Source organism: Mobilitalea sibirica (assembly GCF_015999265.1).
Lineage (GTDB): Bacteria > Bacillota > Clostridia > Lachnospirales > Lachnospiraceae > Mobilitalea > Mobilitalea sibirica.
Genome location: NZ_JAEAGR010000008.1, coordinates 57672 through 145560 on the forward strand (window position 1 = coordinate 57672; position 87889 = coordinate 145560).

79 protein-coding genes, 1 tRNA gene, 1 rRNA gene and 1 riboswitch (1 of these 82 running past the window's edge) are annotated in these 87889 nt (G+C 33.2%); of the genes, 66 read left to right on the forward strand and 15 right to left on the reverse strand.

The annotated features are described in order from the left end of the window. Nucleotides 1-46, reverse strand: partial view of an ABC-F family ATP-binding cassette domain-containing protein gene (locus I5677_RS09085; protein ID WP_197661273.1) — the start only. The gene continues 1697 nt to the left of window position 1, outside the view; the window shows 46 of its 1743 coding nt (coding positions 1-46); the start codon lies at nucleotides 44-46; its stop codon lies off the left edge, out of view. Nucleotides 47-393: 347 nt separating this feature from the next. Between I5677_RS09085 and I5677_RS09090 the strand changes: the two genes are divergently transcribed. Then, nucleotides 394-780, forward strand: a complete 387-nt coding sequence (locus tag I5677_RS09090; RefSeq protein WP_197661347.1) for a (deoxy)nucleoside triphosphate pyrophosphohydrolase — start codon at nucleotides 394-396, stop codon at nucleotides 778-780. 218 nt (nucleotides 781-998) lie between these two features. Here I5677_RS09090 and I5677_RS09095 read toward each other — a convergent pair whose 3' ends face one another. Together I5677_RS09095 and I5677_RS09100 are read right to left on the reverse strand one after the other, a co-directional pair. Next, nucleotides 999-2465, reverse strand: coding sequence for a family 16 glycosylhydrolase (locus I5677_RS09095; protein WP_243456545.1), 1467 nt, complete (start codon nucleotides 2463-2465; stop codon nucleotides 999-1001). A gap of 40 nt (nucleotides 2466-2505) precedes the next feature. Continuing rightward, nucleotides 2506-3534: a glycoside hydrolase family 5 protein gene (locus I5677_RS09100; protein WP_197661274.1), complete on the reverse strand. Its 1029-nt coding sequence runs from the start codon at nucleotides 3532-3534 to the stop codon at nucleotides 2506-2508. A 116-nt stretch (nucleotides 3535-3650) separates the two neighbouring features. On the opposite strand from I5677_RS09100, the gene I5677_RS09105 reads away from it, so the two are divergent. From I5677_RS09105 to I5677_RS09160, 12 genes are all read left to right on the forward strand, one after another. Continuing rightward, nucleotides 3651-4412, forward strand: coding sequence for a helix-turn-helix domain-containing protein (locus tag I5677_RS09105; RefSeq protein ID WP_197661275.1), 762 nt, complete (start codon nucleotides 3651-3653; stop codon nucleotides 4410-4412). A gap of 87 nt (nucleotides 4413-4499) precedes the next feature. Next, nucleotides 4500-5072 carry a hypothetical protein gene (locus I5677_RS09110; protein WP_243456546.1) on the forward strand — a complete coding sequence of 191 codons (573 nt, stop codon included), beginning with the start codon at nucleotides 4500-4502 and terminating at the stop codon, nucleotides 5070-5072. Nucleotides 5073-5171: 99 nt separating this feature from the next. After that, entirely contained in the window at nucleotides 5172-5339 is a 168-nt protein-coding gene (locus I5677_RS09115) for a hypothetical protein (protein ID WP_197661277.1), read from the forward strand. Between the two features lie 146 nt (nucleotides 5340-5485). After that, nucleotides 5486-8416 (forward strand): DUF3427 domain-containing protein, encoded by a 2931-nt coding sequence (locus tag I5677_RS09120; protein WP_197661278.1) that lies wholly within the window; start codon nucleotides 5486-5488, stop codon nucleotides 8414-8416. A gap of 18 nt (nucleotides 8417-8434) precedes the next feature. After that, entirely contained in the window at nucleotides 8435-8821 is a 387-nt protein-coding gene (locus I5677_RS09125; protein ID WP_197661279.1) for a (deoxy)nucleoside triphosphate pyrophosphohydrolase, read from the forward strand. Nucleotides 8822-9048: 227 nt separating this feature from the next. After that, on the forward strand, nucleotides 9049-9906 hold the full coding sequence (locus I5677_RS09130) for an AAA family ATPase (protein ID WP_197661280.1): 858 nt from the start codon (nucleotides 9049-9051) through the stop codon (nucleotides 9904-9906). Further along, nucleotides 9896-11533 (forward strand): ATP-dependent nuclease, encoded by a 1638-nt coding sequence (locus I5677_RS09135; protein ID WP_197661281.1) that lies wholly within the window; start codon nucleotides 9896-9898, stop codon nucleotides 11531-11533. Before I5677_RS09130 ends, I5677_RS09135 begins: the two co-directional genes overlap by 11 nt. After that, entirely contained in the window at nucleotides 11530-12636 is a 1107-nt protein-coding gene (locus I5677_RS09140; RefSeq protein ID WP_197661282.1) for a UvrD-helicase domain-containing protein, read from the forward strand. The genes I5677_RS09135 and I5677_RS09140 overlap by 4 nt, the downstream gene beginning before the upstream one ends. Nucleotides 12637-12811: 175 nt before the next feature. Next, complete coding sequence (tmk, locus tag I5677_RS09145) at nucleotides 12812-13414, forward strand: dTMP kinase (protein WP_197661283.1); 603 nt, start codon at nucleotides 12812-12814, stop codon at nucleotides 13412-13414. Nucleotides 13415-13420: 6 nt separating this feature from the next. After that, entirely contained in the window at nucleotides 13421-14737 is a 1317-nt protein-coding gene (locus I5677_RS09150) for a B12-binding domain-containing radical SAM protein (RefSeq protein WP_197661284.1), read from the forward strand. Between the two features lie 13 nt (nucleotides 14738-14750). Next, complete coding sequence (locus tag I5677_RS09155; RefSeq protein WP_197661285.1) at nucleotides 14751-15302, forward strand: uracil-DNA glycosylase family protein; 552 nt, start codon at nucleotides 14751-14753, stop codon at nucleotides 15300-15302. A 188-nt stretch (nucleotides 15303-15490) separates the two neighbouring features. Continuing rightward, nucleotides 15491-16708 carry a hypothetical protein gene (locus I5677_RS09160; RefSeq protein WP_197661286.1) on the forward strand — a complete coding sequence of 406 codons (1218 nt, stop codon included), beginning with the start codon at nucleotides 15491-15493 and terminating at the stop codon, nucleotides 16706-16708. A 588-nt stretch (nucleotides 16709-17296) separates the two neighbouring features. Here the strand turns inward: I5677_RS09160 and I5677_RS09165 are convergent. Continuing rightward, a tRNA-Gly gene (locus I5677_RS09165) sits at nucleotides 17297-17367 on the reverse strand. Between the two features lie 220 nt (nucleotides 17368-17587). Here I5677_RS09165 and I5677_RS17425 point away from each other — a divergent pair. After that, the gene (locus tag I5677_RS17425; protein ID WP_197661287.1) at nucleotides 17588-18478 is read left to right on the forward strand and encodes a peptidoglycan DD-metalloendopeptidase family protein; all 891 of its coding nucleotides are present in this window, start codon (nucleotides 17588-17590) and stop codon (nucleotides 18476-18478) included. Between the two features lie 412 nt (nucleotides 18479-18890). Here the strand turns inward: I5677_RS17425 and I5677_RS09175 are convergent, their stop codons facing one another. Together I5677_RS09175 and I5677_RS09180 are read right to left on the reverse strand one after the other, a co-directional pair. Further along, nucleotides 18891-19958 carry a PTS transporter subunit IIC gene (locus I5677_RS09175; RefSeq protein WP_197661288.1) on the reverse strand — a complete coding sequence of 356 codons (1068 nt, stop codon included), beginning with the start codon at nucleotides 19956-19958 and terminating at the stop codon, nucleotides 18891-18893. A gap of 506 nt (nucleotides 19959-20464) precedes the next feature. Beyond that, nucleotides 20465-20977 carry a transcription repressor NadR gene (locus I5677_RS09180; protein WP_197661289.1) on the reverse strand — a complete coding sequence of 171 codons (513 nt, stop codon included), beginning with the start codon at nucleotides 20975-20977 and terminating at the stop codon, nucleotides 20465-20467. Between the two features lie 153 nt (nucleotides 20978-21130). Between I5677_RS09180 and I5677_RS09185 the strand changes: the two genes are divergently transcribed. From I5677_RS09185 to I5677_RS09225, 9 genes are all read left to right on the forward strand, one after another. Then, nucleotides 21131-21400, forward strand: coding sequence for a hypothetical protein (locus I5677_RS09185; protein WP_197661290.1), 270 nt, complete (start codon nucleotides 21131-21133; stop codon nucleotides 21398-21400). A 2-nt stretch (nucleotides 21401-21402) separates the two neighbouring features. Continuing rightward, on the forward strand, nucleotides 21403-22455 hold the full coding sequence (locus tag I5677_RS17210) for a M15 family metallopeptidase (protein ID WP_243456547.1): 1053 nt from the start codon (nucleotides 21403-21405) through the stop codon (nucleotides 22453-22455). 95 nt (nucleotides 22456-22550) lie between these two features. Next, nucleotides 22551-23585: an HD domain-containing phosphohydrolase gene (locus tag I5677_RS09195; protein WP_197661291.1), complete on the forward strand. Its 1035-nt coding sequence runs from the start codon at nucleotides 22551-22553 to the stop codon at nucleotides 23583-23585. A gap of 14 nt (nucleotides 23586-23599) precedes the next feature. Continuing rightward, entirely contained in the window at nucleotides 23600-25177 is a 1578-nt protein-coding gene (gene dnaX / locus I5677_RS09200; RefSeq protein ID WP_197661292.1) for a DNA polymerase III subunit gamma/tau, read from the forward strand. A gap of 250 nt (nucleotides 25178-25427) precedes the next feature. Continuing rightward, nucleotides 25428-25781, forward strand: coding sequence for a YbaB/EbfC family nucleoid-associated protein (locus tag I5677_RS09205; protein WP_197661293.1), 354 nt, complete (start codon nucleotides 25428-25430; stop codon nucleotides 25779-25781). After that, the gene (gene recR / locus I5677_RS09210; RefSeq protein WP_197661294.1) at nucleotides 25781-26377 is read left to right on the forward strand and encodes a recombination mediator RecR; all 597 of its coding nucleotides are present in this window, start codon (nucleotides 25781-25783) and stop codon (nucleotides 26375-26377) included. Before I5677_RS09205 ends, recR begins: the two co-directional genes overlap by 1 nt. 1085 nt (nucleotides 26378-27462) lie before the next feature. Next, nucleotides 27463-27954 (forward strand): Csac_0668 family 2Fe-2S cluster-binding (seleno)protein, encoded by a 492-nt coding sequence (locus tag I5677_RS17430; protein ID WP_330617884.1) that lies wholly within the window; start codon nucleotides 27463-27465, stop codon nucleotides 27952-27954. 49 nt (nucleotides 27955-28003) lie between these two features. Next, on the forward strand, nucleotides 28004-28588 hold the full coding sequence (locus I5677_RS09220; protein WP_197661295.1) for a DUF6438 domain-containing protein: 585 nt from the start codon (nucleotides 28004-28006) through the stop codon (nucleotides 28586-28588). A 494-nt stretch (nucleotides 28589-29082) separates the two neighbouring features. Then, nucleotides 29083-29469, forward strand: a complete 387-nt coding sequence (locus I5677_RS09225; protein ID WP_197661296.1) for a hypothetical protein — start codon at nucleotides 29083-29085, stop codon at nucleotides 29467-29469. Nucleotides 29470-29757: 288 nt separating this feature from the next. Here the strand turns inward: I5677_RS09225 and I5677_RS09230 are convergent, their stop codons facing one another. Continuing rightward, nucleotides 29758-30153 (reverse strand): four helix bundle protein, encoded by a 396-nt coding sequence (locus I5677_RS09230; RefSeq protein ID WP_197661297.1) that lies wholly within the window; start codon nucleotides 30151-30153, stop codon nucleotides 29758-29760. A gap of 210 nt (nucleotides 30154-30363) precedes the next feature. Continuing rightward, the gene (locus I5677_RS09235) at nucleotides 30364-30648 is read right to left on the reverse strand and encodes a hypothetical protein (RefSeq protein WP_197661298.1); all 285 of its coding nucleotides are present in this window, start codon (nucleotides 30646-30648) and stop codon (nucleotides 30364-30366) included. A 317-nt stretch (nucleotides 30649-30965) separates the two neighbouring features. On the opposite strand from I5677_RS09235, the gene I5677_RS09240 reads away from it, so the two are divergent. Together I5677_RS09240 and I5677_RS09245 are read left to right on the forward strand one after the other, a co-directional pair. Beyond that, a complete protein-coding gene (locus I5677_RS09240; protein ID WP_197661299.1) occupies nucleotides 30966-31886 on the forward strand; it encodes a ParM/StbA family protein in 921 nt (306 codons plus the stop codon). Between the two features lie 5 nt (nucleotides 31887-31891). Further along, nucleotides 31892-32173 (forward strand): hypothetical protein, encoded by a 282-nt coding sequence (locus tag I5677_RS09245; protein ID WP_197661300.1) that lies wholly within the window; start codon nucleotides 31892-31894, stop codon nucleotides 32171-32173. Between the two features lie 54 nt (nucleotides 32174-32227). Here I5677_RS09245 and I5677_RS09250 read toward each other — a convergent pair whose 3' ends face one another. Further along, nucleotides 32228-32545, reverse strand: coding sequence for a hypothetical protein (locus I5677_RS09250; RefSeq protein ID WP_079413549.1), 318 nt, complete (start codon nucleotides 32543-32545; stop codon nucleotides 32228-32230). Nucleotides 32546-32927: 382 nt separating this feature from the next. Between I5677_RS09250 and I5677_RS09255 the strand changes: the two genes are divergently transcribed. The 3 genes from I5677_RS09255 to I5677_RS09265 all read left to right on the forward strand — a co-directional run bounded on the left by I5677_RS09255 (nucleotide 32928) and on the right by I5677_RS09265 (nucleotide 36920). Further along, entirely contained in the window at nucleotides 32928-33644 is a 717-nt protein-coding gene (locus I5677_RS09255) for a hypothetical protein (protein ID WP_197661301.1), read from the forward strand. Continuing rightward, entirely contained in the window at nucleotides 33628-35856 is a 2229-nt protein-coding gene (locus I5677_RS09260; protein ID WP_197661302.1) for a DEAD/DEAH box helicase, read from the forward strand. Before I5677_RS09255 ends, I5677_RS09260 begins: the two co-directional genes overlap by 17 nt. A 182-nt stretch (nucleotides 35857-36038) precedes the next feature. After that, the gene (locus I5677_RS09265; protein ID WP_197661303.1) at nucleotides 36039-36920 is read left to right on the forward strand and encodes a hypothetical protein; all 882 of its coding nucleotides are present in this window, start codon (nucleotides 36039-36041) and stop codon (nucleotides 36918-36920) included. A 166-nt stretch (nucleotides 36921-37086) separates the two neighbouring features. On the opposite strand, the gene I5677_RS09270 is transcribed toward I5677_RS09265, so the two are convergent. Both I5677_RS09270 and I5677_RS09275 read right to left on the reverse strand, forming a co-directional pair. After that, nucleotides 37087-37404, reverse strand: a complete 318-nt coding sequence (locus tag I5677_RS09270) for a hypothetical protein (RefSeq protein WP_197661304.1) — start codon at nucleotides 37402-37404, stop codon at nucleotides 37087-37089. A gap of 188 nt (nucleotides 37405-37592) precedes the next feature. After that, on the reverse strand, nucleotides 37593-38360 hold the full coding sequence (locus I5677_RS09275; protein WP_197661305.1) for a response regulator transcription factor: 768 nt from the start codon (nucleotides 38358-38360) through the stop codon (nucleotides 37593-37595). 159 nt (nucleotides 38361-38519) lie between these two features. Between I5677_RS09275 and I5677_RS09280 the strand changes: the two genes are divergently transcribed. From I5677_RS09280 to I5677_RS09315, 8 genes are all read left to right on the forward strand, one after another. After that, complete coding sequence (locus I5677_RS09280; RefSeq protein WP_197661306.1) at nucleotides 38520-40073, forward strand: toprim domain-containing protein; 1554 nt, start codon at nucleotides 38520-38522, stop codon at nucleotides 40071-40073. 171 nt (nucleotides 40074-40244) lie between these two features. Beyond that, nucleotides 40245-40901, forward strand: a complete 657-nt coding sequence (locus I5677_RS09285) for a ribbon-helix-helix domain-containing protein (protein WP_197661307.1) — start codon at nucleotides 40245-40247, stop codon at nucleotides 40899-40901. 558 nt (nucleotides 40902-41459) lie between these two features. After that, nucleotides 41460-42977, forward strand: coding sequence for a type I restriction-modification system subunit M (locus tag I5677_RS09290; protein ID WP_197661308.1), 1518 nt, complete (start codon nucleotides 41460-41462; stop codon nucleotides 42975-42977). 29 nt (nucleotides 42978-43006) lie between these two features. Continuing rightward, nucleotides 43007-43267 carry a hypothetical protein gene (locus I5677_RS09295; RefSeq protein WP_197661309.1) on the forward strand — a complete coding sequence of 87 codons (261 nt, stop codon included), beginning with the start codon at nucleotides 43007-43009 and terminating at the stop codon, nucleotides 43265-43267. Between the two features lie 15 nt (nucleotides 43268-43282). After that, nucleotides 43283-44467 carry a restriction endonuclease subunit S gene (locus I5677_RS09300; RefSeq protein ID WP_197661310.1) on the forward strand — a complete coding sequence of 395 codons (1185 nt, stop codon included), beginning with the start codon at nucleotides 43283-43285 and terminating at the stop codon, nucleotides 44465-44467. After that, the gene (locus I5677_RS09305) at nucleotides 44467-45303 is read left to right on the forward strand and encodes a hypothetical protein (protein ID WP_197661311.1); all 837 of its coding nucleotides are present in this window, start codon (nucleotides 44467-44469) and stop codon (nucleotides 45301-45303) included. Before I5677_RS09300 ends, I5677_RS09305 begins: the two co-directional genes overlap by 1 nt. Nucleotides 45304-45325: 22 nt before the next feature. Beyond that, nucleotides 45326-48457 carry a type I restriction endonuclease subunit R gene (locus I5677_RS09310; protein ID WP_197661312.1) on the forward strand — a complete coding sequence of 1044 codons (3132 nt, stop codon included), beginning with the start codon at nucleotides 45326-45328 and terminating at the stop codon, nucleotides 48455-48457. A 10-nt stretch (nucleotides 48458-48467) separates the two neighbouring features. After that, nucleotides 48468-49181: a M48 family metallopeptidase gene (locus I5677_RS09315; protein WP_197661313.1), complete on the forward strand. Its 714-nt coding sequence runs from the start codon at nucleotides 48468-48470 to the stop codon at nucleotides 49179-49181. A 152-nt stretch (nucleotides 49182-49333) separates the two neighbouring features. Here the strand turns inward: I5677_RS09315 and I5677_RS09320 are convergent, their stop codons facing one another. Continuing rightward, nucleotides 49334-50227, reverse strand: coding sequence for a tyrosine-type recombinase/integrase (locus I5677_RS09320; RefSeq protein WP_197661314.1), 894 nt, complete (start codon nucleotides 50225-50227; stop codon nucleotides 49334-49336). Nucleotides 50228-50560: 333 nt separating this feature from the next. On the opposite strand from I5677_RS09320, the gene I5677_RS09325 reads away from it, so the two are divergent. Both I5677_RS09325 and I5677_RS09330 read left to right on the forward strand, forming a co-directional pair. Next, the gene (locus I5677_RS09325) at nucleotides 50561-51016 is read left to right on the forward strand and encodes a DUF4365 domain-containing protein (RefSeq protein ID WP_243456548.1); all 456 of its coding nucleotides are present in this window, start codon (nucleotides 50561-50563) and stop codon (nucleotides 51014-51016) included. A gap of 313 nt (nucleotides 51017-51329) precedes the next feature. Then, nucleotides 51330-51415, forward strand: a riboswitch (cyclic di-GMP riboswitch). A gap of 86 nt (nucleotides 51416-51501) precedes the next feature. Continuing rightward, nucleotides 51502-52692 (forward strand): diguanylate cyclase, encoded by a 1191-nt coding sequence (locus I5677_RS09330; RefSeq protein WP_197661315.1) that lies wholly within the window; start codon nucleotides 51502-51504, stop codon nucleotides 52690-52692. Nucleotides 52693-52842: 150 nt separating this feature from the next. Here I5677_RS09330 and I5677_RS09335 read toward each other — a convergent pair whose 3' ends face one another. Then, nucleotides 52843-53121: a hypothetical protein gene (locus I5677_RS09335; protein WP_197661316.1), complete on the reverse strand. Its 279-nt coding sequence runs from the start codon at nucleotides 53119-53121 to the stop codon at nucleotides 52843-52845. 144 nt (nucleotides 53122-53265) lie between these two features. Here I5677_RS09335 and I5677_RS09340 point away from each other — a divergent pair, with 144 nt between their 5' ends. After that, nucleotides 53266-54018: a DUF1444 family protein gene (locus I5677_RS09340; protein WP_197661317.1), complete on the forward strand. Its 753-nt coding sequence runs from the start codon at nucleotides 53266-53268 to the stop codon at nucleotides 54016-54018. Nucleotides 54019-54027: 9 nt separating this feature from the next. Here I5677_RS09340 and I5677_RS09345 read toward each other — a convergent pair whose 3' ends face one another. After that, nucleotides 54028-54315, reverse strand: a complete 288-nt coding sequence (locus I5677_RS09345) for a hypothetical protein (protein ID WP_197661318.1) — start codon at nucleotides 54313-54315, stop codon at nucleotides 54028-54030. Between the two features lie 230 nt (nucleotides 54316-54545). On the opposite strand from I5677_RS09345, the gene I5677_RS09350 reads away from it, so the two are divergent. The 22 genes from I5677_RS09350 to I5677_RS09455 all read left to right on the forward strand — a co-directional run bounded on the left by I5677_RS09350 (nucleotide 54546) and on the right by I5677_RS09455 (nucleotide 81520). Beyond that, nucleotides 54546-54743, forward strand: coding sequence for a hypothetical protein (locus tag I5677_RS09350; RefSeq protein WP_197661319.1), 198 nt, complete (start codon nucleotides 54546-54548; stop codon nucleotides 54741-54743). A 109-nt stretch (nucleotides 54744-54852) separates the two neighbouring features. Beyond that, nucleotides 54853-55131 (forward strand): hypothetical protein, encoded by a 279-nt coding sequence (locus I5677_RS09355; protein WP_197661320.1) that lies wholly within the window; start codon nucleotides 54853-54855, stop codon nucleotides 55129-55131. Between the two features lie 5 nt (nucleotides 55132-55136). Then, on the forward strand, nucleotides 55137-55982 hold the full coding sequence (locus I5677_RS09360) for a TnsA endonuclease C-terminal domain-containing protein (protein ID WP_197661321.1): 846 nt from the start codon (nucleotides 55137-55139) through the stop codon (nucleotides 55980-55982). Next, the gene (locus tag I5677_RS09365) at nucleotides 55979-58108 is read left to right on the forward strand and encodes a Mu transposase C-terminal domain-containing protein (protein ID WP_197661322.1); all 2130 of its coding nucleotides are present in this window, start codon (nucleotides 55979-55981) and stop codon (nucleotides 58106-58108) included. Before I5677_RS09360 ends, I5677_RS09365 begins: the two co-directional genes overlap by 4 nt. Continuing rightward, nucleotides 58101-59648, forward strand: a complete 1548-nt coding sequence (locus tag I5677_RS09370) for an ATP-binding protein (protein WP_197661323.1) — start codon at nucleotides 58101-58103, stop codon at nucleotides 59646-59648. The genes I5677_RS09365 and I5677_RS09370 overlap by 8 nt, the downstream gene beginning before the upstream one ends. Beyond that, on the forward strand, nucleotides 59645-61363 hold the full coding sequence (locus tag I5677_RS09375; protein ID WP_197661324.1) for a TnsD family Tn7-like transposition protein: 1719 nt from the start codon (nucleotides 59645-59647) through the stop codon (nucleotides 61361-61363). Before I5677_RS09370 ends, I5677_RS09375 begins: the two co-directional genes overlap by 4 nt. Nucleotides 61364-61494: 131 nt before the next feature. Further along, on the forward strand, nucleotides 61495-62472 hold the full coding sequence (locus tag I5677_RS09380) for a toll/interleukin-1 receptor domain-containing protein (protein WP_197661325.1): 978 nt from the start codon (nucleotides 61495-61497) through the stop codon (nucleotides 62470-62472). Between the two features lie 22 nt (nucleotides 62473-62494). Next, entirely contained in the window at nucleotides 62495-62932 is a 438-nt protein-coding gene (locus I5677_RS09385; RefSeq protein WP_197661326.1) for a DUF3908 family protein, read from the forward strand. 123 nt (nucleotides 62933-63055) lie between these two features. Continuing rightward, nucleotides 63056-63436 carry a TIR domain-containing protein gene (locus tag I5677_RS09390; protein WP_197661327.1) on the forward strand — a complete coding sequence of 127 codons (381 nt, stop codon included), beginning with the start codon at nucleotides 63056-63058 and terminating at the stop codon, nucleotides 63434-63436. A 12-nt stretch (nucleotides 63437-63448) separates the two neighbouring features. After that, entirely contained in the window at nucleotides 63449-63937 is a 489-nt protein-coding gene (locus I5677_RS09395; RefSeq protein WP_197661328.1) for a RipA family octameric membrane protein, read from the forward strand. A gap of 252 nt (nucleotides 63938-64189) precedes the next feature. Beyond that, nucleotides 64190-65671 (forward strand): hypothetical protein, encoded by a 1482-nt coding sequence (locus tag I5677_RS09400; protein ID WP_197661329.1) that lies wholly within the window; start codon nucleotides 64190-64192, stop codon nucleotides 65669-65671. Nucleotides 65672-66415: 744 nt separating this feature from the next. Continuing rightward, complete coding sequence (locus I5677_RS09405; RefSeq protein WP_197661330.1) at nucleotides 66416-67012, forward strand: TetR/AcrR family transcriptional regulator; 597 nt, start codon at nucleotides 66416-66418, stop codon at nucleotides 67010-67012. Between the two features lie 16 nt (nucleotides 67013-67028). Next, on the forward strand, nucleotides 67029-67391 hold the full coding sequence (locus I5677_RS09410; RefSeq protein ID WP_197661331.1) for a response regulator: 363 nt from the start codon (nucleotides 67029-67031) through the stop codon (nucleotides 67389-67391). 26 nt (nucleotides 67392-67417) lie between these two features. Further along, the gene (locus I5677_RS09415) at nucleotides 67418-69487 is read left to right on the forward strand and encodes a chemotaxis protein CheA (RefSeq protein ID WP_197661332.1); all 2070 of its coding nucleotides are present in this window, start codon (nucleotides 67418-67420) and stop codon (nucleotides 69485-69487) included. A gap of 98 nt (nucleotides 69488-69585) precedes the next feature. Continuing rightward, the gene (locus I5677_RS09420) at nucleotides 69586-70080 is read left to right on the forward strand and encodes a chemotaxis protein CheW (RefSeq protein WP_197661333.1); all 495 of its coding nucleotides are present in this window, start codon (nucleotides 69586-69588) and stop codon (nucleotides 70078-70080) included. Between the two features lie 15 nt (nucleotides 70081-70095). Beyond that, nucleotides 70096-71772 carry a methyl-accepting chemotaxis protein gene (locus tag I5677_RS09425; RefSeq protein ID WP_197661334.1) on the forward strand — a complete coding sequence of 559 codons (1677 nt, stop codon included), beginning with the start codon at nucleotides 70096-70098 and terminating at the stop codon, nucleotides 71770-71772. A gap of 118 nt (nucleotides 71773-71890) precedes the next feature. Further along, nucleotides 71891-72706: a CheR family methyltransferase gene (locus I5677_RS09430; RefSeq protein ID WP_197661335.1), complete on the forward strand. Its 816-nt coding sequence runs from the start codon at nucleotides 71891-71893 to the stop codon at nucleotides 72704-72706. A 54-nt stretch (nucleotides 72707-72760) separates the two neighbouring features. Next, nucleotides 72761-73783 carry a protein-glutamate methylesterase/protein-glutamine glutaminase gene (locus I5677_RS09435; protein ID WP_197661336.1) on the forward strand — a complete coding sequence of 341 codons (1023 nt, stop codon included), beginning with the start codon at nucleotides 72761-72763 and terminating at the stop codon, nucleotides 73781-73783. Between the two features lie 200 nt (nucleotides 73784-73983). After that, a complete protein-coding gene (locus I5677_RS09440) occupies nucleotides 73984-78210 on the forward strand; it encodes a PAS domain-containing hybrid sensor histidine kinase/response regulator (RefSeq protein ID WP_197661337.1) in 4227 nt (1408 codons plus the stop codon). Between the two features lie 16 nt (nucleotides 78211-78226). After that, complete coding sequence (locus I5677_RS09445; RefSeq protein WP_197661338.1) at nucleotides 78227-78634, forward strand: response regulator; 408 nt, start codon at nucleotides 78227-78229, stop codon at nucleotides 78632-78634. Nucleotides 78635-78790: 156 nt separating this feature from the next. After that, nucleotides 78791-80155 carry a PQQ-dependent sugar dehydrogenase gene (locus I5677_RS09450; RefSeq protein WP_243456549.1) on the forward strand — a complete coding sequence of 455 codons (1365 nt, stop codon included), beginning with the start codon at nucleotides 78791-78793 and terminating at the stop codon, nucleotides 80153-80155. 255 nt (nucleotides 80156-80410) lie between these two features. Next, nucleotides 80411-81520: a hypothetical protein gene (locus I5677_RS09455; RefSeq protein WP_197661339.1), complete on the forward strand. Its 1110-nt coding sequence runs from the start codon at nucleotides 80411-80413 to the stop codon at nucleotides 81518-81520. Nucleotide 81521: 1 nt separating this feature from the next. On the opposite strand, the gene yyaC is transcribed toward I5677_RS09455, so the two are convergent. Then, on the reverse strand, nucleotides 81522-82106 hold the full coding sequence (yyaC, locus tag I5677_RS09460; RefSeq protein ID WP_197661340.1) for a spore protease YyaC: 585 nt from the start codon (nucleotides 82104-82106) through the stop codon (nucleotides 81522-81524). Between the two features lie 319 nt (nucleotides 82107-82425). On the opposite strand from yyaC, the gene I5677_RS09465 reads away from it, so the two are divergent. The 5 genes from I5677_RS09465 to I5677_RS09485 form a co-directional block, all read left to right on the forward strand. After that, complete coding sequence (locus I5677_RS09465; RefSeq protein WP_197661341.1) at nucleotides 82426-83670, forward strand: LysM peptidoglycan-binding domain-containing protein; 1245 nt, start codon at nucleotides 82426-82428, stop codon at nucleotides 83668-83670. A 185-nt stretch (nucleotides 83671-83855) separates the two neighbouring features. Then, nucleotides 83856-85031 (forward strand): DUF5711 family protein, encoded by a 1176-nt coding sequence (locus tag I5677_RS09470; protein ID WP_197661342.1) that lies wholly within the window; start codon nucleotides 83856-83858, stop codon nucleotides 85029-85031. Nucleotides 85032-85122: 91 nt separating this feature from the next. Next, a complete protein-coding gene (locus I5677_RS09475) occupies nucleotides 85123-85797 on the forward strand; it encodes a CvpA family protein (RefSeq protein WP_197661343.1) in 675 nt (224 codons plus the stop codon). A 160-nt stretch (nucleotides 85798-85957) separates the two neighbouring features. Next, nucleotides 85958-86920, forward strand: a complete 963-nt coding sequence (locus I5677_RS09480) for a bifunctional 4-hydroxy-2-oxoglutarate aldolase/2-dehydro-3-deoxy-phosphogluconate aldolase (protein ID WP_197661344.1) — start codon at nucleotides 85958-85960, stop codon at nucleotides 86918-86920. A 742-nt stretch (nucleotides 86921-87662) separates the two neighbouring features. Beyond that, nucleotides 87663-87889: ribosomal RNA gene (locus I5677_RS09485) — 16S ribosomal RNA — on the forward strand; the annotation flags it as partial.

An 87889-nucleotide genomic window follows, 5' to 3' on the forward strand; every position in this document is an offset into this window, starting at 1 on the left:
AATCCTTCTGCGGAAAGGAGTAGGATAAATTTTCAACATATATCATATTATTACCTCTCTTAATCACGAATATTGACAACTCTTTTATATATAATCTTCACACAGACGTAATTTTATTGATGTTAAGTAGTAAAGACATTTTTATTGTATACCGGCGTAGCATAACATTTTTTTTGAATAATATCAATGGTTCATAATAAAATTCAAAGTAATGTCTTGGTTTTCTCCTATAGAAGCCGGTTATAGTAGACAAGAATAATTATTCTTTAGATAAGCAGAAAGCATATGGCCTGGGATAATGAGAATAAACAACACAGCTTGTTAATTGTGCATTTAAGATGTAATATGTTAGATATGATGTTGATACGAAGCAAAATTGAAAAGAGAGATAATATGAAAAAGATTGAAGTCGTGGCTGCTATTATCAAAGATGGAGATAAAATATTGGCAACGCAAAGAGGGTATGGAGAGTTCGCCGGTAGTTGGGAATTCCCCGGAGGCAAGATGGAAGAAGGGGAATCAAGGGAAGCTGCCTTATGTCGGGAGATAAAAGAAGAACTTGAGGTAGATATTGAAGTGGATGATTTTTTACTAACGGTAGAATATGACTATCCTAACTTTCATCTGACTATGCATTGTTATTTTTGTCATGTGGTTGAAGGAGTTATTAATTTTGTAGAGCATTCATCAGGGCGTTGGTTAAAAAAGGGAGAGCTTGATACGCTAAAATGGCTGCCTGCGGATTTGGATGTAGTTGAGAAATTGAAACGGGTTTTATAATTCTTATCAATTCAAAAAGAATGATACAATAACTCCAATAGAAGCCATAATGTCATTTTTTCGAAATATAAGATATAAATTGGTATATTAAAGGGGTAATGCACTTTCATATACTAAACTGGGCTTTATTTTTACAATGGATCAACAGGAGAAGCCTTGCCAAAAAACATGGCAAGGCTTATGAAAAGAAACAAAATTATATTAATGAAAATTAATATCTACTGAATTTTTTCTACTCGTACATTTGTGATATGAACATCAGCGATAGAGCCCCTATTACCAAGATTGAACTCTAGTCTACCATTTGGGTCATCTTTACCTGTCATATCAAAGGTATATGTATAAGTCTGCATACTTGTTGAAAGAGTTAGAAGTGTATCCGGTAAATAGCGAATCCATCCATTATCAGGTGCTGATACACATACAATGATATCTCTTTCTTCTGAGGCATAAGCGTCAAAGGTTACTTGGTACTTACTTCCCTTTTTCATCGCAAGATTTGGTTGTACAAGCTGAACTGAATAGTCAACAGCTCCGGCGTTTTGTGATAGTATTGTAATCATTCCATCTTTAATTTCAGCACTACCTTCTCCGTTTTGTGCCAATAAAAATTTCCAATCTATATCGTCGGTAAGATCTTCGGCATTAGAGAAATCTCCGTTACGGATATAATTTGCTCCTGCTTCAGGTTCTACTAATATCGTTACTGGTTTTTGGACGTTTAAATCATATTCTGGTTTTTGATATACCCTAACATAATCCACTTCAAATAATGCATTGTCAAAGTCCGTAGTTTCATCCGGATTTCCTGGCCAGTTTCCACCTACAGCGAGGTTAAGTTGTACAAAAAATGGTTGGTTAAACGGTGCAGGATAGGGCTTTTCCTCTTCGCCCTCCACGGCTGTGAACCAATCATTCACGGTTTTATAATGATTTCCATCGATATAAAAACGAAATTCACCCGGTTCCCATTCAACAGAAAACTCATGAAAGTCATCAGCGAAGGTACCCTCTTCTAGTACATAGGTACCCTGTTGTTGTGCGTGAGGTTCACCGTAATGGATCGTTCCATGTGCGGTATCAACCTGGTGTCCCAGAACTTCCATAATATCGATTTCACCGCATTTTGGCCACTCACCGTAAAACTCTTGCACCTTCGGCATCATCCAGATCGCAGGCCATAGACCTTGACCCCTTGGAACTTTGGCGCTAACCACAACCTTACCATAGGTGAAATCCTGCTTGTTCTGCGTTGTAACCTTACCTGAAGTATAATAGTCATTTCCTGCAGCATCGGTAGTTTTAATCGCTTTAATGATAAGTCTTCCATCTTCTACAAAAACATTATCTGTTGATGTGGTATATTCTTGTAACTCATTATTGGTCCATCCCGGTTCACGAGGCTCGTAATTCCAGGTGTCTGTATTCAGGCTGTCACCTTCGAATTCATCATTCCATAATAACGTATAGCCCTCAAGTTCAGGGACAGTAGTTTGATTCGTCTCCTCAATTTTGGTAGGTGCTACAGTGGGTTCTACAGTTGGATCAGGCTTTTCTGTTGCTTCTTTTTTGACAGATGTGTCTGCTGGTGTTAGGTCTTCTTTTTTATTGCAACCTGCAAAGATGCCAATGACCATAGTAAGCCCAAAGATAATACACAATCCTCTTTTAACTCCTTTTAACATTCAGATCCCCTTTCTGACGCTAAGCGACAATCCTTTAATTTTATAATAATTTGATTAGTCTATCAAAAATCGGTTCATAATGTTTATCAATAATTCCAAAATCCTTCCCTTTATAGGTCCATGCTGCTCTTCCAATTTCAAACTTTTCAAAGGTGGAGTTAATATCGGAATACCAATTAATTGTGGAGGGAAGATCAGCCTGATCAATCACACCATATTCTCCACAGTATAGTGCGACATCCCGTTCGTTCGCAACCCTAATGGCTTCTAAAAAAGCAGTCTCAAAAAACTTCTTATCAATGATATCCTGTGTTATGTTACTATATATTTCTCCATTTTCACTGGGAAGAAATGCTTCTGTTTCCAGCCTATACTTAGCAAATTCGTTTGGATAGACTGTCCTAAAATCAGCCGTCATCTTATTAACCCAGTAGGCAGCTTGATGCGTAAAGATTAAGGGTTCATAAAAGTGAAAGGTATAGACGATATTTTCATCATATGGCATATCGAGTAGCTTAATTGAATCAACACTGTTATTTCTTACACCGCCGATAAGTATTTTAATGGTCGGAGCATATTGTCTAATCACTTTAACGGTGCGCTTAGCAATGCCATTCCATATATCTGCAACTTCCGGATCAACAATTTCATTCAATAGCTCAAAAGAAAGACGATCTTCATACTTTCCATAACGTTTCGCTAGTTCTTCCCAAAGGTTCATAAATCTATTTTGAAGGGTATCATTTTCAAAAAATCCTGTTGATGTCTCAAACTCATCAAAGGAATAGCCCGCAGTTTTATGTAAGTCAAGAATCATGTTAAGCCCGTTACTTTGACACCAATCGAGGCAATTGTCAATGTAGCTAAAACCTTCTTCCACATACTGGCCGTCCTCGGTTTCAACAAGCTCATAATCAATGGGCAACCTTATATGGTCAAGGCCCCATGAGGCAATTCGGTCAATATCGTTTTTGGTGATGAAGGTGTTATAAGTCTCTCTGCTATGATCGCACTGGGATAGCCATCCTCCAAGATTAATGCCCTTTGTATAACCGGTAAATTTCTTCATATTTCTGTCTCCTGTGTTTTACCAATATCATAGGATGAATTAGAGTATAAGTATATCATTATGATTGCATTTTTATCAGAATAGTGACATAATTGGGTAAGAAAGGAAGAATTAGTATGGATATTAATAAAGAATGGAGTTATAAAGAATTTATTATGCGTGAAGATAACATTTCACACGCACCTTATGGCCCTGAATTTGATTTTTATGTATCAGTAAAATCAGGGGATATCGACAAGGTGATGAAATTGTGTGAAGATGCTTTCACAGATAAAGTTGGACTTGGACAATTGTCGGATAACCCTCTGCGTAATATAAGGTATCATTTCATAATTACGGTTGCAATGGTTGCAAGATACTGTATTGAGGGTGGAATGGAACATGAGGCGGCCTACAGGCTCAGTGATTTTTATATTCAACAGGCAGACCAATGTACAGCAATGGACCAGATTTCAAGGCTTCATAGCATAATGACGATAGACTATACAAAAAGAATGAAGGCTTTGAAAATGAATAAGATCTTTTCAAAGCCGATTGTAAAATGTATCGATTACATATATAAAAATCTTAATACAAGAATTACAGTTGCAATGCTTGCTGCGTATATAGAACTACATCCGAGCTATCTATCAAAGCTTTTTAAAAATGAGACAGGCATTACAATTAGTATGTATATACAAAAAAGAAAAATAGAAACGGCTCAGAATATGCTAAAGTACTCAGATTATTCGCCTGCTCAGATTGCATCAATTCTAGCCTTCCCGACACAGAGTTATTTCATTGAGGTGTTCAAAAAGCATGTTGGAATGACTCCAAAAAAATATCAGGAACGTTGTTTTAGGGAGACTGAAATTAGTAGAGAGAATCGTAAGACGTAGAAAGATAAAGAATAGGTTTATAGAATTAATTATAATATTACAGCTTTAGTGGCTGAGATGATCGATATAGGAGGGTAAGAAATGAATATGGATAGAAACTGGACGGTATTATTCATTGGTGGGGCTTCGGGAACAGGTAAATCAAGTATAGCTTATGAGATTGGCAGATACTATGGTGTGAATGTCATGGAAGTAGATGATGTTCACCTAGCTGTAGAAACGGTTACTACAAAGGAGAGTTTTCCTGCAATACATTATTGGAATACTGGTGTAGATTGGAGGAAGATCGGTGTTGAGGGCAATGTAAATTGGTTGATTGATGTAAGCAAAGAATTGATTCCGGTTTTAAAAGAACTTGTAAACAGGCACATTGAGGATCAAGTACCTATTATTATTGAGGGAGATTTTATCGACCCCGAATTTACAATATCATTCGATAATCCGGAGGTAAAATCCATCTTTTTGATAGAACCAGACGTAAATCAAATAGTAAAGAATTATCTATCAAGAGAAGGTGGAGAATTACAACATTACAGAGCGGAAATAAGTATTGTTTATGGTAAATGGATTGCAGATACTTGTAATCAGAATAATATTAGAGTGATTGAGGCAAGACCTTGGGATACTGTTTTAGAGAGAGCTATTAAAAGTTTGCTGTGATGGAAGGCGGCCCCCCTTTTCTTTAACGATATACATTGTAAAATACTTGGATTTCACAGCTAAATACTGAAGAAGCAGGGAAAAAAATTTATGATTTATATGTTAGGAGAATCATTACATGGAAAGAATTCTAACCGGAACGTGTCAGGTGTTATAAAAAGAAAGCGTGATAATACGATAGGATGTTTTATCAGAATACCGGATGATTTTAAATATGATGCTTGGAATTGTGATTATAAGGCATATATTGATACATTAAAGGTGTAAGTTCATAAACTCAAATAATACATGAAAAGTCAAATAAAAACCTATCATTAAAAGTAATTAGAATGCTTGTCTACTTTTAATGAAAGATGTAAAATGATAGAAATAGATAGTTATTAATATAATAATTAGGGTAGGTAGGATAAATTATGCAAAAGCATGACATTGAGCAAATGGTAAAAGGCTTTGAAACAGCCTTTATTAATCAAAATAGCATATCAAATTTAGCATATAAACCTCAGTTTATATCAAATAACTATAAAGAAGGTAGAAAAGTTTTGTCCTCCATTGAGGATGAGCTTTTAAAATGTGAACAGTTCTATATAAGTGTTGCATTTATTACAATGAGTGGCTTAACTCCATTGCTACAAACCTTAAAAGAATTAGAGACGAAAGGGATACCAGGTCAGATATTAACTACCGATTATCTTAGCTTTAGTGAGCCTAAAGCGTTACATAAACTAGCAGAGCTTAAGAATATAGAATTAAAAATGTATTGTACAGATGAAGCCGAAGAAGGGTTTCACACCAAGGGATATATTTTTAAAGAAGATGAAATCTACAAAATCATTGTTGGAAGCTCTAATATTACTTTGGGAGCGTTGACGAAAAATAAAGAGTGGAATACAAAAATCATTTCTACAAGGCAGGGTGAATTTGCTGATAATATTGTTGAGGAATTTAATACCCTATGGAATGCAAAATCAACAAAAAGCTATTCGGATTTTATAGAGAGTTATACCGTAAGCTATGAGCTGATAAAAAAGCAGAAAGCAATCGCAAAACAATATGAAATTCCTTCTATCGAACAATATAGATTACAACCCAACAAGATGCAGGTTGAATTTGTGTCTAATTTGCGCAAACTTAAGGATGTTGGAGAAGAAAAGGCGTTATTAATTTCTGCTACGGGCACAGGAAAAACCTATGCTTCGGCATTTGCTTTACGAGAGGAAAGTCCGAAGAAGGCATTGTTTGTTGTACATAGGGAACAGATCGCAAAGCAGGCAATTAAAAGCTATAAAAAGGTATTTGGAAATACTAAGAGGTTTGGTCTGATATCAGGTACGTCTAAAGATTACGAGGCTGAATATCTATTCTCCACTATGCAGATGATGGCGAAACCGGAGGTAAGAGAAAGGTTTGCTAGAGATGAGTTTGAATTTATCATTATTGATGAAGTACATAGGGCCGGTGCAGAAAGCTATAAAAAAATCATGGAATACTTTCAGCCGAAGTTTTGGCTTGGTATGACTGCAAGTCCTGATCGCACAGATGGCTTTGATATATATAGGTTATTTAATCATAAGATTGCATATGAAATCAGATTACAACAGGCATTAGAAGAAAATCTGTTATGTCCATTCCACTATTTTGGCATTACGGATTTAGAGATAGACGGTGAAGTGTTTGATGATACAACTGGCATTAGAAATTTTGCAAGGTTGGTATGTGATTCCCGTGTGGATTATGTGATTGAGAAAGCGAATTATTATGGTTATAGCGGAGAACGGGTAAAGGGCTTAATTTTCTGTAGTAGAAAAGATGAGGCAAAAGAGTTATCTGCTAAATTCAATGCACGGGGTTATCATACAGAGTTCCTATGTGGTGAGGATTCGCAAGAATGTCGGGAAGAATGCATCGAGCGTCTAACTAACGACGATAGGACGGATACGTTAGATTATATATTTACTGTTGATATATTCAATGAAGGTGTTGATATACCGGAAATAAATCAAGTGATCATGCTAAGACCGACAGAAAGTCCGATTGTATTCATTCAGCAGTTAGGACGTGGTCTTCGTAAGGCTGAAAATAAGGAGTATGTTGTTATCCTTGATTTTATAGGTAATTACATGAATAACTTCATGATTCCGATTGCCCTATCTGGAGATAGGACGTATAACAAGGATAATATCAGAAGATATTTGTTGGAGGGAGAAAGAATTATTCCGGGATCGTCTACGATTCATTTTGATGAGATCTCGAAGAAGCGGATATTTAACTCGATTGATGCGGCTAACTTTAGTGATATTAAACTTATTAAAGAGAATTATACTAAGCTTAAGAATAAATTAGGTCATATTCCAAGTCTGAAAGATTTTGATGATTATGGGGAAATGGATGTGCTTCGAATTTTTGATAACAATTCATTGGGTTCCTATTATAAGTTTTTAGTAAAATACGAAAAAGATTATAAGATAAGATTAAGTGCTTCGGAGGAAAAGTATATAGAATTTATATCGAAAAAGCTAGCCTCCGGAAAAAGAATTCATGAACTGGAATTATTAAATCGTATGCTGGCTTATCGTTCCGGTTTAATTGGCTTGTTAAAACAGAAACTGGCTTACGATTATAATATTTCGATGGAAGAAAAAACAGTAAAAAATGTTGTTAATGTTATGACCAATGAGTTTCCTTCCGGAACAGGCAAGAAAACTTTTGAGGAGTGTGTATTCCTTGAACCGGACGGGGATGATTATAGGGTCAATAATTCATTTGCTAGAATGTTAGATAATCCGGAGTTTCTAGATATATTAAAGGAATTAATATCATTTGGTATATCCAGAAATAAACGAGATTATGGAAATCGCTATCAGGATACCAATTTTGAATTATATCAAAAATACACTTATGAGGATGTCTGTCGATTACTAGAATGGGAGACAAATGAAGTGCCATTAAACATCGGTGGCTATAAATATGATTCTAAAACGAAAACATTCCCTGTATTTATTAACTATGATAAATCAGATGATATTCAGGCTACGATTAAATATGAGGATCATTTTGTTACACCGAATAATCTGATAGCTATTTCAAAGAGCGGTAGAAATGTACAGTCAGAGGATATACAGAACTTTCTCAATGCACAGGAACGAGGCATTAAAGTGGAATTGTTTGTTCGGAAAAATAAAGATGATAAAATTTCAAAAGAATTCTATTATTTAGGACGCATGCATGCTACCGGAAATACAAATGAAATTATCATGGCAAATACAGATAAAACTGCAGTTGAGATAGAGTGGGTTCTTGATACCCCTGTACGGGAAGATATATATGAGTATATTACAAAATAGATTAACGGGGAGATAAGAATGAAAAAGATTGAAGTTGTGGCAGCTATTATCAAAGACGGAGATAAAATATTAGCAACACAAAGAGGGTATGGAGAGTTCGCCGGTAGTTGGGAATTCCCCGGAGGCAAGATGGAAGAAGGGGAATCAAGGGAAGATGCCTTATGTCGGGAGATAAAAGAAGAACTTGAGGTAGATATTAAGGTGGATGATTATCTACTGACAATAGAGTATGATTATCCAAATTTTCATCTGACCATGCATTGCTATTTTTGTCATGTGGTTGAAGGAGTAATTAATTTTGTGGAGCATACATCGGGGCGCTGGTTAGAAAAGGGAGAGCTAGATACAGTTAAATGGCTTCCTGCGGATTTGGATGTGGTTGAGAAGTTGATGGGGGTTTTATAATTGATTAATACGATTACACTATGGCACCTAGTAGGTGCCATTTTTTTGCATGTGCTGATAATGAGTGATAAAACTCAGAAAGACACCGAAAAAGTACCGAAAAAAGTAAATGATTGTAGAATTGTAGAAAATGTAAATGATTGTAGAATTATATTGAAATTACTCAATTATAAATATATAATGGAATATAATGTAACTTATATTGGGTTTTGATGGAGGAGAAAAGAGTGAAGTTATCATATGTTTCAATTTCAAAATATAGAAGTATCACTACTGCACATAAAATCGACTTATCTAATCTTACAGTTTTGTTGGGACAAAATAATGAGGGAAAGACTTATGTGTTAAAGGCTATTGATTTAGGCATGGAGATATTGCGAAGCATGGAACTTTTACAAAAGAGAAAACGCAGTATCAAACAGTTATATGATTGGCAAGAAGACTTTCCATTATCGCTGCAAACATCAAAAAAGCTACATAATAAGAATACAGAAGTACGAATGGATTTTTCAATGAATGAAGATGAAACTATTGAGTTAAACAATATCATTCGCTCTAATATCAATGGTGCTTTGTCAATATACATCAAAATTGGTGAAAGCAATTCACTTTCTGTAACAATTCCAAAGAGAGGTAAAAACGCTAAGGCTTTGTCAGATAAGATAATTCCTATTAGTAGATTTATTTGTAATAAGTTTGATGTTCAATTTATTCCTGCTGTAAGATCTGAAACGGATGCATATAGCGTTATATCTGAATTAATTAATTTGGAATTATCAAGTATTGAGGATCAAGTCTATAAAGACTCGTTAGAATATATTGAAAAAATTCAACAGGAAAAGTTAGTTTTGTTAGCCAAAAGAGTAAAAACACCACTTGTACAGTTCTTACCGCAAATTAAATCAGTAAATCTATATTTGACCGATCGAATGAGAAAAGGCAATTCTATTTCTGGAAAAATAGTGAACATGGATATAGATGATGGAGTATTAACTAGTTTGTCAAATAAGGGAGATGGGGTAAAAAGTTTATCTACAATAGCAATAAGATTTAATATATTGGGAGGGCGAATTAATGTATATTAGTAAGGTGATAATACATAATTTTAAATGCTATAGAGACTTTGAAATAATACTTAAAGAAGGTTTGAATATCTTAGTGGGAGACAATGAGGCAGGAAAGTCGACAATACTTGAGGCTATTAATTTAGCTCTTACAGGACTTATCAATGGTAAGAGTATATGGAATGAACTTACACAATATTTGTTTAATAAAGAAGTTGTTGATGAATATTTAGCGTCATTAATGACATCTACAACAAAGGAGCTTCCATTTATAATGATTGAAGTATATTTCGGAGGAGAAGAAGTGCCATTAATGAATGGTGATGCAAATAGTGATAAGGATAATAGTGCAGAGGGATTTTCCTTTAAAATCGCTTTTAATGATAAATATTCCGATGAGTATGAAGCTCTAATAAAGCAGGCAGACTTAAAAAGTCTACCAATAGAATATTATGATATTACTTGGACAACATTTGCGCGAGATTCAATTACAATCCGTAGTATACCATACAAATCATCATTAATAGATTCATCAGAATGCAGATATCAAAGTGGTAATGATCTTTATTTATCAAGAATAATAAAGGGAAATCTTGAACCTGAAGATATAACGTCAATTGCACAAGCCCATAGAAAAATGAGAGATTCTTTCATGTGTGAGCCTTCTATTGAAACAATAAACAAGAAAATCAATCAAAGTACAAGTTTGACAGAAAAGAAAATAACATTGTCTGTAGAATTGGTAACGAAAAATGCATGGGAAAATAGTTTGGTTACTCAACTTGATGAAATTCCATTTAATTATATAGGGAAGGGAGAACAGTGTGTTGTAAAAACAGAATTGGCTTTTGCTAAAAAGACAGCAAAAAATGCTGGTATTATTTTGCTAGAAGAACCTGAAAATCATTTATCTCATACAAGGTTAAACCAATTAATTAAATGTATTTCAGACCAGTATTCTGAAAAGCAGATACTCATTTCAACACATAATAGCTTTGTAGCTAATAAACTGGGATTAGAGAATCTTTATTTATTGGATAATATGAAAGTAATAAGGTTCTCTGAACTTTCTGTTAAAACCTATGACTTTTTCAGAAAAATCGCAGGATATGATACATTACGATTGATTTTATGTAAAAGGGCAATTTTGTGTGAGGGTGATTCAGACGAGTTAGTTATACAAAAAGCATATATGCAGTTAAATGAAGGGAAGCTACCCATTCAAGATGGTGTTGAAGTGATTTCTGTAGGTATATCCTTTCTGCGTTTTTTGGAATTAGCAGATTGTTTGAAAAAAAATATTGTTGTTGTGACAGATAATGATGGTGATATAGATGCTATTGATAAGAAGTATAGCAATTATTTAGGTCAAAATTCAAAAGATTATGTTAAAATCTGCGTAGATAGATGTGTAGATTCTGGTAATCTATTAATTGGTAATAGCTATTATAATTATAATACACTAGAACCTAAGTTATTAAAGGTAAATGGACTAGAAAAACTGAACCGTATATTTGAAACAAATTATACCGATGAAGATGAATTGAGAAAATATATGAAACATAATAAGACGGAATGCAGTTTGAAAATTTTTGAGTCAACCGAAATAGTAGAAATGCCAGAATACATTTTGGAGGCCATAAGATGATGAATAAGTTAATTATTGCTGCTGCCGGTTCTGGAAAAACAACATATTTGGTTAAAAGTGCATTACAAGAATCTGATAATATATTAATAACAACATATACAATTGCTAATGAACAAGAAATAAGGAAGAAATTTATCGAGCTAAATGGCTGTATACCTCACAATGTAATAATTAAAACATGGTATGCTTTCCTTTTGCAACATGGCGTAAAACCTTTTCAAGGAGTTTTATTGGATAAAAAAATAACTGGCATGGTACTAGTAAATCAAAAATCCGGGGTTAAATATATGAGTAGAAGAGGACCGGTTTATTATAGTGAAGGCGAGTTATATGGATTTTACTTTACTAAAGAAATGAAAATGTATTCTGATAAAATCTCTAAGTTTGTATGTAGATGCGAAGAAAAGACTGGGGGAGCTGTAATAAAGCGTATCAGCAGATTATTCTCAAAAGTATATATTGATGAAGTTCAGGATATGGCAGGATATGATTTAGAGTTAATTAAATCGTTGTTAAAATCAGATTGTGATTTGACTATGGTGGGGGATCCTCGACAGGTTACTTATCATACTCATAATGAAGCAAAAAACAAGAAGTATACAGTCGGTAATATCGAAGAGTATATAAAAAATGAGTGCAAGCATATAGAGTGCTTATTTGATAAAGAAATATTAAATGACTCATATAGAAATAATAAAAGTATATGTTCATTTTCATCTATGCTCTATCCAGAGTATGAAGAGACTGGGACAAAGGTATTCGAAAAAACCGGTCATGATGGGATTTTTCTTATAAGACTTGATGATGTAGAGAAGTATTTGGCTAAATATAACCCTATGCAACTTCGTGAGAAGAGAACAGTAAAAGTTGTAGATAACTATCCAGTTATTAATATGGGAGAATCAAAAGGTTTAACATTTGATAGAGTTTTAATATATCCAACTGCAACAATGAAAAAATGGATGAACAATCATTCGAATGAACTAAAACCTAAGACGAGATCACAGTTTTATGTAGCAATAACGAGAGCTAAATATAGTGTTGGAATTGTTTATGATTATGATGATCAAATAAAGATAGATGGAATAAAGAAATTTATATAGAAATGTGAGTTGTAGAAAGTAGATAAAAGTAAGAATGACTTGAAATTAGTGATGGTCTAGTAATATTCAACAGATGTAAGCAAAACTTGTATTATAATGTTTTGAATGTGAAGATAGTGAAGATATCTAAATTAAGTAAAAAGAGAATATAACGTTTTATATAAGGAGATACGATATGTTCATAACTTTCGATGGACCGAATGGAGTGGGTAAAACTACTATTATTAATGAAGTGAAACGAGCAATGGAGGTAGATGGATATAAAATTTTCATTACCAGAGAGCCTTCTGACTCTAATATTGGTCAATTTATAAGAAATTCCGAAGAAAAATACAATTCTTATACGTTGGCGAATCTCGTGGCAGCTGATAGACATAATCATATTAAGGAAGAAATATTGCCGCAGTTAGCTAAAGGGGTTATTGTTTTATGCGATAGATATATAGCATCATCATTGATTTTACAGGTTCTTGATGGATTAAGTGCGGTTGAAGTGATGAGAATTAATACATCTATACTTAAGCCGGACATATGTTTCATATTATTGGCAAAAGAAGAGACGATAAATTATCGTTTAGCTACAAGGAAGTGTTTAACAAGATTTGAAAGAGAGTATACGAGTAAAGATGAATTGGAGTTAAGTAGAAAAGCAGCAGATTACTTATCAACAGAAAGTTATAATGTTAAATTAATTAACACGGATCAAAAACTTTCAAATTCTGTTGAAATTATAAAATCAAATTTATTAAATCTTATAAACGGCCTACCAGGGGGGTGACTTATATTGGTTGTACTGGTTAATTCACCTATTTACAAAGATAATAATACAGAGGATACTAATGAATACTTACCTCCTTTAGGATTGGGATATATCGCATCGAACTTGAAGGAAAATGGTATTGAAGTGATGGTATTAGATGCGGTACAAAAAGGCATGAATTTAGATGAAATATGTTGCGAATTACATAAAATTAAACCGGAAGTAATAGGAATCAATATTTTTTCAATTAATATTGATATTGTTAGATCAATGGTTGAATCATATCAAAATGATTGCCGTTTTATTGTTGGCGGTCAATGTGCTAAGCATATTTATAAAGATATTATAGCATGGAATACAAAAAACGAGATTGTTGTAGTAATTGGTGAAGGGGATTATATTACCTCGGATATAACTCTTAATGCTGTGAATGAAACACCTATGTTATGTATTGAGAATAGAAAGGTATATAAGGTAGACACATCATCCAAGTACTATCCTAAGGATCTAGAAAATAATCATTTGAATCGAAATCTACTAAATGAAACAGATATTATAAATCACTTTGGACTTAAAGAAAAAGCTATTATTACTTCGAGAGGGTGTTTTTATAACTGTGCATTTTGTGGAGCTGCAAAAAGCCTAAACACAGAGAGTAATATTAGAATGCTTACTCCACAAGCAATTCTAGAGCAAATCAATGAAATATTCTCGATGGATCCTTCCATAGAATGCATAAGAATATTAGATGACTTATTTTTAAGAAATAAGATCAAAATAAATGAAGCAATTAAAATATTTAACGAAATTTGCTTAAAGTGGAGAGCAATGGCGCATATTAAGTCATTCGTAAATACAGATGATGACAGTTTGGTTAATCTAAAACAAAGCGGTTGTCTTGAGCTATTTATTGGAATTGAATCAGGTTCAGATAAAATAAGAAAATTACTAAAAAAGAATGGAAGTGCAGAGGAAGTAAAGAAAATAATTTATAGACTTCTTAAAGCTGGAATCAACGTTAAAGGGTACTTTATATATGGATTTCCAACAGAAACTAAAGAAGACATGGAAGAAAGTTATCTGTTGGCAAGTTCCCTAAAAGAGAGTTCAAAGTTTTTGAAGGGAGATTTTCGAACAAGCATATTTCAATATAAGCCATACCATGGTACCGAACTATACAACAAATTTGTTGATGGAGTATATGATGATTTAATCTTTCAAGAAAATGAGATTTTGACAGGTATGACCCAGAAGTCTCAATTTAATGGTTACTATAAAAATTTTAGTGAATGTGCAGATGATATATTGTATAATTACATTTATAAAACAAATAACTTGTAAAGTGGAGTTTATTATGTTGGATGAAATAATTAATTGCAGAAAATGTAATATGTGCAATAATCAACTACCATTATTGGATAAGGTTGATGAATGTGATGTAATGTGGGTAGGGTTATCTGCTAAAGAAGTTAAAAATGTTATGGAGGATACACCGTTATCTGCTTCTACCAAATCAGGGGGTCTTATATCTGAAATTGAAACAGAGGTTAAGAAATGTAAGTATTATAAGACTAATGTAGTAAAGTGTTTACCACTAGATAGAGGTGGCAAGTTAAGATATCCTACAAGAAAAGAAATGGACTTGTGTATAACAAACTTGTTTAGAGAAATCGAAATTTTAAAGCCGAAGATAATATTTCTACTTGGAAAAAATGTTATTAAGGCTTTTGAAAATAACATACAAATGGAATTTGATGATTTCAACGATTATAATTACAAAATGTATCAGTTTGGAAACATGAGGGTTATTCCCATACATCACCCTTCCTATATAAGCGTTTATAAAGTTAAAAGTAAAGAAAATTATATTGAGGCTGTTAAAAATTTAATTACTTTTGCTTTATAAAACTTGGACGGTTCATGTCCCAGATCCATACTGAGAAAGCAATCGCAAGAAAAAGACATTTAGACAGTGTATAAATTTTTATTGCTGATTCTCTGGATATAATATTTATAAAATAGGCACATATCCTTTTGACGGGATACTGTCAAGTATTTTTAGACATTATTAATGTCAATAAGAGTGGAGAAGATATGAACTTAGAAAAACAAATGAGAAATGAATTTATTGAACATAATGCCTTTTGGAACTATTATGGTCTGAATGTAGAATCACCTTTTGAAAGCAGAGAATCTGCAAAACGATTTATTAATGATTATTTTAAAACAGGTTCAAAAGAATATGCAGTTTTTGAATGGCGTGAATACGAAGGAGAAGAGTTGTCTTTTCGGAACGGACATACAACCAATGTATTCTTTATAGGTACGATGTTACAAAGATTGATAGATCCATGTTTATTTATAAAATCAGAAGTTGACGGAGAGTATCCATTTTCTTATTTGTGGTTTTTAACATGCTTAGCACATGACTTTGGATATATATATGAAAATGAAATGGACCAACGGAAAATTGCTGAAATAAAAGATAAATATCTAAGATTATGTATCCGTGAAAGAGAGAATAGAAAGTATTCTAGACTGTTTTTATACAATAATAGTAATATGCAGATTAATAGATTAGTCCCCAATATCCCATTAAGGAGTGACAGGTGCTATTTTAGAAATTATTCAATAGTTTCAAGGCAGCAAATCACCGAGTTTGAATGTAACTTTTCATGTAGAAAAGGACTTGAATACAGTAATGGTACTACTATAAAAAGATCTTGGTATAATTATTCTATAAAAGAAAACTATTTTAGGTATCGATTAATAAAAATGAATACTTTGGATCATGGTATTGTTGGCGCGGATAAATTGTTTTCAAGTCTAGTAGATAACTACAAAAAAGAGTACTACAAAAACCGCCAAAATGGTCGCTATGATAACTTTTTTAACAATCAAGGAAGACATTTTTGCTGTGAACAATTCAAAGTATTTGCATATATAACTAATTGTATTGCTGCCCATAATGTTTTTATGTCAGGCAATACAGAGAGAGAAAAACAGTCTTATGCAGAATATAGTTTACAATGTTTATGGCCAGAAAACTATCGAATAATAGACTATGAGGAAGATCCTTTATTATTCATTCTATGTATAGCTGATACTATAGAACCTACAAAGAGATTTAGGGGTATGAATAGTATTACTGTTTTAAGAGAAATAAGTATTAGTTATGATACGGAAGATAATATAATTCATGTTGGAATTGGAAACAAACTAGCACAGACCGAGGAAGGAAAGAAATACATAAGTGATATTACATCATTAAATCAATGGTGCAAAATTAAAACTATGATTGATATACTATAGATACTTTTACCATACAAAAATTTGTTTTACATCATGAGCAATCAAGATATTTTATCAGCTCAAGTTTTCTTTAATTGTTGTAATATCTTCCTTTATATGCTATTTTTAGAGGGGATGGTAGTTGCCTATTGATCGCCTCCCCAAATCTACAGAAAGAGTGAACAATTGGAAGTGAATAATGATAAAAGCGTGATTCCGGGGAACTTAGATCTGCAAGCATTAATAAAACACTTTCCAGCGAGCCTCTTTCACTTATATAATTACTACACGGATAACGGGCGTTGAATTGTAAACCATCAATTCACCGTCGAACAACGTCATTCCTAAAATCATGGAATGACGTCACAAGAAAAAGAAGCTCGCCAGTGGCCTCGCACTTTTTTCTTGCAGTCTTCGCTTCTTTTGGTTGGTTACACACCACGCGGATAATCGGGAAAAAGCCTTGCCTAAAACCATGGCAAGGCTTAGGAAGAATAAAAGCATTTCACCAGTGGGCTCATGTTTTATTCTTCCCGCTTACCTTATATAATCACATAACAAAAAAGAGATACAATACCTGAAAATCGGTATCGTATCTCTTTTTCGTTAAGCGGATAACGGGAATCGAACCCGCATCGCAAGCTTGGGAAGCTCGTGTTTTACCACTAAACTATATCCGCATAATTCTATTTTATAGATTTCTTTAAAATTGTCAATATTTAGATGCCAATGTATGGATTAAATTTTAGTGAATTGGTAACAATTAAATAAGTAACAAAAAAGTTTATTTTTACTTCATGAGGAGACCCGGATGATCTAATAATAAAAAATAAATTCCAGTAAATGACTGAGGTATAAATAAATTATTATCTGAGAAGAATATATCTAGAGGTGATAACAGTGAAAAAGAACAAATTTACCGAATTTTTAAAAGGTAAAGGTTATTATGTGTTATTATTTGTCGGTGTTATAGCTATTGCTGCGATAGCGCTTATCGGGTCTAATTTATCTTCGGATCAAAAGGACCAAGATAACAACTTTGTTGACCTGAATGAACCGGATAATAACATAGCGGCTGATGACAATAACAATGTTGTAGCTGACAATAACCAGGCGTCTGGAGATGTTGCTAATAATCAAGGCAATACACAACCCGGCGTTAAGGATAATTCAAATCAAAATGTTGCAGATAATGACAGCTTACTGGAATTTGATGTCTATACCGAAGCAGAAGAAAATGGTATTGACCTATCCCAAGATCAGGCACAGTCAGAGACTGCACAAGCTGAAGAAGTAGCAGAAGCAGAACCGGATGCTGTTGAAACATCAGGTAATACGGTTCAAGCAGATTCCACCCCGGTTATAGATAGTCTAAAATTCAATAAAGACGCAGGGCTCCTCTGGCCGGTTGAGGGAAACGTAATCATGAAGTATAGTATGGATCATGTGATTTATCATGCAACATTAATGCAGTATAAGTGTAACCCGGCAATTATTATAGATGCTGAGGTGGGAACAGAAGTAAAAGCAGCGGCAAATGGTATCGTTAGCAGCATCGATACGAACGAAGAGACAGGACTTACCGTTACAATGAATGTTGGTGATGGTTATAGTTTAGTCTATGGTCAGTTAGAAGATGTTTCTTTAAAAGTAGGAGACAAGCTAGCCGAAGGAGAAGTAATTGGAATCGTTAGTGAACCCACAAAATACTATTCCGTGGAAGGAAGTAATCTTTATTTTCAGGTTTTAGAAAATGAAGAAACAATGAATCCTATGTTATTACTTCGTTAATGAAATGAAAATGTATCATAAAGAAGAGGATGCATTCCATGATAGGAGCATCCTCTCTTTCTATATATAGTCAATTAAATATATCTATTATAAGCTAATGTTAATAAGTACAACTAACATTTTAATGTTTAGAAGCATCAACTAATTTACTTATTTCTATGGTTCTAATGGTTTCGCATCTAAATAACTACATCTATTATATCCGGCGAATTCAACCTAATTTAAAGAGTTTTATAAAAGAGTTATAAAGAAACGTATCATATCCTCATATCCTTTCAGGATAGAAGGTACTTAACGTTAAATTTATCTTTATTTTCTATAATAAATAATTATCGTTATCTTAGATAGAAACGATAAACTCTCCACATATATCTTCACATATATCTTCACATATTTTACATCCGATTATTAATTACAGTTCCAGCTTCATATCGCCTAGTTTAATCCAGTTTTTACGTCTCATAAATTCAGAGATTACAAGGGATAAGATTGCGGGAAGTATAAAGTGTAATAAAGCAATCTTTAATAATACCAACCCTGCGCCCTCTGTTGCGGTCATTGTTTGGAAGGTCATTATCTGGCCTACTAAACCGGAGGTTCCCATACCTGAACCGGTCGCATTGTTCGTCATTTTAAATACCATAGTGGATAAAGGACCTAAGATGGCGCTGGTGATGATAGCAGGAAGCCATATGATTGGTTTTCTATAGATGTTTGGTACCTGTAGCATACTGGTTCCAATTCCCTGAGCGATTAATCCGCCGGTCTTATTCTCCCGGTAGCTGGCAACGGCAAAACCAATCATGTTAGCTGCACAACCTACGGTTGCCGCACCTGCGGATAAGCCTCCAAGACCAAGGGCAATACCCAGTGCCGCTGAACTGATGGGAAGTGTAAGGATCATACCCATTAAAACGGCTACCATAATACCCATTAAGAAGGGCTGTTGTTTTGTTCCAAATTCAATTAATTCTCCAATTCTGGTCATAAAAGCTGAGATCGGAGGTCCAATGATTAAACCAACGATGGAACCGGATAAGATAGATGCCATAGGAGTTACTATAATATCCAGCTTTGTTTTTCCTGCCACCAGGTTACCAATCTCAATACCTACATAGGCTGCAACAAATGCACCCAGAGGCTCTCCGGGGCCGATTAACTGTACGATGCCGCTCTCCAACAGAAAGCTTCCGGCTGCAATTTTAGCAGCAAAGGCACCAACCATACCGGCGGTTGCCGCAGATACTACGACCAGAGGACTTACTTTAAACTTATATGCCACGCCTACACCGATACCGGCACCGGTAAGAGAGGCAGCTGCCTTACCAATCAGGAATAAGGTATCACCAACGCTTCCCCCAATTAAGTTAGCGATCTGCTGAATGATGGTTCCGATGATCAGTGTTGAAAATAAGCCAAGAGCCATTCCGCTAAGACCATCAATAAAAATTCGATTTAAATACTTTTTAAATGCTTTCATCCTCTACTCCTTCAGAAAAGTTATTATTTTATCAATTAATTCTCTATAATACATATACGACATTACAGCTGTCTTGTCAACAGTAAAATTAAATGTAAGGTAAGGCGTTTCTCATTTATTCCTACAAATATAACTATATTATTTAATCTTACAAATTAATTCGCTTACAATAAATAATGCCTTAACAGCTGCTAACAGGACATGAAACCGCAGAGTAATGTGTATGAAACACGTGATATAAGTCACTTCCATAATTTCTATATTTTTATTATTCCCTTATAACTTGCGATATAACAACTTACGCACCTAGTAAATATCAATAGAGATTCTACACCAATACGACGATTTGAAATTATTTCATTATAAAAATGCATACTAAAAAACCACTGCCGACTGAATTGCCCCCTCCATAAATTAGACCTAAAAATCTAGCTTATGAGGGTCAGTTCAATAGACAATGGTTCTATCTTACAACTAAGAAATTACATTAATTACAATTCTATTATTTACTCCGACAGATAATTCTTTTCCCTTAAGGCCTGCTCGATACGATTAAGCGTTTCTTCCGAATCCGCTTCAATGGTGTGTTGATGTACTCCGGCGGTCAATTCCTTCAAGGGTACGATCTGTTTCTCTTTAACTTTTTTCACAAAATCATAGACATCGCTTCGGTTGCGTATTACAAGCTCCGTGTTAATTTCTCCGTATATTTCATGAACCACGATTACATCTATGACTTTACCACCATGATCCACTATGGTACAAAGTTCATCCTCTATCTGTTGCGTGGTATGCTTAACTTTCATAACGCGTCTATGTTTGGATTGTTCTATGGAATAGAGCAGATAGCCCTTGGTGGTCGAGATAATATTAATATCGGAAGCACGAAGCAGTGCAATATCCTGAACGATGACCTGACGGCTTACCCCTAAGAGTTTAGCCAGCTCCCCGCCGGATACAGGGCTTGTACCTTCTTTTAATATCTGTATTAAATTCTCCCTGCGTTTGTTTCCTTCCATGGTTACACCTCTATAATTGCCGGAAATGACTTTTCATTTATCCGCTATTCATATATAATAAATGTTGATACTATGAGAATAATTATATACTGACAGGAAATAAATATCAACTTTTTCCTGGAGAGTAGTTCATATAATAGAAAGAGGAGTACTATGTTTAGACTATGGGCAAAAGTTTTTACGAATAACAAGTTAATCAAAGATATCGTGATATGTAATGATGATAAGGATATGAGAAGAACGCAGAAAATATTCGCGGCAATGGATGAAATCTGTCACACCTTCGATTTATCAAAGCCGATTTGGTTAGATTCCACAGTGGCGGATTTTAAACGTCATGATAAGACCAGATTTACGCAGGATAACTTTATGGAGCCGATTGACTTCGATTATCTGGAGATTCATGTGATTGAGGAGGATTAGGATTGAATCGTAAAAATATCTTCTTGCTGATGATCTTTCTGTTCGCCGTGGCAGCAGGGGCCTGTGATAAAAGCAGTAATACCAACCCGGCCCTATCTGAGGATCAGGACGGACCTATCATAGACAGGGACCTTGTTACGAAAGAAGACGGTGATGAAAAAAACCGTAAGGATAATGCCGATGAACGGTTATCCCATCAGCAACCGGTGAAGGGTGATATGACAGGGGAAGCTGTACAAAGCGAGGAGAGTAATGATATGGAAGATCAAAATCCGATAACAAATGATAAGGATAAGCTTAACATACAGGATGATGGAGCTAAAGCTCCGGACGAAAAGCCACAGGATAGTCCTTCTGAAGCTTATTTTGAAGTTTTATCCGATGATAAATCTCATATGGAGACGATAAAAACCTTGGATGCCGGTTCTTGTCTTGGCGATATTCAATACGAAGATTCTATACTAAAACAGCTGTTTTACGCAGAAGACATTACGGATACAATAAAACAGAGAATAGAAGGTAAATCCTATGGTAAGGACTGCAATATACCCTATGAGGATCTTCGTTATATTAGAGCATTACATATAGGCTTTGATCATAAAACCTATATCGGGGAAATGATTGTGAATAAGGCAATCGCTGAGGATATCATAGAGATACTATATGAGTTGTATCAGGCAGATTATCCGATTGAACGAATGGTTCTGGTGGATGAATATGATGCAGACGATATTAAATCCATGGAGGCAAATAACAGCTCAGCTTTTAATTATCGTAATGTGGAGGGAACAAAACGATTATCCCTTCATAGCTATGGAATGGCAGTTGATATCAATCCATTATATAATCCTTATGTAAGAGAGTTAGACGGTAAAATTGACGTTCTTCCAAGAAGCGGAGAGGAATACGCAGATCGCACGAAGGAATCTCCTTATTATATTAAAAAAGGGGATATCTGCTATCAGGCATTTACAAAGAGAGGCTTTACCTGGGGCGGGGAATGGAAGAATTCGAAGGATTACCAGCATTTTCAGAAAGCTATCGATGAGAAGTAATAGAATCAGTGTTAGCATTGATTTTAAAAATCCATAATGATATAATGTCAAAAGATAAGATATTAACGCAAGACGGACGGATAAGGAGCGGCTGTATGAGGCATATCATAGTATTAAGCGATGATAATTCAATACAAGGAGAGATTAGCCGGACCTTAGAACAGGCCGGTTATAAGGTATCTGCTATGGAGTTTTCAGCAGTATCATCGGAGCTTCTTATGCAACAACCGGAGCTTATACTACTTGACACCTCTTTAAGTAATACTAAGGCTTATATGCTTTATGATAAATTAAAGGACGGGATGATAATTCCAGAGATACCGATTTTGTTCCTTGTCGAAGGGGATAATGAAAGTATCCTAAAGGCTGTGAAAGCCGGTGCCGCTGATGTTATTACAAAGCCAATTCTACCGGAGATTTTAACGAACAGAGCTAACCTCCAGTTAGAACTGATGGAATACCGTAAAAAGGTGCCGGAAGTAGAAAAATATCAGGATGCCATATCCGTAAGCTTTGCGGAGCTGGTAGAGTGCCGGGATTATACCACCGGAGGTCATCTGAAGAATACAACCCTATATTTTAAAATACTTTTAGAGGAAGTACTAAAACAGGATAAGTATAAACATCTATTTTCACAGGAAGAGGTTAGGGACTTGGTGAGAGCCGCCCCCCTTCATGATATTGGAAAAATCGGTATTAATGATGATATCCTTCGAAAAGCCTCTACCCTTAATTATAATGAGTTTGAGTACATGAAGACCCATACGATACTGGGGAAAGAAACCTTCGAAAAGATTATCAAAGAAACTGGGGGTACCAGGGTATTACAACTGGCGAAGGATTTGGCTTATTGCCATCATGAAAGATGGGATGGGACAGGATATCCCAGTGGATTAAAAGGGGATGAGATACCGCTTTATGCGAGAATTCTTACCATTGCAGATGTATATGATGCATTAACGTCAGACCGTGCCTATAAAGAAGCATTTTCCCATCAAAAGGCTCTAAAAATCATAACAGAAGGAAAGGGTAGTATATTCGACCCGGACTTAATTGATATATTTATTCATATTAACGAACGATTTGAACAGGCGCTTTATCAGAAAGAACAAGAGGGCGCCGTTTCATAGAAAGGAAGCTGTTTATGTCCTATACGGCTCTTTACAGAAAGTTTCGCCCGGACAATTTTCATGATGTGAAAGGGCAGGAACATATTGTATCAACAATTAAAAATCAGATGAAGGCTGGCAGAATCGGACATGCCTATCTTTTTTGCGGAACAAGGGGAACCGGTAAGACTACAGTAGCCAAGCTACTTGCAAAGGTGGTTAATTGTGAGAACCCGGTGGATGGAAATCCCTGCAATGAATGTAGGATGTGCAAGGGGATTGCGGCCCAAACCTCGATGAATGTCATAGAAATCGATGCGGCCTCCAATAACGGCGTGGATAATGTCCGTGAGATTGTGGAAGAAGTACGGTATTCGCCCACCGAAGGTCGATATAAGGTGTATATTATTGACGAGGTGCATATGCTTTCCACGGGAGCCTTTAATGCACTGCTTAAAACAATAGAAGAACCTCCCTCTTATGTCATCTTTATCTTGGCAACCACAGAGGTTCATAAGATACCGATTACAATCTTATCCCGTTGTCAAAGATATGATTTTAAGAGAATAACGGTTGATACCATCACAGACCGGCTCTCGGAGCTGATGAGGGAAGAGAATATTGAAGCAGAGGAAAAGGCGCTTCGTTATGTTGCCAGAGTGGCGGACGGTTCTCTACGTGATGCCCTCAGCTTACTGGATCAGTGTATCTCCTTCTATCTGGGGCAAAAGATAACCTATGATAATGTTTTAGAAGTACTTGGAGCAGTTGACACCCTGGTTTATGCTAGACTTTTGGAACTTATCCGCAATCAAGATGTAGCAGGCTGTATTAAGCTATTGGAAGAGATTGAAAGCAGTGGTCGTGACCTGGGACAGTTTACAATTGAATTTATCTGGTATCTGCGTAATCTATTGTTAATTAAAACCTCCGAAGATGTATCGGAACTAATCATAGAGATTTCCTCGGAGAACATGGAGATTATGCAAAAGGAAGCCACTTTTATAGAGGAAACGGTTTTAATGAGATATATCAGGGTGTTCTCGGAACTGTCGAATCAGATCCGCTATGCCTCCAGAAAAAGAGTCTTGATAGAGATTGCTCTGATTAAGCTATGTAAACCGGAGATGGAACAAAATCTTGATTCTATATTAGATCGCATGAAGCGGTTAGAAGAAAAATTAGAAAAAGGGGTAGTTGTAGATGCGGGAGAGCATGCCGCGACAGCGCCTATGGCAGATACGAAAGCTCCTCCTGTGAAAAAACCGGTGATATTACCGGAAGCCCTACCGGAGGATATGAAGGAAGCGGCAAAGAACTGGAGAAATATTGTGTCTCAGGTAACAAGGAAAGCCCCGGCCTTAGGCTCGGTATTACACGGAGCAACCTTAAGTATGGACGGGGAGCAAGGTCTTTTAATTGTGGTTATGAACAGCCTCGATAAGGATGTGATTGAAAGAGAAGCGCATCTTCAACTGATCAAGGATGTGATAGCCGGGCTTATCCAAAAACAGGTACAGATAAAGGTGAAGTTTTTGGATAAAGAGAAGGAACGTATGGATGAGGTTGTGGATTTAACAAAAATCATAAAAATGCCGATTCAATACGAGTAAACAGGTATTGATAATATAGAAAAAGCGATATGGATGATAGGATCAAAAAGTATACTGCATCTAAATTAGAAGATAAGTTAATCTAATATTGTGATTTATCGTTTTGCAAAGTCAGTTGATTGACATACTTGCTTAACAGTAATCTAATAAGTAATAACTAATATTTACGTAATTGGTATAATATTATAAAATATAAGATAGTCTCTATAGTAAATCACCGTATAGAGGAGAATGAAAGGAGTAATATAAGATGGCTAAAAGAGGTGGATTTCCCGGAGGCGGTTTGCCCGGAAATATGAACAATTTAATGAAACAGGCACAGAGAATGCAAAAACAAATGGAGGAAAAGACCAAGGAATTGGAAGATAAGGTTTGGGAAGCCAGTGCCGGCGGTGGAGCTGTAACAGTTACGGTCTCCGGTAAGAAAGAACTGGTTTCTGTTAAACTTGCCCCTGAAGTGGTTGATCCCGATGATATAGAGATGTTACAGGACTTAATCGTTGCAGCGGCAAATGAAGCACTTAGAAAGATGGAGGAAGAATCATCTGAGGTAATGGGTCAGATTACCGGCGGTATGGGCGGTCTTGGAGGATTTCCTTTCTAATGGATTATTACAGTAATCAAATCAGTAAGTTAATAGAGGAGCTCTCAAGACTTCCGGGAATTGGTACAAAGACAGCCCAGAGGCTTGCTTTTCATATCATTAATATGCCTGAGGAACAGGTAGCGGGTCTCTCAAGTTCCATTGTTGAAGCGAAGAAAAATATCCGTTACTGTAAGGACTGCTTAACCTTAACGGATAAGGAGTTATGTCCGATCTGCTCCTCTCAGGGAAGAAATAAACGCCAGATTATGGTTGTTGAGAATCCCAGGGATCTGGCCGCTTATGAAAAGACAGGCAAGTACGACGGAGTTTATCATGTCCTTCACGGTGCGATATCACCCATGCTTGGTATAGGTCCGGCAGATATTAAGTTGAAGGAGCTGATGTTGCGTCTTCAGGGGGACATTGATGAAGTGATCATAGCAACCAACTCAAGCCTAGAAGGTGAAGCAACGGCCATGTATCTTAGTAAGCTGATTAAACCGGCAGGTATTAAGGTAAGTAGGATTGCCAGCGGTATCCCGGTTGGCGGTGACTTGGAATACATTGACGAAGTAACACTTCTGCGGGCCTTTGAGGGCAGGGTGGAACTGTAAAATAAAAAATCATAATGTATTACCCAAATAAACTTATATCAAAAAGCAAATTCAACACTAAAGTTGTATCAAAGGACATGGTTTTAAGGAGGCGAAAGCCTTTCTTTCTACCATGTTTTTTATTTCTTAATCCTTATTCCTTGCATCTTGGCTCTATTCGTATAGCCTTGAAAAGTCAATGGATGGAAAGACTAAATGGAAAACAGAATGGAAAAGAAAAATGGATAAAAAACACTCTTAACCCTTGATCCTTAACCCGTAATTCTGAAACAACTTTATTTGCATTTCAGCAGGATTAAGGCCTAAGATTTAAGGGAAAAGTGAATGGAATTGAGAATGGATGATAAAATGGATAAAAATGGGGATTGGCTTGAGTAGGGGGTTGTGGGGAGAATTATGATAAATGTTTATTTGCAGGGTGAAAAATGTTTATTTGGTGTATACATAGATAGAATCAAGAAAAAAGGGTTAAGAAATAAGAAAAAAATAGAACAGAAATGAAGGACTTAAAAACTTATATCAAAGTGAAAATAAAGTTGTATTACTGGGAGCATAGGAAAAAGAAAAAAAGAATGTCATGCCTTGATAATACAGGGGTTGGGTAGTATGAGTCCCATTAAGATAATGGTAAAAACAGTATTTTTATGATAGAACATTATTTACATAATGATAAAACATGGCCTTTTTTTCTGTTTCTAAAAATTGCTCAAAATAAAAAGACTTTAAAACAGTGAAAACGAAAAGTTATATCAAAATAAAAATAAAGTTGTGAGGGAGGGATCTTAGAAGTTTTTTCTAAAGACATTGTTTAACTATATAAAATTATAACAATAAAAATATAAGAGGCTCAATAGATAGCAGGGTATCGTACTAATGTGGTGATATATAATTGAGAAGTCATTCTTGGTCAGTGTATAATAAAAATATGATTGGGTTTGTTGTAAAAAGTCTTTAGAAAGAGCATTTAATGAAAATATACCAATAGAAGTAAGCAAGAAAATTGAATATATATTTACTTGTTATTTTCAATAAAATTCAATGGTGTTAAGTGGAAAAGTAATAATAGAACTTTGGAGGTGTACTTATTGGAAAATAAAGATATTAAGAGATCCTGTTGAATAAGTGACGAAAATTCTGCTAGTATAGCAGAAAGAGTCTATATATGCCCTGTATGTAAAGGGCATACCCAAGAGGTTAAAGCCATAACTGTCAAACATTTTGTAGTAGAAAGTCTTGTAGACATGATTTATGAGGAGAATTATCGCACTTGCTTAAATGAAGATTGTGATGTTATCTACTATGACTTAGGGGAGAAAACAATATTCAGAAAAAAAGATATGAAAATTCCTATTTGGTATAAAAAAGATGCTGACCCTAAATATATATGTTACTGCAATCAAGTTACAGAGAAACAAATTATTAATGCAGTTTTAAATGATGGGGCGAAAAATATAAAGGATATTATTAGGTTTACTGGAGCAATGAAGAATGGAAAATGCGAAATAAAGAATCCTTTAGGTAAATGCTGTAGTCCTTTTATTCAAGAGACTATTAATAAAGTTTTAAATAATAAATAGAAATCTATGAGCATCATTCTTTTTATGAACAATAATTGGAGGATGGAAAATGTTCGATAATATAAGATTGGAAAGAACAATGTGTTATGGGAATTGCCCTGTTTATAATGTGACAGTAGATAAAGAGGGTAATGATAAATATGAAGGAGAAATGTTTGTATATAAAAGTGGAGAGTATCAGTGGAAGATTCCAAGCAAGAAGGTAAAACAGTTAATTGATTTAATTGAGAACTTTGGATTTAAATCTTTCGTTTATCAACCACTAAATGGGTTAGTTACAGATCAACCTTCTTGTATTACCACAGTAAAATATTCTGATGGTGATTCTAAAGAAATTGATCATTACTATGGTGATATTTTACTAGACGATAGTCTAACAGATTTTGAAAAAAAGATAGAGAACATAATTGGTACTAAAAAATATGTGAATCCCAAATTATATATATACGAAGTAACCGAAAAGGTTGCAGAGCCACTATGCAGATATTTAGTTATTTCTGCTTCAAAGGAAGAAGCGATAAATTTAGTAAATAAAGAATCTGATATACAAGATATACTGGAGTGGCAAATAAACAAGATAGGAATTGCTACAGATGATTATTATGGACCTGTGATAATAATGAAAGGTATTTAATTATAAAATAAAAGTTGCCTGTAATAGATTGTTTTCACATAAAAATTAGTATAATACAAACAAAAGATAGGTACTGCAAATGCCTTGACTTCTGGAGTGTTTTTTATAAGAGAAGTGTTTCTGATTTTAGTGCATAAGAATAAAGGCAATTAAAGAATTGTTTTTCTTATTCTTTTACAGTAAAATATAAATATATAAAAATTGATGATTCAAAAGGAGCCATTTGTACATGATTTATGTATATAATAGGTTAGTGTTTAAAATAAATAATGAAATGGAAAAGGCCGCCTGTTGCTAATTACAGGCGGTCTTTCATATTATATGTAATTTTAAATTTTTATAAAAATACAAAAATACACTTTAGAAAGTAGGTAATGAGTATGAGTTTCCAAGGCATAGAAAAAGTAATTATTTTAGCGGTGCTAATTATTGCAATGGTTGGGATTTTTGTAATGGTTAAAAGAAAATAATTAATATGAAGGAGGAAAATTATAGTGAGAGAAATAACAGAAGAACAGAAAAAGGAAATAATAACTAATTACAATTATCTATCAGACTATCAGAGGAAGGTATTATATAGTTTATATCTGGTTCTTAAAGATAAAAGTAAGGAGATTGAAAGTGCAGTAACTTATATCTATGATTACGAAGTTAGAGTTACACAGGAGGAATTACAAGAAATATATAGTTTAGTGAATAAGCCTTTAATGTTTGATATAGGCAATATAAACTCGTGTATAAACTGGCTTGAGGGATATGATTGTATAACAATGGAAAAAAGTAAAATAGCCAGAAACTTTAAAATTTCCGATAAGGTAAAATGGATTCTAAGCAATGCAGTATTTGATGAGAATAAGAAAATAATAGACTTAAATATATAATAAATTTAGTGAAAAATTTTTTATGACTATTTAAAAGATAAAACAATCTCTTCTCTTTAATTCTTATGACTTAAACTATTTATCAGGAGGTTTAATAGTGCATCCTAGAAAAATATATGGTCTAAAAAATAACTACTGGGAAAAACAGAAGAAAAAATGGGCTAAGTTAGTTAGGTTATTCAGAGGTTACTAAGTGGAAGAATACTTATAAAATGTAAAATATTAGAGTTAAATTTATCATATGTTTATAAAGATGTTTACTAAGTAATAAGGAAGAATAAGGTAAACCTATTCTTCCTCACATTCCATATACATAAATAGTTTTTTTCTATATCCATGAAGCATCTTTACTATTTCATCAATTACTAGATTAATTGAGTCAAATTGATCTTGGGTGATATATTTTCGTCTAAGACATAGCAATAGCCAACTTTTAGTCTCCATTGTGGAGCCAATAGCAATATTAATATGATATAATTCTCGCTTTACAGAATACTGGCTATTTCCTTCAGCAATATTGGCAGATACAGAATTTGCAGATCTAATGATTTGAGATTTGGTTGCATATTCTTCAAACTTGGGAAAGTTTCCTAGTATTCCATATATAAGATCGCTTAGTTCAATGGCCTTATGCCAAACCTTCAATTGGGTAAAATCTCTAATTTGTGTTGTCTGATTACTCATATAAATCATCCTTTCGTTTATGTATTTTGTAGGAGACAGAAAAAATAAAATGTATTATCTCTATCCCCTTATGGAATTAACATAACACATAAGAATAAGTAATCAGGTGGAAAGGTTGAAATTTTTGGTACTAATGTAAAATATACAAAAAGCAACTGCTCATTAAGGCAGTTGCTTTAAAGGAGTGTATGTTGTAAATAGTATGTCAAATTAGTTTGATAGCAATTGATTTTGAATACATTGCTTAATCTTAGATAAATCAATAACTTTATAGTTTTTAGAAGCAAGGGTATTGTAGAGGCTAATACCAACTTCAATAAACTCATTGGCTATATAGCCATATTCGATAAAATATTCAGAAACACTTTTGCAGGTTGCATTAAATTGTTTTAATAAAAAGTATCTAGTTAATATCTTCGCAGTAATTTCTTTTCTTGCATTAGTCTGTATAAACATAGACTCGTTTGATTCCAGAATTACCATATAATTATTCATTTAGATCCCTCCTAGAAAATTTATATCATGATAAATATAGATAATTTCTGGTTTCAAGTATTTTATTTTCAAGATTATGTTATAAATTTTGTCGCTATAAAATAATCTTGAAGCCTTGTAATACAAAGAGTTGGGGTTGATTGACTAATATACATATTATATTTAAGAAAAGTAGGAGCCAAATAAAAGGCTCTTATTTTTTTGTAAAAATACTTGCAATCATTAACCTACACTTAATAAAATGCATCAGAATCAAAACATAAGGTATTTAATAAAAATGATGGATTCAACATTAATTTTGAAGAGGAGTGATTTGTATGAAAACAATAGTATTAGGTGTCGATCATGGAAATAGGATGGTAAAAAGTGGGGATGGTATGTACAACTGTGGTTACATGACATATCGTAACCGTCCAAGTGGAGTAGATGAATATATTGAATATAACGGGAAATTTCATTGCATAGATAGTAGGTCGAAATATAGATACGATAAAACAATAGATGATACCTACTTTATACTCACTTTACCAGCATTGGCAATGCGTATGGAGAAAGAAGGAGTTAGTGAGGCAAATATAGTTCTAGGTATAGGACTACCACTTTCCCATTTTCAATTAAAGGAAAAGTATATAAACTACTTTACTAAGGAAGGCATTGATTTTAAGTACAAAAATAAGAGATATGTAGCCCATATAAAGGAAGTAATGTGCTTTCCACAGGCGATAGGTGGTTTTATGGTAAACTACTGGAAGTACAAGGATGTTGATTTTTTAAACTTATTAGATATTGGGCAAGTAACATTGGATGCTGTAAAAATTCAAGGTGGAAAACCAGTATTGGAATCTGCCATAAGTCTAAATTACGGAATGTTAAAACTAATTAAGAATATCCAAGAGAATATTAGAAAAGCAACAGGGATAGAAATTAGTGAACCACAAATAGAATCTACTTTACAAGGTAAAAAAAGTATTTATTTCCAAGATGATATTGAAAATATTATCCAAACTACAACAGTAGATTTTATAAACGAAATGCTAGACGAACTTAGAGAAAATGGATATGAATTACAAGCCACTATGAACTTATTAATGGGTGGTGGGGCAATTATAATTGAGAATATCTTGAATTTGGACAAGCATAATAAAAGAATTAATTACTATGAATTGCTTCCGAACCCACAATTGGCAAATGCGTTAGGATTCGAGATGTTGGCTAAAGAAGCATTAAGAAGAAGGTGATTGATATGAATACCAAGAGAGTAAACTTGTGCTTCAATTTAGAGAATGAAAGGGCAAGGAAGGCTTTTGAAACCATACAGAAACAAGTAGCAAAGACGGCATTTATTACAGATGCCGTTCTTGCTTATATAGATAAAGATAATGAAATATATAAGGAGATAGTAAAAGAAGGTGTTAAGGAAGCAATTGAGGAACTGGGATTAGAGATGGCTGTAAAGAAAGCCGAAGGCAAAAAAGAAGATACAGTAATACCTGATGATGTATTTGAAATGTTATCAGGGCTATAGAAAGAAACAGGAGTTATCGTAAAGATGAACTCCTGTTTCTTTTATAAGGTATTCCTACTGTATAAACTCTGGTGCATATAGATATACATGCTTTTTAATTACAGTATAGAGATAATTTTGGTCTAAATTATGCTTATCTCTTAGAGATATCCATTTATCATGAGTAGACATTCTTAGAAGCATTTGCTGCAAGAAATATACTATTTTATCTTCCTTGGATAATGTATTATTTGTATCATTTGTAATTTTCTTGATTAAAGATTCGGTAGAAGATTTAATAGTATTCTCTAATTTTTCATATGGTGTATAGTTTAAACAATCTTCTAGCGAGATATTTAAAAAGTCTTGAACCTGAATAGTTAATTTATCCATATGACATCACTCCTTTAAATTTGATGGTAGCATGATAAAAAATTATTCTAGGCTATGTCAAGTAAATTTCAAAAACCTAGTAAGAAAAATGAACGAAAAAGAACTATAAAAGCAGGACAGACAGAAAGTAGGTTCGTATTTGTAACATAAACAAAACTGAATGGTTTACGGGACCCTAAATAGAGATTTAGAAATGAGACTCTTATATAGAAAAAGAAATAACGGAAAAGTTTAATATAATTAGCCCTATCTACACAGGGGGATAATGATAATGCTGGTATAGACATATACCTATTGGCAACATAACTTTAGATGTGATAATTTATATATGAGAAAAATTTTGATTAAGATATATGAAGAAGATAAATAAAGGAGCAGGATTATGGAGTCAAATAAGGATATGCAAGATTTTTTAGCATTGTTCGATAGTGATGTTGTAAATCAGGCTAAGGAAGAAACTATAAGTGAATTATTAAGGAAAAAGATGCTAATTTCTACATATAATAAAGAACTACAGCAAAAGTCAAAGCGTAAAGTAAAATTTGATTTTCCGGATAAAGATATAAAGATAAACAAAATTGAAATGAAAAATACAGGTTGGATGTTTGGTGATATAGATATAAAAGCCATAGAGGATTTTATTTATTGCCGAAGTTGTTCTAAGCAGGAAGTATTAAAGTATGCATTACGACATTATATCCCACAAGAAATTTATGATGATATTCTTGAAAGAAAGGAAAAATCTAAAGGAAAAATATCTGATATTAGCCTTGTAAAATTAAATGAATTAAAAGACAAGTTTGGAGATTTAGAGAACTACCACGCAATGATTGATTATGAATCAGCCTACAATAATAAGCAGTTTAGTCATGTAACTAGTAAACCCTCTTGGAAAATTCCAAATATAGACTATATGGCAGTAATAGATTTTAAGAAAGTATTCAGTATAAGTTATCAAGAAATCGCTACAAATGCTGTAAGATTTTATCTAGCAGATTATAACTATAGACATGCAGAAGAATTATTGATGATGATAGAAAAGCATAAAGAAGAAAACATAGCGGTATGTAGAGGTGAAATTGATGTCAGATTTGAATAGGATAGAACCGATTATAGAAGAAATACAGAAACAAAGAGAGGGTATGGAATATTGGATGCCTATAATCGAAGATGATTTCGAGTTTCAAAGTCAGAAGTTAGATGATATAGATACACTAAAGGATTTTAAGGATACATTCAATGAGATAATATCGTATAGAGAACAGTGGGAAAATATATATACCCAAACAAAATCTTTAATCAAGATTTATAAGGATAATAATATAAAGATTGACATAGAAAAATTTGAAAAAGAAGTGGTTGATTTAGAGGAGGCTTATGCAAAACTAGAGAATATTTTACTAAAGAAGTATAGAGAGGAAAATGTTAGTGACTTTTTTATCAGTGGAACAAAAAGAGTTGCTAGAAAAATAGGTTTAAAAATAAAAGGTATTCCTATCAATCCAAATTCTATAGCGGAAGGATTTATGGTTGAAGAACTTGAAGATGATGTAGATGAATATGTGTTTGGGATATATAAGGAAAATATTCTTTTAAATAATGTAGATAGAATATATGAGGAACTAGAAGGAATAGTAGATACATTACTAAAGGAGATGCTTCTAATAAAGGAATATCGAAAAGAAGTCTATAACGCATATCTTTATAAGCAAATAGATAAAATAAACGCTTATGCCCCTGAAATGCAATATAAGTTAGATTTAGAGGATGAGCCTTTGTACCAGTGGCAGAATGAAGCATATCAGAAATGGACTGAAACTAGATATAAAGGAACTTTTGAGGTGGCTACAGGCTGTGGAAAGACAAAGTTTGCACTTTATTCTATACAGAGAATAAAAGAACAGTATAAAGACATTAAGGTAAAAATTATTGTTCCTACCAAAGCACTAATGGACAACTGGTACGACTCCTTAGTACAGAAACTTCACATACCAACTAAGTATATAGGGAGAAGGGGAAACAATAGAAATGAGAAAAAAAGAGAAATAACAATTTATATAGATAAAACTGCCCAAGGAAAATTCAGTGCGGATTTCATAGGAACAATAACTGATAATATGGCAAATAACACAGATTACTTAAACTTCATTGTAGCAGATGAATGTCATCATTACGAATCACCACAAAATATTCAGATGTTTGATAAGATTAACTATTTGCCAAAACATCAAGAAATAGGAGTTAATTATTTTGCAATTGCACTAAGTGCTACACTTCCAAGTGACTACAGTACAAATGGCAAGTTAAAAAAATATTTAGGAGATATAATATACACTTATAGTTTTATTAAGGCTCTAGGAGATGGCATAATATCTCCAATACATATTGTAGATGTTTCTTATCAATTAAGCATTGACGAACAGAAAAAATTCCATGTGTATAAGAAAGAGTTAGTAGATGCAGAAAAAGAATTAACGGAGACACTCTCTAAATATAATATCAATTTTAGCCAAGAAGGAATAAGTAGTTTAGCATATTATTATCTGAAAGAGTTTGAAGATATTCTTAATTATATTTCAGAAAAGAAGGTAGAATTTGAGCAACAATATGGAGATAAGGACTGGAAAATATATTTTGATGAATGGCTGTACGAATTTGCTGGAAGAAATGAAGAAATAGCACTTTCAGTTAAGAATTATATAGGAAAATTTGAAAGACTAAAGAGGTTGTTATTAAATGCAGAAGATAGGCAGAAAAGATGTATTGAACTGGTAAAAAGGCATATTGATGACAAAGTCATTCTCTTTGGAGAGTATATTAAGGATATAGAGGAAATATATTTAGAATTGGTTAATGAGTTTGGCAGCAAGAAAATAAAACTATATCATTCACAATTGGATAAAGCAATAAAAGAAAAGACAATTCAATCACTTAAATTAGATACCACTAAAGTAATTTGCGTTCCAACTGCTTTTGATGAGGGCGTTGATATACCAGATATGAGTGTAGGGATTATATACCAAGGGAAAAGAAGTAAGCGTCAGCAAGTGCAGCGGTTAGGTAGAATCATGAGAAAGACTAAGGGGAAGAAGTCTGCTGTTATGTATAATTTAAGTAATCAATCTTTTGGAGAGCCAAAGTTTCTTGATCGCTTTATAGAGGAACAATTACATTTATTAGAAACTATGAATGATGCAGAAGAAAAGGTGGAGAAGATAAGAAAACAGTTAAGCATTGAGTTCATTAACTATGATGAAGAAATAGAAAATAGTAATATAATCAATAAATTAATTGAGAAAATAAGAATTTAGTAGGCAAGAGTCTCGTATTTGAGGCTCTTTTTATTTTGCGACAAAGTATAAAAGATTGAAACAGAAAAAATTAAAAAATTTTCATGTGAACCTTAAAAAGTGAAATTTGTATGTTATGTTACGAGTGTAACAGAGAAAAACAGTTCAAACAGTAAAAATTAGAAAACGAAAGGATGATTAGTATGAGAAAATTTAACAAAAAGGTAGTGGGGACTTTTATAGATGTAAGTTACAATGGAGAAATACAAGTAGGGGGAATAATAAATAAACTCCCAACATTGTGTTCAAATGGAAATATTCATGTCAACGAAGATTTGGTTAAACAAGCACTAATAGATAGATGGAATAAGAAAAATGAAAAAGTGTTCTTTTTAGGAGAAGAAAATGGGGTTATCTTTAAAGATATATATGAAAGGTATCGCTATTTATTTTCGCCCTTTACAAAGAATACAAATGAAATGAGATTAGATGTTCTAAGGAATCTTGCTAAATTTATTGATGTAAGAAGTTTCGGTTTACATGGATATACAACTTTCAATGAAATTGATTTTGAAGGAGCAGTAATTTTAAATTTAGGAAAGAATGTTTTTGCCTATGGAAACCATCTATTACCGAATGAGGAGCATGAAAAGTTTATGCTAGAGGAAGCATATTATGCATTTGACTTTGTTGTAAAAAGGTCTAAAGACCCGTATTTACAGCAGTGTAGTGAATTGGAATATTTACAAGAAGATTATAACTCTTTTAAAAAAGACCTTTTAGGGAGCAATTATTCTGCTGAAAACACTGTAGAAAAAGTATTTGCCATATTTGTAGAAGGAAAGAATGAAACTCTGAATGCAAAGAACTTATCTGATCTTATTAGTATAAAGAAATATGGAAACAATGCTATACCTATTTTAATAGCAGATAAGTTAATAGAATACTGTAATGATTTAAAAGAGGAAATAGAAAAAATAGAAGTATATTATAATCCATTTTTGATTGATGTAGTTATTTCTAAGACTTTCAAATTACTTGATTATGATATTATTAATGTTTGGCATTTTATAAATGAAAAATAGAGTAATTAATAGAGTCCGAAAGGACTCTTTGCTCAATCATAATTATAAATATAAGCATTCAAAATTATAAGTAGGTAAGGGACATAGAAAATAGATAGCCCATTTCATGTTCTGGTCCAATTAAGCGAAGATTTTAGATTATTAGAAATTTAGAATAGGTAGGAGTTTAAATAAGTTTTATTTGAAGCCCTGCTAAATTTAGCAGGGCGTAACTTTTACAGTTTTTTAGACTTACACCAAGAAGTTGTATCTCGAAAATAAAATGATAATTTTTCAATTGATAGTTTCCGTAAAGTGTGTATCTTTTGTCAGATACAGGATTTACAAAAGGAAGTATAAAATTAGAACTTTCATTATCAATCAATTTCATTACCTCCTGAACAAACTTTTCAAAAACATTGTGCAATGTAGAAGTTGTAATTCCTTCATCTTTAAGCAGTTCACGGATATCGCCATCAAAACAAATTTCAATATCATATTTCATTATAATACCTCCAGACGACAAATTAATTTACCTTGTCTGTGGTTAAAAATAAAAAAGACACAGAAAGACAAGGTAGATTATTATTGTCTTTCTGTGTTTTTATAATGTCATTTTAAATCAATGTAGTAATTAAGTCAATATCAATTTAGAAGTGTTTTTAATTTTAAACAATGGAATGAAAATGTGTATTAATTATACTTTTTTAAAATCATCTTTAACTTGCTTTCTATAGAAGATTTTATTTTATAAGAATTTTCTAGGGATATATTTAATGATTGGCTAATAGTGTTATGAGAATGACCTAATAGCAATAAATCGTATACTTGCTTTTCTCTTTTAGTCAAATTTTCTCGTAATTCTTCTAATAATGCTTTGGTAAAAATAAGAGTATCCAATTGTATAAAAAGATCGTTTTTAATATAAAAGGATTCTTCTCGATTTTTAATTTGATCTTCAAAGGAAATCTCTTGGAAAGTCTTTTTATTATCTGTTTTATATCTACCAAAATCTCGCCTTAAACATTTTTCCAAGTAGATCCAATATTTATCACAGAATTTTGTTGCGAGATACCATTCAAAGGAAGTTTTCCAATTTTTCATATCGTTCAAAACATCATTAAGGGTCAATTCATTTACTAATTCCCAAAACGGATAGGATAAAGAGTATTTTTTGTTAGAATATCTATTATAATCTTCGCAGTATATTTGTTTGATATATTCATCTTTATATTTTTCCATAAGTGCAGACATACTCAAATTTTTTTCTAAAGCAGATTCTATATCGTGTATTTTACTATATTTTTGGTTTTCTATAGATGAACCTTTATAGACATAAGTAACATTCGTAATTACCTTTTTCAGTAAAGGTTCTAAGTTAAAATATAGTTGTTCAAACGCAAATTCATTATTATATAATTTATACCTTTTAAAAAGAATTTCAGATTTATTTTTATTCATTATAATTCCCCCTTGTTCAATTAGATTTTTTAGCATTTTATCTAGGGGAATTTAAAAATCAAATTTTAAGGTAATTTTTTTAAAAAAATAAAAGTAAAAATTTGAATTGCATTTAGTAAGTAAATATAATGCCTCCAAAATTCTTTGGAGGTGGTTTGTATGAAAAATATATTTAGTTTTGGAAAGGTAAAAGGTATGCAGATGGAGGAAGTTTTGAATATGCCCAAAATCCACTCATCTTTTACAGGGCTACAATATTTATGGGGAATGCATAAGATGACACAAAATGAATTTATAAAGAAAGAAATAGAGACTTGCTTTAGAATATATGCTAAGGATTATATTATACAGTTTGGACAGTATAAGGGAATGAGTCTATTTGATATTGATTATGAAAACGAAGGATATGTGGTAAATTACTTAGCAAAAAATCAAAGTGAAGAAATTGCTGGAATTGTAAACTATTATCTACAATACTGTAGAAATAAAAATAGAAAACAATATAATTCTTATCAAGAGCATGTATATAAGGTTTATGCCCAATTAAGAGAAGAAATAAATAATATAAATAGAAAAGGAGATATAATCAAGGTTTTAGAAGATATGGGGCTTAGGGTTAAAAATGAAAATGGAAAATACACTCCTTTAATACGCTGCCCATTTGGATGTGAGAAAAAGGTAAGCCCTTATAAACATGCATATCTTTTATATGGAAAACAGGGTTCTTGGGTGATAAATTGTTGTAGATGCAATCATGGAACTAATTTTATAAAGTTTGTAGCAGAACAAAAAGGTATTGGTGAGATAGAGGCTATAAATTATATTACAAGCATTATGGGTATTAACTCCAGTAGCATAAATTTAACTAAAGATATTAATGATATCCAAAATAAAATAGAGAAAAGGCAAGAAGAAGTTCAACTTGTAACTAAAGGATTACCTGAAGTTGATCTTGAAGAATTCGGGTTCCGTAAAGGAATATATCCACCCTACTACTACAATAGGGGATTTACTAATGAAGATGGGGAAAAGATGGGAGTCTACTATGCCGGGAAATACTGTAAAAATGGATTTAAGAGTAGAATATGTTTTACAGTCACAGACCTAGAAAATAGAGTAGTAGGAGTAGTGGGAAGAAGCCAGTTTACAGAAAATGAGTATTATAATAATCAAATTAAATACCATAATATAGATATGTCTTTAAGCAGAGATGAGCAAATTGAAGTGTTGAAAGCAATGAAAAGAGGATATATAAAGTATTACAACAAATTGGAATCGAGTTATGTCTTATATAATTGTAACTCACTGGTAAACAAGAAAGTAGACGAGATTTTTATTTGCGAAGGTCCTTTTGATGTAATGAAAATGGTCTGTCATCATGGATATGAAAATACAGTAGGTATGTTTGGGAAGGATTTAAAAAGTGGGCAGTTGTATCAATTGTATAAGTTATTTAAGGATAATAGAGAAAATTTAAAGATACATTTATTTGTAGATAATGATGAAGCCGGAATAAAAGCCTTTGAAGGAAATGTTAAGAAATTACAAGAACTTGGGTTTAAAAATATATATAAAATGATTCTTAAAAATGGAAAAGATGCTGCTGAAGCAACAAAAGAAGAAGTGGATTATGCTTACAATAGGTCTGAACTACAAAGTGTTAGATATAGTGAGAAAAAAATTACAATAATTGATGAAGATGTTAGTAAATAAATATATTATAAGAGCCTTATGTTATAAACGCATAAGGCTTTATTGATTGTATTAATAAAAAATAAATTGAATATCAATAATAAATATTAAAAATATATTATAATAATATTGATAATATATTAATTGTGTATTATTATTAATATAAGTTATTATTTGTGAGGAGGCTATATTATGGTGAATAATTATGATTACATTAAAAAACTCAAGAATCAGACCCAGAAAAAGAAGTCCATTACAATAACAATAGATGAGAATGTACTAGACAGATTATCCGAAATTGCAGATCAATTAGAGGTATCTAAAAATCAAATCATTACTGATATATCCAGTGCATTTGTACAAGATTTTGAAAATATAAACCAACCGGAATACTATATAATTAACTCTAATAATGCCTATATGCCAGAAGGTCATCTTCATATGCTAAAAGGCAATAGAGCATCTGCGTGGGGAGATACGAAAAGTGCAATAGAAGCATTAAAACCGGGAGACTATGTTTTCATTTATATGAACGAAAAAGGAGTTGTAGGAGCAGGAACAGTAAAATCAAACTATATGATAAATGATTATAGTTTAGTAAAGTGTTATGCCAATGAGGAAGGAACCGAATATACTTATGATGTGTGGGATGAATACTTTGTAAATGTTGAATTTGATAAAAAATCTTTAAAGGTAGATGCTGAAGGAAATTACTTGGTTGATGAAAGTAGTATAATTAGGGCTGCTGATTATAGAGAAAAGGTTTCTGCTAAACCACTAAACAGGACCAAAATTCACTTGACAAAAGAAGAAGGGGAAAAGTTGAAGGAGTTATATCTTGGGAAATAGTATATAAGTTCATTATTAAATAAGTCTATGTAGGATGCATAGGCTTTACTCATAAAAAAAATTAAAAAAATTTATAAAAATTTCGTAAGGTTCACCCCAAATCCACCTGTATGTAATATAGTGAAAGGTAAAATAGAGGTATAGAGTTTAATTGTTTAATAAGTTATGACAAAAGGGTACTTACAACAAAAAAATTATTTTACATAGGATACTATACCTTTAATAGACCTAAAGTTATTACACTCATACGGGTAATTAGTGAGTTGTAAGATTTCCCAATATACAAGCAAGAGTTAGGTGGTTATTTCCAATGCAATATTGTGTTCCATTGTTTGTAAATATAAAACAATAATGTTCAATTGTTTGTAAAGATAGAAGATGTTATTCTTTTTAAACAATGGAATAACAATATGCAATAAGATATAAAGTATAATCTTGGTTTGATATTTGTATAAAATTGTATATTTCATATTTTGATTATAACTTTTATGATATAATTTGAATTATAATGAAAACATTGAAAGTACTTATATGCAATAGATAGAAGGAGTGGAACAAATGGATAAACTAACACTTCAAAAATTAGAATCTACACTATGGAGTGCAGCAGATATATTAAGAGGGGAACTTAGTGCAGCCGAATATAAAGACTATATATTTGGGCTTTTATTCCTTAAAAGAATGAATGATCAATTCAATATAGAAAGAGAGAAAAAAAGACAAGAATTCTTAACACAAGGAATGGATGAAGAAGAAATAAAGTTGATCTTAGAGGAATCTTCATTATATGAAACATTTTTTGTGCCAGAGAGGGCTAGATGGGAAAATCTGAAGAATCTTAATCTAAATATAGGACCAGAGTTAGATAAGGCATTTAAAGCGATTGAAGATGAACCTAAAAATGCTGAATTAATTGGGGTTCTTACTACAGCCAACTACAATGATAAAGAAAGGGTTCCAGACAATAAACTTTCGCAGTTATTGCTTTTATTTGACAGTATTAATTTATCAAATGATTATCTTGAAAATAAAGATATATTAGGAAATGCTTACGAATACTTAATCAAGCAGTTTGCAGATGAAGGTGGAAAGAAAGGCGGAGAATTCTATACTCCTGAAGAAGTAGTAAAAGTACTTGTAAATTTAGTAAAGCCACAGGAAGGGGACAGGATTTATGACCCTACAGTAGGTAGTGGAGGTATGCTAATTTTTTCTACACATTACATAGAAAAGCATGGTGGAAATCCTAAGAATGTTTCACTGTTTGGTCAAGAAATCAACCTATCTACATGGGCTATATGTAAAATGAATATGCTATTCCATGAAGCAAGAGGAGCAGATATTAGAAAAGGTGACACCATTAGAAAGCCAATGCACCTAGAAGGCGGAGTATTAAAGACTTTTGATAAGGTACTTGCTAATCCACCATTTTCATTAAAAAATTGGGGATATGAAGAAGCACAATCAGATCCTTATAATAGATTTATTTATGGAGTTCCTCCAAAGTCTTATGGAGATTTAGCCTTTGTTTGTCATATGATAGCAAGTTTAAATGCTAAAGGGAAAATGGGGACAGTAGTACCCCACGGTGTATTATTTCGTGGAGGAGCCGAAGGAAAGATTAGAAAAGGAATTTTAAAAGATGATTTAGTTGAAGCAGTAATTGGGCTACCACAAAATATTTTCTATGGTACCGGTATTCCAGCAGCACTACTTATAATTAATAAAGCAAAACCTTCAGAAAGAAAGCAGAAAGTCTTATTTATAGATGCTAGTGAAGGTTTTGTGAAAGATGGCAATAAAAATAAACTTCGAGAAGAAGATATTGAAAAGATTACAAAGACTTATGATGAATATAAAGATGTAGAGAAATATGCTACAGTGGTAACATTACAGACCATTAAAGACAATGATTATAATCTAAATATCAGCCGCTATGTAGATACCAGTGAGGAAGAAGAAGAAATAGATATTGAAGGTGTTATTTCAGAAATCAAAGAACTTAAAGCAGAATCATTAGAAACAGAGAAGAAATTGAACGAATATCTAAAAGAACTTGGATTTGAAGAAATATAGATTTGAAATAACATTTAAATGGGGGATCTATGGAGCCAGAATTATTTAAAAATATCTTCTATACATCATTAGTTCAGGGCTTTAGAGAAGCCTTTCAGATGATATGGGGTATTGATGAATTTAAGTCTGCTGTTATTGGTATTCCTGTATCTATAATTACTTTTAAGGTTGTTGGCTCAATATTTAGGTGGGGAAGAAATAACGGGATTTGGTTCGGGACTATAGGAGGTAAAGTTCTTTATTATTTGATTAATACATCTATTGTATGGATAATTATGAAATTTGTATAGAAGTTGAGGTGACATATGAGTAAACAGATTAGAGAAGGATACAAGATGACAGAGTTAGGAGAGATACCTGTTGAGTGGGAGGTACAAGAATTATCAGAAATTCTAGAAATATGCTATGGAAAGAGTCAAAAAGAAGTAGAGTGTAATGATGGCATATATAAAATATTGGGAACAGGTGGAGTGATAGGATATACAAATGAATTTCTATGGGATAAACCGTCTGTACTCATAGGGAGAAAAGGAACAATTGATAAACCACAATATATAGAGGAACCATTTTGGACTGTAGATACTCTGTTTTATACAAAGATAAAAAATCAAAATATTGCTAAGTGGATTTATTATTATTTAAACAATATAGACTTAAAAAGGTATAATGAGGCTACTGGAGTACCAAGTTTAAGTGTTAGCAATTTAAATAAAATAAGGGTAAGTAGACCGACAGTTGCTGAACAAAAGAAAATAGTAGAAATTATTTCGACAGTAGATAACCAAATAGAAAACACAGATGGATTAATTGAAAAAACAAAGGAACTGAAAAAAGGTTTAATGCAGAGATTACTTACTAAAGGGATTGGACATACAGAATTTAAAATGACCGAAATAGGGAAGATGCCCAAGGGGTGGGAAGTTAAAACATTTAAAGATATTTCTAAAGTAAGCCAAGGACTGCAAATTGCTATTTCAGAGAGACATAAAGAATGGGGAGAAAATAGATATTTATATTTAACAATTCAGTACCTCAATGATGTTAGTGATCAAAACAATACATATTATATTGAAAACCCTAATTTAAATGTAGTATGTAGAAAAGATGATATTCTAATGACTAGAACAGGGAATACAGGTATTGTAGTAACCAATGTAGAGGGAGCATTCCATAATAATTTTTTTAAGATAGATTTTAATCGGAATTTAATAGATAAAAATTTTTTAGTTTTCTATTTAAAATCTGACAAGGTACAGAATTTGATAAAGAGATATGCTGGAAGCACTACAATTCCAGACTTAAATCATGGAGATTTTTATAAACTTCCTATTGTTATTCCATCAATGACAGAGCAACAAAAGATTGCATCAGTATTACTAGAAAACGATAATTATATTAGAGAATATAAAATTAGAAAAGAAAAACTTCAAATGCTTAAAAAAGGATTAATGCAACAATTATTAACTGGTAAAAAGAGAGTGATCGTGTAATGAGATATGCTTTAGATTTCCAGAAAGCCAATTTAACAGAGATTCTTAAATATATAAATGAAATTTCTAATAAATTTATAAATGAAATAGAAAAAGTTTCTTATGTGTCTGGGGATGAAGAAATTCAACAACTTTTATCTGAAAATAGTTTAAACCAGTTTTTGGCGATAACTTATTCTTTGAATATACCTATAAATGAAGCCAAGATAAATAATTCCGACTTTGAAGAACTTGGGCAGTTATTTGGGTTTGATGATACACTAGAGAATAAGGCACGACTTATGCAAATGTGGATTTCATTAGGCTCTGCATTGGAATCATTATTGCAAATTTTCCTTGGTGTTTACCTAAGAGATTATGAGAACTCTGGTTGGGGAAAATGGGATAATTTTAAACTAGATGAAACAAAAGAAGATTTATTAAAAACTCTAAATGAATTGAAGGAAAAAGAAATCATAACTCAAAAACAAAAGGATACATTCAAAAGGGACATTAAGGAATATCTTAAATCAAAACAGGAAACTAAGCACTTAACAGACTTAACTCTAGGAAATTTAATTAATTTCTATCATTCTAATAATTTATGGTCAGAGAAAGATGCTAGTGAAATAAGAGATAAAATGGATTTTATTAGGGAAAGTAGAAATTGTGTACATTCATTTAAAGAAAGATATGTTGGAACTTGGGAAGAACTATTAGATTCTTTGAGATTCTTTGCTCAAGTAATGTTAGAATTATTAGGAAGATTACCAGATGTAGATGATATGTTGCAATATGAGATGGAGTTAAAGGCAGAGATTGAAAGAGAGTATTATAGTAACTATGATTATTATTAAAAGCGTATGAAGGGGGGATACAATGGGGTATTTGGGGAATGAAGAAACGCTAGTGGAATTACCGGCTATAGATTATCTACGGGATAAACTAGGTTATGAATTCATTCATGGGCAATTCTTAACTCCCGATTATGGAGAAAGAGCAACCATGACAGAAGTTATACTAGAGAAAAGGCTTGAAAAGGCTCTAAGAAGAATTAATCCTTGGATGAATGATGGAAACATATCTAAAGCAATAAGGTATTTAACGAGACCAGAAGGTCTAGGTATTAGTCTATATGAGATAAATGAAAAAATTTATGATGCTATTGTAAATCTATCATATTCATTAGATCAAGATTTAGATGGAAGTGGTCAGAAGAAATATCATACTGTGAAGTTTATTGATTGGGATAATATTACTAATAATGATTTTCTAGTAACAAGACAGTTTAAGGTTCATGGTCCCCATGAGAAAATTATTCCTGATATCATTATTTTTATTAATGGAATACCAGTAGTGGTGCTAGAATGTAAATCCCCTTTCTTGGAAAAAAGCAAAAATGAAAATATGGGGAAATATGAAGCCTTTAATCAACTAAGAAGATATATGAATGCAAGGGAATCTAATATTATAGAGGGGGCAGAACGGCTCTTTTACACTAACTTCATCACGGGGATATTGAATAAATATCATGGATATTTAGGAACTATTAGTTCTACATACGGACATTATCAAGAATGGAAAGATCCGTACCCATTTAAGGTTAAGGATATACAAGGAGTAGAAGATAACGGGCAGAACATATTCTTACAGGGAATACTAGAAAAGAAGAATTTACTAGATATAATGAGAAATTTCCTTCTATATGAAGGTGGCATCAAAAAAGTATGTAGATATCAGCAATTTAGAGCAGTTAATAAAGCACTGAAAAGACTTGTGAATGGCAAAGATTCTATAAGCCGTGGAGGAGTTATTTGGCATACACAGGGATCGGGTAAATCCTTAACCATGGTGCTTTTGGCAAGGAAAATAAGAAGGATAGAAGAACTCATGGATGCTACTATAGTTGTAGTAACTGACCGGGTTGATTTAGACAAGCAAATCTACAACACATTTATGAGGACTTTATCTACAATCACAACGCCTGTACAGGCGAATAGCGTTTCAGCATTAAAGGAACTACTATCTCTTGCACAGCCACAAATTATTATGACCACTATACACAAATTCCAAGGTGAAAAAGAAGAAAAAGAAGTATTTAAGGATGATAAACAGAACAAAGGACTATATTTTGAAAAGGAATTTGGGGTATTAACGACAAAAACTAATGTAATTGTACTAACTGATGAAGCCCACCGTAGCCAGTATAAGGGTATGGCAAAGAATATGAGGGATGCACTGCCCAATGCAGCATTCTTAGGGTTTACTGGAACACCCATAGATAAACAGGATAAGTCTACAAAACGAACTTTCGGAAGTTATATAGATAAATACGGTATTAAAGAAGCGGTAGAAGATGGAGCAACAGTTAAAATTGTATATGAAGGAAGAAAACCTGAATTACAGATAGATGGAGATACACTAGAAGAACTATTTGATATAGAATTTGAAGATAAAACGGATGATGAAAAAGAAGCCATTAAACAGAAATATGCTAACAAGAGAGCAATTGTAGAGGCGGATGAACGAATTGCTGATATTGCTAAGGATATTCTTACCCATTATAAAGAGCAGATATATCCAAATGGATTTAAGGCTCAAGTAGTATGTGTATCTAGGGAGGCTTGTGTAAAATATTATAATGCTTTGAATAAATATATGGAAGATATTATTGGTGAGAAACTGGAAGTAAAGATTATCTATTCTGGTAGCCCAAATGATGAACCGCATCTAAAAGAGCATTTTACAACTAAGACAGAGCAGGATCAAATTATAAAGAGATTTTTACAGCCTATAGATAAGGATAAACTCTGTTTTATAATCGTAAAAGATATGCTACTAACAGGCTTTGATGCTCCTATTGAACAAGTAATGTATTTAGATAGACCGCTGAAAGAGCATAATCTACTACAAGCAATTGCTAGAGTAAATCGAACATTCGGAGAAACAAAGAAATGTGGTTATATTGTTGATTATTATGGCATATCTAATCATTTGGAAGAAGCCCTTGCTATTTTTGATAAAGAAGAATTGGGTGAGCCAATGGAAAGCATTGATGCAGTATATAATCAGATGCTTTCTTATCGAGAAGCCGTAATGAGTATGTTTAAAGGTATAGACCCTAATGATTTAGATGGACTTGTAAAATGCATAGAGAAGGAAGATAAAAGGGCCGAATTTGAATTGGCATATAAGCGATTTGCATACACCATGGAACAGATCCTCCCTGCCCATGTACCTACAGAAACAATAAACGATTTAAGATGGCTATCCTACATTCGAGCAGCAGCAAAGGCAAGATTTGAGCCACAGGATCAACTTGATATTGCAGGGTGTGGAGGAAAGGTTAGAGAAATTATATCAGCCCATTTAAAATCTAAAGGGGTTGAGACTTGGATTGAACCCATTACTCTATTTGATGCAGACTTTAAAAAGAAGATTAACACTCTTGAATCTGATGAAGCGGTGGCTTCTGGTATGGAACATGCCATCAAAAATGTGATTCATGTGAAAATGGATGATAACCCTGTATATTATACTTCGCTTCTTGAAAAACTCCAAAAAATTTTGGATGAGACGAAGAATAACTGGATTGAAAGAAAAAATAAATTACAGGAGTTTATTCAGAATGATGTTCAAAAAGGAGAAATAAAAGAAGCAGAGGCTTTAGGACTTTCCAAAGAAGAATATGCTTTTTTTGAAACAGTGAAAAAACATTTAAAAGAAGATGAAACAAATACTGAAGTTGTGAAAGAAGAACAGGCGGAATATATTTCAAATGAAATTATCGAGTTATCCAAATCAATTGCTACTGATATAGCAGAAATTGTAAAGAAAAACTATCTGATAGATTGGGTAACCAATCCAACCAAAACCTCCGATATAGAGAGGGCCATCTATATGATGCTTACAACCAAGTATTTTAAGAAAATCAAATTAGAAGTAAGAAAGCAATTGGTGCAACCATTACTACAATTAGCAAAAAAGCATTATGCAGTATTGACAGAGTAGAGGTAATAATATGAGATTAGCATTTGCATATGGAACAAAGACGATTGCTTTTGAAGTAGAATTTAGACACAGAAAAACACTAGAAATTTCTATTGAACCACCAGACATTATAAAAGTAGTGGCTCCTATAGGGACATCTGAAGATGATATTATAAAGAAGGTGAGGAGTAAAGCAAACTGGATTGTTCAGAAGTTATTTGAGTACAAAAATATGAAATATATAAAAATCCATAAGGAACTTGTTAATGGAGAATCTTTTATGTATTTAGGCAGAAATTACTCCCTCCAAATAATAATAGATCAATCCAAAGCAAAGCCAGAAGTAAAACTCCATCAAGGTAAATTTTATATTACTACAAATACGAGCAATGAAACGATTCTAAGAATGGCATTACAAGAATGGTATCGTGAAAAGGCTTTAGAGAAAATTAAAAAAAGAATTATTTATTTTCAACCTTATTTCAAGATGGAGCCTTCTGATATAGTGGTAAAGGAACAACAAAAACGGTGGGGAAGTTGCACTTCAAATAATAAGTTGCTATTTAATTGGAGGTGTGTAATGGCTCCTGCCCATGTGTTAGATTATATCGTTATTCACGAAATGTGCCATATGGTTCATATGAATCACTCTAAAGAATATTGGAACTTAGTAGAATCCATTATACCCGATTATAAAGAAAGAAAAGAGTGGCTACGGAACAATGGTGTGAGGATGGATTTATAATATAATGAACCATCAAGGAAGTTTTAATAAATAGATTTCAGTATTGTTCTCCATTGTTTAATAAAAAAGAATAACAAGCAATTCATAAAATAAGAACTCTACCTGTAATAAAAGTAGAGTTCTTTAGAATTTAGAGCAGTTTTAATATTGAATTATAATTTTTCGATTGCGGCCTCTTTATCTTCCTCTAGGGGTACTGCATATACATCTGACAGTAACTGGATGGAAGAATGACCCACTAAACTTGCAATTACAGTTAAGGGTACTCCTTCATCAACCATCTTCTTAATTGCATAATGTCTAAACTGATGAGGAGATATATGAGTTCCTATTTTAGCAGAATACTTATCAATTATTTTCCATAGTCCCGACCTCGTGTAAGGTGTTTTTCGTTCAGATAGAAATAGATTATCATACGGGCTTTTAATTTTTTGTCGCATTTCTAAATAGTCTTTTAGGGCATTACGGCAATCTGAATTTATAGGAACTTTTCTATATTTTCCTTGCTTACCATAGACCATTATAAAGGAACCTTTTTCTTTTAAATGGAGATTACCGATTTTTAATGCTATAATCTCATTAATTCGGAGAGCATGTCTAAGCAATTCAATTAATGCTACATGGTGTTTATATCCACTTCTATATATTTCTCTCCTTACTTTTCGGAATGTCTGCTCATCTATAGACTTCACGATAGGTGGACCTTGTGTCTTTACTTTTTTTAAATTACGAGCAATATCTCGCTTAATATAATCATAGGAATGCAAGAAATAAAAATAACTTTTTAAACTCATGATCTTTAGATTAATCGTATTGGCTTTTGCATTTTTTACAGTCAGTAAGTGAGAGCGAAAATCCCTTAAATCTACTGTGGTGCAAGTTCCGGGTTGGAATGAATCTGAATTTGCCTCATTAAACCATTCTATAAATGTAATTACATTGTCCAAATAAGTATTAACAGTAGATTCGGATTTATCTAGGTTTTCCAAATAAGTCTTATATTCTCTAAAATAATATTTATCCATATACATATCCCTTTTAACCATCTATAAATACCTCCATTTTTTATTTGTAGAAGTATATAGAAAAAATAAATCTTGTTTCAAGAAAAACTTTGGGTTATATATATAAGATCTTAGCAAAATAGCAGATGTAAAGTTCTTGTTCCAATTTTTTAGGGATAGAGGCTTCAGGGGAAATTTTACAATGGCTGTATTGCTGGATTATAAAAATCTAACTTTTTTATAGAATTAACAGATTGGTAACAGAATTCAATTTATATTTCCTAACTAGGTTCCCTAGAAGGAAATTTAAAGAAAAGATATAATAGATGTAATATATAGGAAAATAAATTATTTGTAATTTAAGGGGGAGTGCCTATGCCTAGAATGATATGGAGTGAGTTATCACATTTACAACTTGGGAAGTACGCAGAGTATTTAATGAAGATGGAATTTTTATCCTATGGGTTTGATGTATTTAATACGGAGGTAGATGATAAAGGAGTAGATTTTGTCATTAAAAGTGGATCAGGAAAATTCTATGAGATGCAGGTTAAATCATGTAGGGATTTAAATTATGTCTTTATGAGAAAAGATAAATTTGATATTAATAACGAAAGTTTAATTCTTGTACTTGCGTTGTTTGAGGATAATAAGATGCCAGATGTATTTCTTATCCCTGCTATAGAGTGGAAAAGTCCTAATAATTTACTAAAAGATAAAGATTATGAGGGATTAAAAAGTAAACCGGAATGGGGAATAAATTTATCACATAAAAACTTAGAATTGTTGAATAAATATAGCGTTAAAAATATGATTAATAAATTTAAATAGAGTTTTAGGAGGGAAACTATAACATTTAGAAATTTTCACAGGGAAATGGATAAAAAAGGTCAATCTATAGGAGATAATAATATTATTGAATATTTTAATTGAAGGAGCCTTTTTATTATTTAGATGAAATGTATTAGGATTATGCTACGGAAATCTCCTAAGAAGTTCTTTGGAAGAAATTTAAAAATATCAGTTTAAAGATTGGTATTATTTGTTAGTATTGATTGGAGGAATTAGAATAAAAGTGGAGAATAAATATATATATAGGGCTAAGGTCCTATATTAGTGAATACTTAAAAATAAGTTAATAACTTCAATGAAAAGGCAAACTTATCGAAAGATAAGGACGCAAAGCCATGTGTCTAAAGAATTTAATTCTATGATCGACAGGCTGCCATAATGATTTGTTTTTATAACAATAATTTATAAGTTAATGGCATCTGTTTGGTACAGATGTTTTTTTTATTTATTAAGGAGATGAAATAATGCATCTAAGACAAAAGGCACAACAAAATCTATCAAGGGAATTATTTATAGAGATTAAAGTTGATGGCACTATACAGGATGTAACTTCAAATTGTGTTAATATAGTTGGGTACACAAAAGAAGAAATGATTGGCTACAATATTAAAGAAATTTTCCAAAATAATGAATTTGGTGCTATATTAGATAAAAATCAAGATTTTGAAATAAGAGAGATAACGATTAAAGATAAAAATAATAAGAATATATATATGAGTGTAAAGAGGGATTTTATTAAAGAGGATAATAGGAAGTTTATCTATTTATCCATGCTTGATATCACTAAGTATAAGGAGGAACTTAATAGAGCAAAGAGGATTGTGAGAATATTTGAAAGGTCTAATGATATAATATGTTCCTATAATTTAGAGGGAGAATATAGAATGGATTATATAAGTCCATCTATTTATAAAAATCTCGGTATGACTATAGAAGAAAATAAAGATAATCCAATGATGCCACTTGAAGTTGTTCACCCAGACGACTATGATCTGCATTTAAAGAAATTCAAAGGTGAAGTAGATTATGATCAGTATTTTGAGACACGATTCAAACATAAAGATGGTAGATATTTCTGGTTTGAAGAATATATAACTCCTGTTTATGATGAAGAAGGAAAATTAGTAGCAATTGAAAGTATCGTTAGAAACATTCAAAAGAGAAAAGAATTAGAGGAAAAACTTACTTATTTAAGTTATCACGATACTTTGACAGGGGTTTATAATAGAACCTATTTTGAAAAGTATAAAAATGAATTAAATAAGGAGAAGAACAGGTCAGTGGGAGTAATTATTTGTGATTTAGACAATTTAAAACCTATTAATGATAATTTAGGTCATGAAGCAGGGGATAAATTACTGAAAGAAACAGCAAGACTAATACAAGAAAATGTAGGTGCTGATATTTTAGTTGCGAGGATCGGTGGAGACGAATTTGTAATTCTCATGGAAGATATCGAATGTAAAGAAGTTAAGGCAAGAGTAAATGCAATAATAAAATCAATTGATAATTATAATTCATGTGATCCAGAAATACCGATTCGATTATCTATGGGATATGATTATAACGAAAATTCTATTGGATGTATGGAAATGATTTTTAGAAATGCAGATAGAAATATGTATAGAGACAAACATAGTAAGAAAGTGGGATAATGTCCTAAGAAAGCACTGGTAATAAAAACTATAAAAATAGCAGGTTATATCAAAAAAATCGCACTCAAGTAAGGACAGAATAAGGCAAATATGTGCTGTAATAAGTTTCAATAAAAATCCTAAGCAATTTTACTGCTTAGGATTCAATATTTAGTGAAAAGTTGCCCGATAGCCAAATACAGCCATAATTGAATGAAATATAGCAGCAAATAAAATATGTTGTTTTAGAAATGGTCTAGTAGAAGAAGTTGCCCAAACACAGTAAATATAAGTAAAATATGGGATTATCCATAATGGAAAATAAATTCTCTTTAGTTTTCTTTTAAAAGCAATAGACCATTTGCCCTGAAGATGACCAGTTAAAATATTAAATATAGTTATATAAGCAATAAGTATAATAAAAATCCATTCTATATATGTTTCAATCATCTTAATACCTCCTTAGTTTATATATCATTGTTATATAAAATCTTTTAACATAACTTCAAGTAATTTAAGTTGAAAGTAAAAGGCATCCTTTGGTATAAGAAATCGGTAAAAGTTAGGATTTATAAACTGAAGGAGGATTTTAGGATGATAAATTTTGAAGAATTTAAAGTTAAGATGTTAAATGAGTTTAGAAAGGAATATGTAAATGCTTTTTTAAAGAAAGATAGTTTAGTGATAGAAGAAGGAACAATAGAAGCAACAGTTTCAATGCAGGATGCATATGAAGAATATAAATTGGCAAAGGATTTTAAATTTATTTGTGATATCTTTAAGAAAACGCTTAAAGAAGAATTCGGGAAAAGAAGATTTAAAATAGATTATACAAGGGTATTTCCTATTATAAGATCTAAGGATTTTGGAGTGAGGGAAAGTACAAATTTTTTAAGGGATGAATTATTTTTAGATTTAAATATTCTATATGCTATGGACATGGGAGAGACCTTTAGATTTGTACTAACAGATGACAAATATGATTATACGAAATTAAAGGAAAGTGCATATAAGAATTTAGAAATGGTATCGACCGGATTAGTAAAGTTGGATAAAGACCTTGACATATATTCTGTGGCATTTCTTACGGACTATTCATCATCATTTATTTTATTAAATAACATGCAGCAACAAATACAGAGAAAAGTAGGATCAAATCATTTATTAGCGATTCCATCTTCTACATCTTTACTTGTTGCTAGAAATAGTTACAAATATATAGATTTATTGAAAACACTAATTGGTGTTGACCCTGATCCACATAAGGTTTCTAATCAGATATATAGATTTAAAGATGGACAATATGAGTATGCGGATAAAAAACAGATTTTCACAATAATAAAATAGCCCCCAGGGCTATTTTATTATTTCCTGCTTGATTAATTCTAGTATATTAACGGTAATTGGAATATTACTTCTTATATGTCTGTATTCTTCTTCCAAAAGGTTGGATATGGATGATATATAGTCCTCAATGACCTGTAGATGATATTCATAAAAGTCATGCTGGTTAGTAAATATAAATGAGGTAATAAGTGAATTAAGTGCATCTTTTGCTAAGTTTTTATCTTCTACGGAAAGGGTTGATTCTATAATACATAGAAAATAGTTTATTTCTAACCTTAAAATATCTAATTCTTTCATTAGTATCACTCCTCTAAAATTTTTAAGTATTTTATTTAGAGAAGTAAGTAAAATCAAATTTTGGAGGATATTTTTTTGTAAGTTATGTTTAAAAGTTATGTATACAGATTTTTACATTTATGTTAAAAATGCAGTAAAATCAACACTTCAAGCCTCTAAAATGATATAATTTTATTATAAAAATGAAACAACATTTATTAATTTTTATAGATAAACTGGAGGGATAGTTAATGAGAAAAACAATGATAAGACTTTTTATATCTAATGCAGTTGCATTAATAGTATTTTATTTAATGTATCAATTTGGAGTTTCCATGGATATTCCATTGGTACAGCAATATTTTATGATTCCACTAGCAATCCTAATAGGATACTTGATAAAAGAGGATTACAAAGAACTAAGAAAAGTACAGGAAACAGTAATTTAGACACTACATACCTAATAATCTAATGTATTTAAGAACAATTTCCCCTACAGTTAAATCATACTACAGGGGAAATTTTGTTTTTAAATCAAGGGCGAATAGGAGGAAGTAAATGAATGAGGAGTTATATGTAAATACAACGATTTTTAGCGTTACATTGTTTGTACTTTGTGTAGTTGTACAAAATAAGTTTCCCGACTTGTTTAAAGAAAATGAGAATGAAAAGACATTGATTAATATAGAAGTGGATATGTCCAATCCAAGGCAGAGTACATGGTTGGTAATTATAGTTACATTGTTTCTTCTTCTACCATTTTTAAATTGGACTATTTCATTAGCATATGGTGTCTATGTAATTTATAAGGGATATGCCAATAGAAACTGGAGGTGAAGTAGATGGCTAAGAGAAAATTAGTCTGGAATGAAAATAAGATAAAAGAATTTATAAAAGAAGGTAGAGGCTCTGGAGAAGGGGAAAGTTATAAACCTTGGCTTAATACGCAGGATTTCCCGTCTATGGGGATGGCTACTCGAATATTTGGTAAAAAAACAAATCGTATGCATCATTTCTTTTCAAATACTCAACTGAACTACTTTTATCTCCTAGAGTGGGAGGATCAAGTGATAGATATAAGAGAGCATTATCCACTACTAGATTTAGAAGATGTTTTAAAAGATACATCAGATTTGAAACTAAATAAATTTCAAAACAAGGAGAATAGCACTTCATATATATTTTCAACTTCTTTTTTAATCACATTACTAGATAAGGATAGAAAAAGGAAATATGTAGCAAGGTCAATAAAATATGCTTCCGAACTTTCTAAAGTTATGACTCAAGAGAAACTTGAGATAGAGAGAAGATATTGGCAAGAAGGAAAGGGCATAGACTGGGGAATTGTCACTAATAAAGATATCAATAGTGTACGGGCAAAGAATATAGAGTGGCTGCACTCTGTTATTAATAGCAGTGAGTATATTGGTTTTAGTCAAAGTGAAATAGAAGGACTTTTAGAAGGGTTACTATATAGATTTAGCAAGAGTGATCGGAGCATTAGAGATATTTTGATCGGATATGAGCAAGATTACGATTTGGATAAAGGGACAGGGCTTTTATTGTTTAAGTATATGGTAGCCAACAAGAGAGTGCTAGTTGATATGGACAAGCCCATAAGCATTAGTAATAACAGCAGTACATTAATGTTTCCCACATTAAAAACGGAAGGAGTGGTGAGCCTGTGAAGTACAGCGTAAACTCTATTATTGAAACTAAAGGAGATAATGGAAAACCCATTCTTGAACGGATACTATGGCTAGATGAGCAATTCACATATCTTATTGATATCAATAAAAACAATGTTCCTTATAAAAAACGGATAGAGGATTTGGAAGTATCTTTAGAAGATAAAAGTGCTGTACTTATAGAAGAAGATCCTTTGGCAATTGTATATAAGGAAGAAGATATTCCTCAAAAATATAAAGAAATAAGGGATAAATACTGGACTATGATTAAGGAGATTGTTATTGAAGAACCACATATATTTCAGAATACCTTTAGAAGAAAACATGTAAAAGAAATTGCAAAGCAATATAATGTGAGTCAATTAAGCATTATGAATTCTTTAAAAAGGTACTGGAAAAGGGGGAAAGTACCTAATGCTTTGCTACCAGATTATCTTAATTGTGGCGGTAGGGGAAAGGAAAGAGTCATTGGAACTACTAAAAGGGGGAGACCTAGAAAACATCAAGATATTGTCGGTGAAGGAGTTAATATAACAGAGGAAATTAAAAAGATATTTACTATAGCGATTAATCGCTTCTATTATACTACTGCAAAGAATTCGCTAGTCTTAACCTATGAACTAATGAGAAAAGAGTATTTTGTAGATGGACATAAGATGGTTAATGGGGTGAAAGTACCCATTATAAAGTCACAGTCTGACATCCCTACTTTTGGTCAATTTCGTTATTGGTTTGAGAAGGAAAGAAATATTAAAAAAGAAATTACTAGCCGGTATAGTAATAAGAGATTTCAAAAACAACACAGGTCTATTACCGGTAATGCAGGAGATGGGGTTATACAGCCCGGTGTTTACGAAATAGATAGCACGATTGCAGATGTATATTTAGTATCCAGATATAATCGGAATTGGGTATGTGGACGGCCAACACTCTATTTTGTTGTTGACAAATTTAGCCACTTAGTATGCGGAATCTATATTTCATTTGAATCTGCATCCTATGCATCTGCAATGATGGCTCTTTTAAACGCATATATGAATAAGGTAGAGTTTTGCAAACAATATGGTATACATATTAAAGAAGAAGATTGGCCTGTGCATAATGTTATTCCAGAAAAAGTGATTTGTGACAGAGGTGAATTGGAAAATACAGGAATTTCTAGCCTTATAAACACACTAAATATTCAAGTAACATTGGCTCCTCCATATAGAGCAGACCTAAAATCCTTCGTTGAAAGAGCCTTCAAACAGTTTGGAGACTATTATAAACCCCATATTCCCGGAACTATTGATCTTGATGGGAGAGAAAGGGGAGATAAAGACTATCGTACATCAGCAACTGTAGATATTTTCCAATTCACTCAAATTGTAATAAAGGCTGTACTATACCATAATAATTACCATATCCTTAATAATTATAGGCGTGATGAAATGATGATAGCAGATAATGTACCATGCATTCCAAGAGATATATTTAATTGGGGTATAGCAAATCGAGGGGGTACACTACGAAGTGTTGCTGAAGATGTAATTAAGTTAGCCCTTATGCCTTCTGATGAAGCCACAGTGACAGCCAAGGGAGTAAAATATAAGGATATGTATTATGCTTCAAAAACCATGTTAAAGGATCAAACCTTTGTGAACGCAAGGAACAAAACATGGAGAACAAAAATTAGTTATGATCCCCGAGATATGAGTTATATATATGTTCATGGGGATTCTCCGAAGGATTATGAAATATGCTACTTAACTGATGCAAATAGCAGGTACAAAGATAAAACGATTGAAGAAATAGAATATCTATTGACAGCAGAGAAAATGCAGAAAAAGAAGATGAAAGATATAGATGCCCAAGCGAAAACGCAGTTGATAGCAGAGATAGAAGATATTGTACAACAGGCAAAGGAAGAACATGAGAAGGAGCCTATTGGTAAAGAAAGCGATAAAAAAAGAATTGAGAATATAAGAGAAAATAGAAGAATAGAAAAGGCAGCCAATAGGGTAAAGGAAGCATTTAAATTAGAAATTGAAGAAAAGCCTATAAAAGATAACAATTTTAATGAAGAAGAAGTAGATCCCATAGAATTGCTTATAATAAAGCAAAAGGAGGGATTACAAAGTGACTGATAGGATACTAATTCCTGATGGATGTAGTGCAGAAGTTGCAGAATATAAGGAACAAATTATACCTGATTATAAAAACAATCCTTTTATAGAAGCCCTGCCCCCACTGCTTACTGCTAGTGAGGTAATAGAAAAATTGGCTTTTTATCCTTCTTATAATGTAGAAGAAAGAAAACTAGATAGCCATCATAGGATACATCTTATTAACCGGATATTTCAAGTGTTCCAGCCGTTACCAATGAACATAAAATTAGAAAGTAGAATTTCAAGGTCTATACGGCAAGGATATATCACTAGAAATCCTTTCGGATGGCAGTTAGCACAAGGGTTTCGTCAGGATTATGAACATTTAGGCAATGGGGCTGTTGGTGATAGTAGGATGGTAAATCCATCTTCCAGTGGATTTACTCTGATAGGCGTATCAGGTTTAGGGAAAACATCAGGACTTAATCACATATTAAACCTATATCCACAAGTAATTGTGCATAAAGAATATTATAGAACACCATTATCCACATATCAAATAGCATGGCTGAAACTTGAATGCCCCTATGATGGTTCTATTAAAGGATTACTGTATGACTTTTTTATTAGCATAGATAGATTGTTAGGAACAAATTATCATCAGAAAATGGTTAAGACAAGACCAACAACAGATATGATGCTTACCGTTATGAACCAAGTTGTACGGAATACTAATCTAGGATTACTGGTAATAGATGAGATACAACATTTAAGTACAGCCAAATCTGGTGGCAGCCAAAAGATGTTAAACTTCTTCGTGAATCTTGTAAACAATGTAGGATTACCTGTAGTTATGGTAGGAACACCGAAAGCCATGGGAGTTTTACAAGGAGAGTTTAGAAAGGCACGAAGGGGCATAGGAATTGATGGAGATATGATATGTGACCGTTTAAAAAAGGATAAGGTATGGAATTTGTTAGTACAAAGTATTTGGTACTATCAGTGGACTAAGAAAGAGATCCCACTTACAGAGGAACTAATAGACACTCTGTATGATGAAACACAGGGAATTCCAGATTTACTAATAAAACTTTACGCAACTGCACAGGCTTACGCTATTTCCAGTGGGAAAGAGGACATTACTCCAAATATCCTTAAAAAAGTTGCAAAGGAAAATCTACAGTTAGTGCAACCCATGATTAAAGCCCTTAGAAGCGGTAGTATTCGGGAAATGGCTAAATACGAAGATGTATATATTCCTAACATAGATCTGAATGATGTTTTATCAACCACGAAAGAAAAGATTAAACTAAACTTCGCTGCTGAAGAACTGCTAAATAAGATAAAGGAAAAAGAGAAGGATAGTAGTATAGAAGAAACTATAAATAAAGAAGCAGTAATTAATAAAAAACAGTCTAAGCGGAAGGTAAAGGAAACAAGAGAGCAGATAAATCCTCACGATATTCGTTATATTGTGCAACAAGGAGAAAAAGATAACAAGAGTGCTTATGAGGTGTTAAAGGAAAAGGGATACATTAAGGATTTTAAAAATGATATTTTTACTGGAGGGGTTATATGAATTTTTTTCCTACTCCCTATCCAGACGAAATCCTGTATAGCACTCTTGGGCGTTACAGTATAAGGAGTGGAAATCTAAAAGAAATACATAATTTCGAGGATTTATTTTCTACTAGAAGTTCTATCGCCACTGTAGAATTACCTGTAAAACTGGATGCATTAATATCCAATATGCCTGTAGACACATTATATACAGCGGAGTATTTTGTTAAGCATCATACGCTTTTTCCATATTACGCAGCATTTATTCCTCCTGAAAGAGCAGAAGAAATTATAAATGCTATGAAAGATGGTAATGGCTCATTAACTTATATAAAATTAGGTCTTGTATCTTACTCCATTGATTTAAATCAATATTTAAGGTTTTGTCCTCAATGTTTTAAGGAAGATATTAAAATCTATGGAGAGCCTTATTGGCACAGAATTCATCAAATAACTGGGGTTTTTATATGTCCTAAGCATAAAACTCCTATTTATAATAGTAAAGAATTAATTAGAGCGGGAAATAGGCAAAGGTTTATAAATCCTACAAGTGATAACTGTATAGTAGAAAAAGAGATACAGTACACAGATAAAGTTATGGAAAAGATGCTTTGGATGGCTAAAGATATAGACAATCTTCTTAAAGGAGGATTTAAGCATAAAGATCAGGAGTGGTTCAAAAGTCAATTTAGAGCAAAATTGATTGAAAAAGGGTATGCAAGGATGAATAATTACATTCATCAAAAGAAATTAAAACAAGACTTTCAAGAATTTTATGAACAAGAGTACCTAGATCTTGTACAATCTCCACTTTCTGATTCATCACAGTGTTGGTTATCTACAATGGTTCGTAACAATAATAGAGTTACATATGCATTAAGATATTTATTGTTGGCTAGATTCCTTGAAATTCCTTTAGATACACTGTTTCATGTGAAACTAGGATGGAATACTAATAGCAACAATATAGGATTAAAGAGTATAGATTCTTATAAAGAATTATGGCAAGAAAGATTAAAAGAACTTGCAGAGTTAAACTTATCTGTAAGAGAAATTGCTACTATTTTAAATTCTACCCCTAAAACTATTAGAAAAAGTATTGACGAGTTAGGTATCACTCCCTTTTGGAAGTATAATGGGGGAGGGAGATATATTAAAAAAAAGTATATAGAAACTGAAGAATTTAAAACTAAGAGGAGACGATCAAGAAAGAAGTGGGGTGAGTTACTAGATAAATATCCTGATAAAAGTAGTAACCAAATTAGACAGGATCATCAATCATTGTATAGATGGCTTAGCAAATACGATATTGACTGGTTACGACAACATGCCCGGAAAAATAAAGGCAGACGCAATAATGTGGACTGGAAACAAAGAGACGAGGAACTTGTGGTAAAGGTAAAACAAGTGGTAAAGGAGATGCAGGAAGGAAAGCCAGAAAGAATTACATGGACCACTGTAGGAAGTAAACTAGGAGTAAGCGGATGGATGTCAAAACGAAAAGATAAACTACCTTTAACAAAGCAATATATAGAATCTGTACAAGAGAGCCTTCAGGAGTTTCAAATCCGTAAAATTAAGTGGGGAATAAAGCAATTAGAGAAAGAAGATATGGAAATAACACTTTGGAATCTTGTTGAGGTAGCGGGAGTTAAACCACGATATATGAAATCTATAAAAGAGGATATAAAGAAGTCATTATTAGAAAGTGGATATGAATGTAATTTTCTGTAAGCGTATTAAGGAAGAATGATAACCATTCTTCTTTTTTTGGCAAAAATTGTCCTTAGAAACAGAACTTTCAAAATATTTTGTGCTATTATATAAGGGAGTGAAAGAAATTTTATCTTATAGAGGTGTTATAAATGAAAAATCCAAAGGTTTTTATAAGTTACAGTTGGGATAGTCCAGAACATAAAGATTGGGTAACGGCTTTAGCCAATGAATTAAGGAAAATTGGAATAGACGCAAAGATAGATGAATTCATTACACAAAGGGGAACAGTTAATTTAAACCGAATGATGATAGAGAATATAAGAGATACAGATTATACTCTTGTTGTCTTAACAGATAAATATGCACAAAAGGCAGAATCATTTAAGGGTGGAGTAGGATATGAAACCTCATTATTGGTTAATGAGATTGGAGAGAATATTGAAAAGATAATACCAATCGTGAGATTTAGAGGAGACATAAGAAAGGCTATACCTTTCTACCTAAAAGGGGTTACATATATTGATTTCTCCAATGACCATAATTTCTACGATAAACTTGAAGAATTGAAATATAAGATATTAAAGAAAGATAGAATAGAGATGGAACCTTTAGGCGAGATTCCAGATTTGAAACCGAGAAAGGTAACAATGGAGACATTGCAAAAAACTAGAAGTGTAGGCATAAGTGATGGACTAATACCTGACTTTAGGGAGATAACTGATAGAGATAAAAATAGGTTCATGAAGCAAAGTTACACCGAAATAATAGAGCATTTATCACAATTAGCAGATCAAACAAAACAAAGAAACCGTAATTTTGACTATGAGATTGATGTAGTAACAAACAAGAAATCCTTAATTAGATATTATATAAATGGTATGGAAAAGCAGACAGTAAAGATATGGCTAGGTAGCAACTTCTCAAGGGATGAACATATATTTTTGTCATATAACGGACATATGATAGATAGCGATAATTCCTTTAATGAGATGATTACATGTGAAGTTGATAAAAATAAGAACTTGAAATTAAAAATGACTATGCAATCGTATGGAGATAAAGAAGAAAAGGATGTTAATGAGATTGCCGTGGAAATCTGGAAGCACATCATGCAATACTTCAGATAATAAATTCTAGGGGGAATAGAATTTGAAAAGTGATTATGTAGAGATTAAGGGATATTTTGATGGACATAGATATTCAGATAATAAATCAAGAAAGTATAGCAATATGTTATGTAAGATAGAAGAATTCATTGATGTTAATACAATTAAACTATTTTATCCTAAAAATCTGTTTGTGGATCATAAGGAATTAGAAGCCTATGTAGTTTTTGAGGATAAAATATTGAGGGGTAGAATTTTACAAGATACTAATATTGAAATAACAACATTAAAATTAAAGAATCTTACTGACTTTAAATGTGAGTGTACATGTAACCCAGAAGGATTCCATAGACTTACTCTAAAATTTGAAAATGATGAAATAATTGTTTTTGATAGTTTGGAAGATACAAACGACAGTTGGAGTCACAAATTCGAGAACCAAATAAAGGAGTTATTTAAACTTCTAATAAAAAGTTATTAACTTTATGGGGAGTAGTATTTTAATAGACGACCTTCTTTAACTAGATCACAATAAACAATATATAGAAAAAATAATTGTTTATAGTATAAATGAGTTAATATTAATGGGGTGGGAGGGACTAATATGACAAAGAAAAGAATTTTTATAAGTTTTGCTATGGAGGATAGCAAATATAGAGACTTTTTGGTTGGACAAAGTAGATTAGATCATAGTCCATTTGAATTTGTTGATATGTCAGTTAAGCAACCTTGGGCTAGTTCTTGGAAAACACAATGCAGAACCAAAATAAAAGGGTGTGATGGAGTAATTGTGCTTCTTAGTAAGAATACATATTATGCAGATGGAGCAAGATGGGAAATAAAGTGTTCTAAAGAAGAAGGAATACCTATGATTGGAATGTATGTACCAAGCAATGAAAGAGGGATAAACCCTCCAGAAATATCAGGGAACAAAATAATAGAGTGGTCTTGGGCCAATATAAAAAACTTTATTAATAGTTTATAAATGGTGAATAAAATGGATGAAAATGAAATAACAATATTAAATTACACAAAAGAAGAATACGGGGATGAGTATAGGAACCATATTATAGAGCAATATAAGACTTATTTAGAAATGGCGGATAGGATAAGCCAAAGAAGGCAAAGTGCAAATTCTTTCTTTGTAACCCTAAATACAGTTTTAATATCAGTTATTGGGGCTACAATGAGTAATAAAGTACATATGTCAAACACTTTGGCTATATTAATCGGAGTGTGTGGTATAATTACCAGTTACATGTGGTATAGACTAATAAGATCTTATAAGGACTTAAATTCTGTAAAGTTTACTGTAATACATAAAATAGAAAAAAACTTACCAATAAGTTTATACGATTTAGAATGGGAGTTATTAGGGAGAGGAGAAGATAAAAATAAGTATCTACCTTTTACTCATATAGAGATATTGATTCCTTGGGTATTTATGATGCTTTATTTTCTTCAAATAACGATTATTATGTTTTGATGCGTTAAACATGAATGATATAAGACGAATTTTAGAAGTTTAGGAAAATTAAATCTTAAAATGGTTTTCTATATGTCTTATGAGTATTGTAAAGAGTATTTATATAAATATTTATAAGATAATAGAAGAATTATAAAAGTATATTGGATAGAAACTAAATAATTTTTATTTTCTATTCAATATATTTATTTTATTGAATAAATAAGAATTTCTTACAAAGTAATAAGAAAGCATCAAAGGGGGATGGCTATTATGCATGGCGGTAGGTACGGCTCCAGAGGTTATTACTTACAGGGCTTGGTAAGTGTATTTGAATCAGTAAAAGATAATAAGTGGACAAGTATACAAGTAGAACCAGAGCAAGAGAAAATAGATATAATAATTGAATTTAAAGATAAAAGTACGAAGGCTATACAGGTCAAGTCTACAAAAAATACTTTTTCAGAAACGCTTATTAAGCAAACACTAGAGGCAATTATTAATGCTAATAAGACGGTATCTCATTATGAAGTTATTTTAATAGGAGATTTAAATGAAAATGCAAAAAAATTCATGAATAATATTGAATTTAATAGAGAATTAAATTTAGATAAAGATATAAATATTTCTAAGAAAAATATAAGTATAAAAAATATGCCTTTAGATATAGAAATGCTTACTGTAGAGGTTAAACAACACTTAAATAGATATTTAGACCATTTAGGGTATGAGGTAAAGCCTTACGGTGTAAAGGTATTAAATGATTCTCTAATAGGGGAGTCTTTATTATTTTCCACTGATGGTAGTAAATTACTTCGAGAGAACTTTGAGGATAATTTAATTACATTTGCAGAACTACTTACTAAAGACTCTGAAGATAATAATAGTGATAATCAAGTAAGTAATATAATAAGTGAAAAAGCAATGAAAATATACAAAAGAAATAAGTTGATTAGAAAAGTATCATTGTTGTTTACAATTTTTCTTCTAATTAATCCTATTATTAAATTATATGATGATGCATTAACTAAACTAGATATCTTAGGTATTGGCATTTTTGCAAGTTTAATCATAGGTATAATATTTCTTTTTAAAATTAGTGACAGTAAATTTAGAGAGTTAGAAGATAAAGAGTCGGAAGCATACAAGAAGAATACTAATGATGTGAAAAATGAAATATGTAAAATAAAAGTAATTGATAATGTAGATTATAAAAATAATAGGAGAGAAGTTTATAGCCAAATTATTTTAAATAACTTAACTGGACATATCATAGATTATGTAGAAGGTGAAGTAGAATTTTATCATGGAAGTACAAGAGTATATCTAACACAGTTTTCAGAGAAGGAAATTAATTCTTATGGGAATATTTTACTATATAATCGCCCTCTTTCTCCTAATAAAGCAAAGAATGATTGGAGCAGTTTCAGAGTTAAGATAACTAAATTAATAACAGAGAACAAGGTTTTAAAAGATATAACACTTTATAGTGGCAGTAAATTTAAAACTTATAGTACCTTATTAAATAGTTATTACCTGCCAGTAATATATGAACTGTTTGGTTATGAATCATCATGGGCTATGGAGGTTATAAAAGACCAATTTTGGAAAGTTAGACATTATGTAAAATACATAAACATTAGAAGATTTCTAATTTTACTAGGATATACATTAATTTGCTTATTTATATTAGTATTTAGTTTGATAGGAATCTATAATTTTCTATATATACCAATTAAATTAATTTTCAACTAAGTGCTTATAAAATATTGATTGTATAATAAGATAAGACACAAGTAAAATCAGGAGTAATATAAATCTTAGATACTTGACCCTTGATTCTTGTGCCTGTTACTATGTATTACCCAAATAAACTTATATCAAAAAGCAAATTCAACACTAAAGTTGTATCAAAGGACATGGTTTTAAGGAGGCGAAAGCCTTTCTTTCTACCATGTTTTTTATTTCTTAATCCTTATTCCTTGCATCTTGGCTCTATTCGTATAGCCTTGAAAAGTCAATGGATGGAAAGACTAAATGGAAAACAGAATGGAAAAGAAAAATGGATAAAAAACACTCTTAACCCTTGATCCTTAACCCGTAATTCTGAAACAACTTTATTTGCATTTCAGCAGGATTAAGGCCTAAGATTTAAGGGAAAAGTGAATGGAATTGAGAATGGATGATAAAATGGATAAAAATGGGGATTGGCTTGAGTAGGGGGTTGTGGGGAGAATTATGATAAATGTTTATTTGCAGGGTGAAAAATGTTTATTTGGTGTATACAATAAAATTCAAATACTAAATCGGAAAGGTAAGTTATTTACCTTTCCGATTTTGCGTTTAAATTAATGCAACAAGAATAAAAAACGCATAAATTTCGACATAATAAAAACAAAATCAATCATAATAAAATATATATTGACAAAAAACAACAACTGGAATATAATGCAATCAATGGAAAAGCTAGCGAGCGCTTGCTCGTATAGGAGGGATATAATGGAGAGACCACTTATTGAAAGAAAAGAAAGTATTATTTTAACAACAATAGATGTGATAAATGAATTGGGAATTCAGGGACTGTCGACCAGAGAAGTATGTAAAAGACAAGGAATTGCGAATGCTTCATTGTTTAATCACTTTAAATCAAAGAATGATCTAATCATAGCGGTATTAGACTATTACGCACAATATGATTATGCAATATTTCAATCTATCAAGGTGAAAAAACTAACTGCGATAGATGCAGTCAGATACTTTTTTGATTCATATTTTACTTATTATGAGAATTATCCGGCAATTACAGCTATTCTTCATGCTTACGATATATTAAGATTCGAGCCCTCCTTAACAGAGAAGGTTGACTCTATATTAAAAGAAAGAGAGAAGTATTTGATAGAATTAATTAACGAAGCGCAAACAGCGAAACTACTTCGATCAGATATAAACAGTGAGTGTATCTCTGACATATTGGTGGGAACAGGAAGAGCAATCACACTAAAATGGAGAATGAGTAACTATGAATTTTCTCTAAAAGAGCGCATTCTATATGCGATAGATGCAATATTAGATTCATTTATACCAAAAAATATATAGTAAAGGAGAGTTTTTTATGCCTAAGGTTCTAGTTGTTGATGATGCTGCTTTTATGCGATTAGCCTTAAAAACGATATTAGAACGAAATGGTTTTCAAATCGTTGGTGAAGCGGAAAACGGAGCGGTTGCTTTAAAAATGTATCAAGAATATAAACCGGATCTTGTTACTATGGATATCACTATGCCGGTTCTAGATGGAATTCAATCACTGAAAGCCATTCGGCAATATGATCCTAAAGCAAAGGTTATTATAGTATCTGCAATGGGTCAGGAAGGGATGATTAAGGAAGCGATCGCTAGTGGCGCGAAATCGTTTATTATTAAACCTTTTAAGGAAGGACATGTAATAGAAACCTTAACTAAAATTGCAACAGCTTAGATAACAACGGAAAGGAGGCAAACTAGATGTCAGAACTATATGCAAACGAACCAATGATGGATATGTATATATTCGAAACCACTCAAAATATTGAACAACTTGAGACCTGTATTTTAGATACGGAAAAGGCAGGATATTATTCACAAAATGTCGTAAATGAGATATTTCGTATTATGCATACAATCAAAGGTTCCTCAGCGATGATGCTTTTTAATAATATCTCCATGCTGGCTCATACGGTTGAAGATTTATTTTATTTTCTCAGGGAACATAAGCCTGAACAGATAGATTATTCAACACTTTCCGATCTTGTGTTGGAAGTGGTTGATTTTATCAAGGGTGAGCTTGACAAAATCACACAAGGTGACAAAGTCAATCGGGATTCGACGATTTTATCGTCTAAGATAAAGGACTATTTAGAAGAATTAAAACAACAGAATGCGATTACAGAGCTAATTGAAAAACCCGTTATTGAGAAGCAATCACATTATTATATTGCACAAGATAAAACGGAGAACAAAATCAATTTACATATGTATAAGGCGATTATTTTCTTTGACGATGGATGTGAAATGGAGAACATTCGGGCATATACGATTACCCATCATCTGAGAGATATGGCGGATGAGATCTATTATCTTCCCCAGGATATTATAGAAAATGATGAGAGTATTCACCTCATAAGAGAAGAAGGCTTTCAACTGTATGTAAAAATAAACAAAACATATAACGAAATGTTTGAATTCTTAAAGCAAACCATATTTCTAAAGGACTTAGAGCTTATTGAGTTAGACAATGATGAAGAATTTAAACAGTTCTATAAACCTATTAAGAAAATAATTCTGGATACGCCACCGGTTATGATACCAAAGATTAATAATCAGAATTATCAAGAAGGTAAAGAGCAAACAATTACATCATCTAACCAGAGTATCATCAGTGTAAATGTAGCAAAATTGGATAAGCTAATGGACCTTGTTGGGGAGATGGTAATTGCGGAAGCAATGGTAACTCAGAACCCCGATTTAAAGGGACTTACAATTGTGAATTTTCATAAGGCGGCACGTCAGTTACATAAAATAACGACAGAACTTCAGGATATGGTGATGGCGATTCGAATGGTTCCATTATCAACTACGTTTCATAAGATGCATCGTATTGTCAGAGATATGAGTAAAAAGCTTGGGAAAGAAGTAAAGTTGGAGCTAATTGGAGAAGAAACAGAAGTAGATAAGAATATTATCGAGCATATATCGGATCCTTTAATGCATCTGGTACGAAATGCAATCGATCATGGTTTAGAGGCTACAAAGGATAGAGTGACCTTAGAAAAGCCGAAGATCGGAAAAGTGACGTTAGAAGCAAGAAATGCCGGCAGTGATGTACTTATCTTAGTAAAGGATGACGGAAAAGGATTAAATAAACAAAAGATTTTAGATAGAGCCAGGGAAAACGACTTATTAATAAAAACAGAGAATGAGATGACGGACAAAGAGATTTACAATTTAATATTACTGCCTGGTTTTTCAACAAAAGAAGCTGTTTCCGAATATAGCGGCCGTGGTGTCGGTATGGACGTTGTTACGAATAATATTGAAGCTGTGGGAGGCTCCGTGTCCATAGATAGTGAAGAGGGTATAGGGACGACTATTACATTAAAGATACCACTTACCCTAGCAATTATAGACGGTATGAATATCAGTGTAGGGAAATCCAGATATACCATTCCGACAACAACCATTAAGGAATCATTTAGACCGAAAGAAAATGACCTGATTAAGGACCCTGATGGTAATGAAATGATAATGGTTAGAGGACAGTGCTTTCCAATATTACGGTTGCATGAGCTTTATAAAGTTAAGACAGAGGTAACAGATTTTACACAGGGAATACTTATTATGGTTGAGCAGGATGAAAAAACTTTATGTATCTTTGCGGATATGTTATTAGGCCAGCAACAGGTAGTAGTGAAAACACTTCCAAGCTATATAAAAAGCACCAGAAAAATACAAGGGCTGGCGGGATGTACTTTATTAGGGGATGGAAATATCAGTTTGATTCTTGATATTGGTGGACTAGTAAATCTAAACGGGTAGATATGATAAAAAATTTTAATCAATATATAAAACAAGAATAATAAATAAAAGGAGGTAAGTATTTAACTCTTATCACTATAACAGAAAGGAGCTAAACCATGGCTGAATCAGTAATGCAAGAATTATATGAGCAAGAGGAAGATACCCAGAAAGGTAGGTTTCTAACCTTTGCATTAGGCAGTGAATCCTATGGAATAGAGATAAAACATGTGACAGAAATCATAGGGATACAGCCGATAACAGAAGTACCTGAACTTCCGGAGTATATTAAAGGCATCATTAACTTAAGGGGTAAGATTATTCCGGTTATGGATGTTAGGTTGCGGTTTAAAAAACCATTTAGAGAATATAATGACAGGACCTGCGTGATTGTCATAGATATTAAAGAGGTTTCTATCGGGCTGATTATCGATAGTGTATCCGAGGTACTATCCATTCCGGAGACAGAAATCGTTGTTCCTCCGGAGGTTGGTAAGGGGAATAACAAATACATAAAGGGAATTGGTAAAACAGGAAATGATGTTAAATTATTGCTTGATTGTGAAAAACTTTTAACAGAAGATGAAGTGGATAGCTTAAATAATATACAATAAGAGGAGGATTCGGGTATGAAATGGTTTAATAATATGAAAATTGGAGCCAAATTAATTGCTAGTTTTATTTTGGTTGCTATTATTGCAGGGGCAGTAGGTATAGTTGGTATTATTAATATCAAAACAATAGATCATAATGATACGATATTGTACACCAACATGACTGTTCCGTTGTCAGATTCGGCTAAATTGGCAACACTTTTTCAACGAGTGCGAGTGAATACAAGAAATATGATATTGGAAGGCGACCCGGAACAAGTACGTGCCAGATATCAGACAATCGAAGAGATTATTGCAGAAATGAATGTTATATCGGAAGAATTCCAACAGAAAATATTAACAAATGAGATGCAGGAAGCATTTGATGAATTCATGAAAACAAGAATTGATTTTCGCTCTCATCTAGATAAGTTATTAGAACTTACTCTAGAAAATAAAGATACAGAAGCCTTCGAGTTTATTAACAAAGAGATGCACATCTCTGCTGATGCGGAGCAGGCTGCAATTGACAAACTTGTTGAACTTAAGGTAGATGATGCAAAGACACAATCTGAAAACAATACGAGGATAGCAAACACAGCGGTAGTAACTATGACAACAATCGTAATTGTAGCCATGCTGATTGCCATTAGCCTTGGTATATTAATAGCACGCATTATTGGAAAGCCTGTTACAAAGCTGTCCGGTATTGCTCAAAAGATAGCAGACGGAGATTTAAATGTAGTCGTTGATATTCATTCAAAGGATGAAGTTGGCCTTCTGGCAGCAGCATTTACGAGAATGATAGATAACTTAAATGAAGTAATGTCAAACATTAATAACGCTGCGGAACAAGTGGCCTCCGGCTCAAAGCAAGTAGCTGATTCTAGTATGGCGCTATCGCAAGGAGCAACCGAGCAGGCAAGCTCTGTGGAACAATTAACAGCATCTTTGGAGGAGATTTCAACTCAGACAAAAAAGAATGCCGAAAGTGCGAATAAAGCCAATGGATTAGCTGAAGATGCCAAATCAAATGCAGAGAAAGGGAACAACCAAATGAATGATATGCTTAAAGCTATGGATGAGATTAACGATTCCTCAAGCAACATATCAAAGATTATAAAAGTTATTGATGAAATTGCTTTCCAAACCAATATACTGGCACTGAATGCAGCAGTAGAAGCAGCGAGAGCAGGTCAACATGGAAAAGGATTTGCGGTTGTTGCAGAAGAGGTTAGAAACCTGGCAGCAAGATCTGCGAATGCCGCAAAGGAAACTACGGAAATGATCGAAGGCTCCATTAAAAAAGTAGAAGGTGGCACTAAAATTGCTAACGAGACAGCAGATGCATTAAACAAAATTGTGGACGGAATATCGAAAGTTGCTACTTTGGTTGGAGATATCGCTACAGCCTCTAATGAACAGGCAACCGGAATTGCACAGGTTAATCAAGGAATTATGCAGGTTTCTGAAGTGGTACAGACAAATTCAGCAACTTCCGAAGAAAGTGCCGCTGCCAGTGAAGAGCTTTCCAGTCAGGCTGAGATGCTAAAGCAACAGGTTTCAAGATTCAATATCAGAAAAACATCTAATAATATACATTCCTATAATGAAACGAAAGCGGTTAATCCGGAGGTTATTCGTATGTTGGATGGGATGAAAGAAAAATCAAAGCAGATTAAACTAAGCGATTCAGAGTTTGGAAAATATTAATGAGTACATGAATACTACTATAATAATCTAATTTTTAATTATTATTTTGTAAATTGGGGTGAAGGGTCTCCCTTTGCCCCAGCCTAATAAGAGTGTAGATATAAGGTAGGAGACACATATGATTACTATTACGGAAAAAGAGTTTAAACAGTTATCAGAATATATTAAGATAAATTACGGGATACATTTAAAGATAGAAAAAATGGCACTGGTAACAGGAAGATTACATAATGTACTTATACAAGCAGGGTTTAAAAATTTTACGGATTATTATAATTATGTGGTTAGTGATAAAACCGGAGAAGCAGTTACTACATTAATGGATAAAATCACTACCAATCATACGTTTTTTATGCGAGAAGCGAATCATTTTTATTACTTTAAAGACAATGTTCTTCCATACCTTACATCTACGGTTAAGGATAAAGATCTTCGTATTTGGTGTGCTGCATCGTCAACCGGTGAAGAACCCTATACCTTAGCAATGATTCTTGATGAATATTTTGGTATGAATAAGATATGGTGGGATACAAAAGTTTTAGCAACAGACATTTCAGAAAAAGTCTTAGAAATAGCAAAAAACGCTGTATATAGTAATGAGCGAATTGCTTCTTTACCAGCTCATTGGAGAGCAAAATACTTTAATAAAATTAACAATGAAAATTCGGTTCTGATCGATAAGATTAGAAATGAAGTAATATATAGAAAGTTTAATCTTATGGAAGAGGTGTTTCCTTTTCGTAAAACATTTCATACTATCTTTTGCAGAAATGTTATGATTTACTTTGATAATGAGACAAAAATAAGACTGGTAAATAAGCTTTACGACCATATGGAATATGGAGGGTACCTCTTCATAGGTCATTCAGAATCTTTGAATAGGGAAACAACAAGGTTTAAATATGTAATGCCTTCCGTTTATCAAAAGATATAAACATCTCGAATTGATATAAAATTTCCAAAGAAATATATAAAAAGGAGTGCATTTATGACTGGGAAAAGAATCAGAGTGTTAGTTGTAGATGATAGTCTGGTTTTTCGTGAGGTAATCGCTCGAGGTATTTCCTCAGATCCTATGATTGAGGTTGTAGGGAAAGCTGTTGATCCATATGATGCAAGGGATAAGATATTACAATATCAACCGGATGTTATGACATGTGACGTGGAGATGCCTAAGATGAACGGGATTGAATTTATCAGGCGGCTCCTCCCCCAATATCCTCTCCCTGTTATTGTAATAAGTACCGTAAGTGAAGCAGTTTTTGATGCGATGAATGCAGGAGCAGTTGATTTTGTTACAAAACCAGATGTACAAGCACCTAGGAATGTTGAGAACTTTATATATGATCTAATATCTAAAATCAAGATAGCTGTTAATGCAAATGTAACACAGCACTTAACCACCAAGAGTCCTAATACAATTGAAACAGATATAAAATTTAATCAGAATCGTGTTATAGCAATAGGAGCATCCACCGGAGGAACGGAGGCAATATTTAGCGTATTGAATCAACTCCCACCAACAATACCGGGTATACTAATTGTACAGCACATACCGCCTGTATTTTCACGTATGTTTGCAGAGAGAATGAATAACCAGACCCAGCTTAAATGTAAGGAAGCTCAAAGCGGTGACTATGTAGAGCAAGGTAAAGTATTCATTGCCCCGGGAGACCAACATATCAAAATTCGGAAAGTCGGAGAAAAGTATAAAGTAGAAGCATTTTACGGTGATAGGGTCAATGGTCACTGTCCTTCTGTAGATATTTTATTTGATTCGGTAGCAAAGGAAGTTGGGCACAATGCCATCGGAATTATTCTAACAGGAATGGGTTATGATGGAGCAAAAGGACTTTTATCAATGAGACAAAAAGGCGCCAAAACCCTTGGACAAGACAGACAATCCTGCGTTGTATATGGAATGCCTAAGGTAGCATATGAGATGGGTGCTGTTGAAAGACAGGTATCCTTATCCAATATTCCACGAGAATTATTATCGATACTAAAGTAGATTTCGGATATACAATTAATAATGTCCTAGAAACTTTCATAAGTAATATGTTGCGGTGTTATTAAGATAGGTAGAGAAGCTGTAAATGGTTCTTAAAATATGCTTAAGCCACAATTACATAACTTAGAATGTTGGTGATAACTATAGCAGACCAGTTATTTATGTTGATTTCCATGTAGTTAAGATACTGAGGTGAATAAATGGGGAAAAAAAAGAAGACACAAATAAGAAAACTAGCATATGAACAGATTGCGGCAACACTGTCTTGTATTGGAGATGGTGTTATTGTTACGGACTTAGCTGAGAATATCTCATATATAAACCCTACAGCGCAAGATATAACCGGCTGGAGTGACATCGATGCGGTAGGTATGGCATTTGATAAGGTTTTCTACTTAAAGAGTATAGTGACAGATGAATTGCTGGAAAGTCCGATTAAACAGGCTTATAGAGAAGATAAAACCGTAGGCCTGCAAAACCATACAGTACTGACAACAAGAAAAGGTATAACTAAATATATATCGGCAAGCTGCTCTCCAATTAAAAATTTAAATGGTGAATTAGAGGGTTTTGTTGTAGTGTTTCGGGATATTAATAGAATAAAGCAGATGGAAGAGCAGTTAAGAATTGAAAAAAACAACCTTCAGACTACATTTGAAAATGTTCCGATAGGTATGCTTTTGATAGATAAGAATACCGTAATCCGGAAAGTCAACAAAGCCTTTCTAGATATGTTAGACCATGATGTGTCGGAAATCATCGATCAAAGATTTGGTGATGGATTGAGATGTATCAATAGTCTTGAAAAGGGCTGTGGTGAAGGACCAAAATGTAAAATGTGCGATATAAGGAAAGGTATTAAGAAGGTGCTTGAATCCGAAGAACCCTGCAGTGATGTGATAATTCAACAAACAATGGTTATCGATGGCAATGAAGTGAGTCCCTGGTACAAAATTAATTTTGTTCCGATCGTAATTGCAGAAGAAAACCATGTAATGGTGGTAATTGATGATATTACAGATCAGAAGAATCATGAAGAACAGTTAATTCGCTCGAAAGAGTCCTGTCTGAAAATGATGGAGAATTTTCCAACCATGATTTGGAGGGCTGACACGGAAGGGAGAAATAATTACCTTAATAAAACTTATCTTGAGTTTACCGGTCTAACACTGGAAGAAGGACTTGGTGATGGTTGGACGAAATTACTCCATCCCGAGGAAGTCACATATTGTAATCAGATTATCAAAAATGCGTTTGAAAGTAGAACTGAATATCGGATGGAACACAGAATAAAGGGGGCTGATGGCCAATATCGTTGGGTTATTAGTATTGGTACACCCTATAATGATATAGACAATCATTATTCAGGATTTATTGGTGCGGTATATGATATTACGGAACGCAAGGAATTCGAGTTGGCTCTGAGTAAAATGAGTGAATTCTACTTAAAAATCTTTGAAGATTTTCCTGCCATGATATGGAAGATGGATATTAACGGGAAAGGAATATACTACAGTAAAAACTTAATTAGTTTTCTGGGTGTAGAAGAACATAAGCTTTTAGAGACCGGATGGATAGAATATCTAAGCCCCGAGGATAAAAACAAGTTTTATAAAGAGTTTAATTATACAATCTCGATCCGCTCTTCTTATGAAAGTGAGTTTAGAATAAAGCATAGTAGTGGTGATTATCGCTGGGTCTACGTTGTGAATAAGCCCATGTATGATATCAATGGAAATATAGAGGGCTTTATTGGTATGGGGTTTGATATTCATGACAGAAAAATAGCAGAGGAAGGGCTTAGAAGATATGAGATTTTATCCCAAAAAGCCAGGGATATTATATTATTCGTCAATACAGACGGGAATATATTAGATGTGAATGAGGCGGCTCTCATGGAATATGGCTATGCCTATGAGGAGTTTATTTCCCTAAATGTAACGAATATAAGAGCAACCGATCAAATATCAAAAGATTTTTTTGAAAATGCTGAGGAAGAAGGCGCATTTTTTGAAACATATCATTACCGTAAGGACGGCACTATCTTTCCGGTGGAAGTCAGTTACCGAGGAGCGTTAATAAAGGGTGAAAGAATTCTTATCAGCATTATTCGAAATATTACGGAACGAAAACTAGCGGATAAGGCTCTTAGAGAAAGTGAAGAGCGTTTTCGTATGCTTTTTAATAATGCTACCGATGCAATTTATCTGCATACTCTTCATAGTAAAGGCTTAAAAGTCGGAAAACTAATTGAAGTGAATGATATAGCTTGTAAAATGCTTAAGTATAGCAGGGATGAACTACTAAATTTAACACCGGATCATATTGACAGACAAAGTTTTCTTGAGAAAGACAAGGAAATACTAAAAAAAGCAAAAGAAATGGGCCATTACAGATATGAAGCAATACATCTGACAAAACAGGGTGATGAAATACCGGTAGAAGTAAATTCTCACTATTTTATAATGAATAAAGTGCCGGTTATATTATCAATTGCTCGTGATATATCAGAAAGAAAGAAAGCAGAAGCACTGTTAATTGAAAGCGAAAGAAGATATCGATCTTTGTTTGTGAACATGCAAAGCGGTTTTGCATACCATAAAGCAATCTTTGATGATGATGGTAAGATATGTGATTTGGAATTTGTATTAGTTAATGAAGCTTATGAGAGTATGTTTGGCATACAAAAAGATTCTGTAATTGGTAAACGGTACACAGAAGTGTTTCCACAGAACAAACATACTTTTCAAAAGCTTGAAGATGTATATAAAGAAGTAATTATAGATGGGGAAAGTATGTCCATGGAAGAGATTTATATAGATGCATTCCACAGATGGTTTTCTATAGCCATGTACCGGCCGGAAGAAGGATATTTTGCCATGGTAATAACTGACATTGATGAGAAAAAGAGAGCCTCCATCGAATTACTTAAGGCGAAAGAGGAAGCTGAGAAGGCAAATAAGGCAAAGAGCGAATTCCTTGCTAATATGAGCCATGAGATCAGAACACCGCTTAACGGTATGATTGGTATGGTTGATCTCACGTTGCTTACGGAAGTAACAGATGAACAAAGAGAGAATTTAAATATAGCCAAAAGCTGTGCGACTTCCTTAATGAAAATAATCAGTGATATTCTTGATTTTTCAAAAATGGAAGCCGGTAAGCTTTTGATTGACAATATTAACTTTGATATGAAAGAATTGGTAGATGAGATCATTAGAACCCATGCTCCTTATGCAGAAAAAAAGAGTTTAGATTTTAATTATTCCTTCTCCTCTAATTTACCGAAATATTTAATAGGAGATCCCAATAGAATAAAGCAGGTTCTTCACAATCTGGTTGGGAATGCTATTAAATTCACAGAAGAAGGTCAAGTTGATGTTTTAATTAAAAGTAAGGCAATGTCTGATGATAAAGTTGAGCTTAAGTTCGCCATAAGAGATACCGGAATCGGACTAAGTGAGGGGGATAAAAGTAAACTGTTTAAAACCTTTAGTCAAGTGGATGGCTCTATCACCAGAAAGTATGGAGGCAACGGTCTTGGATTAGCAATTTCCAAACAACTCGTTGAGAAAATGGGTGGAGTTATGTGGGTTGATAGTGTAAAAGGGAAGGGTAGTACTTTTTACTTTACCTTAGTAGTATCTATAGGACAGAAGCATAGAGAAAAAGTCTCGATATCAAAACCAATAGAAAAGCCTTTAAGACATGACATGAAGATTCTTTTGGTTGAGGACGACAGCGTAAATCAAATCGTTATATCCCGTATTTTAGCTCAAAAAAACTATTCTGTAGATATAGCAAAGAACGGAGTAGAAGCGCTGAACCTACATAGTTCAGAAAACTATGATTTGATATTAATGGATATTCAGATGCCGGATATGGATGGAATAGAGACAACAGAACGGATAAGAGAAAGAGAGGGAAGTACGAAGCACACGCCAATCATAGCATTAACTGCTTATGCTCTTAAGGGGGACAGGGAAAGGTTTTTAAGTCTTGGTATGGATGAGTATCTAGCTAAACCGATTCAGATGGAGATGCTATTCGAGAAGATTGACAAATTAGCAGCACCCCAGAACAATAATTTTAATGTAAGCAGTATCCAGGTGGATGAGAAAGGAAATATTATATTGATTCATAAGGAATCCTATGAGCAAAATAAAATACATGATACAGTAGTATCAAGTATTGAAGATAAGATGAAAGAGCTTTGGATAAGTTTTGAGGTTATGGACCTGGAGCTTATAGAGAAGCTGGCAAATGATCTGAAAAATCTTTGTAATCAAATAGGAGCTGACGAATTAAAAAGTAAGGCATTTCAAATCGAGTTGGCAGTTAGGCGTAGTAATCATGAAGATGCATTAGAAAAATTTAAATCATTTGAAAAGGATTTCCAAACATATAAAAATATTGTTTCTGAATAGGAAAGGAAGGTAAATTATGAAGATTTTAATTGCAGAAGATGATTTGATCAGCAGAAAGTTTTTATTGAAGTTTTTATCGCAATACGGAGAATGTGATATTGTTGTAGATGGACTTGAGGCTTTGGATGCATTCTTATATTCCCTTAAGGCAGAAGATCCATATGATCTTATCTGCCTGGATGTAATGATGCCAAAGGTTGATGGAATTAAGGTATTAAAGACAATACGAGATTTAGAAAAACAAAAAGGACTATTACCTGAGAAACGGACCAAGGTAATTATAACAACGGCGTTATCCGAGACTGATTTTGTAAATCAGGCTTTTGACATTGGTTGCGAGGGTTTTGCGGCAAAACCGATTGATTTACAGAAATTTAAAGAGGTTTTGATTAAGCTAGACCTTCTTAAGGAAGAGGAAGAGTAAATTGATACCTAGTATTTAGTTATTAATTATTGTTATTAACACCGTGGATGGTTATTATTACAACTTAGCCAGGCTATACTTCCGGTTATTACCACCTGAATAAACGTAAAAATTCCCGAATATATTATAAGGAATCGATACTCAGGTGAATGATGAATGAAATATAGATTTTTATACGGGCACAATCATATGTATATACAGCAAATAGAACCTACGGAAAGGTACCTCAATCCGGAAGATGTTAATGTTCCTCAGGGCTATCAGATAGAAGTTTTTGCGACAGGGCTGGATACCCCGATTGGATTAGTATTTACGGAGGAGGGTGGCTTACTGGTTGCAGAAGCAGGTGTTTCAACCGGAAACCCCAGGGTTCTATTTCTTGTGGAGGGAAGATTTGAGGTTATAGCTGACGGATTTAACGTTCCGATTACCGGAATTAATTATCGTAATGGTGATATCTATGTCTCCCATAGAGGCGTTATTACTATATTGCGAGAAGATGGAACCAGGGAAGATATCATAAGCGGGTTACCAAGCTTTGGAGACTTTAGTAATAATAATGTAACGTTTGGACCGGAGGGAAAGATATATTTTGGACAGGGGACGGCAACAAATTCCGGTGTCGTGGGTCTGGATAATCAATGGATCTTTGAACACCCATATTTTCATGATCAACCCGGAGATTTTATTTTAGCTCGAGGAGTTAATTATGAAACGACAAATGCATTTATTCCGGCGGCTGAGAGTGCTATGACGGGACCCTTTCGTCCATACGGCGAACCAAGTTTATTACCGGTTGAGGTTGTAAGGGGAACGATAGAAGCTTCCGGTAGTATATTAAGAGCGAATCCTGACGGTTCCGATCTCGAACTGGTTGCTTGGGGACTTCGAAATCCTTCCTGCATTAAATTTGATTTAAACAATAATCTATATATAGCAAACCAAGGAATGACGAATCGGGGAAGCAGACCAATTGCGAATGCACCGGATGAATTTCACATGTTCGTGCCGAATCAATGGTATGGATGGCCGGATTTTTCAGCAGGTATGCCTGTATCTGCACCCAGATTTACACCGGAGGGAAGACCTCAACCCGAGTTATTACTTTATAATATACCATCAGTGCCGCCGAGACCGCTGGCATCATTTCCGGCGAACTCTTATATTATGGGATTTGATTTTAATTATAGCTCTGAATTTGGACCGGTAGGTGATGCCTATATAGCAGAGTTTGGATCAATCAGGTATGAAGAGACCGGGGAATTAATTCTTACGGGAATAGGGCATAGAATTTCTAGAATTAATATAAATACCGGTCAGACATCAACGTTTTCAATTAATAAGTCAGGTTTTCCTGCTGTAACTCCATTAGAAGGAGGATTAGGAAGACCAACAGATGTAAAGTTTGGACCGGACGGTGCCATGTATGTTACAGATTTTACGGCAACAACCCTAAGAGATCCCAATGAGTTTATCCCCAATACTGGAGTCATATGGAGAATATCCAGAAGCCAATTTTAGGAAACATACCAGGACATTATATAAGCTATCTTATCTGCTATCTTCTCCTATCGAATGAATAACGGAATAAGCTCTTAGGCTTGACCCGGGTAACAAAAAAGAGTAAAATTATAATACGATTATAATAAAGAGACAAGCCGTAATACACAATGAATAATATCTAGCGCTAGCTTTCAATATAGGTAATCATTTGTATAGAAAGGATTGTGTTGATATTTGGGCTTGTTTAAAAATACCTAATAAGGGGGAGTATTCATGGATGGTAGTAATAATCTGTTATCCGGTGGTGTGGAAGTTTTAAATGAAATCAAAGACAATCTTTTGGAGCTACATGGTAATCAAACCAAGTATGATTCCTTGATGTCAGATGAAGAGAAGTTGGATAAAAGCATTCGTAATATGGAAAAATCCATATCTGATGAGATATTGGATACCACGAAAAACCGCAGGCAGGAAATTGAAGAAACCTTTGACAAGCAGATTGATAAAATCAAGGCTAAGATTAGAAAGACGAAGGAAAAAAGAGATAAAAGAAAAAGCTCCAAGGTGTCTGAGAGAATTCATGCAGAAACGGCCGATCTTAGGGAGGAGAATAATCAGCTTAATCTGGATGCCAAAACGATCTTTAAGCAAAAACATGTCCCTTCCTGGTGCAATACAAGACTTTATTATGCCCTCTATTATCCAAAGGGATTGGGGGATTTATTTATCATAGTTACAACTTTATTAATTACATTATTTATCATTCCCTGTGGAATTTATTTTTTCATACTTCCGGAAGAAAAGATATTCTACCTGATTTTAACCTATATCGCAACGGTATTATTCTTTGGTGGAATTTATCTGATCACAGGTAACCGTACCAAAGAAAAACACCGCGAGGAGATACTACAGGTAAAGGGTCTTAGAAGTCAGATTCGTGTGAATCATAAAAAAATGGCCGTAATTAAACGAAATATCTTAAAAGACCGGGATGAGAGCTCTTACGGACTAGAGAATTTTGACGAGGAATTAAACAGATTAGACAGGGAGGCGGCGGATATAGCGAATCAGAAAAAAGAAGCCCTGTTATTATTTGATAATACGACAAGTCAGGTGATTGCAACAGAAATCAAGAGCCGATATGAAGAGAAATTATCCGGTCTGAAAGAAGAATATAAGCAAGTAAGTGATGAGGCTGGGAAAGCGGATGACAGAATAAAGGCCTTAACCATAAAAATAGCCAGTGTATATGAACCATTTATAGGAAAAGACCTTATGACACTCGACAGACTGGATTCGCTTATTAATATTATCCAGGCCGGAAGTGCAAATAATATATCAGAAGCTATTGCCTTCCATAAGCAAAGCATGAACAAAATTTAATTTATTGTAGAGTATAAGAGTTTAAATTATAAATACTATAATTAATTGCCTGGCAGATCTGATCTGCCAAGGACATGACCACATTTAACCGGGTGGTTTGAAGTAACATGTGGTCTAATAGGCCCGAGAAATTCACAATTCCGGTAATATAGATATCTCCGACTGCAGGTAGATCCTTATTAACGCCTGCTCCGGGTTTTAAAGGCCCTTCACCTAAAGTAATATAACCAATATGATCGGATTTTCCCAAGGAAGCATCGATTGCAATGATAAAAGCATCCTCGTGAGCTTGATATATCATGTCAACGGTGCTTTTTAGATTCTTTGCATGCACCGGTTCCTCTAGGGTGCCGTATACATAATAATTATACAGCTTTTTATATTTAGAAAGTTTATATCCGATGATTGGCCCCAGGCAGTCACCGGTTGCCCGGTCCGATCCGATGCATAAAAAAATGATTGTCTTATTTAACAGAACATGACGCTTCATAAGATCCGATAACATTCGCCCCAGTTCATAGGCAGTATTTTTTTCAGACGAATTAAAATAAGTTATTCTATTCTTGCTTTTCACAAAAATGCTCATAGTACCTCCATAGTTTATTGAAATGAATCTTAGGTTAAGTATTACCAGAAACTTTAAAAATAGACATTGAAAACCAAAGAAAGTTGCGAATCGAAAACGAAAATAACGCTTTATTCGAGCATGGTTTTATTGGAAACTGTGAGTATCTCTGGAAATTAACCGATTTAGGGCTGTTATAGTCAGATAAGGAAGATAATTTATGAGGCCCTGAAAACGGAATTTGACAAAATGCCTGTCTCATCTATGGTAATATGATTTATCATTAACGGTTATAAAGTGGGGACTTTATTTGTATTAAGATAGAATAGGAGCGGGTCACATGATAGAAACGGTTTACAGTAATGAAAATGGTGAAGGTAATCGTACAGGAAGAGTGCAGACCGCATTTAAGATGCCAAAGAATATACGTCAGGTAGGAAAAAGCAGTTCAACAAAGAAGATATATGTTGAAGATTATGTAATGACATTTACAAAACAGCTGGCCGGTGAGGACTATTCCAAATGCAAAGTGGCGGTACTGGTTGGGCAATATGTTAAGACAGAGAATTGCCGTAATATTTTTATATCGGGTGTCATAGAGGTTGAGGAAATAGACACAGCCAGTGATATCATATTTTCCAATGACACCTGGACATCAATTTATGAAAACATTAAAAAATACTTTACGGATGTAGAGATAGTAGGATGGTTTTTGGGGGGACCGGGTTATTACTTAGAAGATAAGGAAAGAATTTTAAAAGCACATATTGATAATTTTGCAGGACAGGACAAGACCTTACTTACCTTTGACAATATGGAGAAGGAGGAAGCCTTCCTTATATATGAAAGTGGTCGTTTAAACAAACAGGACGGCTATTACATCTATTATGAAAAAAATGAGGATATGCAAAACTATATGATTGAACATAAGAATTCCCGGAGTGAAGAAGCGGACTATGATGATCATGTAGCCAGAGATATCCGAACGATAATACAGAATAAGAAGCCGGCTGATACAGAAAGTAAAAGTATCTCCAGATTAATGTATGCCGCAGGCACTCTGTTGGCGGTAATTATCTTAATTGTTGGTGCGGCTATGCTTAATAACTATGACCAAATGAGAAATATGCAGGACACCTTGGATTCCTTATCAAGGAATCTTCAGGAGGTAGAATCTATCTTTGCCAGGAAGGACACCTCTTATACTTCAGACAACAATGAGATGGTTGTAGATATACCCACATCAACTGATACGGAAGACTTGGAAGACAGTTTAAATGTGGAAGTGGTTACGGGAGATTTAACGCCTTTGGAGGATGAAGCAGAAGCTACACCCTCCGGCGAAAAAGTTACAGATAGTAGTACTCCAACCAATGCAGAGCAAGCATCTGCAATACAGAATTCTGAGTCGGTGAAAGAAACTCAAAAGGAAGTTAATTACTATACGGTGGTAAGCGGTGACACCTTGGCGGGAATCAGTTTTAAATTATATGATTCTGCTAATTATATACAAAGGATAATGGAGTTAAATAATATTGAAGATGAAAATATGATCTATGCCGGTCAAAAATTAATCGTACCGTAGAGAGTAATTAATAGTTGTCACGTATTATGGTAAGGGTATAGCAAAATGGCAAAACCTTTCTCAGGTAATGTCATTTAGCTGTACCCTTTTATCATATTTATCTTTCGGTTTTTTATAAAAAAATAGTGCCATCTATTAATAAATGAGGTATAATCACTGTAAAGTATTCTGATTAGGAGTAAATTATGGCTAAGGGTAACGAAGGACAAACTTTAAGAGAATACGGGAAAAGAAAGAAGAGATATCGTAGGGGCAAGATGTTTTTTTTCTGCGCTCTTTTCTTCACCATAGCTGTAATTGGAATTCTATATGTGCTAAGACTGTATAACAAAACCTATCAAAGCTATGAGGTGATCAAATCTATACCAAATGAAGTACATAGTTTAGCCGGTTATCTGGAAGCCGGCAGCAGTGTTGTCCGTTATAGTAGGGATGGTGCTGTGGCAATCGCCAGGGATGGTGATCTTCTCTGGAACGGAGCCTATGAAATGAATGATCCGATTGCGGATTCCAGCGGCAAATACGTTGCGATAGCAGACAGAGGAAACAAAGCAATACATATATATAATGAAAAGGGAGAAGTAGGACCGATAAAAACCCTACATGATATCATTAAGATTGAGGTGGCTTCCCAAGGAGTGGTTGCTGTTTTAATGGAAGAGGGAGAAATCAACTACTTATCTTTATATAGCAAAGATGGAAGAGAGTTAATCGAGGGTAAAGTAACTGACTTTAAAAAAGAAGGCTATCCTATGGATATCTCATTGTCAGAAGATGGTAAAAAGCTAGTTGTATCATACCTTACGATAAATAGCGGAGAACTGATCAGTACGGTATCGTTTTATAATTTTGGTGAAGTAGGAAAAAGTCATACAGATGGTTTTGTAGGCGGATATAGCTACGAGGGTATCGTCGTGCCAAGAGTAAGCTTTTTAGATAATAATACGGTTGCCGCTTTTAAAGAGGATGGAATCATGTTATATTCCATGAAGGAAAAACCGGAATTAATCATCGAAGAGACTTATGAAACTGAAATAAAGAGTATACTTTACAATACGATGTATGCAGGTTTAGTCTTAGCCGGCAATAATACGTCCGATCAGCAGATCATTTTGTATGATTTAAAAGGAGAAAAAACACTTAACAAGAAGATAGATTTTAAATATCATACGATTTATCTTACAGGAGATGAAATCATACTATACGATACATTGTCATGTCTTGTATTAAAAACCGACGGCAGTACAAAATTCGAGTATACCTTTGAAAGTAATATAGAAGGCTTTTTTCCAATTAATCAGTTAGACCGATATTTTTTGATTCATCCAGATGAAATATCATCAATTCAATTATTGGAATAAAAATGAGTGATGTAATATATCTATAGTAAGGTATCAAATAACGGTAACGTTTAGATGAAGGCGGAAGTTCCGGATATGGGAGGATTTTTATATGAATTGGCTATTAATCTTTGTTGTGGGTTTTATTGCGGTAAATGCATTGATTGGATATAAGGTTGGATTTATTAAAACAGTTTTTTCTATGTTCTCCTTAATACTTGCAATCCTTTTAACTGCTACCATCAGTCCTACAGTCAACAATATTCTTAAAAATAATGAAAATGTATATTCTAAAGTAAGAGAAAAAGTAGAACAAGCCCTAGAGATGAATAATGAAGAGATCGAGACCTCACAGGAAGATACTTATATAGAAGGTTTGTTTCTTCCGAAATCCATAAGGGATAATCTTATAGAGAATAAAGAATCGAAGGTAGGAGAATTTAAAGATTATCTTGTAACCAATATAACAGACATCATTATTAAGGCAATTGCCTTTAGTGCTTCATTTGTAGTTATATTGATTGTCCTATGGATTATCAGTTTTGCCCTCAATATCATCAGTAAACTGCCTGTTTTAAAACAGATTAATAAATTTACCGGTTTCTTTGCGGGATTATTACATGGTTTCATTATCATATGGCTGTTATCCATCCTACTTACTGTATTTAGCGGCACGAGCTTTGGGAAAGAGGCCTTTATCATGATTGAGGACAGTGAAATCTTAAGTTTGATTTATGATAATAATTTGTTATTAGGTTTTATCATAAACGCTACAAAACTGCTATAAATACATATAGTCAAAGGTATATTAAAGATGGTTATTTTGTATTTGATTTACTGGTTAATTCACAGCCAGTGATAGAATTGTAGTAGGACAGCTTATTATAACTAATTATCTGCGGATATGTGAGAGTTATCAAAACATTATATAAAAGGAGCATAAAGAAATGAACGAAGTATTAAGTAAAATTCAGAAAATGGGTATTGTACCTGTAATTAAATTAGACGATGCAAAGGATGCAGTGCCTTTAGCAAAGGCTTTATGTGATGGGGGACTTCCCTGTGCAGAGGTTACCTTTCGTACAGCGGCAGCAGAGGAATCTATACGTCAGATGAGAAAAGCATTTCCTGATATGTTAATTGGTGCAGGAACAGTGCTGACAACCGAACAGGTAGATCTAGCAGTCAATGCCGGAGCTACATTTATCGTAAGCCCCGGACTTAATCCTAAGGTAGTGCGTTATTGTGTAGATAAAAATATTCCGATTACTCCAGGATGCTCCAGTCCTACCGATATTGAAGCAGCCATTGAACTCGGCCTTGAAGTAGTGAAGTTTTTTCCTGCGGAAGCAGCCGGTGGTTTAAATATGATAAAAGCTATGTCAGCCCCTTATGTTAATATGAAATTCATGCCTACCGGGGGAATCAATGAAAAAAATCTTATCTCCTATTTAGATTTTTCTAAGATCATAGCCTGCGGCGGAAGCTGGATGGTAAAGGATGAGCTTATTAAAGCCGGAGAATTTGACAAAATCACAGAGCTTACGAAAAAAGCTGTAACGCTGATGCTGGGCTTTGAGCTCCGTCATATCGGAATTAATGCGACAGATGAAAATGAAGCTGATCAAGTAGCAACCTCTTTTGAGAAGCTTTTCGGATTTGCAAAAAACGTAGGTAACAGCTCTATCTTTGCCGGTACCGGTATTGAGGTTATGAAGCAACCATATCTGGGACAAAAAGGACATATTGCAATCCAGACGAATTATATCGAAAGAGCAATCTTTCATTTGGAAGCACAAGGCTTTACCTTTAATGAAGATAGCAAGAAGTATGGTAAGAATGATAAATTAGTTGCGATATATCTGAATGAAGAGATTGGTGGATTTGCAGTGCATCTGGTGCAGAAATAGCATATTGAGTAATAGATAAATGAAGCAAGATAGTAATCGTGGTAAAAGGATTATTCCTGAGGGGATAATCCTTTTATGTTCTAAAATAATATTTAAAATTGAATATGAAATTAAAACAATTTAGCCTTGACTTTGATTTTAAAAGATGATACAATAAACATCACCTCTGATAGGGGAAAGCAACAACAGTGCTTATGACAATAGGTTTGGTTGCTAACTCCTAAGAAGTGATGTAAGAATAAGAATGGTATAAATTGGATATAAAATTAATATAATTTATGCTTGACTTTGTTCTACAGATGTAGTAAGATTAACTTCCGCCGCTGATGAGGGGCAACCACAAAGGAGTTTAGATAATAAAGAAATTAAAATTATTTAAAAAAGTGGTTGACATAATACAGAATGTATGATAGAATAATTTCTTGTCGGCAGTGAAATAAAAGCTGATAAAAACATTGAAACCTTGGTGTTTTAATGAGCATGAACCTTGATAATTGAACAGTGAAACAACCCTGAAAATTCTAAAATATTTAGAGTTCCACATGAGCTCTAAAGTAAGATTTTTCATTTGATATATCAGTAATGGTATGTCACGAACCGTATTTGGTATTGAGTGATCAATAACAGATACACCACAAAAACAGTAAAGATAACAGGATTGCTTGAACAACCATAATGGTTGTAACGATTAATCAGAAATGATTAATCAAGGCTAACGTTTATCTGACTGGTTCAAACACTTAAACATGAGAGTTTGATCCTGGCTCAGGATGAACGCTGGCGGCGTGCCTAACACATGCAAGTCGAACGGAGTTATTATTATGAAGTTTTCGGATGAATTAATAATAACTTAGTGGCGGACGGGTGAGTAACGCGTGGGTAACCTGCCTCATACAGGGGGATAACAGCTGGAAACGGCTGCTAACACCGCATAAGCATACAGCATCGCATGATGCCGTGTGAAAATAT

Excerpts from the sequence above, each read along its gene's own strand:
- I5677_RS09090 (WP_197661347.1), top strand. The coding sequence starts at position 394 with ATGAAAAAGATTGAAGTCGTGGCTGCTATTATCAAAGATGGAGATAAA.
- I5677_RS09095 (WP_243456545.1), bottom strand. The coding sequence starts at position 2,465 with ATGTTAAAAGGAGTTAAAAGAGGATTGTGTATTATCTTTGGGCTTACT.
- I5677_RS09100 (WP_197661274.1), bottom strand. The coding sequence starts at position 3,534 with ATGAAGAAATTTACCGGTTATACAAAGGGCATTAATCTTGGAGGATGG.
- I5677_RS09105 (WP_197661275.1), top strand. The coding sequence starts at position 3,651 with ATGGATATTAATAAAGAATGGAGTTATAAAGAATTTATTATGCGTGAA.
- I5677_RS09110 (WP_243456546.1), top strand. The coding sequence starts at position 4,500 with ATGGATAGAAACTGGACGGTATTATTCATTGGTGGGGCTTCGGGAACA.
- I5677_RS09115 (WP_197661277.1), top strand. The coding sequence starts at position 5,172 with ATGTTAGGAGAATCATTACATGGAAAGAATTCTAACCGGAACGTGTCA.
- I5677_RS09120 (WP_197661278.1), top strand. The coding sequence starts at position 5,486 with ATGCAAAAGCATGACATTGAGCAAATGGTAAAAGGCTTTGAAACAGCC.
- I5677_RS09125 (WP_197661279.1), top strand. The coding sequence starts at position 8,435 with ATGAAAAAGATTGAAGTTGTGGCAGCTATTATCAAAGACGGAGATAAA.
- I5677_RS09135 (WP_197661281.1), top strand. The coding sequence starts at position 9,896 with ATGTATATTAGTAAGGTGATAATACATAATTTTAAATGCTATAGAGAC.
- I5677_RS09140 (WP_197661282.1), top strand. The coding sequence starts at position 11,530 with ATGATGAATAAGTTAATTATTGCTGCTGCCGGTTCTGGAAAAACAACA.
- tmk (WP_197661283.1), top strand. The coding sequence starts at position 12,812 with ATGTTCATAACTTTCGATGGACCGAATGGAGTGGGTAAAACTACTATT.
- I5677_RS09155 (WP_197661285.1), top strand. The coding sequence starts at position 14,751 with ATGTTGGATGAAATAATTAATTGCAGAAAATGTAATATGTGCAATAAT.
- I5677_RS09160 (WP_197661286.1), top strand. The coding sequence starts at position 15,491 with ATGAACTTAGAAAAACAAATGAGAAATGAATTTATTGAACATAATGCC.
- I5677_RS09175 (WP_197661288.1), bottom strand. The coding sequence starts at position 19,958 with ATGAAAGCATTTAAAAAGTATTTAAATCGAATTTTTATTGATGGTCTT.
- I5677_RS09180 (WP_197661289.1), bottom strand. The coding sequence starts at position 20,977 with ATGGAAGGAAACAAACGCAGGGAGAATTTAATACAGATATTAAAAGAA.
- I5677_RS09185 (WP_197661290.1), top strand. The coding sequence starts at position 21,131 with ATGTTTAGACTATGGGCAAAAGTTTTTACGAATAACAAGTTAATCAAA.
- I5677_RS09195 (WP_197661291.1), top strand. The coding sequence starts at position 22,551 with ATGAGGCATATCATAGTATTAAGCGATGATAATTCAATACAAGGAGAG.
- dnaX (WP_197661292.1), top strand. The coding sequence starts at position 23,600 with ATGTCCTATACGGCTCTTTACAGAAAGTTTCGCCCGGACAATTTTCAT.
- I5677_RS09205 (WP_197661293.1), top strand. The coding sequence starts at position 25,428 with ATGGCTAAAAGAGGTGGATTTCCCGGAGGCGGTTTGCCCGGAAATATG.
- recR (WP_197661294.1), top strand. The coding sequence starts at position 25,781 with ATGGATTATTACAGTAATCAAATCAGTAAGTTAATAGAGGAGCTCTCA.
- I5677_RS09220 (WP_197661295.1), top strand. The coding sequence starts at position 28,004 with ATGTTCGATAATATAAGATTGGAAAGAACAATGTGTTATGGGAATTGC.
- I5677_RS09230 (WP_197661297.1), bottom strand. The coding sequence starts at position 30,153 with ATGAGTAATCAGACAACACAAATTAGAGATTTTACCCAATTGAAGGTT.
- I5677_RS09235 (WP_197661298.1), bottom strand. The coding sequence starts at position 30,648 with ATGAATAATTATATGGTAATTCTGGAATCAAACGAGTCTATGTTTATA.
- I5677_RS09240 (WP_197661299.1), top strand. The coding sequence starts at position 30,966 with ATGAAAACAATAGTATTAGGTGTCGATCATGGAAATAGGATGGTAAAA.
- I5677_RS09245 (WP_197661300.1), top strand. The coding sequence starts at position 31,892 with ATGAATACCAAGAGAGTAAACTTGTGCTTCAATTTAGAGAATGAAAGG.
- I5677_RS09250 (WP_079413549.1), bottom strand. The coding sequence starts at position 32,545 with ATGGATAAATTAACTATTCAGGTTCAAGACTTTTTAAATATCTCGCTA.
- I5677_RS09255 (WP_197661301.1), top strand. The coding sequence starts at position 32,928 with ATGGAGTCAAATAAGGATATGCAAGATTTTTTAGCATTGTTCGATAGT.
- I5677_RS09260 (WP_197661302.1), top strand. The coding sequence starts at position 33,628 with ATGTCAGATTTGAATAGGATAGAACCGATTATAGAAGAAATACAGAAA.
- I5677_RS09265 (WP_197661303.1), top strand. The coding sequence starts at position 36,039 with ATGAGAAAATTTAACAAAAAGGTAGTGGGGACTTTTATAGATGTAAGT.
- I5677_RS09270 (WP_197661304.1), bottom strand. The coding sequence starts at position 37,404 with ATGAAATATGATATTGAAATTTGTTTTGATGGCGATATCCGTGAACTG.
- I5677_RS09275 (WP_197661305.1), bottom strand. The coding sequence starts at position 38,360 with ATGAATAAAAATAAATCTGAAATTCTTTTTAAAAGGTATAAATTATAT.
- I5677_RS09280 (WP_197661306.1), top strand. The coding sequence starts at position 38,520 with ATGAAAAATATATTTAGTTTTGGAAAGGTAAAAGGTATGCAGATGGAG.
- I5677_RS09285 (WP_197661307.1), top strand. The coding sequence starts at position 40,245 with ATGGTGAATAATTATGATTACATTAAAAAACTCAAGAATCAGACCCAG.
- I5677_RS09290 (WP_197661308.1), top strand. The coding sequence starts at position 41,460 with ATGGATAAACTAACACTTCAAAAATTAGAATCTACACTATGGAGTGCA.
- I5677_RS09295 (WP_197661309.1), top strand. The coding sequence starts at position 43,007 with ATGGAGCCAGAATTATTTAAAAATATCTTCTATACATCATTAGTTCAG.
- I5677_RS09300 (WP_197661310.1), top strand. The coding sequence starts at position 43,283 with ATGAGTAAACAGATTAGAGAAGGATACAAGATGACAGAGTTAGGAGAG.
- I5677_RS09305 (WP_197661311.1), top strand. The coding sequence starts at position 44,467 with ATGAGATATGCTTTAGATTTCCAGAAAGCCAATTTAACAGAGATTCTT.
- I5677_RS09310 (WP_197661312.1), top strand. The coding sequence starts at position 45,326 with ATGGGGTATTTGGGGAATGAAGAAACGCTAGTGGAATTACCGGCTATA.
- I5677_RS09315 (WP_197661313.1), top strand. The coding sequence starts at position 48,468 with ATGAGATTAGCATTTGCATATGGAACAAAGACGATTGCTTTTGAAGTA.
- I5677_RS09320 (WP_197661314.1), bottom strand. The coding sequence starts at position 50,227 with ATGGTTAAAAGGGATATGTATATGGATAAATATTATTTTAGAGAATAT.
- I5677_RS09325 (WP_243456548.1), top strand. The coding sequence starts at position 50,561 with ATGCCTAGAATGATATGGAGTGAGTTATCACATTTACAACTTGGGAAG.
- I5677_RS09330 (WP_197661315.1), top strand. The coding sequence starts at position 51,502 with ATGCATCTAAGACAAAAGGCACAACAAAATCTATCAAGGGAATTATTT.
- I5677_RS09335 (WP_197661316.1), bottom strand. The coding sequence starts at position 53,121 with ATGATTGAAACATATATAGAATGGATTTTTATTATACTTATTGCTTAT.
- I5677_RS09340 (WP_197661317.1), top strand. The coding sequence starts at position 53,266 with ATGATAAATTTTGAAGAATTTAAAGTTAAGATGTTAAATGAGTTTAGA.
- I5677_RS09345 (WP_197661318.1), bottom strand. The coding sequence starts at position 54,315 with ATGAAAGAATTAGATATTTTAAGGTTAGAAATAAACTATTTTCTATGT.
- I5677_RS09350 (WP_197661319.1), top strand. The coding sequence starts at position 54,546 with ATGAGAAAAACAATGATAAGACTTTTTATATCTAATGCAGTTGCATTA.
- I5677_RS09355 (WP_197661320.1), top strand. The coding sequence starts at position 54,853 with ATGAATGAGGAGTTATATGTAAATACAACGATTTTTAGCGTTACATTG.
- I5677_RS09360 (WP_197661321.1), top strand. The coding sequence starts at position 55,137 with ATGGCTAAGAGAAAATTAGTCTGGAATGAAAATAAGATAAAAGAATTT.
- I5677_RS09375 (WP_197661324.1), top strand. The coding sequence starts at position 59,645 with ATGAATTTTTTTCCTACTCCCTATCCAGACGAAATCCTGTATAGCACT.
- I5677_RS09380 (WP_197661325.1), top strand. The coding sequence starts at position 61,495 with ATGAAAAATCCAAAGGTTTTTATAAGTTACAGTTGGGATAGTCCAGAA.
- I5677_RS09390 (WP_197661327.1), top strand. The coding sequence starts at position 63,056 with ATGACAAAGAAAAGAATTTTTATAAGTTTTGCTATGGAGGATAGCAAA.
- I5677_RS09395 (WP_197661328.1), top strand. The coding sequence starts at position 63,449 with ATGGATGAAAATGAAATAACAATATTAAATTACACAAAAGAAGAATAC.
- I5677_RS09400 (WP_197661329.1), top strand. The coding sequence starts at position 64,190 with ATGCATGGCGGTAGGTACGGCTCCAGAGGTTATTACTTACAGGGCTTG.
- I5677_RS09405 (WP_197661330.1), top strand. The coding sequence starts at position 66,416 with ATGGAGAGACCACTTATTGAAAGAAAAGAAAGTATTATTTTAACAACA.
- I5677_RS09410 (WP_197661331.1), top strand. The coding sequence starts at position 67,029 with ATGCCTAAGGTTCTAGTTGTTGATGATGCTGCTTTTATGCGATTAGCC.
- I5677_RS09415 (WP_197661332.1), top strand. The coding sequence starts at position 67,418 with ATGTCAGAACTATATGCAAACGAACCAATGATGGATATGTATATATTC.
- I5677_RS09420 (WP_197661333.1), top strand. The coding sequence starts at position 69,586 with ATGGCTGAATCAGTAATGCAAGAATTATATGAGCAAGAGGAAGATACC.
- I5677_RS09425 (WP_197661334.1), top strand. The coding sequence starts at position 70,096 with ATGAAATGGTTTAATAATATGAAAATTGGAGCCAAATTAATTGCTAGT.
- I5677_RS09430 (WP_197661335.1), top strand. The coding sequence starts at position 71,891 with ATGATTACTATTACGGAAAAAGAGTTTAAACAGTTATCAGAATATATT.
- I5677_RS09435 (WP_197661336.1), top strand. The coding sequence starts at position 72,761 with ATGACTGGGAAAAGAATCAGAGTGTTAGTTGTAGATGATAGTCTGGTT.
- I5677_RS09440 (WP_197661337.1), top strand. The coding sequence starts at position 73,984 with ATGGGGAAAAAAAAGAAGACACAAATAAGAAAACTAGCATATGAACAG.
- I5677_RS09445 (WP_197661338.1), top strand. The coding sequence starts at position 78,227 with ATGAAGATTTTAATTGCAGAAGATGATTTGATCAGCAGAAAGTTTTTA.
- I5677_RS09450 (WP_243456549.1), top strand. The coding sequence starts at position 78,791 with ATGAAATATAGATTTTTATACGGGCACAATCATATGTATATACAGCAA.
- I5677_RS09455 (WP_197661339.1), top strand. The coding sequence starts at position 80,411 with ATGGATGGTAGTAATAATCTGTTATCCGGTGGTGTGGAAGTTTTAAAT.
- yyaC (WP_197661340.1), bottom strand. The coding sequence starts at position 82,106 with ATGAGCATTTTTGTGAAAAGCAAGAATAGAATAACTTATTTTAATTCG.
- I5677_RS09465 (WP_197661341.1), top strand. The coding sequence starts at position 82,426 with ATGATAGAAACGGTTTACAGTAATGAAAATGGTGAAGGTAATCGTACA.
- I5677_RS09470 (WP_197661342.1), top strand. The coding sequence starts at position 83,856 with ATGGCTAAGGGTAACGAAGGACAAACTTTAAGAGAATACGGGAAAAGA.
- I5677_RS09475 (WP_197661343.1), top strand. The coding sequence starts at position 85,123 with ATGAATTGGCTATTAATCTTTGTTGTGGGTTTTATTGCGGTAAATGCA.
- I5677_RS09480 (WP_197661344.1), top strand. The coding sequence starts at position 85,958 with ATGAACGAAGTATTAAGTAAAATTCAGAAAATGGGTATTGTACCTGTA.